This window comes from Rhodococcus sp. ARC_M6, assembly GCF_022810305.1.
Taxonomy (GTDB): Bacteria; Actinomycetota; Actinomycetes; order Mycobacteriales; family Mycobacteriaceae; genus Rhodococcus_F.
In genome coordinates, this window is record NZ_JALGQH010000013.1 from 56,241 (window position 1) to 141,990 (window position 85,750).

The window sequence follows — 85,750 nt, forward strand, 5'->3', positions numbered from 1 at the left end:
CTTGCCCACTCCCCCTTTGAGCGAAAGCAGGGCAATTCGGTAGTCGTTTCGGATCGGCTGCTCGATCCGCGCCACCAGCGCCTGGTCACGGAGATCGGAGCTGGACTCTCCGAGATTGACAAACCCTCCGGTAGCCCGATGAAGGCCCCGTCGCCAACCGCCACGCGGAGTTCGCCTCGCATGCTTCAGTAATGCATCAGCAACCAAGTCCTGATTGGTAACTTGCTGTTGACTCGACTGGCCTGCAGCTTGCGGTGGCGCCGACCACGACTCCTGTGCCCACGCCTGAGATTCCGGCGCAGGAACCGGCACCAGGGCGATGGGAGTCGGTTCTGCAACCCAGGCAGTCTGGCCGGCCTGCGGCAGGTGTTCCACGTTTTGGCGATTCACGATTCCCCCGGAAATTGCATATCATCGAGCGGCACAACATGGTTGTCCAACCTTGCCGATTCTCCACTCTTTCACTTCGCGACGCTACCAAATCACGCAACAGAACTCCCGCCACGAAAATTTTCATGCCCGTGGATGCGCCTGATCGTGGACTGCCCGGAGTCGTTCGACCGATACATGCGTGTACAGCTGAGTAGTCGCCAGGCTCGAATGTCCGAGCAATTCCTGGACTACGCGAAGGTCCGCTCCACCTTCCAGCAAATGCGTCGCTGCCGAATGCCGCAGTCCGTGTGGTGCCAGATTCGGAGCTCCGGGAACCGCCGCCACACTCTCGTGCACTACCGACCGCGCCTGGCGTTGATCGAGTCGTCCGCCGCGCTTGCCCAGCAACAGTGCGCTGCCGGATTTCTCCGACGCCATCATCGGCCTTCCGGACTCGAGCCACTGCTCGATTGCCGATTCGGCCGGCAACCCGTACGGCACCGACCGCTCCTTGTTTCCCTTACCGAGCACACGCAACAACCGACGATCCGCATCCACGGATTCCAGGTCGAGTCCACACAGTTCCCCCACACGAATTCCGGTGGAATACAAAAGTTCCATGATCAATCGATCGCGAAGTGCAACCGGATCACGTTGTTGCGCTCCAATTTTCGACGCTTCCATCGCCTCGATGGCCTGATTCTGACGCAACACGACCGGCAAAGTCCGCTGGGCCGGCGGGGCAGTCAACCGCGAGCCTGGGTCGGCCGAAATGCGAGCAGTCTGTGCAAGCCACGCCGTGAATCCCCGCGCCGACGACACTCGCCGTGCGACCGTCGTTCGGGCCGTTCCCGCCGCATTCTGTGCGGCCAGCCAAGAACGGAGTACCCGCAGATCCAGTTCAGCCAGTTCGACGCCAGCCGACTGCCCGGCAAGATGCTCGAGCAACGACCGGACATCACCGACGTACGCGCGGATGGTGTGCTCCGAACGCCCACGCCCGAGTCGCAGGTGTTCGGCATAGGCATCGAGATGGATCGACAGCGACTGCGGCAATTCGTCATACATCCTCATAAGGTTGCCTGCCTCGTGTAAAACGTCAAACACCCTCGCCGATACGGTTGGTCGGTGAACCGCGCAATTCCCTTGAAGATGCTAGGCATTCTGGCCCTGATTTCAGCAATCGCACCACTCGCCACCGACATGTATCTGCCGGGACTGCCGATCATGGCCGAGTCACTCGACACATCCGCCGCCAGCGTCCAATTGACGCTGACAACATTCATGGCCGGACTGGGAATCGGTCAGCTGATCATCGGGCCGATCTCCGACGGAATCGGGCGTCGACGCCTCCTGCTCGGCGCCGCAGCGATCACCACGCTGGCAAGTGCTGCGTGCGCTCTCGCACCCTCCATTGAATTCCTGATCGGCGCACGCCTGATCCAAGGCCTCAGCGGCGGGGCTGCGATCGTGCTCGCCCGCGCATGCATTGCCGATCGCGCCCGAGGCAACGGAGCGGCGAAGTTGTTCAGCATGATGATGATCATCGGCGGCGTCGCTCCCGTCATCGCCCCACTTCTCGGTGGAGTGCTCCTCGGTCCGGTTGGGTGGAGAGGCATCTTCTGGGTACTGACGGCGGCGGGCGTCGTCATGGTTGCCGGCGTGATCACCCTGGTACCGGAAACATTGCCACCGGAACGGCGGCACGGCGGCGGATTGAAAGCACTAGTCGCGAACCTGGGCTACGTCACCGGAAACCGTCGTTATCTCGGCTACGCGCTCGCCTTCATATTCGGATTCGGCGCCCTGTTCTCATACATCTCCGCGTCACCGTTTGTCGTACAGAACGTCCTGGGATTGACCCCGTCACAATTTTCGATGGTGTTTGCGGTCAACGCGGTGGGCATGGTTGTGTCGGCAACCATCACGGCACGACTACTCAGCCGCGTGAATGCACGTACTCTCTTGATCTTCGGAGTTGGCCTGCTCACACTATCTGGTTTCGCATTATACTGCGCTGCAGCGCTTTTCAACTCAACCAATCCGGCTGCCCTACTCATTCCGCTGTTCGTTTCGGTATCGAGCATCGGATTTATCATGGGTAACGCAACAGCGCTTGCCCAGGGCGAGGTCACCGCGGCAGCCGGTACCGGCTCCGCATTGATGGGCGCGGGCCAGTTCGGATTGGCGGCAGCAGTGTCACCGCTGGTGGGAATTGCCGGACCGGATACCGCCGTTCCGATGGCTGTAGCAATTCCCACCTTCGGCTTGCTCGCCGCATTGGCGTTGACCCTACTCACCCGAAGCTGTGATGCCGAAGAGAAACTGTCGACGAAGCGTTAACGTTCGGACACTGCCAATTCCGACTTCCAGACCCTGAATCCCTCTTCTGTACGTCCCCGACGCCAGTAACCTGAGATCGATGCGGATCCCGCTGGAACACCGCGATCCTTCCGGATGTACGAGCGCAGATTATGCATGACAGCTTGCGCCTCGCCGTGAATGAATACCTGGGGAGAACCCGGGAGCCATTCGAGTGCCCTCACTGCCGCGATTAGCGGTGCATTGTCGCCGGCTGATTCCTCGCCGACTAGGTCCGAGGACGCACCTCGGTACACCCAACTGACGACAACGCCTTTCGGGGTGTCGATGGCAATCTTGTCCTCGACCCCGCCGACCTCGAGGACGACGTAACCGATTGCATCTGGCGAAAGCCGCTCGACGGCGGCTGAAATTGCCGGAATCGCAGATTCATCACCCGCATAGAGATGCCAATCCGCCGATACTGCCGGCGAAAAGGCGCCGCCGGGCCCTCTCATGGTTATCTCAGCACCATCTGACACGGACGCAGCCCACGGGCCCGCTATCCCCACGTCACCGTGAACCACAAAATCAATCGCAATCTCGCGAGCTTTGCTGTCGTAACTTCGGATCGTGTACGTCCGAAGCACCAAGTCGTCAGCAGTTGCGAATTCGATCTTCACATACGAGTCACTGAACGCACTGGGAGTGAAGCTATCGAATCCTGGACCGCCGAGAAACACCCGCACCATGTGTGGGGTCAATTTCTGCGTACGCAGGACGGTCAGTGTTGTCGTCGGCTTGGCCACAGCCACATCCTCCAAAGTTAGTGTTACCTAACGATGGTACATGGATTTCCGATTTACGACGGTCGAGAGAAAAGAAACACGGCCGGTCGATCTCACAGATAACCGGTCGGATCGGCAGACGGTAAATAGCTCAAACCGACCAACCCGAATGAGTGAACGGAAATACCGTAACGATATCTTCGTGGAAAGTCTTCAAATTCCGACCAACAGCAAAGCAAGGGTAAATACAACTCTGGCACCCCACAAATTCTGTGGGGTGCCAGAGAAGTTCAATGCACTCTAGTGTGCTGCATCGAATGCGTCGATGATTTCTGCCTTGATGCGGCCACGCGGTGCAACCTCGTAGCCATTCTTCGCTGCCCAGTCACGGATAGCCTGCAAGGTCTCCTTGGAGCGCCCCGAACCCGATGTGGCCTGCGGAGATGTGAGCTGCGACTTCTTGCCGCGACGAGTGGTCACCTTGGCTGCAGCGTCGACGAACGGCTTGACCGCGGCGTCGAACTTTTCTGCATTGGTAGCGCGAAGATCGATCACATAATCGGTTCCCTGGTAGGAGAACTCGATACGATCACCGAAACCGTCATCGATCGGCTTACCGTCAAGATCGTCAATGAGTTGCCGAATCAGCTTCTCAGCCATTGCACTCCTCTTTCAATGAATGTTTCGCTTTCGGTTCACAATACACAGATTCTCGCCCATGTAACAAAGATGCCCTCAGAATCGATCCGACATCGAACAGACCCCGCGGTACGAATTGGGGATGGGTTAGCGACATTGCATTGCTTCAAACGTGATGCTAGCACCACACCGGGCCGATTCATTTCGATGACCGATAGGCGGCATCACTCACATCTCTATCTCGCCGATACCGACTAATCGGAGTTTAGGCACATCGACCTGAGACTTTCCTGAGACTTGCTCACGACATTGATGCGCACGAAGCCAGTCACACTCCCGCATCCCGCCGACATATCCGCATGCCCACCCTGCGAAAACGCCCTGACATGCCGACAACCCGAATCTCTTGCACTCACACCGATCTGCCCAATGATTTCGACGAACCATCCAGCAAATGGCCGATCACACCATATCCAACCAAATCGGCTGAAACGGCGAGGGCTATTTGGCACGAAACCATCCGCTGCCATCGGAACCGACAAATCCCTCCAACTCGAGCAGCGGAAGCGTCGCGCGTACCTGAGAAATCAGCAACCCTGATCCCTCGGACAACTCATTCGTGCTCCGTGAACCGGCTCCGGGTAATGCTTCGTAGACGAGACGAGAATTACCTTTCAATGAGTCGATGTCACGAACCGCTGCGGCATCGGATTCCGAGTCGACAAGATTGAAGGGTCCGGACACCTCTACTACATCCACGGCATTCGCCACCAAATGGGCTTCTCCTTCGCGGATCATTCGATGGCAACCAGCCGACGAGGCCGATGTCACCGGCCCGGGGACTGCCATTACAGGATGCCCGAGTTTCCGCGCCCAATTCGCAGTGTTCCGCGCACCGCTGCGCCATCCTGCTTCGACAACGACAACACCGTCGGATAATGCCGCGACCAATCGGTTTCGGGCCAAGAATCTGAACTTGGCCGGCGTCGTTCCCGGCGGATACTCACTTACCACCGCGCCCGAGTTCACAATCTGACGCAATAGACGCGCGTGCCCTGACGGATAGGCACGATCTACTCCGCAGGCCAGCACTGCAACAGTGGTCCCACCGACACCCAACGCTGCACGGTGAGCTGCCCCGTCGATCCCGAAGGCCGCACCGGAGGTCACTGTCCAACCGTCCACTGCCAGATCACCCGCGATCTCGGCGGTGACATGTTCCCCGTAGGACGTCGAGGCCCGAGTTCCCACAATCGCCACCGACCGTTCCGTCAATTCCGAAAGGTCGCGAGAACCCAAGACCCACAGAACAAATGGCGGTACCTCACCCGACGCTGCATCAAGCCCGTCGAATGCGAGCAGTCGCCAGGCCGGCCATTCGGGGGAATCCGGCGTGACCAACCTTCCGCCCATCGCGGCCATCAGATCCAGATCACGTTGCGCCGTATCGATATGTGCACGGGCGCGAGTCTTCTCCTCCAATGACGACGGCAGGTCACGGGTCTTCACTGCGTGCGCAGTCTCCTCGACTCCGAGGTGCTCGACCAATGCCGACAGGTGGACGCTCGGTCCTTGAGCAACCGTCGACAGGTATGCCCAAGCGAGTTGTTGCGGATCATGCGCGGTCATTGGAACCCCCTGTCCCTGAAATCGAGTGCTGTCACGACCTGATCTGCCCCGGGCATGGTTTCGCCGGCCAAATCCGACACTGTCCACGCAACTCTGATCGCCCGATCTGCCCCTCGAGCAGTGATCAAGCCCTTCCGGAGTGCACGCTCAACGGGCGCCAAGGCCTCACGGGAAAGTCGGAACTTCTGCCGCAGCGCCGGCCCCGGCACTTCGGCGTTTGTTCGCCATCCGTATTCACTCCAGCGCTCCGATGCCGCGTCCCGCGCCGCCGCCACTCGGATTCGCACACTCTCGGTGCTCTCCCCCACCTCGTCGATCAGCGCGCCGGTTGCTACCGCCTGCATCCGTATTCTGATATCGACGCGATCCAGTAGTGGGCCCGAAAGTTTGCCGAGATAGCGACGCCGCGCTGCGGGCGCGCACACACAATCCGCGTCACGTGGCGGCGCGCACGGGCACGGATTTGCGGCCAGGATCAGTTGGAATCGTGCCGGGTACCTCGCGACGCCGTCCCGGCGGGCAATGCGAACTTCGCCGTCTTCCAAGGGCGTTCGCAAAGCCTCGAGCACTTTGACGCCGATCTCGGCGCATTCGTCGAGGAACAGCACTCCGCGATGCGCCCGACTCACCGCACCCGGACGCGCCATCCCACTACCACCACCCACCAACGCACTCACCGACGAACTGTGATGCGGCGCAATAAACGGCGGCATATCGATCAACGGATGATCCGCAGTCAATACACCCGCCACCGAATGAATAGCCGTCACCTCCAACGCCTCACTCTCCGTCAACGGTGGCAATATCCCCGGAAGACGCTGCGCCAGCATCGTTTTCCCGATCCCCGGCGGACCCGTCAACATGAGATGATGGGCACCCGCCGCCGCCACTTCGATAGCCCACCTCGCATCCGCCTGCCCCACAACCTCACTGAGGTCACTGACCCCAATCTCCTCAGCCCGCTCGAAAGGCTCCGGCACCGGCAGATAAACCTCACCCCGCAACCACGAAATCACCGAAGACAGATCGTCAGCGCCCAGCACCTCGATGCCCTTCACCAACCCTGCCTCCGCCATTGCCGCACGCGGAACAACCACCGTGCCCCACCCCGCCCGCTTCGCGGCCAACACCGCCGGCAGCACACCCCGCACCGTCCGCAACCGGCCATCCAACGCCAACTCCCCCAGAAAGACAGTTGACCGTAACTCCTTGCGCGGCAACTTTTTAGCCGCATCCAACACGGACAAGGCAAGGGCCAAATCGTAAACACTGCCGACTTTCGGCAACGTCGCCGGCGACAACGCCAAAATGACTTTGCTGTCCGGCCACTCCTCGTTGGAATTGGTGACGGCCGCGCGAATCCGATCCCTCGATTCATGCAAAGCCGTGTCCGGCAGACCCACCAAATGCACGGCGGGCAGACCCCGCCCGATATCAGCCTCGATCTCCACGATCTGACCGTCGACGCCACTGACCGCCACCGAATGCGCCCGTCCCAGCGCCATCAGAACGCGTCCACAAAATGCTCGATCACCGGTTCCTGATTACGACAAATCAAGACAGCCACCACATCGAAACGCACTTTCGACCACGATCGGCCCGAATCACCGAGCCACTGCAGCGCCAACACCCGAATCCGACGACGCTTCGCGAACGTCACTGCCTCCGCCGGCGACCCGTATCCCAGCCCGCTGCGCGTCTTCACCTCTATGAATACGATTCGATCGTCTTCGGTGGCAATGACATCCAGCTCGCCGTACCGGCATCGCCAATTCCGTTCGACGATGTCCAGACCAGCATCGATCAGGAATTCGGTAGCCAGATCCTCGCCTCGAGCACCCAACGCAATATTCCCCGCCATCACAGACCCCCGAAGTTAATACTTCCCGCGCGCCCGCAGATACGAAACGCGTCCCACGCGTCACAGTGCCCCACCGAAACCGCGGACCGGAAAATGGAAACTAGCCTGTGGATAACCAGGCACTTGTGGAATTGAGGAGCGGCGCAGAACCCTCCGGCGAGGCAACTTGCCGATAGATAACCAGCGAGATCGAGAATGTCGCCCGGTGACACCTAGTCACCGGGGTCACGCGAGGTAGTAACGGACGTTCCTGCAGGTAGCGGCAACATTGTGGCGGTCATTTGAAGTCGCCCCAAGATTTCGCGCGGCTAATCACTCAGCACGGCGATGGTTACGCAGTCATTCATTCGCAATCTTATTTTGGAAATATTTTTGCCGATTCACCCCAAGATGGACATTCGTCCTGTAGACATAGTGACGTCCGACCTCAGAGGCTCCAAATCGTCGAGGTCGGACCTGCATCCCAGCCTGACGCGGGGGCGTCCAGGAATCAGAATTGCACGTACGCCCGATCGAATGGAGTACTACACAACATGTCTCGCCGCTCACTACGCCACGCTGTGGCAACCGCCGCGTCCCTGGCCATGCTCGCCACCGGCGTCACCGTTGGACTCGGAGCCTCGGTGGCTCAGGCCGCACCTGCTTGCGCGAAAGCCCAGTCAATCACCGACAGCTGGGCCGGCTCCTTCGGGGCGCCTTATACCCTCGCCAAGGAGATTGCCGGCGACGGCACCGTCGCACCGGGACAAACCGTCACCTACATCACCAAGATTTCCGGGTCGGGAGCACTGGCCAACTCAATCTGGGACTACCACCCGGCTGGGTTCCAGTTGACGAAGGCTCGCCTGAACGTCAGTTGGGCTGTGGGAGGTCAGTCGTGGTCGGACGTCACTGACACCGCCATCCAAGACTCGTCAGATAATTCCGTTACCGTCCGAGGCGGTGGGTGGACCACAGTGGGTGGCGCCGTCATCGCCCTGGAAACCACCTACAAGGTCCCCAGTAACGCCCAGGTTGGCTCCAAAATCGACAGTGGCGGCGGCGCCAATCTTGTCCTCGCAGCCGGGTACTGGGACGTCAACCCGATGGGCGTCTGCGTCACCATCCGTCAGCCGAATCCCGTTGAAGCCGGCTCGGGCAGCCTCGACAATGCGGGCCTCGGCTCGGTAAACACCGGATCGGGCCAGGTCTTCGGATCCATCACCGACCCGCAGGGATCGATGACCAACGTCATCAGCGGAATCCTGGGCAATGTCATCGGCGGCATGAGCTAACTCAGCTAAGCGAAGACTAGGGGCGGAGCCACCAGCGCATGCTGGTAGCTCCGCCCCTTTTGCGCCGTACCCCCTACCGGGCTTCCGACGCACCGACCAATCTGACTTCGCGGCCTTGCCAGCGAGACCGAAGCCAGCGGTCGTGACTGGCCACCACGATGGCACCCGGGCCGGTACCCAGAGCATCCTCCAACTCGTCGCACAGACGCGGTGAAAGATGGTTCGTGGGCTCGTCCAGAAGCAGCAACTCCGGTGGACGCGCCACCAACAATGCCAGAGCCAGACGGCGGCGTTGCCCTACGGACAACTCGACAACGACCTTGTTCAGATCCCAAGTCGCCAGCAGCCCAAGCGAATTCAACGGAATCGACTCCGCACTCTCCAGGCCGAGTACCTGATCGTAAATTTCCTGAGCGGTGTGGTCGGTCCGATCGAACGTAGTGTCCTGAGCCAGTAAGCCCGTCGTGAGTCCCGGCCGCCGCACCGTGCCGGCAGAGTCCAGCGTGCCCGCCATTACCGCAAGCAACGTGGACTTGCCGGCACCGTTCAATCCGGTGACCAGCAGCCGATCTGTGGTCGCAATGTCGAGGTGATCAATCGACAATCGACCCGGAACTCTCACTTCCCGCAAAGTCAGCAGGAACTCACCCGGCGACGGTGTGGCGAGCGCGCCGGGCTTGAACCTCAGCGGATGGGGAGGTTCGGCAACCTGATCGCGTTCCAGCTTGTCGAAGCGGCGGGTGGCGTTGCGAACTCGACGCGCAATCTGGTTCTGCACTCGCCCACCGGCGTGGCCGTATCCCATCTTTTCGTTGTCCTGCTTCAAGCGATTCGGTGCAACCTCGTGCGCGCTGACACCGGCCGCATAGCGCAACGCCTCCAATTCCTCCTGCTCGTCACTGAAACGCCGTTGCCAACGTGCCCGTTCGGCGACTTTCTGCGCCAGATAGGCGGTGTAGTTGCCGCCGTACCGGGTGGGACCGTCCACCGCTGGATCAAGATCGATCAGGTCTGTGCAGACGGCGTCTAGAAACGCACGGTCGTGGCTGGCGACCACAACGACACCCGGCAGACTGCGCAACTGTTCGGCCAGAAACTCCGCCGCCTCGTCGTCGAGGTGGTTGGTCGGCTCGTCAAGCAGCAACGCCGACGGCCGCCGAACCATCAGAGCCGCCAACGCCAACCGGCTTCGTTGCCCACCGGACAACGATGCGAGGGTGCGCTCGCGCGGCGCGTTCGCAAGACCGAGCCCGGTCACGACGATCTCTGCGCGCCGGTCCGCATCCCAGACTTCGTACCGCTGGGCGTAGTCGAGGCGTTCCGCGTAGGCGTCAAGCACATCGGAATCTTCGGGCGCCAGCGCGAGTTCCTGTGCAAGCCTGTCGAGTTCGACGATGGTCTCTCGCGCGTCGAGGAGTGCGTCGTCGAGCACGTCCGCGATCGTCGAAACGTCATCGAACGACATTTCCTGCTGCAGGAAACCAAGATCGAGGGGACGCTCGACACTGCCCGCGTCGGGTTCGTCCGTACCGGCGAGCAACCTCAACAGTGTCGACTTCCCGACGCCGTTTTCGCCGATCAGTCCGATCCGGTTGCCCGGAGCTGCTGTGAGCGAAACTCCGTCGAGCACTCGGCGTGTACCGAGCGTGCGGACCAGATCATGGGCGAGTAAAGCTAATTTAGGCACGTAAAACCGCCAAAGTCGAAGGTGAAAAACACGGTATGCACCGCCAGGCAGGTTTACCACCCGAACACCACTGGCCTTGCCTCCGAGCAGCGGGAGTAGCCGAATCGATTCCCCGACAGCAAGAAGTGAATTTGCCTACTAGTAGCTGTTTACCAGCAGAAACCCTGCCTGAATTGCTCGCAACCGCTAGAAGTTCAGGGAGCTCGAGCGTCTACTTTTTGCTGGTATGGATCCTGCGATGACCCTTGACATGGATTCCGTCCAACCAAAAGTGACACAGGTTACACCTGGGCGACATGACCAAATAGTCACTTTTGCGCAACCCTCAGATACGATCGAGGCGTGGATATGGTCACAAATGGACGCTTGTCTCCGACAGCCGCGTTCGGTCTCCACGTTTCTCATCCATCGTGACCCGGCCAGCATTCCCATCCCTGACGCGGGGGCGTCCAGGACTTGCAATTGCACTAACGCCCGACCAAATGGAGACCCACAAATGTCACGCACCTCAGTACGCCGCGCTGTAGCTACCACCGCGTCCCTCACTCTCATCGCTGCCGGCGTCACCGTCGGAATGGGCGCCGGAATTGCCTCCGCCGCACCGACCTGCGAGCAGACCTCGAGCGACACCAAAAACGACATCTCGACAGTGGGCATCACTCACACCTACAGCAAGACAGTCACCGAAAAAGAGGTGGCTGCCGACACTGAGGTGACGTACGAGACGACCGTCGGGACCACCTCAATCGGCAGCCCGTACGTCTACAGCGTCACTGACTTCGCACCTACCGAATTCGGCGCACCGGTCAGCGCCAGCGTTACTGCGTTCCACGTGCTCGGTGGCATGAAGACCGAGCCAGTCTCACCCACCGTTGACGGACCCGGCTACCGGGTCGCCAACACGGGCGGATGGATGGTCAACGCCGGCAACCCGCTGAAGGTCTCCATGACCTACAAGGTTCCGGCCGGCGCTTCCGTAGGCGATCAGATCACCAGCGGTGGCATGGCCACCACCGGCACCGTGGGCGTCTCGAACACCCTGAAGGACCTAACCTCCTGCTTCACCGTTCGCGGCAAGAACGCCGGCGAGTCCGTCTCCGGCAGCCTCGACGGTGCGGGCCTCGGATCCTCCGACGGCAACATGTCCTCGACCGGATCGCTCAGCGACTTCATCGGCGACGTCATTTCGCGGATCTTCTCGAACGGAAGCTAGTCCTAGTCCGTACCACTGACCGTGAACCTGCCCGACGCCACCGCGCTTCGAGCCGGTCCACGGTTTTGGTCTATCCGAGGCCGTTTCGCCCTATTCTCGGTAGATGACAAGTCCTCGCACACGCCACTTCGCGCAGGCCGCAGTAGTCGCAGCATCGGTTGCGGCGGTTGCCCTCGGCAGCACCGGGATTGCGTCGGCGCAAGACGAGTGGCCGCCGATACCCCCGTACCCGAGCCCGTCGGTACCGTTCGACAATTCGAATTTCCTCACCCCTGACAACCCGGTGTACTGGAATCCACTTGTGAACGAGGACCGACTGACGTCGCCGTTCGGCACCAGCACGCGCATTGTGTGCACTTCCTTTCACGGAGTCCTGACCGGTTGCTGGCAGGCCGATCAATACGGAAATCCGCACAGGCTTGTGCGTCTGCATGCCAATTTTCCAAGCGTGTCGGGATCCGGTCTTCCCGGCGGCGGACCCGGCCACTTCGTCTATCCGGGATTCATCCCTGGAAGCTGATCAAGATTCTTCGAATCTTTGTTCGAACAGTGCTAACCTGAAACAGGACGCACCGACGAGCACATCGAGGACCGCCATGAACGAGACAACAGAGGCAACTCACGAGTTGCAGCGATTGGTCGATGAGTTGACGGTGCTCGATCAGCGCCGCGTAGATATCGGCGAAAGTTTGGTTCACCTCGAGTACGTCTATGCGAACGCCGGTGCCCGGCAAGAAGCAGCAGCAGCCCGAAAAGCCTTCCAGGAACAGTACGTCGGCAGAATTTACGAGCTTGCCGACGGCCTGCGCACCTGAAAATAGGTTGCGCCCACCACCTCTCAGCGAGCATTGTCATCCCGGCACACCACAAGAGAACCACCAGGTTCCGATGTGCATAATGTGGGAGAAAATGATGGAGAAGATAACCAAGAGGCTGTGGAACTGGGCATCGATCCTCGACGAGAAAACTCGCGAGCAAGCGTTGCGTACGTCCCAGATGCCTTTTGTCCAGCCGCATCTGGCGTTGATGCCCGATGCGCACCTCGGCGCGGGAGCAACTGTCGGTTCGGTCATCCCAACCGAAGGTGCGATCATGCCCGCTGCTGTCGGCGTGGATATCGGCTGCGGGATGATCGCGGTCAAGACTCAGTTCAATGTGAGTGACATCGAAGGCCGCGACCTGAGCGCACTTCGCCACAGCATCGAACGCTCCGTCCCCCTCTCGGCCGGTGTCTACAACAAGACTCTGACCGACACCACGAAACCGCGTATCGCAGAACTCGAGACCATGGCCGGCGATCGCTTGCCGTTTTACGATCAGTTCAAGAACAACTGGCGGTTTCAACTCGGAACGCTGGGGTCCGGCAATCATTTCATCGAGGTCACAGTCGACGAAAATGACGCGCTCTGGCTATTCCTGCACTCGGGCAGTCGCGGTATCGGCAACAAGATCGCGCAGCATCACATCAAGATCGCCAAGGAGCTGTGCGCCCGCTGGCACATCGACTTACCTGACCCGGACCTGGCTTACCTGATAGAGAAGACACCCGAATTCGATTGTTACATTACCGATCTCAACTGGGCGCAGCATTTTGCCCTGTTGAATCGCGAGGAAATGATGGATCGGGTTGTCAAGGACTTCGCACACTTCATGGGCGACGGCACGCCGGCCGTCATCGAGGAACTCGAGCGGATCAACTGCCACCACAACTTCACCCAGAAAGAGTTCCACATGGGTCGCGGCGTGTGGCTGAGCAGAAAAGGTGCGATCAAAGCCGACGTCGGCACTCCCGGATTGATTCCAGGCTCCATGGGAACTGCCAGCTACGTCGTAGTCGGCAAGGGCAACGTGCCGTCGTTCAAGTCCAGCCCGCACGGCGCCGGACGTGTCTACGCCCGTAACCGCGCCCGGAAAACATTCACGATCGACGATCTCGACAAGGCCATGGTCGGCATCGAATACAAGCGGTCGACGGCGTTCCTGGACGAGATTCCCGGAGCGTACAAGGACATCGACGTGGTGATGGACGACGCGAATGACTTAGTCGAGATCCGTCACACCTTGCGTCAGATAGTCAACGTGAAGGGCGACTGAGCGCACAACTGACAAGGCCCGCAAAAAACACGAATGGCCCCGCCAAGACAATCGGCGGGGCCATTCGTGGAGTAGGTTCAGTCGGGCAAACGCAGGTCCGGCTTGTCCAGCTCTTCGATGTTGACGTCCTTGAACGTCACGACGCGCACGTACTTCACGAATCGCGCCGGACGGTACATGTCCCACACCCACGCGTCGGACATCCGCAGTTCAAAGTAGATTTCGCCATCCGAATTATGCGGTAGCAGCTCGACCGTGTTGGCGAGATAAAAACGTCGTTCCGTCTCCACGACGTAGGAGAACTGTCCGACGATGTCCCGGTATTCGCGATAGAGCGAAAGCTCCATCTCGGTTTCGTATTTCTCGAGATCCTCGGCACTCATCGGTTTAGCCAGTCCTCCCAGTTCGTCTGAACATCTATCATCCCGTATGGCCTGCACGCTGCTGCACCCGGAGTCCCGCAGCAACAACATTGGCGTACGTCATGCGATGCTCGGCGCACGGACCCAACTCCTCGAGCGAGTCCATGTGCAGTGGCGTGCTGTATCCCTTGTGTATCGCAAATCCGTATCCGGGATGGATACCGTCCATCTCTTCCATGACGTGATCACGCGTCACCTTGGCAAGAACACTGGCCGCGGCGATGCACGCAGCAGCGGCGTCGCCGCCGATCACCGGTAGGGACGGCGCGGTGAGGCCGGGCACTCGAAAGCCGTCGGTGAGAACGTATCCCGGCGGCGTCTCGAGGCCGGCGACAGCACGTCGCATTCCCTCGATATTGGCGACGTGAATTCCGATCCGATCAATTTCTTCGGCCGCGACCGAAATGACGCTCCATGCCAAGGCCAGCCGCTTGATCACCGGAAAGAGCTCTTCGCGGGCCCGTTCGGTGAGTTTCTTCGAATCATCCAATCGCGCAAGGGCTACGTGAGGTTTGGGCGCCAATACACAGGCCGCGATCACGAGCGGGCCGGCGCACGCACCACGTCCGGCTTCGTCGACACCCGCAACCGGACCCATCCCGGTTCGATACAGCGCAGACTCCATCGTTCGCAAACCTGTCGATCTGCGAATGACGACGCGAGGCGGCCAACTACTCGAACTACTCACGGTCCTACAAACTCAATTACCTTGGGGGTTAGGCGAACTGATGCTGCCCATGCGGGAGGGCGGGAGAACGATGAAGCGCGCCTGGCCGATGACGTTGTCCAGTGGGATGGTCCCTTGAAGTTCGTCTTGAACGTGAGCACGCGAGTCAGCGGAGTTGCTGCGGTTGTCGCCCATCACCCACACATGCCCCTCAGGAACGGTGACGGGAGCGAAGCAGCGGCCGGATTTCACGGCGGTAGTGCAATCCTGGACACCGGGGGTGAAGGGAAAGTCCATCTTGACGTAGGGCTCGTCGAGTGGCTTGCCGTCGACCATGACCCGGCCTTGTTCGTCACAACACTCGACGGTCTGCCCGCCGGTGGCGATAACGCGCTTGACCAAATCGTTCTCGTCCGGCGGAACCAGGCCCACCCACGAGCCGACCTCTTGAAGGCCACGCTTCACAGTGTTGTCGGACCGATTGGACGTGTATCGCGTGTTCCACGAATCGGGGCCCTTGAAGACGATGACGTCGCCGGGTTCCGGATCGCCGAAGCGGTAACCGATTTTCTCCACGACGATCCGGTCGCCGGTACAGCCGGTACACCCGTGCAACGTCGGTTCCATCGACTCGGACGGAATGAGAAAGACGCGAAAGACAAAGGCTTGGAGCACAATGCTCAAAACAAGCGCTACACCGATCAGTATCGGAAGTTCCCGAAAGAATGATCGCTGTTTCTTGGGCTCTTTATGTGAAGTGTGAGGCTTTGCCGAAGTCGGTTCCTCAGAACTGACGGATCCATCGTGATTCTCGGTACCGGACGACAATGCCTGCTCCTTCGAAGAATCTTCCACAAAAACAGACTAGCCCGACACCGCGCGTACGCGGTGCCGGGCCAGAAAGAAAGATCAGCGCTTTTCCTTGATCTTTGCCTTCTTGCCGCGCAGCTCGCGCAGGTAGTACAGCTTGGCGCGACGGACGTCACCGCGGGTCAGAACCTCGATGGAGGCCAGCGTAGGGCTGTGAACCGGGAACGTACGCTCGACACCGACGCCGAAAGAAACCTTGCGGACGGTGAAGGTTTCGCGAACGCCGCCACCCTGACGACGAATAACGACGCCCTTGAAGACCTGCACGCGCTCCTTCGAGCCTTCGATAACCTTGACGTTCACGTTGAGCGTGTCGCCGGGACGGAAGGCCGGAATGTCGTCGCGAAGCGACTTCTTATCCAGGAAGTCCAATGTGTTCATGTGTAATCCTTGCGTTTGCAGGAGCAGAGGAACCGAGCGGCGCTCGCTTCGGTTGCCCGAATCGACGCTCGTCTGGTTCGTGCCCAGATCAAGTACTGCTGCCTGGTCCAGGCAACCCGTCCATTGTGCCAGACGTCGATGCGATGGGTGAAACCGGAGGCGGCGGAGCTGGGTGAATCGTGTGGTCGAGCACTTCTTCGGCTGCTGTCATCGCATGCTCGACGCTCGGTGAACCGGCAATGACATCTTGGATGTAGATCTTGGCCCGGATGACCGGCCGACGCCATTTCCGCTCCCGCTCGAGCGCACGTCTCATCTTTTTCGGTTTGCGTGTGTACCGCCAGCGCGCCCACGGAGCGCCAGGTCTACTGAGCCGGACCGCGCCGACTATCAGCAACGGCAGAACGAACAGGCCGACAAGACCGGTCCAGATCTTGCCTTTGAGAATCACTATCGCAGCCAATCCGAAATTGATCAGTGCGATGAATACGAAAATCAGCTTGACCCAGGGATTTCGTTCCTCCCGGAACCCGGCCAGATCCAACAATTCGAGCGGCCGGAAACCGAGCAGCACCAGTCCGGTGACTGCGACGGCAACAAATACCGCGTCAACCGACGTTCGGCCCTGTTCTGACCAGTACACGTCCTTGAGATAGAAGATCAGCGCAAATTCGTCCAGCACCAGCGCGGCGCCCATACCGAAGATCGCTGCGAGGACAGCGCCGGTCGTCTGAGAGCCATCCACGTAGACGGCTATCAGAGCGCCACCGGAGATCATCATCGCGACAACCCCGAACACCACATGGTGAACATGCTGGCCACCCGGCGTGATATTTCCCGGCCACCATTTCACCTGGGCGCGAATCATCCGCACGCTCAGCCGAATCAACAGGAACGCGGACAGAAACCCGAGGAGAAAGAACAGCAATGGGAGTCGGCCGTGGCCGATGATCTCGCGTTCGAGCCACTCTCCCATCACTGCCCTCGTTCCTGCCTGTAACCCACCGGGTCCCGATCAGTTGCGGTAAACCGGGGATTTCGCATCATCGAACACGCTATTTTCCGAAACCCGCATTTCGCAAGGCATCAGCCATCGAACCCGCCGCCGGCGCGCGGTTTTCGGGACGCTTGTCACGACCGCCTTGCTGGGGGCCGCCGCGGCGTTGCTGACTGCCCTGCCCCTGACTCTGTCCCTGCCGCGCACTCTGGCCGCCGCGCGAACCCTCCGGCTTACGCGGTGCGCCCACCTCGTCGTCCAGGCGCAGTGTCAGTGCAATTCGCTGACGCGCCTCGTCGACCTCGAGAACCTTCACCTTTACGACGTCACCCGACTTCACAACTTCACGCGGATCCTTGACAAAGCTGTGGGACATCGCCGAAACGTGAACCAATCCGTCCTGGTGCACGCCCACGTCGACAAAGGCTCCGAAGGCCGCGACGTTGGTGACAACACCTTCCAGAACCATGCCCGGCTTGAGGTGTGACACTTTCTCGATACCGGCTGCGAAGGTGGCAGTCTTGAATTCCGGGCGCGGGTCACGGCCTGGCTTTTCCAGTTCGGAGATGATGTCCGTGACGGTCGGGAGACCGAATCGTTCGTCGACGTAATCGGCGGCCCGCACCGATCGCAGAGCCGTGGCGTTCCCGAGGATGGTCCGCACATCTCCACCGGCCCCGGCAACGATCTTGCGGACGACGGGGTACGCCTCCGGATGCACGCTCGACGCGTCGAGCGGATCGTCACCCTCGACGATTCGAAGGAAGCCCGCACACTGCTCAAATGCCTTGGGCCCCAACCGCGAAACATCCTTGAGCGCCTTGCGGGTTCGGAACGGCCCATTCTGATCTCGGTGCGCGACAATGCTTTCCGCCAACGAACCCGCGATGCCGGAGACTCGCGCCAGCAGTGGCACAGACGCGGTATTCACGTCGACGCCGACGGCGTTCACGGCATCTTCGACCACCGCATTGAGCGAGCGGGAGAGAAGTGATTCGGTGATGTCGTGCTGGTACTGGCCGACACCGATGGACTTGGGATCGATCTTGACCAACTCGGCCAACGGGTCTTGGAGGCGACGCGCGATGGACACCGCTCCTCGGATCGACACGTCGAGGTCCGGAAGTTCTTGGGACGCATACGCCGAGGCGGAGTAGACGGAGGCGCCCGCTTCGGACACGACGATCTTCATGAGATTCGGGGCGCCGGTCTTGGCGATCAATTCGGTAGCGAGGGTGTCGGTCTCACGCGAAGCCGTCCCGTTGCCGATGGCGATCAACTCGACGCCGTACTTGGTGACCAGCCCGGCCAGAACCGCGAGCGAGGCATCCCACTTGTTGTGCGGCTGGTGCGGATAGATGGTTTCGTAGGCGAGAACCTTGCCGGTTCCGTCGACGACGGCGACCTTGGTGCCGGTCCGAAGTCCGGGATCGAGGCCCATGGTCGGACGTGCGCCCGCCGGTGCCGCGAGCAGGAGATCCTTGAGGTTGGTCGCGAAAACGTCGACGGCGTCCTTCTCCGCGGACTGACGCAGCCGCATGCGCACATCGACTCCGAGTGTGACCGCAAACTTGGTCTTCCAGGCCCATCGAACGGTGTCGAGGAGCCAGCGATCGGCTGCGCGCCCACGGTCCGCGATGTCGAACCGGGTGGCGATTCGTCCTTCGTAGACGGTCCGCTCCCCCGGCGACGATTCCTCGGTGTCGGCCGCCATGGTCACCGACAGGACTTCTTCCTTCTCGCCGCGAAGAACGGCAAGAATCCGATGCGAGGGCAGTTTCGCGAAGGGTTCCGAGAATTCGAAGTAGTCAGCAAACTTCGAGCCATCGGATTCCTTGCCCTTACGGACTGCGGAAACGACCTGTCCGCGCTTCCACATCAGCTCTCGTAGATCACCGACGAGATCGGCATCCTCGGCAAAACGTTCGACCAGGATCGCGCGAGCGCCGTCGCGTTGCTCGTCCGAGTACTGCGCGGGGTCTGTGGTGGGATCGCCGATCAGTGCGTCGGCAACGGGCTCGTGGCCGGCCTCGCGGGCAATCTGCGCCTTGGTACGACGCTTCGGCTTGAACGGCAGATAGATGTCTTCGAGCCGAGCCTTCGTGTCGGCAATCATGATCTGACCACGCAGTTGATCATCGAGTTTGCCCTGGGACTCGATCTCGGTGAGGACGGCGTCGCGGCGCTCGTCGAGCTCGCGGAGATAGCGCAAACGCTCCTCCAGCAGGCGCAGTTGCGCGTCGTCGAGAGTGCCGGTGACTTCTTTTCGATACCGGGCGATAAAGGGCACAGTGGCACCGCCGTCCAGGAGGTCGACGGCCGCAGCCACCTGCCCTTCACGGACGTCGAGTTCCTCGGCAATACGCTGGTTCACGGTCTTGAGAATCACGAGATCCGACCCTACCGCTATCCTGTGACAAGTAGACCGGCAGACAGCGCCGGCTCCAGAGCGCCAGGGGAAACGATGACTGCGCGGTTCGTCCGGATACTCGCCATGGCGGCTGCAGTTACTTTTGCAGCATCATGCAGCGGTGTGGAGAGTCCCGACGTAAACGCTGCTACCCAAACTCCGGCCTTCCCCGACACCGACGTACCCATGGCGCCGACACTCGAAGCCAGGCTCATTCAAGCCCAGTCCGCCGCGCTCGAGCGCGGCGCAGACGTTTCGATTTCGGTGTTCGACCGAACGTCGAACCGGTATCTCGAAGTCGGTGGCGACCAACAGATCGAAACAGCATCTGTTGCAAAGCTTTTCATCGCCGAAGACCTGTTGCAGCAAGACACACACGGCCAACGAGCACTGAGCGACGACGACTGGGTGCTCATGGAAGCCATGCTCGAGGCCTCCGACGACAATGCGGCCAACACCCTGTGGGAGGCCGCCGGCGGCCCCGATCTCGTAACCCGCGTCGCGGAGCGCTACTCATTGGTTTCCACCACCGCTCCTGTAGACGGCATGTGGTGGAACACCGAGACCACGTCCCACGACCTCATCACCTTCTACGACGGCATTCTGGACGACGTCACGCAGCTCGGCGAGGACCGCTCGAGTCGGCTCGTCAATGACCTGCGCCAATCCACACCCACAGCGGCTGATGGATACGACCAACGTTTCGGCCTCCCGGAAGCCCTGTTCGACGAGCCGGTACTGGGCGTCAAGCAAGGGTGGATGTGCTGCATCAACGATCGATGGCTCCATCTGTCCACGGCCGTCGTCGGCGAAGACAACAGATACATCGTCGCTATTGCGTCCCGCGAGAACATTCAATATCCGGGCGACGACAACGACGACGCGTACCCGGATACTTCGTTCACCGATGTGATCGACGACGACAGCGCGCTTCATGCACGCGACACCGTGACAGGCGTGACACAGATCCTCTTTCCCGACGGAGCAATCGACGATTGGTCGAAACCCCAGACGCCGAATGAGCAACCGGTGCAGGAAGCTTCGGGCCGGTAGTTCTCACCAGCTGTACGACGTCACCGCATCCACAACGCGGTCTTGCTGATCTGCGCTCAACATGGGCCACAAGGGAAGTCGCAGAATTGTCGTTGAAAACAATTCACTGCGAACGCACGGTTGCGGCGTGCTGCCATAGCGTTTGCCGGCGGCACTGGAATCGAGCGGAACATAGTGAAACGGTGCCACGATTCCCTGCTCGGCGACATGGCGAATCATTGCGTCACGAATCTGCTCGTTCGGCATCCTGACGTAGAACAGGTGAGCGGTGTGCTCGCAGTCCGGCGGGACCGTCATGAGATGGACGTCGCGCTCCTGCGCCCAGTCCGCCAAGCCCGTGCGGTAGCCGTCCCACACTCGATGCCGCTGCGCCTGGACTGTTTCGAACTCGGACAGTTGAGCGTCCAGCACCGCCGCATTCAGTTCACTGGGGAGATAGCTCGAACCGATGTCCTGCCACGAGTACTTGTCCACCTGGCCTCGGAGGAACCGAGCCCGGTTGGTGCCCTTCTCCCGGATGATCTCGGCGCGCTCCATGAGCGCGTCGTCGGAGAGCAACAATGCGCCGCCCTCGCCGCAGTGAATGTTCTTCGTATCGTGGAAACTCTGGGTGCCGACGGCGCCGATGGTGCCGAGTTTGCATCCCCGCCAGGAACCGCCCAATCCGTGTGCGTTGTCCTCGATCAAAGCGATTCCATACTGCTGGGCGAGCGCCAACAGTGGTTCCATATCTGCGGCCACGCCGCCGTAGTGCATGACGAGTACAGCTTTGGTGCGCGCTGTGATTGCGTCGGCGACTGCTGCGGGGTCGATGTTTCCGGTTGCCAAGTCGATATCGACAAACACGATGGTCGCGCCTCGGAGCGCCACTGCGGTGGCCGCGGAACTGAATGCGAAGCTCGGCACGATCACCTCGTCGCCCGGTCCGAGTTCCAGCAGGAGCCCGCCCAGTTCGAGCGCATGGGTGCAGGACGTGGTTAGCAGAGCATGCTTCGAGCCGGTGATTTCCTTGATTCTGGCCGTCGACGACGCGGTGAATCGGCCGTCGCCGTGAATATGATCCGACTCCAGAACCGTTGCCAGATTATTCAATTCGTTGACGGCACGGTAGGGCCGACTGAAAATGATGCGGTCAGTGCTCACGAGCTGCGCCGTTCGTTTCGGATCCTGCGCTCGGCCGACCGGAAACCGGATCTGCCCACCGCGGCGAATCCACCTTCAGATACAGCGGTTTGCCCACCAGGATGTGCAGTGCCACGCCGAGATACTCGGCGATGAGGCCAAGTGAGAACAAGATTGCGCCCGAACACACGAGGAGCGCCACGATCATCGACGCCCATCCTTCGGGGTCGTTGTTGTCGCCGGTCACGGCTTGAACGAAGATCACCGCAGCCACGATCACACCGGCGAGCGCAAGCGTCACGCCGAGCAGGCTGACCAAGCGCAGGCCGCGGGTTCCGCTGCACAACACCATCTTCCAGAACAATGAGAACAGGCGGCGATAGTTGTATCCGGATTCCTCGCGCCCTTCGGCGCGCAAAACGACCGGCACCGACGCGGTATTTCCCACCACCCAGGTCAAGGCGACGTCCAGGTAAGCGCCATTGGCGGCGACTTCGGCGAGTTGCCGACCGATATCGCCACGGATGAGCCGAAAACTTTCGAATCGAGCTGATGCCGGGAACGAAAATACCGTCGCCAGAACAGTTTTTGCGCCCCTCGACGTCACGTTTCGCAAGAATCCGTGCGGACGGGTGTTGGTGGGCTGGGAATAGACGAGGTCGGCACGCTCGGCCAACGCCGTGTCCAGAAAGGAACCGATGCAGGCCGGATCATGCTGCCCGTCCTCGTCCATCGTGACTACCCAATCACCGCGAGCGGCAGCCATCCCGGCAATCGTCGCAGCGTCCTGGCCGTAGTTGCGGCTGAGCCAGACAACACGAACCTGCTCGAAACGACGTTCCAACTCGAGGAGAACAACATCGGACCGGTCCGGGCCGTTGTCGTGAACCAGAACGATCTCGTCGACAGTGAACTCTGCACCGGAGGAACTGACGCAGGGACCGGAGAGTCCGTCCAGTTCCTCAACCAACGCCTCAATGGTCTTCTCGCCCTGGTAAACGGGCACTACGACGGAAATCGAGTGCACTCGCTTCTGCTCCCTTCGAGGGTCTCGGCTTGTGCCGAAATAGTGGGCCACCGGCCTCACACCGTCGCGAACTTTAACACGCGCATACGTGACGGACCTGAATGATCCCGGCGGTTCGGACACACGCGTCGCCAGGCATTGGGTCACCGATGTTAAAGTCTGGAACTCGTGGTGGAAACTCGAGGTCACGCCCGGCTCGACGTGTACAAATGGGGCGCTGTTACGGCAGTTGGTGTGATCGCGGGATATGTAGCGGTCATCCTCGCCAATGCGCGCCATTTCTATACCGACGACACCGAGTCCCAGTACGCCCCATTGTGGGTAATGCTCGGACAGCACCTGCGATCGGGCGACCTACCGGTGTTGATCCCCGAGCATTGGATGGCGGGTAACTACGCCATCGAGGAAGCCGGCCTTCTCAACCCACCACAACTCCTGATCAACTTGATCGCGCCATCGTTCGACAACTTGGCGTTGTACGCCACGCTCGTAAAGTTGGTCTTCGCGATCATTCTCGGGCTCGGCGTGTATCGGATCTGCCTCGAATACGGTTCGAAGCCCGCGTGGGCTGCTGTCGCCGGAGCGTCGATTCCGTTCACCGGATTCTTGCTCTTCTTCGACGAGGCCAGCTGGATGACAGCGTTCACCGGCACCGCCTGGATGGTGCAGGCGTGGGCGTCAGCGATCCGGTACTCCCGCGGCAAGAGCGGGCCCATACCGACGTTCGTGTTCCTGTATCTGGCGATATCCGTCCAATATGTCTTTCCGGCCGTCGAATCTGCCCTGATGATCGCTGCAGTGGCCATCGGTGAGGTTGTCTACCAACGACGCTGGGCACCGTCGCTGCGACTGCTTGCGGTGGCTGCAAGCGCCGCGCTGGTCGGTATGGCTACGTATATCCCGAGTGTGCTCACCGCCGATGTCACGTGGCGAGGCGCATCGGAGATCAAGAACGACCAATTCCTTGCTGTTCCGTGGTCGGAATCTCTGAACGCCAGCCTGCCAAGCACCTTGCCGGCCTTCACCTCCTGGTGGGGCTATATCCAGACGATGCCGATGGTCTACATCGCCTGGTTCCTCATCCCCGCGCTGGCATTCATCGACTGGGGCAAGGCCCGCGGCGCGGCGCGCGAACTGACCAGCCTCGGAATCTTCACGGTGGCCGTGTTGATGTGGACTGCCGGACCGAGCAACATCGGCCCCTTGCGATGGCCGGCCCGCGTCCTGCCGATGGTTGCGATCGGACTGCTGGTGCTGGTCTGCACGCTCCTGGGCCGGTACGCCACCACCAACAACTTGCGACGACGCGCCACCGCTGCGGGACTCCTGATCGGCCTGCTGCTGGTGCGTTCCGCGTCAGCCGCTCCGAGTCACCTGAAATGGCACATCATCTCAGCCCTCGCGGTTGCAGCTCTCGGCGCCGCAGTGGTGTGGCTCGGCCGAACCAGGGGTACCGCGTTTGCGTGCGTTCTGGCGATAGCCGCGGTCTCCCCCATCGCCTACTCCCAGGTTCGGGCCGCCCAGCCGACCCCGATGAGCTGGAATCTTCCCGAATCTCGTTCGGACATGACTGCAGCCTTCCCCGATTTCGACGGCACAACACTGCAACTCGCGGATCGTGCTCTGATCGCACCGGGCGACCGCACATTGAGCGGCGCCTACGGATCACTCGCCTTCGGGAACTACCCCAAGGATCTGGGGCTCACCTACACCAGCGGCTACACCCCCAACGGGCACTACTACTTCGGCAATATCCTGTGCATGCGTTGGGATATGAGTGTGTGCCCCGACGCTTTCCGAAACGCTTTCGCCGTCGAACCGGCCACCGGCCGCACTTTCGTCGATCTGATGAACGTAGACCGAGTTGTCCTACAGAACGCCCTGTATCCGAATGCTCGCAGCGGGCCCGCGCCCGACGGCTGGAAATGGGTCGACTACCCCGGCCACGAGAACTACATTTCCGTACTCGAACGGATCGACGGACCGGTCTCGATCCGCAACGGTCGAATCTCCGATACCCAAGGCGTAGAAGCTACTTCGATCGCCGAATCGAACCTGTCGAGCACTCTTCGAGTGAGCTCGGAAAGCGGCGGAAAGGTCGTGTTCGCACGCTTGGGCTGGCCGGGCTACCGAGCGACGCTGAACGGCGAGCCGGTGCCCATCGACGTAGTCGCGAAGTCCTTTGTCACCGTGGATGTTCCGGCCGGCACGAAGGATGCCGAACTGGTTCTCACCTGGCGGCCACCGGGCTGGAAGATCGGCGCCGCTTCAGCGATCGCAGGATTGGCCGGACTGGGTATCCTCGAATGGATGTACCTGCGCGGCCGTCGCCGTGACCGAATCGCCGATGCTCCGAGTGCACTACCGTGAGCACCGAAGAGGCCCACACTGCCGACCCGGGGCCGCTTCTGCGGATCGTGAAACATCAGCCGATCGCGTTTGCCATTGTCGGAGTGGCGAATACCGTGATCGGGTACCTTCTGTTCGTTCTGTGGATGCTGATACTCGACAACGAGAAGCTCTACCAGGTTGCACTGATCGGCGCCTACAGCGTCAGCGTTCTCATAGCGTTTGTGCTGCACCGGACTTTGGTTTTCCGGGTACGCGGCCAAGTGACCCGCGATCTCGCGGCGTTTGTCGTCGTCAACTCAGGCGGACTTGCTCTCAACCTGATCTTGGCGACGATTGCCGTATCGGTTTTCCACGCGCCACCACTGCCGACACAGGCAGTGGTGATGCTGATCGTCGCCGGCGTGAGCTTCTTGGGACACCGCTACTTCTCGTTCCGGCGCAGTCCGGCTGGCAAGCCCTAGTCGCGAGGCAACGCACGGTCGACTGCCATCTCGACCACTACGCGAAGATCTTCATCCCCGAAAAGATCCGGCAATGTGAGACGGTCGACGACCAGCCAATTCAAGGACATATAGAGCAACCGGACGGTGGTCGCGTCACCAGGTACTCCCGACGCCAGGTGATTGGCGACGTTCTGTTCAAAATCCTCGCGGATTCGTTCCGTGAGCACTAACCGCAGGTCTGGTCGACGGGTCGCCTCCAGGCGCAACTCCATGAGCGCAAGGAATCCCGTCCCGAATGAGGTGACTCGTTCGACCACGTCGAGCATGAGCGTCACCAGTCGCTCACGATCGGTGCCGTTGGCTGGATCGATCATCGCATCAATGTTGTCCGGCAGCAGGCGCTCGTAGATCCGGCCACCTACTTGAGTAAACAGGTCATTGCGACTCGAGAAGTAATTCGATGCAGTCCCGTTCGGCACGGCTGCCTGTGCGTCGACGGCTCGAAATGTCAAGCCTCTAGCGCCCTCTCGCGCCAGCACCTCGATTGCCGCATCGATCAGCGCCAGCCGACGTCCCGGGTTCTTTCGCACTTGACATCACTTCTTTCACAACCCTAAGTTAAACCACTACAGATAGAGTACTACGAACGGAGTTCTTCATGCGCAAGCTTGTGTACTACGTCGGAACGACGCTGGACGGCTACATCGCAGGTCCCGGCGGAGAGTTCGATTTCTTTCCACTTTCCGAACGGATGACCGCGTCGCTCAACGAGCGTTACCCCGAGACCGTGCCTACACACATCCGGCCTCACATCGGTATGGACAGCCCACCCAATAGAGTCTTCGACACCGTCATCATGGGCCGCGGTTCCTATGAACCTGCACGAAGTGTCGGAGTGAGCAGTCCCTACGCGCACCTTCGGCAGTATGTCGTCTCGACGACTCTCTCCGACATCGACGATCCTGCGATTAACATGGTGCGCAGCGATCCACTTACGACGATCAAAGACCTCAAAGCCGTAGAAGGACAGAGCATCTGGCTGTGTGGCGGCGGAAAACTTGCCAGCGCGCTACTACCCGAGATCGACGAATTGATCATCAAGAGATATCCGGTCATCGCCGGCGCGGGAATACCGATGATCGTCGGCACATTTGAGCCGACACTCTTCACACCCACAGCCAGTGAGGAATTCGACAACGGTGCGAGCGTCACCTGGCTGAAGCGAAACAGCTAGGGCAGGAGATCCGGCCGACGCTCGGCGGTGCGGGCCAGAGACTGCTCATGACGCCACGCCTTGACCTTGGCGTGATCACCGGACAGCAGAACGGGCGGAACCTCGAGGTCTCGCCACACCGCCGGGCGTGTGTAGCTGGGGCCTTCGAGAAGTCCGTCGGAGAACGAATCCTCTTGATGTGAAAGCTGATTGCCGAGAACGCCGGGCATCAGACGCACAACAGCTTCGACCATCACAAGGACGGCTGCTTCACCGCCGATCAGCACGTAATCACCGATGCTGACTTCCTCGACACGCACGCGCTTGGCCGCGTCGTCGAAGACTCGCTGATCGATACCCTCGTACCGACCGCACGCGAAGACCAGATGCTTTGCCTTCGACCAACGCTCGGCTGTGGCCTGAGTAAACGGAACGCCGGCGGGAGTGGGCACCACCAGAATTGTTTCCGCGTCGTCCGGCCCCTCGGATTCGGAACGTCCGATGACGTCGTCGAGAGCGGGACCCCAGACCGTGGGCTTCATGACCATGCCCGGTCCCCCGCCGTACGGGGAATCGTCGACGGCTTTGTGAACGTCTTGCGTCCAGGATCGAAGATCGTGAACGTCTACCGAGATCAAGCCACGTTCAATTGCCTTGCCCAACAGGGCAGCACGAAGCGGTTCGAGATACTCGGGAAAAATTGTGACTACGTCGAGACGCATGAAGAGATCAGTCGCTATCGGAGTTCGACTTGTCACCGAAATCCGGGTCGAGAAGGCCCTCCGGAGGCGCAATCTCGATGAGACCGTCGGCCGTGGATACCTTTGTCACGATTGCAGCGACAAAAGGAACCAACAACTCGCCGGATGTCTCACCGGTGCGCCTGATGGAAAGCAATTCGCCTGCGGCGGAATGTAATACCTCGATCACGGAACCAACTTCGGTGCCGTCGGCCAGTACGACCTTCAGCCCTTCGAGTTCGTGATCGTAAAACTCGTCCGGATCATCGGACGGTTCGAGATCTGCGGTGTCGATGACAAACATCGTGCCCCGCAAGGCATCTGCTTCGCTCCGATCGGTGATACCGACAAGGCGCAGCAGAAGCCGCCCGGAATGATTCCGGGCAGCTTCTACCGTGTACGACTTCAGTGTCGACTCGCGCGGCTTGTGTCCGTTCAGCACGGTGCCAACGGCAAAGCGTTCTTCGGGTTCGTCAGTACGAACGTCGACGACAAGCTCACCTTTGATGCCGTGTGACTTTGCGACACGGCCGACTACGAGTTCCACTGTTTCTGCCGTCTACTGATCGGTGTCGACGACGTCGACGCGAATGCCACGGCCACCGATACCGGAGACCAGGGTCCGCAGAGCGGTCGCGGTACGTCCGCCCCTGCCGATGACCTTGCCGAGATCGTCAGGGTGCACATGCACCTCGACGGTACGTCCACGGCGTCCGGTCATCAGTTCGACGCGAACGTCGTCAGGATTGGCGACAATGCCGCGAACCAAATGCTCTACCGCATCAGCGACGACGGCACTCACTTGTCAGCAGCCTCGGCGTCTGCAGCGGGAGCCTCGGCAGCAGCCTCGACCTCTTCGACCTTGGCGGCCTTCTTCTTCTTGGGGGTGATTGCTTCTGCAACCGGCTCGCTCTCAGCCTGCGCGAGGGCAGCCTGGAAGAGTTCGAGCTTGGAGGGCTTGGCTTCCTTGACACGCAAGGTGCCTTCGGTGCCCGGGAGGCCCTTGAACTTCTGCCAGTCACCGGTGATCTTGAGGAGGGCTTCGACGGGCTCGGTGGCCTGTGCGCCAACGCCCAACCAGTACTGTGCGCGCTCGGAGTCGATCTCGATGAAGGAAGGCTCTTCCTTCGGGTGGTACTTGCCGATCGTCTCGATCGAACGGCCGTCGCGACGGGTGCGAGCGTCGGCAATGACAACGCGGTACTGAGCGTTGCGGATCTTGCCGAGGCGGGTGAGCTTGATCTTGACAGCCATGGCTGTGGTACTCCTTCAGCGCGCACGAATGCGGCGCGCGTGTCACGTGCAATTCAGCAACTCACACGAATTTGTGAGTCCGGTTTTGCCTCTAACCTGTGACCGTCGCAGCGGTACGTAACCGGTTGCGACGAACAGTCGTCCATTCTGCCAGATCCGGTTCCCCCGGCGAAATCCGGGGAGCCGAATTCAGTCGAAAAGGTTTCCGCGAAGCATCACTCGAGTGGGCTTCGACAGCACAGCGGTGTTTCCGCGCGGATCTTCCTCGAAAACAACGAGGTCAGCGGGCGCCCCTTCGACGATCCCCGGCGCCCCCAACCAGCCGCGTGCGTCCCAGCAAGCCGCCCCGAGAGCGTCGTGCGCCGACAGTCCGGCCAATTGGAGCTCGGCCACCTCGTCCGCGATGCGGCCGTGCAAGATCGATCCCCCGGCATCGGTGCCGGCATAGATCGGAATACCCGCCTCATGGGCGGCGCCGATCGTCTGATGACGCCGCGCATGCAGATCGCGCATATGCGCCGCGTAGATCGGGTACCGCGTTGCCGAGTCTGCAATTCCGGGGAAAGTCGCAATGTTGATGAGCGTCGGAACCAAGGCGGTTCCGCGAGAGACCATCAAATCGATGGTCTCGTCCGTCAACCCCGTGCCGTGTTCGATGCAGTCGATGCCGGCATTGATCAGACCCGGCAAAGCGTCCTCGGCGAATACATGCGCCGTCACCTTGGCACCTTCGGCATGAGCTGCCGCAATCGCTTCGACCAGAATCTCGTCGCTCCACAGCGGCGCGAGGTCACCGACGGAACGATCGATCCAGTCGCCGACGAGTTTGACCCAGCCGTCGCCGGCTCGCGCTTGACGCGCTACCTCGGCAGGAAGCTGCGATTCGTCGTCGAGATCAACGGGCAAGCCCGGGATGTATCGCTTGGGCGCAGCAATATGCTGACCGGCTCGAATGATCCGCGGAAGATCGAGACGCTCATCGATGAAGCGGGTATCGACGGGTGAACCGGCGTCGCGCAACAACAGCACTCCGGCATCACGCTCGGTTTCAGCCTGCGCAATCAAACCGTCGATGCTCTCCCCGCCGCCGCCACCGAAGCGGATTCCGACATGGCAATGCGCGTCGACAAGTCCGGGAGCGATCCAGCCCGATTCCACGACGGTCTCGGCGCCGGCGACCGGTTCGAAGGTGATCCGGCCGTCGACAACCCACAGTTCGATGGGCGCAGCATCGGGCAGACCGATCCCCCGCAGATGCAGAACACTCATTTTTTACTTCTTGGGAAGCTTGAGCTGCGAAAGGTCGATGCCTTCGAGTCCGGGAGGCAACTGGTCGAGTCCCGGAGGCATCCCGGAGAGATCCGGCATTCCCGCGGGCATTCCGCCAGGCATTCCCGGGAATCCGCCCATACCAGGGAATCCTCCGCGCATCTTGGGCTGCGTCGGACCCTTGCCGCCCTTCTTGCCCTTCTTGCCCTTCTTGCTACGCACCTGCTTACGTGCGCCGGGCAGGCCCATACGACCGGCCATGGCGGCCATCATCTTTCGAGCGTCGAAGAACCGGTCCACCAGCTGGTTGACGTCGGAAACCTTGACACCCGAGCCGTTGGCGATACGCAGGCGACGCGACGCGTTGATGATCTTGGGATCTTCACGCTCGGCCGGCGTCATACCGCGAATGATGGCCTGAATGCGGTCGAGCTGCTTCTCGTCTACGTTCGCGAGGGCTTCTTTCATACCGCCGGCGCCCGGGAGCATGCCCAGGAGATTGCCGATCGGGCCCATCTTGCGCACGGCCATCATCTGGTCGAGGAAGTCTTCGAGAGTGAGCTGACCGGAGCCGATCTTGGCTGCAGTCGCCTCAGCCTGATCGGCGTCGAAGACTTGCTCGGCCTGCTCGATGAGGCTGAGCACGTCGCCCATACCGAGGATGCGGCTGGCCATGCGGTCCGGGTGGAAGACGTCGAAATCTTCGAGCTTCTCGCCCGTGGACGCGAACAGAATCGGCTGGCCGGTGACCTCACGGACGCTCAGCGCGGCGCCACCGCGGGCGTCGCCGTCGAGCTTCGTGAGGACGACGCCGGTGATGCCGACTCCCTCACGGAACGCGTCGGCCGTGCTGACCGCGTCCTGACCGATCATCGAGTCGAGAACGAAGAGGGTTTCGTCGGGGTTGACGGCGTCGCGGATGCCGGCGGCCTGAGCCATCAACTCCGTATCGATACCGAGGCGACCGGCTGTATCGACAATGACCACGTCGTAATGCTTGTTACGTGCTTCTTCGACACCCGCGCGAGCTACCTCGACGGGGTCGGCGGCGGAGACACCGAGTGCGTTGTCGCCACCACCGATAGAGGTGCCGGGATGCGGCGCGAAGACTGCCGCTCCGGCGCGCTCACCGACGATCTGCAGCTGGGTGACAGCGCCGGGGCGCTGAAGGTCACAGGCGACCAGAAGGGGTGTGTGGCCCTGGTCCTTGAGCCACTTGGCCAGCTTTCCGGCCAGCGTGGTCTTACCGGAACCCTGCAGACCGGCCAGCATGATGACCGTCGGCGGGTTCTTGGCGAACTGCAGTCGACGCGTTTCGCCGCCGAGAACCTGAACGAGTTCTTCGTTGACGATCTTGACGACCTGCTGGGCCGGGTTGAGTGCGCCGGAAACCTCGGCGCCCTTCGCTCGTTCCTTGACCTTGGCGATGAAGCTGCGCACCACTGGCAGCGCTACGTCGGCCTCGAGAAGTGCGAGGCGGATCTCACGGGCCGTAGCGTCGATATCGGCGCCGGACAGACGACCCTTACCACGCAGATCCTTGAGAGATCCGGTCAATCTGTCGGAAAGGGATTCGAACACCGAGTGCGCTCCTGAATGTCGTGCGAGTTGGCCGTGGATATTCTCGGGCACCAGCCTAGCCGTTACGTCCGCACCGATCCCAGCCGATGCGGACGTAACCGTCCGGGAGTGTCTCTACTCGGGTGTCTTCTCGGGCGGTGGCAGCGGGACAACACCGAGAACTGCGTCCTCCACACGTTCCCGCATCGCCCTCGAATCAGCCTGTCCGAAGTCGAGACAGAACGAGTCGATGACGGACGAGCCCAGGGTCGCGACCTTCGCCCACCGAATGTCGGCGCCGCTGTGCTCGAGCGCCGCTGCCAAGCGGCAGAGCAAACCGACCCGATCCTCGGTACGAAGCTCGAGAATCGCCTGACCTTCACCGGGTGAGTCGAACCAGATCACCCGCGGCGGGGCCTGCGCGTACAGAACCGGCACCGCCGAATTCTTGTTCGCCTGGATCGGATCCTCCCACTGGTCGGCCCGCGCTTCTGCTTCCTTGGCATCGAGTAGTTCGAGCAAATTCAATTCGCCCGCCGACGCGCGGATCAATTCCTGACGTAGCAGCACCGCCTGGGGTGGTGTCCCGAACCGCGGCGTCACCACGAACGTATTGACCGCCGATCCACTGTGGGCACCGAGCGAAGCGGAATGCACCCGCAACGACGCCAACGCGAGCACGCCCGCGGCTCGCGAGAGCAAGCCCGGGGTATCCGGGGCGATGATCGTGACAAGGAAGCTGTGCAGATTCTCCGCCGGAACCAAGGACACATGCACACCGCCGTCCTCGGCGACCGTCAACTGCTGCGGGTCGAGAGGATCGGGTACCGGCAAGCCCTCCCCGGCCATCAGTAGTCGGCAGCGGCGCACCAGTTCACCGATCAACGACGATTTCCAGTCACCCCACACCCCCGGGCCAGTGGCCATCGAATCGGCCTCGGCGAGCGCATGCAGCAGATCCAGGAGAGTTCCGTCACCGCCGAGAGCGTCGACAACCCGTTGGACCGTTGCCGGATCATCCAGATCTCGACGCGTCGCAGTTTCCGGCAACAACAAGTGATGTCGCACGATTGCGGCCAGCGTTGCCACGTCGGAAGGCCAGAGCCCCAACCGATTTCCGATCGCGGTAGCCAACTCTGCGCCCACAACACTGTGATCGCCCCCGCGCCCCTTTCCGATGTCGTGAATCAGAGCGCCGAGCATCAGCAGATCCGGCCGAGCGACCCGCGTCGTGAATCCGCTTGCATACGCGGCAGTTTCGACAAGGTGCCGATCAACAGTCCAGGTATGCACCGCGTCGCGCGGGGGCAGATCACGAATGGTGCCCCATTCGGGCAACAGTCGCCCCCACAATCCCGTGCGATCAAGAGCCTCGATAACCGGCACGGCGCGCGAACCCGACCCCAGCAACACCAGAAGGTCGTTGACAGCATTCTTCGGCCAGGGCTCACGCAATTCCGGAGCGTTGTCCGCCAACCGATTCAGCGTCGACGCCGAGATCGGTAGACCGCCGGACGCCGCAGCCGCCGCCACCCGCATGATGAGTCCCGGATCCTTTCGGGGCCGGGCATCGCGCGCCAGCACCACTTCCCCGGCATGCTCGACAACACCTTCGTCGAGCGGACGGCGAACTGGCGCCCGACGTAACCTCGACAAGCCACGGCGAGGCAAAGAGTTTCCGGCAGTACGGATTCCGACATCCACCGAGTAGCTGATAGTGCGCGCCGATTCACTGAGTAGGCGAGCGAGGTCAAAGCGGTCACCGATCCGCAGTGCTGCACCGATCTCGTCCGCGTCCTGCGCGCGCAGCTGATCTCGGGCACGACCGGCAACCCGATGCAATTCGGTACGCACGTCCAGCAATCGCCGATGCGCCAAAGCCAGACCGCCGCCCGGCGAATGGGGACCGAGACCAGGCATGCCGTCCGTCAACTGTGCGATCGAGAGGGCATTGAGCAATTGCACGTCACGCAATCCCCCGCGGCCGCTCTTGAGATCCGGCTCGGCGCGATGCGCGATCTCACCGCTGCGCTCCCACCGCGTACGGGTCTGAGCGATCAGCTCGTCGAATCGACTTCGAATATCCATCCGCCATTGGCGCCTGACACCGCTGATCAGCAAATTGCTCAGCTCGACGTCGCCGGCGATATGCCGAGCCTCGAGCATGCCCAGCGACGCGGTGATATCGGTCGCCGCGACCTGAAGTGCCTGCGGAATGGTCCGCACACTGTGGTCGAGTTTGATGTGCGCATCCCAGAGCGGATACCAGAGGCTGTCCGCGACCTGCGCCACCACAGCCGGATCCATGTCGTCGTGCAACAAGATCAGATCGAGATCGGAATACGGCAGCAACTCGTGCCGCCCCAGTCCACCGACCGCCACAATCGCAAATCCGCAGTCCGGTTTGATTCCCAGTTCTGTGCCCTTGGTGGTCAGCCAGAACTCGTGCAGGTCCACCAGAGCATGTCGCAGAGCCGGAGCGTCGAGCTTGCGTTTCGCTGCACCGCCGGTCAGCAGGGCCTTGCGTGCGCGGGCCAGGTCCGCGGCTTCGTCGGATCCCCCTGACGAGACCGGCCCTGGCCCCGTCGCTTTGGCGACGGAACCAGGGCCGAAGTTCTCGGACCCTTTCGGGTCAGAGTGCATCGCTACCGCGTTCGCCGGTGCGAACCCGGATAACCGACTCGACCGGTGAAACCCAAACCTTGCCGTCACCGATCTTGCCGGTGCGGGCAGCCTCCACGATCACCTCGACCACCTTGTCCACCGCCGCGTCGTCGACAACGACCTCAACCCGAACCTTGGGCACGAAGTCCACGGAATACTCCGCACCGCGATACACCTCGGTGTGGCCCTTCTGGCGACCGTAACCCTGAACTTCGCTGACTGTCATACCCAGCACCCCGGCCTGCTCGAGCCCAGTTTTGACGTCCTCGAGCGTGAACGGCTTGACGATTGCTGTGATCAGCTTCATGTGCTCATCCCTTTCCAACTCTGAAGTGCTGCGATTTCACTCTAATCACGTGCTGATCACGCGAGGTCGTATGCGGTCTCTGCGTGTTGGGTCTCGTCGATGCCGCGAGCTTCGTCCTCGGCCGAGATTCGCCAGCCGAGAGGCTTGAGAGCAAAGCCGATAATCGCGGTAAGTACGCCGGTGAAGATGAGAGCTGAAAGTGCAATCACGATCTGAACCACCAGTTGCTTGTAGTCGCCGCCGTAGAACAAACCTGTCGACGTAGCGAAGAATCCGATACCGATAGTGCCCCACAGACCCGAAACCAAGTGGACACCCACAACGTCGAGCGAATCGTCGAAACCGAAGCGGAACTTCAGGCCGACTGCCAGAGCGGACAGAATGCCGGCGACCGCGCCGAGGAAGATCGAGCCGACGGGACTCAACGTGCCCGCAGCCGGAGTGATGGCGACCAGACCGGCAACCGCACCGGAAGCAGCACCCAGGCTGGTGGCGTGTCCGTCACGGATACGTTCCGTGAGCAACCAGGCCAGGATTCCCGCACAGGTGGCAGTGGTGGTGTTGATCCAGGCGAGACCGGCGTTACCGTCAGCGGCAAATGCCGAACCTGCGTTGAATCCGAACCAACCGAACCACAGAAGCGCTGCACCGAGCATGACAAACGGCAGGTTGTGCGGACGGAACGCGGTCTTGCCGAATCCGGCGCGCTTGCCGACGATAAGAGCGAGAACCAGAGCGGCAATACCGGCGTTGATGTGAACGACCGTGCCACCGGCAAAGTCGATCGGTGCGACGTTGGCGACGGTGACTCCGTCGTCATTGACCATGGTTCCGAACATCTTCGCGGCAATGCCGTCCTCGGAACCCGAAAGCAATCCGCCGCCCCACACCATGTGAGCGAGCGGGAAGTAAACAATCGTGACCCAGATGCCCGAGAAGAGCATCCACGTACCGAACTTCACGCGCTCAGCCAAAGCACCGCTGATAAGTGCGGTCGTGATAATTGCGAATGTCACCTGAAAAGCGATATCGATGACATTGGGATAACCCCAGGCGCCGGCGATGAAATTACCGTCCGCGTCGGTGATGCTGTCCTTGAGCCCGAAGAACTCGAAGGGATTCGCGAATATGCCACCGATGTTCTCGGTGCCGTAGGACATCGACCATCCCCACAGCACGTAAATGACACCGATAACGGCCATCGAACCGAACGACATCATCATCATGTTGAGCACGGACTTCGACCGTGACATGCCGCCGTAAAAGAATGCGACACCAGGGGTCATCAACAGGACCAGAGACGCGGCCATCAGCATCCATGCGGCGTTACCGGAGTTCGCCAACAATTCGTCGGTACTCACTTACTACCTCCTAGTCGCACGTGCTTGGGTTGCACGTCGTTGAGTAGAAGACTGCTGGGCTGGTGTTTCGTCCGTGGCGCGCTCGCGTTTCGCGCACGTGAACCAATTACCCAATTTTGTTGCAAGTAAGTTTCGTACTGCCAACTACGCCTTTTTCGACCCTCCCGGCGCGCCTTTATCAACCGCCGAGGGCTGACAAAGGCGCACCGCGGAATCAGCCCAGAAGGGCGTCGACAAACGCTCCCGGCTCGAACGGAGCCAAATCGTCGGCGCCTTCTCCGAGGCCGACAAGCTTGACCGGAACGCCGAGTTCATGCTGAACCTGGAAGACGATTCCGCCCTTGGCCGTGCCGTCCAACTTGGTCAACACAACGCCGGTGATATCGACAACCTCAGCGAATACACGAGCCTGAGCGAGCCCGTTCTGGCCGACCGTGGCGTCGAGCACCAGTAGAACGTCGTCGGCCGATGCCTTCTTCTCGATAACGCGCTTGACCTTGCCGAGCTCGTCCATCAAACCGGTCTTGGTGTGCAAACGGCCGGCAGTGTCGATCAGCACGACGTCGACACCCTCGTCGATACCGCGGGCCACCGCGTCGAAGGCAATCGCTGCGGGGTCTCCACCTTCCTTACCCCGAACCACCTCGGCGCCGACGCGCTCGGCCCACGTCTGCAACTGATCGGCCGCAGCGGCACGGAACGTATCTGCAGCACCCAGAATTACCCGTCGTCCGTCCGCGACCAGAACGCGAGCCAACTTGCCCGTCGTGGTGGTCTTGCCGGTTCCGTTGACACCGACGACCAGGAGGACGGCCGGGTGGTTATCGTGCGGAATTGCCCGGATCGAGCGATCCAGCTCGGGACGCAGCTCCGCGATCAGGACCTCACGCAGCAGAGCGCGCGCTGCCGCCTCGGTCCGAACACTGCGAGCCGCCATCTGCGCCCGCAAGGTGGTGACGATCTTCTCCGTGGTCGCCGAGCCGATATCCGCGATCAGCAGGGTGTCCTCGACCTCTTCCCACGAGTCCTCGTCCAGGTCGCCGCCACCGAGAAGGCCGAGCAAGCTCTTACCGACTGCGGACTGCGAACGTGAAAGTCGACCGCGCAGGCGATCAAGCCGGCCCTCAGTCGGGTCGATCTCGTCGAGAACCCGAGGCGCGGGCTCCACGACAACGGGCTCTTCGACAACAGGTGCCTCGATCGGAGCCTCGACGACGGGCTCTTCGACAACCGGCTCTTCGACAACAGGTGCCTCGATCGGAGCCTCGACGACGGGCTCTTCAACAACCGGAGCCTTCTCGACAACCGGCTCTTCAACAACCGGCGGCTCTTCGACAACCGGCGGCTCTTCGACAACCGGCGCCTTCTCGACGACCGGCGGTTCTTCGACAACCGGAGCCTTCTCGACGACCGGCTCTTCAACAACCGGAGCCTTCTCAACAACCGGAGCCTTCTCGACGACCGGTTCCTCGACGACCGGAATCGGTTTCGGCTCGACGGGTTTTTCCGGTTCCACCGTCACCGGTGGTGCCGTCGCGGTGGACCCCTCACTGAAACTGAACCCGCCACCGGCTTTGTAGCCGCCTGACTTGTCCTTCTCGGGGGCACCGAGTTGGGGCTTCGTCTCCGGCGCCTTGAGCGACACCTGACTGCTGCGGTAGCGCAGGAAACCAGCCACGAGGGCAATGAGTATTACGGCCGCTACAGCCGCGATGATGATCCAAGCCTGGGTAGTCACCGAGCTATTCTTTCAGGCTCGGCAAGAGAAAGTGACCAGGCCTTACCGAACGGCGAGGTCTTGGCCGCGTAGTCGTTGTGAAATGACGGCCGTGATTCCGTCGCCGCGCATGCTGACGCCGTACAGAGCATCGGCAATTTCCATGGTCGGTTTCTGGTGCGTGATGACGATCAGCTGCGATTTTTCACGCAACTGTTCGAACAATCCGATGAGCCGACGCAAATTGGTGTCGTCGAGTGCCGCTTCGACTTCGTCCATGACGTAGAACGGTGACGGCCTGGCGCGGAAGATCGCCACGAGCATCGCGATGGCGGTCAGCGACTTCTCGCCGCCGGAAAGCAAGGACAACCGCTTGACCTTCTTTCCCGGCGGGCGAGCTTCGACCTCGATGCCGGTAGTGAGCATGTCCGACGGGTCGGTGAGGACCAGTCGGCCTTCTCCCCCGGGAAATAGTGTCGCGAAGACTCCGACAAACTCGCGCTGGACGTCCGCGAAGGCCTCGGTGAACACCTGGAGGATCCGGGCGTCGACGTCCGCCACTACGGCCAGGAGATCCTTGCGCGCTGTCTTGACGTCCTCGAGTTGTGTGGACAAAAAGGTGTACCGCTCTTCGAGTGCGGCAAATTCTTCCAGTGCCAACGGATTGACCCGGCCTAGGGTCGCGAGGTCTTTCTCGGCTCGTTTGGCTCGACGCTCCTGGGTGGTTCGCTCGTAGGGCGCGGGTGCGGGCGCGGTGACCTGCTCGCCGCGCTCCTTGGCTTGCTCGTACTCTTCCAATTCCAGTGCCGTCGGGGGCAGTTCGACGTCCGGTCCGTACTCGGAAATCAGATCGTCGAGGCCGATCCCGTACTGCTCGAGAATGGAATCTTCGAGTTGCTCGATTCGCATCGCGGCCTGGGCTTTGGCCACCTCGTCGCGGTGAACGGCATCGGTCAACGACGCCAGCTGCCCGGTGAGCGCTTTGGATATCTCTCGAACCTGATCGAGTTTTGCCAGGCATTCGGTTCGCGCCTGTGACAGTTCGTCACGATGCGCCACCGCCGACGCTACGACGCCCTCGAGTTCCGTCGCCACTCGTCGGCCGGATTCTGCAACTGCCGCAGCAACTTCGGCTGCGTGAGCGCGCGCTTTCAGTGCCCGCTCCGCGCGAACTCGTGCCTCCCGTTCAGCGGTGGCGGCGCGGCGCAGCGAATCTGCTTTGCCTCGAACGGATTCGGCTCGCTCCTCGGCAGTTCGCACGGTGAGCCGCGCATCCATTTCGACGATGCGCACTTCGGCGAGTGCCGCTGCTGCCATCTCGCGGTCGGTGGCGGTCGATTCCGGCGCTCCGGCCTCCGCAGTCCCGTCGGTCTCGGCAAGCCGCAGTCGTTCTTCCAATTCTGCTAGCGCAGTGAAAGATTCATCCCGACCGGATTCCACGCGTTCGCGCTGGACGCTCAAGCGTTCCGATTCTGTGTTCGCGATACGGACTGCCTGACCCAAACGCCCCAAATGTTCGTAGATCGACGACATCGCTGCATCCGACTCGTTGAGCGCAGCCAGGGTTTGTTCCGCAGTTTCCTGCCGTGCAGCCTGCTCGGCCAGTCCCCCGGCCAATGCTGCTTCCAATTCCTCGGACCGCGCCTGCGTCTGGTCCAACTCTGCGGCTGAGACGTCGATAGCGGCTTGGACTTCGAGTGTGCTCGGACGTCGATCGGAGCCGCCGATCAGCCAACCCGTTCCGTGGAGGTTTCCGGATTTGTCGACGGCACGAATTGCATTGTGCTCAGCTACTACTCGAACCGCGTCGTCAAGGTTGTCAACCAGAACGATATCGCCCAGTAAGGCATTGATTCCCGCCCGCAGGTCCTCCGGGCACTCGATGACGTCGACGGCGCGTCGAATGGCGGACGGAAGATCGACCGATTCAGAAGGCTCGCCCACACCGCGAACGATCAGCGACGCCTGACCACCATCGCGTTCCACGAGAGCTGTCACCGCCGACTGAGCAACGCTCAGCGATTGCGCGACAACAGCATCCGCTGCCGGACCCAGTGCCGCGGCAATCGCGGTTTCGTATCCCGGTTCCACACGCATCTCGCCAGCCAGTGAGCCGGTGACGCCTTCGAGGTTCTCGAGGAGCCAACCGGCGCCGTCCTTGCGCTGCAACCCCATTGACAGTGCTTCGATGCGTGCGCGGAGCGACGCAATGCTTTGTCCGCTCGACTTCTCTTCGGCGCGCAACTCGTCGACTAGCCGATTGATCAGATCAAGAGCCTCGAGCGCCCGTTCGTGATTTGTGTCGAGTCCGACCTCACCGGCGTCGAGGTCGCCGATGCTCGCCGCCGCCGCCTCGAACTCCTCTTCGGCAGTAGCGGCGCGGCGCGTCGACTCCTCGATGGCTTCGGTGAGCCGAGCCATGTCGGCATCCACCGATTCGACCCGAGTCCTCAGAGTATCCACCTGACCGGACAACCTGGCCAAGCCTTCGCGGCGGTCTGCGACGGCCCGAACTTCCGCCATGTGCGCTCGTTCCGCTTCTGCGGCAGCATCTTCGGTAGCCGAGAGTTGTTCACGGGCCGCTTCGGAAGCTGCGCGCGCAATCTCGACCGCCTCGATCAGCTCCGCTTCCTCCGCCGCCAAACGCTCAGCGCGGGCTTCCATCTCGTCAGGATCCTGGCCGCGGCCACCGACAGGTTCGGTATCAAGATGACGCGCACGTTCCCGGGCAATGCGCACCGTTGCATTGACTCGTTCAGCGAGAGCCGACAGCTGAAACCAACTCTGTGCCGCCGCTTCTGCACCGGGCGTGAGCCGCGCCAATGCCTGCTCTTGCCGACCAAGTTCCAGATTTGCTTCGTCCAGCGCAGCCGCCACCTGATTATGCTGCTCGCGCGCCGTCTTCTCGTCTTGCGCTTGGTCGCTGAGATCGGTGCGCTTGGTCACCAGATCGTCGGCAGCCAACCGCATCTTGGCGTCACGCAGGTCTGCCTGCACCGTCTGGGCGCGGCGAGCAACCTCAGCCTGACGTCCGAGTGGTTTGAGTTGGCGTCGCAGTTCTGCGGTGAGGTCGCTCAGCCGAGCGAGGTTGGCCTGCATCGAATCAAGCTTGCGTACTGCCTTTTCCTTGCGGCGCCTGTGTTTGAGGACGCCGGCGGCTTCTTCGATGAACGCTCGACGATCCTCGGGGCGGGATTCCAAGATCGCAGCGAGCCTGCCTTGGCCGACGATCACATGCATCTCACGACCGATACCCGAGTCGCTGAGCAGTTCCTGAACGTCCATCAACCGGCACGCAGAGCCGTTGATCTCGTACTCGCCGGCGCCATCACGGAACATCCGACGCGTAATCGACACCTCGGAGTAGTCGATCGGGAGCGCGCCGTCGGAGTTGTCGATGGTCAACGTCACTTCGGCGCGGCCCAGCGGTGCCCGGCCGGACGTTCCCGCGAAGATGACGTCTTCCATTTTTCCGCCGCGCAGCGCCTTGGCGCCCTGCTCGCCCATCACCCAGGAGAGCGCGTCGACGACATTGGATTTTCCGGAACCGTTGGGGCCGACGACGCAGGTGATGCCAGGCTCGAACCGAAGAGTCGTTGCCGACGCAAAGGACTTGAAGCCTTTGAGCGTCAGACTCTTGAGGTGCATGGGTGAAACTTTACCGTTCGCGGAGTCAGCGTTCGACGAACCCGGACAGGTCTCCTCGCGGTGTGTCCCAACTCTCCACCACCAGGTCGACGGTTCCCGGAGTGGTACCCGAACGCAACAGCGCTAGCAGCCTTTGCGCTGACTCCCGATCACCTTCGGCAACAACGAGAACGCGACCGCCTCGTTGATTCGACGCGTACCCGACCAAACCCAATTCCAAGGCACGAGCGCGGGTCCACCAGCGAAACCCGACGCCCTGGACAAATCCGTGTACCCACGCGGTCAACCGCACCGGATCAGTCACGACGAACCGCCGCGCACCCGATCAAGACGGTGCACTTCACCCAGAAAACTGGTGGTGTACAGCGCATTCGGATCCCAGCCTGGCCCCGCACCGAACTTCACCGCCGATGTCAACGGCAGACCTGAAGCGATGTCACACGACGTTCCCCACTCCGGATCCACTCGTACAACCTTGCCACCGACATTGAACGCCACGTACAACGCTCCATCCGGACCGACTGTGAGATCGTCGGCCATGTTGGCCGGCCCGAAGCCCGGAAGCGTAATAGTCCTCACCGGCCCAAACAGATCGTCGACATCGAGAATGTGGATCGCCGTTGTGAGGTCGAACGTTGTTGTGACAAAGACATTCCGGCCCGAACGCGCCAAACCGTCGACCGTCCCCAGATCCTTACGCACCACCGTCACCTGACCGTCACGCCCGATCACCGTGAGTCCGGGATCGGTGAGAGTTCGCGTAGTCAGAAAGCGATCACCGCCGAGTGCGACAAGGCCATTGGGCATCACCAGAGAATCGGCGACGGTGGTCACCGAAGCATCCGAGGTATCAACCCGTCCTAGAGTTCCGTCTGCGATCCCGAACAGGCCTGAGACAGTGGAGTTTCCGGTGGTGAAGTACACGGCACCATCTTGTGCAACCAGCCCACCCGGCCCGTTTACGTTGTTCACCAGCGCCTTTCGGCTTCCATCCGGCGACACTGTCAGCAGTGAGCCCTGACCGACGAGCGCCGATTGTGACAGCACCATCGACCCTGTGCCGTCGAACTCCAGGTTTTCGAGCATCCCCGCGCCGGAAGTGACGAGCGTCGACGTCCACGGACCACAACCGTCCCCGGCTGAGGCAGCCGCCGGACCGACAACTGCCACAGCGCAACTCACTGCCAGCGCAGCGACGACACAGCCGGCGCGGAGCATCAAGCCTCCGTGTCGATTGTCAGCGTGACCTTGGTACCGGCCTTGAGTGTGCGACCGACGGTGCAGACCTTCTCGACGGAACGTTCGATCAACATGATCAATCGTTCCTGGGCGTCCGCGTCGAGTTCGCTGAGATCGAGTTCGAGGACCTCGTCCAGTTGCGGGTACACCTCGTTCTCCCGATCAGCTGTTCCCGAGACCCGAATCGTGGCGTCGTAGTTGTCACCGAGACGCCGCGAGATGGGGAAATCAGAACTCATACCCGAGCAGGCAGCCAAAGCAATCTTGAGGAGTTCGCCCGGTGTGAATACTCCCGGTACAGATTCCGAGCCGATCAACACCGCGGCGCCGCGAGAACTCTTGCCGGTATACAGGCGGGTTCCGGTGCGCTCTACCCAGAGTTCGGTGGATGCAGTCTTGTCAGTGCTCAGTTCAGCCATGCCGCAATCTTGCCATCCCGACAGAAAGGAAGTGCGCGGACCTAACGCTTCATACTGCTTAGATCTTGGCGCTTCGCTTCATACTGCTTAGATCTTGGCGCTTCGCTTCATACGAGGCGCCGGCTGACAGCGCGGGCAACTGAACGACGATCGGTTCATGAACTTCTCACGCGTGATCGGGGCGCCGCAACGCGGGCAGGGAAGATTCTCCTGGCCGTAGGCCGACAGTGACCTGTCGAAGTAGCCGGATTCGCCATTGACGTTGACGTACAACGCATCGAAGGACGTACCGCCTTGCTCGAGCGCTTCACTCATGACGCTGTGGGCCGCGGTCAACAATTCACGTAATTTCGGCTTGGTCAGGGTCGCAGCAATTCTGTTGCCGTGAACCTGTGCCCGCCACAAGGATTCGTCGGCATAGATATTGCCGATGCCGGAGACTACAGTCTGGTCGAGTATTGCCCGCTTGATTTCGGTGTGCTTACCGCGCAGGACGGTCACGACGGATTCGAGATCGAACGCCGCGTCCATGGGATCTCGGGCAATGTGTGCCACCGATTCCGGCAGGAGAGTCCCGTCGACCTCCATCAGCGGCGAAATCGACCAACCACCGAAAGTGCGCTGGTCGACAAACCGAAGATCGGCTCCGGAATCCAGAGCCAGACGGATACGGAGGTGCTTTTCCCAGTCCACGCTCGGAGGCTGAACCAGCATTTGGCCGCTCATTCCGAGATGAACCACCACGCCGACACCGGCCGGTTCCAGAACCAGCCACAGGTACTTTCCGCGGCGCTCGGCAGAAGCGATGGTCTGCCCGGTCAACTGACCGATCAGATCCTCGGATCCGAGAACATGCCGACGGATAGCGCGGGGATGGAGAACTTCGACAGTCTCGATCGCCGCACCCACAGCATGAGACTGCAGGCCGCGGCGAACGACTTCGACTTCGGGAAGTTCAGGCAAAGCAGAACTCAGCCGGCAAGATCGGTGACAACAATTGCACCGGAAGCTTCTTCGGATGCTTTCTCCGACATCGCTTTCCACGCAGTGCTGGCGGCCTTCTGCTCGGCTTCCTTCTTGGAACGGCCGACACCTACACCCAAAGGCTTGCCACTGATGAGGACTGTGGCCGTGAACTCTTTGTCGTGATCGGGTCCGGTAGCGGTGATCTCGTAAACGGGAACACCGGCGCCGTGCTCAGCGGTCAGTTCCTGGAGGCTCGTCTTCCAATCCAGACCGGCACCCAGAAGCGGAGCACGAGTCAGAAGATCGTCGAACAGATCGAGAACCACGCGTCGCGCGGTTTCGATTCCGAACTGCAGGTGAATGGCACCCAGAATGGATTCCATGCCGTCGGCGAGGATGGACGGCTTGTCACGGCCACCCGTCATTTCTTCGCCCTTGCCCAGCAGCAGATGCGCTCCGAGCCCACCCTCACCCAGAGTCCGCGCAACCTCGGCGAGTGCGTGCATGTTGACCACGCTCGCACGAATCTTCGCGAGATCGCCCTCGGACTTATCCGGATGGGTCAGGTAGAGATTTTCCGTGACGGTGAGACCCAGAACTGAATCCCCGAGAAACTCGAGACGTTCGTTCGTGGGCAATCCGCCGTTCTCGTACGCGTACGAGCGGTGAGTAAGAGCCAGGGTCAGAAGACCGGGCTCTATTTCGACGCCGATAGCGGCGAGGAGCTTGTCGTGATTGCCCTCGCCGCCAACGGCTGAAACTGTATTGTCGCTTGTCATAGTTATTCTCCGGGGAGAATTACGCAGCAGCGGTTACCTGGCGGCCCTTGTATGTACCGCAGGACGGGCACACGATGTGGGGCATGGTCTTCTCGCCACAGCCACGGTTGGGGCAGGTAACGAGGGTGGGCACAGTGGTCTTCCACTGGCTACGACGCGACCGCGTGTTGGATCGCGACATTTTGCGCTTGGGGACAGCCACTTCTACTTCTCCTCGGCTTCGGTGATCACAAGATTTTCACTGGTGTTTGATTCCACGCCAAATTTGGCCGCGAGACCAGCCCAGCGAGGGTCAAGTATGTCATGCCCATGCCCAGATTCCGCAATCGCCAGGCGAATGCCACATTCTGAGCACAATCCCAGGCAATCGTCACTGCACAAAGGCTGGAGCGGAAGCGCCAGTCCTACTGCATCGACGATGACCGGTTCCAGATCGACTTCTTCGTCTTCGACCCGGTAAACCTCACCCTCCTCCGTTGTCTCCTCGGTGGTGCTGTCCGGGTAAACGAACAACTCCGTGAGGTAGACGTCCACAACACTCGTGAACGGCTCCAGACAACGCGAGCACTCACCCGTAGTGGGTGCGTGCACGGTACCGGTGACGAGAACGCCCTCGGATACCGCTTCCATGCGAAGGTCGAGATCTATGTCCGAACCTACTTCGATCGCGATCAGATCGAGGCCGACGCGGCTCGGGGAAGGAAAAGTTCTCTCGACGGTGCGCATCGACCCTGGACGCCGACCAAGCTTGACCGTGTCCAGCAAAAATCCCACATCAGAAGACTGATGCGATGAATTGCGGCGATACTTCGACAAAGAGAACTCACCTAACTGTTGAAACTGGGATGGGCAACCACTCAACAATACCCGAGAATGCAGGCCAGACCGAATCCGGATAGAAGTAGAGGGGCTCGTCCTTGCGGATGAGCCCCTCTACTTCACAAGATATTCAGCGTCGACGCTCGGGGCGCCGCTCCTCGTCGAGGTAATCCGGCACACCTGAACCCGTCCGCAACTGCTGACGACCCCGGCCTACCGACCTCACCGTCCCGCTCAGGAACTCCTCGAATTCCGCAAGCTTCGTATCGACGTACAGATCGCACTCGGAGCGCATTCGATCGGATTCCGCATGCGCGGTATCGATCACCCGAGCCGATTCGGTATGCGCGTTCTGGACGACCTCGGTCTGCGACACCAGTCGGGCTTGCTCGGCGCTTCCCTCGGCGACAGAACGGTCGTAGGACGCCTTGCCGGCGTCGATCATGCGCTCGGACTCGGCGCGTGCCCGCCCGGTGACGGCGTCGTACTCGCGTCGACCGTCGGTGACGGTACGTTCTGCTTCTTCCTCGGCATCGGCAACCAGCTGATCGGCGTGCGCGCGCGCCTCGGAAACCATCCGATCGGCTTGGGCCTTCGCGTCGGAAAGGATCCGATCAGCGTCATCGCGTGCATTTTCGACCGTCGAGGTTGCTTCGGAGTTAGCGCTACTGACCGTCTTTTCGGCAGTGGAGCGTGCGTCCGAAACCAACTTGTCACGGTGATCGAGGACGTCTTGAGCGTCGTCGAGCTCACTCGGAATAGCGTCACGAACATCGTCGAGCAGCTCGAGCACGTCGCCACGGGGGACCACGCACCCGGCAGTCATGGGGACGCCGCGTGCCTCTTCGACAATCGCGACCAGTTCGTCCAGCGCCTCGAATACCCGGTACACAAGCAACCCCAATCTTTACCGGCCAATGTCGGCCCACATCGTCACCGGTTCACATGAACCTGTGCCCGTTCCTCTTCAAGTTTGCCGGAAGATGGGCTCACCAGGTGTGTGCGGGTGCGGTGTGTCGGGGATCAGCTGTTTTCGGCGGCACGTTCTGCGATACGGGCGAGCAACCGGGTGTGTACGTTCTCGGGCAGCATGTCGGCTACATCGCCGCCGAAAGTCGCGACTTCCTTGACCAGCGAGCTGGAGAGGTAGCTGTAGGTGGGATTGGTCGCAACGAAGAGCGTGTCGACGCCACTGAGCTTCTGGTTCATCTGAGCCATCTGCAGTTCGTAGTCGAAGTCATTGGCACCGCGAAGTCCCTTGACGATCGCGGTGAGACCTTCCTGCTTCGCGTAGTCGACCAAGAGCCCGTGCCACGAACTCACGCGCACGTTGGGCAGATGGCTCGTCGCGTCTTCGAGCATCTCGATGCGCTCGTCGACTGTGAACATCCCACGCTTGCTCTTGTTGATCATCACCGTGACGACGAGCTCGTCGAATTGCGCAGCAACTCTTCCGATTACGTCCAGGTGACCATTGGTCACGGGGTCGAAGGATCCGGGGCAAACGGCGCCAGTCATGAGTCCAGACCGTAGCAGGTTGCAAGTTCGATCCGGGCTTCGCCGTACTTCTTGGCCTTGACCGCTTCGAAGCCTTCCGGCCACGCAGTCTCCGGCGAACGAGACGAGCGTTCGAGCACGACTATCGTCCCCTCCCCCACCCACTTGTTGCTCCGAAGATTCTCGAGCATCGAGATCACGGCCTCGTCGGTAATCGCGTACGGCGGGTCCGCAATGACGATGTCGTATTCCCGCGCACTCGGCCCCGAGACCACCGCCGCGACCGGAGCGGCCCGCAGGACCGCGCCGGTCAATGAAACCGTTGCCATATTGTCCTTGATCACAGCAGCAGCCTTCGCGTCGGACTCGACGAGCATCACATGCTCGGCGCCACGCGAAAGCGCCTCGAGGCCAAGGGCTCCCGAACCGGCGAACAGATCGAGAACGGCGCAACCGTCGAGGTCGATTCGCGCCTCGAGTGCGCTGAACAAAGCCTCGCGGACCCGGTCCGAGGTGGGCCGGGTGCCGACCGGCGGGACTCGCAGACGGCGACCGCCTGCGAGTCCGGCGATAATGCGTGTCACTCTGCTGCGCTCTCCCCTGTCGACACGACGACCAGGAGGTCGCCGCCTTCAACCTGCTGGACAGCACCGATCGCGATACGGGAAACGATGCCGGCGCGAGGCGAGGTGATTGCCGCTTCCATCTTCATGGCCTCGATCGTGGCGACGGTATCGCCGGCTTCGATCTTCTGGCCGACGGCGACGGCGAGTGTGACAACACCCGCGAACGGCGCGGCAACGTGTCCGGGGTTGTTCTTGTCGGCCTTCTCGGCCACCGGAACGTCGCTGGCGATCGAGCGGTCACGAATCGAGACCGGACGCAACTGCCCGTTCAGGATGCACATGACGGTGCGGTAGCCACGCTCGTCAGGCTCGGAGATGGCCTCGAGTCCGATGATCAACTGAACACCCGGCGCTAGTTCCACGCGGTGTTCTTCGCTGCGTCGCAGTCCGTAGAAGAACTGGTTAGCCGAAAGTCGCGAGGTATCACCGTACTTGTCGCGATGTTCCAGGAATTCCTTGGTGGGACCGGGGAACAGGAGACGATTCAACGTTGCCTGACGATCCTTCGACGAACCTTCGAGCAGAGCCTCGTCCTCCGGTGAGAGCGCCGCTTCGGTCTTGGCCGGTCCACGGCCTTCGAGCGCCTTACTGCGGAACGGTTCCGGCCATCCGCCGGGAGGCGTGCCCAGTTCTCCGCGCAGGAAGCCCACCACCGAATCGGGGATGTCGAACTTGGCCGGATCAGCAGCGAACTCCTCGGACGGAACACCGGCACCGACCAGGTGCAGCGCAAGGTCACCGACAACCTTCGACGACGGCGTGACCTTCACCAGATGGCCGAGCATGCGGTCTGCGTCGGCGTACTTGGCTTCGACTTCCTCGAAGCGGTCACCCAGTCCGAGAGCAACGGCCTGGGTGCGAAGGTTGGACAGCTGACCGCCGGGGATCTCGTGCGTGTAGACGCGTCCGGTCGGGGCCGGGAGCCCGGACTCGAACGGCGCGTACACCTTTCGTAGCGCCTCCCAGTACGGCTCGAGGTCGCAGACGTTCTTGAGGTTCAGGCCGGTATCGAACTCCGAATGCGCCGCAGCGGCCACGATCGCAGAGAGCGCCGGCTGGCTGGTTGTACCGGCCATTGCGGCCGAAGCACCGTCGACGGCATCGGCACCCGCTTGCCAGGCCGCGAAGTACGTCGCCAACTGTCCGCCGGGGGTGTCGTGGGTATGGACATGCACCGGCAGATCGAAGTTACTACGCAAGGCAGTCACGAGCTTGGTGGCCGCCGGAGCGCGCAAAAGCCCTGCCATGTCCTTGATTGCCAGAACATGAGCACCGGAGTTGACGATTTCCTCGGCGAGACGGAGGTAGTAGTCGAGCGTGTACAGCGTCTCGTTCGGATCCGACAGGTCACCGGTGTAGCTCAGCGCCACCTCGGCGACCGCAGTTCCGGTCTCGCGGACCGCGTCGATGGCCGGTCGCATCTGGTCGACGTTGTTGAGTGCGTCGAAGATTCGGAAGATATCGATTCCGGTATCGGTAGCCTCCTGCACGAATGCACGAGTGACCTTCTCGGGGTACGGCGTGTAGCCCACCGTATTTCGGCCGCGCAGGAGCATCTGGAGGCAGATGTTCGGCACAGCTTCACGCAGTGCGGCGAGGCGATACCACGGATCCTCGTGCAGGAAGCGAAGTCCCACATCGTAAGTCGCGCCGCCCCACGCTTCGATGGACAACAGTTCCGGTGTCAACCGCGCAACGTGGCCGGCGACTCCGAGAAGCCCACTGGTGCGGACACGCGTGGCCAGCAACGACTGGTGCGCATCACGGAAAGTTGTGTCCGTGACAGCGACAGCCTTCTGCGCGCGCAGGGCCTTCGCAAATCCCTCGGGGCCGAGTTCGAGCAAACGCTGACGGCTACCGGCCGGCGGCGGTGTCGAGAGATCGATGACCGGCAGTTTGTCCTGCGGGTACACCGACGACGGGCGCTCACCGTGAGGCTTGTTCACCGTGACGTCAGCCAGGTACGTGAGAATCTTGGTGCCGCGGTCCGCCGAGCTACGCAGCGTCAGCAACTGGGGGCGTTCCTCGATGAACGAGGTGGTGACGCGGCCGGCACGGAAGTCCTCGTCGTCCAGAACTGCCTGCAGGAACGGGATGTTGGTGGAGACGCCGCGGATACGGAACTCGGTAACCGCGCGCCGCGCACGCGCGATGGCAGCCTCGAGGTCGCGTCCACGGCAGGTGAGCTTGACCAGCATCGAATCGAAGTAGGCGCCGACCTCGGCACCCAAGGTTGCGCCGCCGTCCAGGCGGATGCCCGCGCCGCCCGGGGTGCGGTACGCGGTGATACGTCCGGTGTCCGGGCGGAAACCGTTGGCCGGATCCTCGGTGGTGATGCGGCACTGAAGCGCTGCGCCCCGAAGCTTGATCTTGTCCTGCGTCAGGCCCAACTCTTCGAGAGTGGAACCAGATGCGATCTTGAGCTGCGACTGGACGAGATCAACATCGGTGACCTCTTCGGTGACCGTGTGCTCTACCTGAATTCGCGGATTCATCTCGATGAAGACGTGATTGCCACGCTTGTCGAGCAGGAACTCCACGGTGCCCGCGCACGTGTAACCGATCTGCTTCGCGAACGCCACGGCGTCGGCGCAGATCCTGGCGCGCAGTTCCTCGGAAAGATTGGGGGCCGGCGCGATTTCGATCACCTTCTGGTGGCGACGCTGCAAGGAGCAGTCACGTTCGAAGAGGTGAATGACGTTGCCGTGCTCGTCCGCGAGGATCTGAACTTCGATGTGCCGCGGATCGATGACCGCCTGCTCGAGGAACATCGTCGAATCACCGAACGCCGACTCTGCTTCGCGCGCAGCGGCTTCGATGGACTCCTTGAGCTGGGAACGTTCCGCGACGCGGCGCATACCGCGGCCACCACCGCCGGCAACAGCCTTCACGAAGATCGGGAACGTCATGTTCTCGGCAGCAGCCAGCAGTTCGTCCACGTCGGAGGAAGGCTCGGACGATGCGAGCACCGGCAGGCCGGCCGCCTTGGCCGCAGCGATGGCGCGGGCCTTGTTTCCGGTCAGTTCCAGAATCTCCGAGGAGGGGCCGACGAACTTGATGCCCGCCTCCGCACAGGCTGCCGACAGGTCGGGGTTCTCGGACAGAAATCCGTAGCCGGGGTAGATGGCGTCGGCACCGGCATTTTGTGCTGCGGCCACGATTTCCTCGACCGACAGGTACGCCCGAACCGGGTGCCCCTTCTCCCCGATCTGATAGCTCTCATCTGCCTTGAGACGGTGGATCGAGTTCCGATCCTCGTACGGGAACACCGCGACGGTTCCGGCGCCTAGTTCGTAGGCGGCGCGGAAGGCACGGATCGCAATTTCGCCACGGTTCGCGACGAGCACTTTGGAGAACATTGGAGAAAACTACCCTGATATCACTTGGCACCTGCGGGCGGCATCTCACATTTCGGACTGAATCGAGAAACAAAACTCCGTGGTCCTGCTGCTATTCGTATTCAGCTTGTCGCCATACCTGTCACGATTTTTCCAGGTACTCGATCCGATCGGAGTCCAGAGCCGCCGTCACCATCGACGCGAGTGCGGGATGCGCGTCGAGTGTGGGATCACGCTCGATGATCCCGGAAGCGAACTCCCGGGCCGATTCCAGAATGTCTCCGTGCGCAATCAGCGACAGCAATCGCAGGTTCGACGTTGTACCCGACTGCGCCGCACCGAGGATGTCTCCTTCTCGTCGCGTCGCGAGGTCGAGTTGCGCCAACTCGAAGCCGTCGTTTGTGGCGGCAACGGCCGAAAGCCGTGCGTATGCCGGCCCGCCGGGACTGCTTCCCGTCACCAGAATGCACAAACCCTGATGCTTTCCGCGCCCGACTCGACCACGCAACTGATGCAACTGACTGACACCGAAGCGCTCCGCGTCGACGATCACCATGACCGTCGCATTGGGGACGTCCACACCGACCTCGACGACGGTAGTGCAGACCAGCACGTCGATGTCGCCGACGTTGAACGCGCTCATCACGACGTCCTTCTCGTCCGACGGTAAGCGTCCGTGGAGGAGTCCGACCCGCAGGTCGGCCATCGGTCCACTCGACAACTCTTCGAAGACGTCCACAGCAGACTTGGTTTCGGGTTGTTTCTCCTCGGTGAACTGGTCTTCGCCCACCGCTTGTTCTCCGTCACCGATTCGCGAGCACACCACGTAGGCCTGACGCCCGTCCGCGACGTCCTCACGAATCCGCTCCCACGCACGATCCACCCACTGCGGTTTCTGTTTTGCCGGCACCACACTGCTCTTGATCGGTGTCCGTCCCCGAGGCAGTTCGCGCAACGTCGACACCTCGAGGTCGCCGAGCACCGTCATCGCGATCGTTCGTGGAATCGGCGTGGCCGTCATGACAAGAAGGTGAGGACTCAGACCCTCACGGGCCCGGGAGCGCAGTTGATCGCGCTGCTCGACACCAAATCTGTGCTGCTCGTCGACGACAACCATGCCGAGGTTGAAGAACTCGACGCTGTCCTGAATGAGCGCGTGCGTCCCGATCACGATTCCCGCGTCACCCGTCACGGCGTCGAGTAGCGCGGCGCGTTTGGCTGCGACCGGAAGTGAGCCGGTGAGCAGGGCGATGCGGGTGGAGTGCTCGGCACTGCCCAGTTCGCCGCCGGTAGCGAGAGGCCCCATCATTGCGCGCAGTGACCTCGCGTGCTGATTGGCCAGTACCTCCGTCGGCGCGAGCAGCGCACATTGATACCCCGCGTCGACGGCCTGGAGCATTGCGCGCAACGCGACGATTGTCTTTCCGGAGCCCACTTCACCTTGCAGGAGTCTGCTCATCGGTTGCGTTCGGGCAAGGTCTGCCGAAATTTCCGCCGCGACGGCTTGCTGTCCCTCTGTCAGAGTGAAGGGAAGCATCGCCTCGAATTGCTCGGCGATACCGCCCGCGACGGGTGTGCACGCCGGTGCCACTCGCTCGGAGTTATCGTGTCGGCGCATCGCGAGAACCAACTGCAAGGACAGTGCTTCGTCGAATCGCAGACGCTCACGTGCACGTTCGATGTCTTCCTTGGTGTCCGGCAGGTGCACCGTGCGCAGCGCTTCGTCCAATCCGACGAACTTGTGTTCGGCAAGAGTGTCGGAGGGCAGGGGTTCCGGAACCGGATCGAGTTGATCGAGGATCTGACGGACGCACCGCATGATCGTCCAACTTTCGACCTCGCGAGTGGCCGGATACAGCGGGATGAAATCACGTTCGAAGATTGAATAGTCGAGTTCGGCACCGAGACCCGAGCTTGCCCGAGCCAGGCCCGCAAGGTCACCGGCACCCTTGACCGACTTCAGTGGTACCACCGAATCTTCTTCCCCCGCACGAGGTTCCGGAAGGATCAGATAGCTGGGGTGCGTCAAGCTCCAACTGTTCCGGAAGTACTTGACCGTGCCCGAGAACATCGCTCGCACGCCCGGCTTGATGGCATGCTTCACCTTGTACGGGTTGAAGAAAGTGACGTCCACCGTCTGCGTATCCGTCGTGAGCGACACCTTGAGCATCTGCCCGGTCCGGTTCTTCATGTTCACCACCGTCGCGGACGCAACCCTCGCGATGATCGTGAGGTGCTCACCTTCCGGCGGCTCCTTGTCGGCCAGGCCCTTGCCCGCCGACGCGTAGCGGTGCGGATAGTGGCGCAGCAGGTCCTCGACCGTGCGGATCTCGAAGGCCTCGACCAGTGCGTCCGCAGTCTTCTTTCCCAACAACTGATCGAGCCCGTCGGCAAGCGTCGCCATCAATTCCTCCGCAGGTTGTCGATAAACACAGGTCTTCATCTACCAGTTGCCACCGACAGAGAAAATCACTCGACGCCGAGTTGGAACAGGTCTCCGGGCTGATCACCCTGATAAACAAGCACGTCAACGCCGGGATACGTGGCTTCGACGTGCTCCTGCAACCGCACCGCCAATCCGGCCGTCGCGTCGGCGCCCATGAGAAGCGTCACTAATTCTCCGCCGGATCCCAAGGCCAAATCGATCAATCGCGACGCCGACGCCACCACATCGGGTCCGATGACTACCACCTCATGACCCATCAAACCGATGGCATCTCCCGGGTCGCACGTACCGACGTAGGTCAATGACCGCTCCACTGCGATCCGCAGCGAGCCCCAGCGTGTGGCCGCGGCCGATTCCGACATGGTGAATCCGTCGTCGGCGACATTACGACTGCCGTCGTGGACTGCGAGTGCAGCCAACCCCTGGACCATCGACGACGTCGACAGCAGGAGCACCTGGTGAAGGGGGTCACGAGCGGCAGCACTCACCGCGACCAACTCCTGCGCACTCAACGCACCGTTCGGCAGTACGAGCACTTCACTGCGGTCCATCGTCCGGATGCGGCCCAGCAACTGAGCGCGGGTCACCGGGGCGTCGTCACACCGCAGCACCGAGGCACCTTCGCTCTCGAATAGCGCTGCCGCGCCGTCGCCCGCCACCACCGCCAGCACTCCACGCGCGTCGTAGCCGCTGAACTTCGTCTCACGACGCGCCACCAACTGATCACGTTCGTCGACGAGGAAACTGCTGATTCGAATCCCGTGAACTCGCCCGGCTTCGAGACCTGCCTCGACCGCAGCACCCGCATCACAGCAGTGCACGTGAACCGACCAACCTCCGAAACCGTCACTCACGATCACGATGGAATCGCCCATCACTGCCAGACGAGTGCGGAGAGCTGCCATCCGATCGTCGTCCGAATCGTCGACGAGATACATCACTTCAAAGTCTTGAGCCGAATCGTCACCACACTCGACCGGCCCTGATTTCCTGGCCCAATCGTGATCCAGCCTGCTGATATCGGCGATGAGGCCGGGGCTGCGCCCGAGGTCGCCGAGGTCCGTCCGATCGAGAGCGCGTCCCGTCACGGATTCGACCAGAGCGTCCAGAATCACCACCAGCCCGAGCCCGCCGGCATCGACGACACCCGCCGACGCAAGTACCTCCAGCTGCTCAGGTGTTTTGATCAACGCTTGCGCCGCCGCATCCGCCGCTACGAGCGCCACCGAACCAAGGTCGGCACCGACGCACGCCGCGGCTGCTTCACCCGAAGCCCGGAGAACCGTCACAATGGTGCCTTCGACCAGGTCCGTAACCGCCCGAGTTGCCAGTGTGGTTGCAGTCTGAAGCGACACTGCGAGGTCGTGGCCGTCGATGCGGTCGCCCCGCACCGTCTCCGCGATCCCACGCATCACCTGCGACAAGATGACGCCGGAGTTGCCGCGCGCCCCCGACACCGCTCCCCGGGCAAGCGCGTTGGCTATGCGACCGGCGCTGGTGACGTCGCCGTCCAAAGCTTCGGCCGAGTCGAGCGCAGCGCGCATGGTGAACAGAAGGTTCGTACCGGTATCGGAATCCGGGATGGGAAAGACGTTCAGTCTGTTGATCTCTCCGCGCCGTGTCTCCAGACAATCGACCGAGCGTCGCGCCCATCGGCGCAACAAGAGGCCGTCCGCACTCTCACCCGCAATCCCACCGGTGCTCAGCCGCTGCACTTCCCCCACTGAACAGCTCCCCTCGGTCCGGACCAGACGAATGCCGTCGAGGGTAGTCCGGCGGGCACCGCAGACGGCGTCACGGCAGCCGGTTTGGTCAATCCACCGGTCAACAGTTACTGTTACACGGTTGCCTCGAACGGGCTACACCAAACACTGCTGCATACCGTGCGCTTTTGGCACATTGTCTACAACAGTGTTCACTGTTGCAACGTTCGACTACACAATGAGCTACACAATGAGCGACGTAAGACCGATTCGGTATCGCAGTCATCGACAGCGTATATTCGAATTGTTATTCCGGCCGCCCTGCAATGTAGGGTAACCACTTCAATATTCATTTCTAACAAGGAGTTCGCGACTATGGCTGCCGTCTGCGACGTATGCGCCAAGGGGCCCGGCTTCGGTAAGTCGGTCTCGCACTCGCACCGGCGAACCAATCGTCGCTGGAACCCGAACATTCAGTCTGTTCGTACCGAGGTTGCCCCGGGTAACACCCGTAAGGTCAACGTGTGCACCTCCTGCCTGAAGGCAGGCAAGGTCGCTCGGGGCTGATTGCCCGAGCACAATAATTGCAGGCTCTGCCCCCGACACTTCCGGTGTCGGGGGCAGAGCTGTTTTTGCAGGTTGCTTCACCCGGCGATGCCCCTGCGAGTAGGCGCGCACAGCACCCGTAATGTGCTTGAGGTGACTTCCATCGATGACCTCAGCAAAGTGACGCTCGACGAGGGCGTTCTCCGCATCACCATTTCCACCGCCGCCAACGGCACCTCACTCGACGGCGAGGGCATGGAACAGGGCGCCCGAGCTCTGGAAACCCTCGGCAACGACGTCGGCAGCATTCTCCTGGTCGGCGAAGGCGCCAACTTCTGCGCCGGCGGCAACGTTCGAGCCTTCGCGTCGGCGCCGGATCGCGGCGAATACGTCGGCCAGGTTGCCCGGACATTCCACACCTTCGTACGTGCACTGGACGCCGCACCGGCTCCGGTCGTTGCCGGAGTTCACGGCTGGGCAGCCGGCGCCGGCATGAGTCTGGTCTGCCTCGCAGATGTCGCCATCGGTGGCACCAGCACCAAACTTCGCCCCGCATACCCGTCGATCGGGTTCACTCCGGACGGCGGGATGTCCTGGACGCTCCCCCGCATCGTCGGCGCAGCACGCGCCCGCGAGATCCTGCTCAACGATTCCGTCCTCGGCGGCGACGAAGCCGTACGCCTGGGCATCCTGACGCGCCTTGTCGGCGACGACGAAGTTCAGGAAGAAGCCCTACGCCTCGCCCGTGCCCTCGCGCACGGACCGAGTTCGTCGTACGCCGGCATCAAGGAACTGTTGCGCTCGTCACGCACCAACACGCTCGCCGAGCAACTCGATGCCGAAGCCGCATCCATCGCGCTTGCCGCCAACGGTCCTATCGGTCGCGAAGGCGTCGACGCGTTTGTCGAGAAGCGTCGACCCGATTTTGTGGCCGCAAAGCAGGCCTGATCCGATCTGCGTGACCGAACCCTCTCACCACAGCGGTTCGGTCACGCCTGCGGTCGATCCCAGATTCCAGTCGACCGGCTGGGCACCCCGTTCGGTCAGCAGTTGATTCGCCCGACTGAACGGACGCGATCCGAAAAATCCTCGCGACGCCGAAAGTGGTGACGGGTGCGCAGATTCGATGATGGGCGTATCGCCCAGTAGCGGTGCCAGAGTTGCTGCGTCGCGGCCCCACAGAATTGCCACCATCGGTGTGGTCCGGGCCACAAGTGCACGAATTGCCTGCTCCGTCACCGGTTCCCACCCCTTCTTCCGATGTGATGCTGCCAACCCCGGAGCTACTGTGAGCACTCGATTAAGAAGCAACACACCCTGATTCGACCACGGCGTCAAGTCTCCGTTGTCAGGAATCGGCAGTGAAAGATCCTGGTGATATTCCTTGTAGATGTTGGTCAGGCTCCGCGGGATGGGTTGCACGTCCGGGGCTACCGAGAAGCTCAGGCCCACAGCATGACCAGGGGTCGGATACGGATCTTGGCCGACAATCAGCACTTTGACATCGTCGAACGGGTTTGTGAACGCGCGCAGGACGTTCTCACGCCGCGGCAGATAGTCTCGCCCGGCGGCGATCTCGCTATCCAAGAAATCGGCCATCGCCGAGATCTGCTCCGAAACGGGTTCGAGCGCAGTGATCCAGCCCGGGTCCATGAGGTCCGTGAGCGGCACCATCAGTCGATCCTGCGCAATGCGTCTCGATAGTGCGCAGCGTTGGCGGAGTACATCGCCACGTTGGATTCGAGATGTCCCAAGGGAACCTCGTAGCCTTCCCGAATCTTGGCCGGTACGCCCAAAGCCATACTGCGCGGCGGAACCTCGAAGCCGCGCGCGATCACGGCGCCCGCGCCGACTATCGAGCCCGCTCCGATCACCGATCGGTTGAGGACGATCGATCCCGATGCGATCAGACATCCATCACCGATGGTGGAGCCTTCGATGTGCGCACTATGGCCCACAACACATCCCACCCCGATGATCGTAGGGTCGGTGGCAGTGCAGTGAATCACAGTGCCGTCCTGGATGTTCGATCCAGCGCCGACGGAAATGGTTCCGTAGTCGCCGCGCAAAACGGCCTGCGGCCAGATCGACGTACCCGCCGCAAGTTTCACGTCCCCGATGACCACCGCATCGGGGTGCACGTATGCCTCCGGGTGAATTTCCGGAACTTTGTCTCCTAGTGCATAAACAGCCATGAAGAGAACCTATACCGCGGGGGTGCCGGTAGCAGAAAAGCTGTTCCATCCACCGCCGGAGGGCCTGAGGTCGCCGTCCACTACAACACCGGAACCGGCCACCACGTCCCCGATCACAGTCCAACCAGTCGGCAGTTCGTTGTCGAGAGCAAATGTGGCTGCAAATCCGTGATCTTCACCACCGGACAGAATCCATTCCAGCGGATCGACATTCAATGAAGCTGCCGCGTCGGCCACTGCCGGAGACGTTGGGACGGAACTCGAATCGATTCGGACCTGTACGCCGGACGCAGTCGCCAGGTGACGAAGATCAGCGATCAGTCCGTCCGAGATGTCCGTCATGGCATGGGCCCTGCCGGCTGCAGCCCAAGCAGATTGGTAGGGCGGTTGCGGAACCCGGTGCCTCGCCAACAGATCCGGAAAGGTTCGACGCTCGGCCAGGAGAAGTGCCAATCCCGCTGCCGAACAACCGAACAGACCGGAAACGGCGACACGATCACCTACCTGAGCGCCCGAGCGAGTTACGGCCTGCCCTCCCCCGAGGTCACCGAGAACTGTCACCGACACCACAATTTCCTGTGACTGGACCAGATCACCACCGACAACCCCGGCGCCCAGATCTGTTGCAGCGTCCCAGATTCCGGCCGAGATCCCGTCCACGATGTCGATCGGAGTCGATGGTGGACACCCGATGGACACCGTGAATGCCGTTGCCCGAGCCCCCATCGAGACAACGTCGGCAGCATTCTGCGCCACCGCTTTACGCCCGACGTCACGTGGCGAGGACCAATCGAGCCGAAAATGCCTACCCTCGACCAGCATGTCCGAAGAGATGACGACGCGGCCGTCGGCAGCAGTGACGATTGCAGCATCGTCACCCGGACCCAACTCCGTCGTGAGCGGCTGAATTCGGCCCTCGAGTGAGCGTGCGATGACACCGAACTCCCCCACGTCTGCCACTGACCGTGCGTCTTCGCTCGGGGTCGATCCTGATGACGAGATGGGCTCTCCCAAGTGCCGGCGCAGTTCCGGGGAAATCGGCCTGCGGTACCTTCAAAGCTGTGGCTTAAACCTATCCGAACGTGGAACCGAGCGAAGAACTGAGCATGTCTGAAAACACGTCCCCCGAAGAGAACGACGAAGCAGCCGAGCGTCGTAGCCCGGCGTTGATCGCCACCGCCACCGCGCTTCCTGTCGCATTGATCATCGGTCTGGTGATCGCTGCCGTTGTTGCCGGTAAGAATCCCGAACTCGAACCGGTGGCCCTGGGCCCGGTTCCGGCCCCCACTGCGGATTCGGCTGCCTGTGTATCGCTTCTCGGCGCACTTCCCGAGACCATCGGCGACTTCGAACGCGCCGAACTCGTAGAACCAGCCCCTGCCGGTGCCGCAGCCTGGCAGCGCAGTGAGAGCGAACCGATCGTCCTGCGCTGCGGACTCGACCGGCCGGCCGAGTTCGATCAGGCCGCAGCACTTCAGGTTGTAAACGGCGTCCAGTGGTTCCAGGTCTCGGGAACCGACATCGGTTTGGCGGCCAGCACCTGGTTTGCGGTGGACCGCGGTGAGTACATCGGAATCACCGTTCCCGACGGAAACGGCCCGACACCGATCCAGGAGTTCTCGGACACCATCTCCGCGACGCTTCCGCAACAACCTCTGGACCCAGCGCCGATCGCGGTGCCTTAAGAGCGCTTAGCGCAGGCCGGTCAGGCCCATTCAGCGCAGGCCGGTACCGCGCGCAATCGCGGTATCGACCAGTGCGGAAAGCAAAGTGCCGTAATCGATTCCGGTCGCCTTCCACATCTTCGGGTACATCGAGATGGACGTGAATCCGGGCATGGTGTTGATCTCGTTGATCACCGGGCCGTTTTCGGTGACAAAGAAATCCACTCGCGAGAGTCCCTGGCAGTCGAGTGCGGCGAATGCCCGGACGGCCATCTCTCGAATCTGATCGCTGACAGCCTGGTCGAGGACAGCGGGAACGTCGAATTCACAGACGTCGTCGAGGTATTTGGTATCGAAGTCGTAGAACGCGTCGGAGTCTGCGTCGTCGGCCGGCATTCGGATCTCGGCAACTACGCTCGCTTTGACGTCGCCATTCGGAAATTCGAGTACACCGCACTCGACTTCTCGTCCTATGATCGCGCCCTCGATGATCACCTTGGGATCGTGAAGGCGTGCGTGAGTGATCGCGTTGTCGAGTCCATCCCACCCGGTCACTCGGGTAATGCCGATGGAAGATCCGCCACGTGCCGGCTTGACGAAGACCGGTAGGCCCAATTGCTCTTGCTGCTCTGCGGTCAGCGTTGCTGTTCCCGGGCGCAGAACAACCTGCACTCCGACGGGAAGGCCTTCGGCTGCGAGGAGCTTCTTCGTGAATTCCTTGTCCATTCCGGCCGCGCTCGCCAGGACGCCGGGTCCGACGTAGGGAATGCCGGCCATTTCCAGCAGTCCCTGAATGGTTCCGTCTTCGCCGTAGGCGCCGTGCAGTACCGGGAAGATGACGTCGACGGTTGCCAGTACGGCACCGGCATCGGCTCCGTCGAGTGCCACCACAGCACCGGCCCGGGTGGGATCAGCGGTCAATGTGACGCCGGTTCCGTTTTTATCGACGGTCGGCAACTCACGTCCATTGATGGCCAGCGACTCGGGGTCCGTCCAGCCCAGGACCCAGGCACCGTCGGTGGTGATTCCGATGGGCACGACCTCGTACCGCTCCGGATCGAGATGGCGCAGGACGCTTCCTGCCGAGACGCAGGACACAGAATGTTCATTGCTCCGGCCACCGAAGATCACGGCTACGCGGGTACGGCTGTTATTCACGCGTCAAACCGTACCGTCGAATAGCGTTCGGCATGCGCGCGGGAGGCTCTGAATCTATGGACCGAACGGACGCCCGGTAAGCGCGCGCTCGACATCGGCGAGTAAATCGGCGGTGTCCTCGATGCCGCACGAGATCCGGACAAACCCCTCACTGACACGATCACCCCACCTCGCCCGCCGATCAGCCGTCGTATGAATGCCACCGAAACTGGTGGCCGAGGACACAAGTTTGCTGGCCTCGACAAACGCATGGAACGCCGACGCAGATTCCAATTCGATACTGACGAGGCCACCGAACCGACGCATCTGGGTCGACGCGATGTCGAAGGAAGGGTCGTTCGCCAACCCGGGAAAGCGCACCGACCGCACAACCGGATGCTGCGCCAGCATCTCGGCAAGTGCTTGCGCGTTCTCACATTGTCGGCCGAACCGAAGACCGGCCGTCCCGAGGCTGCGATGAGCGAGCCACGTCTCGAACGGACCGAGCACGGTTCCGGACAGCGTTCGCTCGCGTTCGATCTTCGCAGCTATATCGGCATCGGACGTTGCGACATATCCCATCAACAGGTCACTGTGCCCGCTCAGTGTCTTCGTGCCGCTGGCCACCACAACATCCGCGCCCAACTCCAATGGACGCTGACCAAGCGGTGTGGCAGTGGTGTTGTCCACCACCAGAACTGCACCCACTGCATGACACACCTGCCCCAGCGCGCGCAGATCCACGACATCGAGCACGGGGTTGGACGGCGTCTCCGCGACGACCACCACTCGCCCCCTCAGCGACGCCAGAAGATTCACGAAACCCGGATCACCCATTGCGGGCGTCGACACCTCGCGGACAGCGATTCCCAGGGGAGCCAACGCCTCTTCGGCGTACAGACGCACCTGGTAGTAGCCGTCCGAAGGCACGACCACGGTATCCCCGGACGTCAGCAGGCTTCGCAACGTGATCGTGACGGCGGACATCCCCGACCCCGTCACGACTGCGCGATCGGCACCTTCGAGGTTGGCGAGCACAGCTTCGAGTGCCCGCCACCCCGGATGGGAGGCCCGCGCATACGTATCTTCTTCGGAGCCCTCGTCGGCCGAAAGCTGATACGGCGCAGCAAATATCGGACCGACCTGCATCGGCTGACCGGGCGTGTGTGGGCCGGCGACCCCGCTCACGCACCGGGTGGAATCACCGTAGCTGTCGGCTGCTGTCATTCAGGTTTGGTCCGACGCCCGAGTAACTGACCGATGGCATCACTGACGGCCATACCTTCGTGGCAGACCCGGTGGACTGCGTCGGTCAGCGGCATCTCGACGTCGTAACCCGCAGCCAGAGCGCGCACGGACGTACAAGATTTCACGCCTTCGGCGACCTGTCCGTTGGTTGCTTTCTGCGCCGATTCCATCGAGCCGCCGCGCCCCAGCCGTTCACCGAAAGTGCGGTTTCGTGAGAGGTTCGATGTACAGGTTGCAACCAGATCGCCGATTCCCGCGAGACCGGCGAGGGTCGAAGCCTGCGCCCCGAGTGCAACTCCCAATCGGATCGTCTCGGCCAGACCACGGGTGATGATGCTGGCAATCGTATTGTCGCCGTATCCACTACCGGCAGCCATGCCGCAGGCCAATGCGATCACGTTCTTGCAGGCCCCGCCGATCTCGCAGCCGATCACGTCGGAATTTGTGTATGGCCTGAAATATCCTGTGGCGCAGGCATTTTGAAGAGCCAATGCCCGCGAGGAATCCGAGCAAGCGATGACCGTTGCAGCGGGCTGCCGACTGGCGATCTCAAACGCCAGGTTCGGTCCCGACAGCACAGCGACACGACCGGGTTCGACGCCGGTGACCGACACGATCACCTGACTCATCCGCATCAGGGTGCCGGTTTCGATTCCCTTTGCGAGACTGAGCAGAGTGGCGTCCGGCCCGATCGAACCCTTCCACCCCTCCAAATTTCCCCGGAGAGACTGCGACGGAACGGCCAGAACTATGAAGTCGGCTCCTTCCATCGCGTCCTCGTGCCGGTCCGTCGCACGGATGGACTCGGGTAGGGCGATGCCGGGAAGATAGTCACTGTTCTCGTGCGCGTCGTTGATCCGCGCGGCGACCTCCGCCCGCCGCGCCCACATCGTCACGTCGGTACCTGCCTCGGCCATGACCTTGGCCAGGGCCGTTCCCCAGGAACCTGCGCCCAATACTGCTGCTTTACTCACACAGTCACCTCGTCTACCCCTCGTGACGTTCGCCAAGACGCCGGTTATGTTGCGACCAGCAAAGAAATCGTGTGCACAACAGTATCGCCAGTCCCCCCGATCAGGGCGGTCGACGCCCCGGCTCGGCAGGTAGCGACAGACATACCCGGAGGCGACTGGCAAGATCGCAGTATGAGCACAGTAGAGCCGAGCACGCCGAGATCGGAGAGTCGGCCTCTACCCGTCCCGTCAGGGCGGCGCCCCATGCATGCCATCGTTGCCGTCAAGGACCTCCGATCTGCGAAGTCCCGGCTGGCCACCGAACTAGATGCCGACGCACGTGCCGATCTGGTGCTGGCGATGCTCCACGACACTCTCGCCGCGGTCTCCGACGTCGCCGCCATCGACGGAGTAACTGTTGTAACACCGGATCCGACGGTTGCCGCACTTGCCTACGCAGCGGGCGTTCACGTGTACGCCGACCCGATGTCGTCCGACCGCAGTGAGGTGTCCGGAACGAGTCAGCCGTCGGGCAAGGAAAGCTCACTCAATTCCGCACTCAGCGCGGCGGCATCCCACATCCGCGCCGAGTCCGGCCGGGTGGATCTCGTTGTATTGCAAGCTGATCTCCCGTCGTTGCAGCCCGGCGAACTTTTCGAAGCCCTCACCGACGCCCGAACCGGTGGGCGGTCGATAGTCGTCGATCATCACGGGACCGGTACCGCAGCATTGTTCTCGTGCGATCCCGATCTGCCTCTCGATCCGCGATTCGGTCCCGAATCCGCTCGTGGGCATACAGATTCCGGGGCACGCCGGCTCATCGGAGATTGGCCGGGGCTTCGCACAGATGTCGATACGGGAACCGACTTGGAAACGGTGCGCGCATTGGGCGTCGGGCCGGCCACACGAGCTTCCTTGAAACGGCTCAACCGAACTGCGTCGAACACGCGGTAAATTTCTTTGTCGACAATTGTCGAAGCGCGCGCTTGTAGGGGATGATCGACGTGTGAGCAACGGCGAAGCACTCGAGCACCGCAAGTCCGCAAAAAACACAGGCACCAGCAGCCCGGACGGAACTGTGACCGGCGCATCGGAAACCGGAGACGGGCATCAACCTTCGGCTGCGTCCGTGCATGTGCGACCCCCGATTCCGGGTTCGGTCACCCACATTCCGAGCGCGCCGCCGGCCGCCACCAAGGCAGTTCCGGCCGAACTCCTCGGCGGGTTGCCCGAAGATCGTTATCTCAACCGTGAACTGAGTTGGCTCGACTTCAACGCCCGCGTTCTGGCTTTGGCTGCCGACGAGTCGCTCCCCCTCCTGGAACGTGCAAAATTCCTGGCGATCTTCGCGTCGAATCTCGACGAGTTCTTCATGGTTCGAGTCGCCGGCCTCAAGCGCCGCGACGAGACCGGACTGTCCGTCCGTTCCGCTGATGGACTTTCACCGCGTGAACAACTGGCATTGATCGCGCGTCGGACGCAGGAACTCGCCGACAAGCACGCTCACGTTTTTCTCGAATCCGTCCGCCCGGCTCTAGCGGCCGAGGGAATCTCGATCGTCCGGTGGTCCGATCTCAGCGAGGACGATCACGAGCGACTGTCGGTTCATTTCACCGAACAGGTGTTCCCCGTTCTCACGCCGTTGGCCGTTGACCACGCGCACCCGTTCCCCTACATCAGTGGCCTAAGTCTCAACCTCGCAGTGACGGTGAAGGATTCCGTCACGGGCGGTGAGCACTTCGCCCGTGTGAAGGTACCGGACAACGTCGGCCGCTTCGTTCGGGTGAAGAGCACGACGTCGTCATCGACGATCGACTCGTTCATCCCGATGGAAGAACTGATCTCGGCGCACCTCGAGGTCTTGTTCCCCGGCATGGAAATCGTGGAACACCACGCCTTCCGGATCACGCGCAACGCCGACTTCGAGGTCGAGGAGGACCGCGACGAGGACCTCCTGCAGGCATTGGAGCGTGAACTCGCGCGCCGACGTTTCGGATCTCCCGTCCGGCTCGAAGTGGCTGACGACATGACCGAGCACATGCTCGAATTGTTGCTTCGTGAACTCGATGTCGACCCGGCCGACGTCATCGAAGTTTCGGGTCTGCTCGACTTGTCTTGCCTCTGGCAGGTTTACGCCGTCGACCGACCAGCGCTCAAAGACGCACCGTTCGTTCCGGCGACGCACCCCGCGTTCGGTGAACGCGAAACACCGAAGAGCGTATTCTCCACGCTGCGTGACGGCGACGTTCTCGTCCATCATCCTTACGATTCATTTTCCACCAGCGTTCAGCGATTCATCGAGCAGGCGGCCGCTGACCCGCAGGTTCTCGCGATCAAACAAACCCTCTACCGGACATCTGGTGATTCACCGATCGTCAACGCACTCATCGATGCCGCAGAAGCCGGCAAGCAAGTTGTCGCTCTCGTCGAGATCAAGGCTCGCTTCGACGAGCAGGCCAACATCAAATGGGCTCGCAAACTCGAACAAGCCGGAGTGCATGTCGTCTACGGACTTGTCGGGCTCAAGACGCATTGCAAGACTTGCCTGGTGGTTCGGCGTGAAGGCTCCACCATCCGTCGTTACTGCCACATCGGTACCGGAAACTACAATCCGAAGACCGCGCGGTTGTACGAGGACGTCGGATTGTTCACAGCCGCACCGGAGGTCGGTGCCGACCTCACCGACCTCTTCAACTCCCTGACCGGCTACTCACGCAAGACCGACTACCGGAACCTTCTGGTTGCTCCCTACGGAGTGCGACGCGGAATCATCGAGCGCATCGAAGCGGAAATCGCGCACAAACTCGCCGGGCGTGACGCAGCCATTCGAATGAAGGCGAATGCGCTTGTCGACGAACAGGTTATCGACGCGCTGTACCGGGCCTCGAAAGCCGGCGTGCCGGTTCAGATCGTGGTCCGCGGTATCTGCGCTCTCAAACCGGGTGTGCCGGGGCTCAGCGACAACATCGAAGTCCGTTCCATCCTCGGACGATTCCTCGAGCATTCACGGATGTTCCATTTCCGCGCCGCCGACGAGTTCTGGATCGGCAGCGCAGACATGATGCACCGCAACCTCGATCGGCGCGTCGAGGTCATGGTTCAGGTCAAGGATCCCAAGTTGGCCCGGCAGTTGAGCGAAGTCTTCGATTCCTCGCTCGACTCCCGCACCCGCTGCTGGGTACTGCATCCCGACGGAAGTTGGGTGGCATCTCCCGAACACGGCGAGGATGTACGCGAGCATCAACATTCGTTGATGCGAAGTCGTACCTCCAGCGGATCTTGAAAGTCGCGATCACCATGACTGACAAACCTGTGAAAGCGAATATCTTTGCCGCCGGCGCAGTGTTATGGCGAAAGGCACTCGATAATCCGCAGTCGATCGAGATCGCAGTCATTCATCGTCCCAAATACGATGATTGGTCTTTCCCCAAGGGGAAACTGGATCCGGGTGAGACTTTCCTGACGGCTGCTGTTCGCGAAGTTCAGGAAGAAACGTCGATGAGTGTTCGGCTCGGTCGCCATCTCGGTGGTGTCACTTATCCGATTCCGGGGCACCGCAAACTGAAACGCGTCGAATACTGGGCGGCTGAAGCAGTCGGCGGAGAGTTCGGCGCGAACAGCGAGGTCGATGTACTCCATTGGCTTCCGATCGACGAAGTACCGGACCATCTCTCATATCCGATGGATCGGATGATCCTGCGCCGCTTCGTCGCGGTACCGACCGATACCCGAACAGTCCTGCTGGTACGTCACGCGAAGGCTGGAAGTCGCAAGCGGTACAACGGCGATGACACTCTTCGGCCTCTCGATGCCACCGGCAAGGAGCAGGCCGCGGCATTGGTAGGTCAGTTACGGCTCTTCGGCGCCGACTCCGTCTATTCCGCCGACCGAACTCGATGCATCGATACCGTGTTGCCACTCGCCGAAGCGCTGGGAGTCGAAGTTGTGACGGAACCCCTTCTGAGCGAAGAGGGTTACGACGCGGACCCAGCGGCCGCCCGGGCGCGAATCCTCGAGATTGCGTCTTCAGGCGGCACACCGGTGATCTGCAGCCAAGGAGGCGTCATCCCGGATCTGATGGCCTGGTGGAGCAAATCAGCCGGTGTAACACTGCCGTCCGCACGCAACCGCAAAGCGAGCACCTGGGTGCTGTCCTTCGTCGACGACCAATTGGTTGCTGCCGATCATCTGGACAGTCCCCTCCCCAAGGTCGCCAACGCGTAAAGGTAGTTACGCAAAGTATTGACCGGCAGACGAATTCATAAACGCCGAACACAAAAGAAGAGGCGCAGTCGCGATTTCGATCGCGACTGCGCCTCTTCTTTTACTGCATCGGGTATTTCACCCGAAAGCGACTACTTGGAAGCGCGCTTGGCCGGAGCCTTCTTGGCCGGAGCCTTCTTGGCTGCAACCTTGGCCGGAGCCTTCTTGGCTGCAACCTTGGCCGGAGCCTTCTTGGCGGGAGCCTTAGCGGCAACCGTCTTCTTGGCTGCAACCTTGGCCGGAGCCTTCTTGGCGGGAGCCTTAGCGGCAACCGTCTTCTTGGCGGGAGCCTTAGCGGCGACCGTCTTCTTGGCTGCAACCTTGGCCGGAGCCTTCTTGGCGGGAGCCTTGGCGGCAACCGTCTTCTTGGCTGCAACCTTGGCCGGAGCCTTCTTGGCTACCGTCTTCTTGGCTGCTGCCTTCTTGGCTGCTGCCTTCTTGGCTGCTGCCTTGGTAGCCGGTGCGGCTACGCCACGCTTGACTGCCGGGCCACTGGCCGGAAGCTTCTGGCCGCCAGCGATAACGGCCTTGAACTGCGCACCCGGACGGAAAGCCGGAACCGACGTCGGCTTGACCTTGACGGTCTCGCCGGTACGCGGGTTGCGTGCGACACGTGCCGCACGACGACGCTGTTCGAAGACGCCGAAACCGGTGATCGTCACGCTCTCGCCACGGTGGACGGCGCGGACGATGGTGTCCACGACGTGCTCCACTGCATCGGTTGCTGTGCGCCTGTCCGAACCCAGCTTCTCAGTCAGAACATCGATGAGCTCTGCCTTGTTCATTGAAATTCCTCCGCAAATAATGGTCCACCGTAGGACCGACTGAGAACTACGGTAAACCTGATAACGGCAAGAGTCTATGTGCCACGCCAATTCTCAATCAACGTAACCCCGAAATGGTGACCTATTTCTCTCTCTCGCCGCTATCGGCGATTTCCGTTCAGCCCTGCGAAATTTGGGCCGGGAGGGTAGTCGGTTTCCATGAAGGCCTTGACTTTTCGAACTCGGAAATCGCTTCTACCTGCCGCAATGTCAGTCCAATGTCGTCGAGTCCTTCAAGCAGACGCCACCGCGTGTAGTCGTCAATCGTAAAGGGCACCACCGTCGTTCCGGCTGTCACTGTCCGATTTTCGAGATCGACAGCCAATTCGAGTCCCGGCTGCTCGTCGAGCAATTTCCACAGCAATTCGACGTCGCCCTGCTCGACCTGTGCTGCCAGCAGACCCGCTTTTCCGGCGTTGCCGCGGAAAATATCTGCGAAGCGCGAAGCGATCACGACCCGAAAACCGAAGTCCGATAGCGCCCAAACGGCATGCTCCCGCGAGGATCCCGTTCCGAAATCAGGTCCGGCAACGAGGACACTGCCCTTGTCGTAAGGCGCGACGTTCAGGACGAAGTTCGGATCGCTACGCCATCCGGCGAACAGTCCGTCCTCGAATCCCGTGCGCGTCACCCGTTTCAGGTAAACGGCGGGGATGATCTGGTCGGTATCGACATTCGAGCGTCGCATCGGTACGCCGATACCTTTGTGCGTGGTAAAGGATTCCATCGAAAATTCTCCTCGAGTGTGTAGGTACGTCAGACCAGATCGGACGGTGCCGACAAAGTTCCGCGGACTGCTGTAGCGGCCGCGACGAGCGGCGAAACCAGATGGGTCCGGCCACCTTTGCCTTGTCGGCCTTCGAAATTCCGGTTCGAGGTCGATGCCGAACGCTCTCCCGGCGCCAATTGATCAGGGTTCATGCCCAAGCACATCGAGCAACCTGCCTGACGCCATTCCGCGCCCGCCGCTACGAAGATGTCTCCGAGGCCTTCACTTTCGGCCTGCGCCCGGACCCGCATGGAGCCGGGAACGATCAGCATCCGAACACCTTCTGCCACACGGCGACCCTCGAGAACACCCGCAACCTCACGCAGGTCTTCGATTCGTCCGTTAGTGCACGAGCCGACAAAAACGGTGTCGACGGAAATATCGCGCAACGACATTCCGGCGTCGAGACCCATGTAGGTGAGCGCCTTCTCGGCTGCCTGACGTTCGTTCTCGTCGACGATCTCTTCCGGATTCGGCACACGGTCACCCAGCGGTGCACCCTGTCCCGGGTTGGTTCCCCACGTGACGAACGGTGTCAGCGAACTCGCGTCGATGCGAACCTCGTTGTCGAATACCGCTCCGTCGTCGGTCTTCAACTGCTCCCAAGCCGCCACCGCGGCATCCCAGTCCGCGCCGGTCGGCGCGTGCGGGCGACCCTTGATGAACTCGTAGGTGATCGCGTCCGGTGCGATCATGCCGGCGCGGGCACCGGCCTCGATCGACATGTTGCAGATGGTCATACGCGCTTCCATCGACAACGTGCGGATGGCTTCGCCGCGGTATTCCAGAACATATCCCTGCCCGCCGCCGGTGCCGATCTTGGCGATGACGGCGAGGATCAGGTCCTTGCTCGTGACACCGGGCTGCAGTTCACCGTCAACGGTGATCGCCATTGTCTTGAAGGGGCGCAACGACAGTGTCTGTGTCGCCATCACATGCTCGACCTCGCTGGTGCCGATTCCCATTGCAAGAGCACCGAAAGCGCCATGGGTCGAGGTATGCGAGTCACCGCAGACAACGGTCGTTCCCGGCTGAGTCAGACCGAGCTGCGGTCCGACGACATGCACGATCCCCTGATCCAGATCGCCCATGCGGTGCAAGCGAACTCCGAATTCCTCACAATTTCGGCGCAGCGTGTCGACCTGAGTCTTGGAGACGGGATCGGCAATCGGCTTGTCGATGTCGATGGTCGGGACGTTGTGATCCTCGGTGGCGATCGTCAGATCGGGGCGACGCAACTTCCGTCCCGCCAACCTCAGTCCGTCGAATGCCTGCGGGCTCGTCACTTCATGGACGAGGTGAAGGTCGATGTAGATCAGGTCGGGAGCCTGACCTTCGCCCTTCACGACAACGTGGTCGTCCCACACCTTCTCGGCGAGAGTGCGTGCTTTCTGTGCCATGTCTTCCACCTCTGTACGTAGCCTCGCGTCGACGAACTACGGGCTGGCCCGCCGCGCGTGAAGATAAGTCCGACAGCCCAACACTTTTCATGCTGCGCATTAATCCCCGGAAGTGGAAGCTGGTGACCTGTAGGAGATCATGCGCTACTATCCCACTATGCGAGAAACTGGTATCGACCTATGAGACAGCATAGCGGCATCGGCGTGCTGGACAAAGCAATGGGCGTGCTTCATGCAGTAGCCGAAGAACCGTGCAGCCTCACCGAACTCTGCGCGCGCACAGGGCTACCCAGGGCAACGGCTCACCGCCTCGCCGTCGGCCTCGAAGTCCATCGACTTCTCGCCCGCGATTCCGACGGCCTGTGGTGCCCCGGTCCCGGACTCGCCGAATTGGCTGCCACTGCCAATGATCCTCTGATTGCCGCCGCGGGTCTCATCCTCCCCCGGTTACGCGAAATCACCGGCGAGAGTGTCCAACTGTATCGACGCGAAGGTACGCAGCGCGTCTGCGTCGCGTCGATGGAACCACCGACCGGTCTGCGTGACACCGTCCTGGTCGGCGCACGACTCCCGATGAATGCCGGCTCGGGCGCCAAGGTCCTTCTCGCGTGGGCAGATCCGCAGACACAGCGCACTGTTCTCGCCGACGCAACCTTCGGCGAGCGAGTTCTTCTCGAAGTCCGCCGGCGCGGTTGGGCGCAGAGCGCAGCCGAACGAGAACCCGGAGTCGCCAGCGTGGCAGCGCCCGTACGGGACTCGGCCGGCACAGTGGTGGCGGCAATTTCGGTTTCCGGACCGATCGACCGGATGGGTCGACGCCCCGGCGCCCGATGGGCAGCCGATCTTCTCGCGGCGGCAGAAGCGCTTCACAAGCGCCTGTAATCGGACACGTAATCATGTAATCCGTGCCACAGTAGGGACTTCAGGAACTACACCTCCCCACCACGATCGAGGAGAGCTACGCCGTCATGACAGGGAAACAGCGCAGTCAGATCACGATGACCGACTCCGAAATTTCGGAGTTCGTCGAAAAGAACCGCACCGCAACGATGGCCACGCTGAGCGCAGACGGCATGCCTCACCTCATCGCTATGTGGTTCGCAATCGTGGACGGCGAAATCTGGTTCGAGACAAAAGCGAAGTCCCAGAAAGCTGTAAACCTTCGACGCGACTCCCGGATGTCGATCTTGATCGAGGACGGCCTCACCTACGACACCCTCCGCGGAGTCTCGATGGAAGGCATCGGAGAAATCGTCGACGCCCCCGAGGCACTTTTTGCCGTGGGTGTCAGTGTCTGGGAGCGATACACCGGACCCTATTCCGAGGATCTCCGCCCCGCTGTCGACGCCATGCTCCACAAGCGTGTGGCAGTGCGATTCGTACCTGATCGCACTCGGTCGTGGGATCACCGCAAGCTCGGCATGCCGGCCATGCCGCTGTCCGGGTCTACAGCTCCCGCCCCGGAGGGCGTAGCTTGACCATCAGGCCCCCAGCTTCACCAACAGGCCGCAACGAAGGAGTACACAGATGAGCGAGCAGGACAGCAGCACCCCGTCGGAGTCCGAAACACCAGCGGAGGCGAACAAGCGCAAGTTCCGCGAAGCACTCGATCGCAAGAACCACGGCAATGCGACGTCGGCCGATCATCGTGACGGTCAGTCCAAAGTCCACAACACTCACGGCTCCGCCGACCATAAGCGCGAATTTCGCCGCAAGAGCGGATAAGCCGCACACCCCATACGTATGAGATGACAATCACCCCAGTCGAATTCGGCTGGGGTGATTGTTTTACTCGATTTCAGTATCAATAAGAAAGACCCTCCAATCAATGATTGGAGGGTCTTTCTTTTGTAGCCCCGACGGGATTCGAACCCGCGCTACCGCCTTGAGAGGGCGGCGTCCTAGGCCGCTAGACGACGGGGCCAGGACACGCTTTACGCATGTTCTATTCTTTGCACTTCAAGAGCAACCTTGCGGGCTGTTCTGTGGAAGCTCAGCAAGCCTAGCTTGCTTGAGTCCGGCTGCAAAATCGACCGGATTTTCGCTGGGGTACCAGGACTCGAACCTAGAATGGCGGTACCAGAAACCGCTGTGTTGCCAATTACACCATACCCCAATGAATTTCTTCACTGTCTTGCTTGGCCTTGCTCGCTCCGCTTCGCTGTTGTGCTCGGCGGCTCGTCTCCGGCCGAAAAGAAGATTACCAGTACCCCTGCCCCAAACACCAAATCGTATGGTCAGAGCTACTTTTTCACCATTTTTCGGCCGGAGACCACCCAAACTAAGCGGTTACCGCTGCCCTACCGGCACGCAAACGGGCGATAGACACGTCACGACCGAGCAGTTCCATCGACTCGTAGAGCGGAGGGCTGATGTGAGAGCCGGTGATCGCCACCCGCACCGGCGCAAACGCCTTACGCGGTTTGAGCTCTAGATCCTCGATGAGCGCCTTCTTGAGGGCTTCCTCGACAGCAGCCGTCGTCCACGACTCGATCGCCTCGAGCGCGGCAATAGATGCGTCCAGAACCGGACCCGCATCTTCCTTCAGGTTCTTGGCCGCCGCGGCCGGATCGAGCTCGAACGATGCTTCGTCGACGAACAGGAACTTGAGCAGATCCCAGGCGTCGGAAAGAACCACGATGCGGGTCTGGACGAGGTCTGCGGCAACCGTGAATGTTGCTTCGTCCACGTCGTCACCGATGTGACCCTGGTCGACCAGGAACGACTTCAGGCGCGCCGCGAAGTCAGCCGGCTCGAGCAACCGAATGTGCTCAGCGTTGATCGCGTCGGCCTTCTTCTGGTCGAACCGTGCCGGATTGGAGTTGACCTTGGAGATATCGAACGCCGCCACCATCTCGTCGATCGAGAAAACGTCGTGGTCGTCGGCAATGCTCCAGCCCAGCAGGGCCAGGTAATTGAGCAGGCCCTCGGGAATGAACCCGCGGTCACGATGAATGAACAGGTTGGACTCAGGGTCACGCTTGGACAGCTTCTTGTTGCCCTGGCCCATCACGAACGGAAGGTGACCGAAAGACGGGGTGAAGTCCGCGACACCGATCCGGATCATCGCCTCGTACAGAGCCAACTGACGCGGCGTCGAAGAGAGGAGGTCTTCGCCGCGCAGAACGTGCGTGATCTTCATCAATGCGTCGTCGACAGGATTGACCAGTGTGTAGAGAGGAATGCCGTTGCCGCGAGTCAACGCGAAGTCCGGCACGGTTCCGGCCTTGAACGTGGTCTCCCCGCGAACCAGGTCGTTCCACGTCAGGTCATGGTCAGGCATCCGCAAACGGACTACCGGCTTGCGCCCCTCGGCAATGTAGGCCGTGCGCTGCTCGTCAGTGAGATCCCGATCGAAATTGTCGTAACCGAGTTTGGGGTCGCGTCCGGCTGCCTTGTGCCGCGCTTCCACCTCTTCGTTGGTCGAGAACGACTCGTAAGCCTCACCGGCTGCTCGCAGCTTTGCGACGACGTCGAGATGCAGATCACGACGCTCCGACTGACGGTACGGCGCGTGCGGCCCACCGACCTCCGGACCCTCGTCCCAGGTCAGCCCCAGCCAACGCAAGGCATCGAGGATTGCCTGATAGGACTCTTCGCTGTCCCGCTGCGCATCGGTGTCTTCGATGCGGAACACGAAGGCTCCACCGTGGTGTCGTGCGAACGCCCAGTTAAACAGGGCGGTGCGCACCAGACCCACGTGCGGGGTTCCGGTAGGTGACGGACAGAAACGGACGCGTACTTCGCTGTTGGTCATGGCTCACTTGGCTCGGCGATGATGGATGGTCGTAATACAGATTAGTCCCGTCGCGCCGTTGCCTACCTGCAATGCGCGTCAGCGCCCCGGAAGTACATTCATACGGCTCGTGTCGCCGTCGTAGTACGCAAGGAGTCGTTTGTCCATAATCCGGCGCCACAGCGGCGGTACCCACGCACAGACGATCATGACGGCGTAGCCGGCGGGCAACTGCGGCGCATCCGGGGCGCTGCGCAGGCTCTGATAGCGCAGACGCGGATTTGCGTGGTGATCACTGTGCCGCTGCAACTGATAGAGGAACAGGTTGCTCACCACGTGATCGCTGTTCCAACTGTCTTCCGGCGAGCATCGAACATAGGAACCGTCGTCGCGCTTGCCGCGCAGCAGACCGTAGTGCTCGAGATAATTTGCGGTTTCGAGGAACGTGAACCCGGCGATGGCCTGCACGGCAAGCCACGGTGCGATCTCCCAGCCGAAGACTGCGATGAGACTGCCGAACAGCACCACGCTCATCGCCCAGGCATTGAGGATGTTGTTCCGATACGTCCAGGTCCGCAGACCCTGCCGTTCGAGGCGGGCACGTTCGATCCGCCAACCCGAGCGCAGACCGCCGAAAACACTCCGCGGCAGAAAGAACCAGAAATTCTCGCGGTATCGCGAACTCGCGGGATCTTCGGGGGTTGCCACCCGGACGTGATGCCCGTGATTGTGCTCGACGTAGAAGTGCCCGTAAAAGGACTGGGCCAGCGCGATTTTCGCGAGCCACTTCTCGAGCTTCTGACTCTTGTGACCCATCTCGTGGGCCGCGTTGATGCCGACGCCGGCAACAACTCCGACGGTCATGGCGAGGGCGAACTTCTCCCCCGCTGCCATCGGCGAGTTCACCCAGCACCAGCATGCGAACACGAGTCCGATGAACTGCAGCGGAAGGAACAGGTACGTGCACCAGCGATAGAAGCGATCCTCTTGCAACTCGGGAATCTTGTCGTCCGGCGGGCTGTTTCCGTCCTCGCCGGCCAGCAAGTCGATGAGCGGAATGACGATGACGATCAACCATGCCCCAACGGCCCAGAACACACCCAGGCTCAACTTCTCCACTAGGAACCAGGCCGCGAACGGACTCAACGGCACCAGTAGACCTAGTGGCCACAAATAGCGCTTTTTGTCCCGCCACACGAGCGCGTCAGCCTTGGCTGGGCGCGGCGACCGAGTTCGATGATCAGATGCAAAGGCACCCATTGGCCACCGCCTCCATTTCCGAAACTTCACGAATACCCCACCGGTATCAATCCAGCTATCGGTCAGACTACGGGCAGACGTTACAGAATTGGAAGTCATGTTACCGAACAGTTAAATTGCCCGACTCGTCACCAATATGAAGATCACTAAACCTAAAGATGCAGGTAAAGTGACTATCTCACCTTGTCGGTATCTAAAATTTCAATAACGTCCACCAAAGATGTGATGCGTGCTACACCAAGAAAGAGTAGCCAATTCGGACTCGAGCGACTTTTCAGCTATCGAAACAAGCAGACACAAACCACCCTGATACGACAAACGCTCGACCGGGAATCCCCGGTCGAGCGTTATGAACGTGTGCCGTCAGCGCTTGGCAATCACCGGGTTGGTCAACGTGCCGATACCGGAGACGGTCACCGATACGGAGTCACCGTCGACGATCGGACCGACGCCTGCCGGGGTACCGGTGAGAATGACATCACCCGGCAGCAGTGTCATCACTGCAGACACCCATTCGATGATCTTGGGAATGTCGTGCAGCAAAAATGCAGTGCTGCTGTCCTGCTTCACCTGACCGTTCACCTCGGTCTTGATGTCGAGGTCCGACGGATCGAGCGCCGTCTCGATCCACGGACCGAGCGGGCAGAACGTGTCATGCCCCTTCGCGCGGGTCCACTGACCGTCATGACGCTGGTGATCGCGCGCCGACACGTCATTGGCAACGGTGTAACCGAGGACGACGCTCAATGCCTTGGCAGCCGGAACATCCTTGCACGGCTGACCGATGACGATCGCGAGTTCGCCCTCGTAGTGAACTTCGGTTGAGCTGGGCGGCAAGACAATTGGCGCACCCGGGCCCACGATGGAGGTATTCGGCTTGAGGAAGATCACCGGATCGGCCGGTGCCTCGCCGCCCATCTCGGCAACATGATCCGCATAATTCTTGCCAATGCAGATCACCTTGCTGGCAAGGATCGGCGCGAGGAGCCGCACATCGGCTAGTGGCCAACTACGGCCTGTAAAGGTGGGATTCCCGAAGGGGTGCTCGGCAATTTCCTTGGCGACGAGGGCATCCTCGTCACCTTCGATACTGACAAACGCAACACCATCGGGACTGGCAATTCGACCAAGACGCATGGGTGCAAGTCTATCGGGGCCGCGCAAACGACTGACGCGCGCAAGCCCTAAGGCCTGCGCGCGTCAGCGGAGAGCATTCACACCATGAGACTGGTCACTACAGTGCTGCGGTGACTACAGTGCTGCGGTGATCCGGTCGCCGATATCCGTCGTGGAGATGGGACCGTCGCCACGCGAAGCCAGGTCAGCGGCAACAACAGCCTCGATCCGAGCAGCATCGGCCTCGCGGCCAAGATGACGAAGAAGGAGTGCAGCCGACAGGATCGCTGCCGTTGGATCCGCAATTCCCTTGCCGGCGATGTCCGGAGCACTGCCGTGCACAGGCTCGAACATGGACGGGTTGGTGCCCGACGCGTCGATGTTTCCACTTGCAGCCAAACCGATGCCACCGGTCACCGCGCCGGCGAGATCGGTGATGATGTCACCGAACAGGTTGTCCGTGACGATGACGTCGAAGCGCGACGGGTCGGTGACCATGTAGATGGTGGCGGCGTCGATGTGGCAGTACGCGGTCTCGACGTCCGGGTACTCCGCGCCGACTGTCTCCATTGCACGGGTCCAGATAGCGCCGGCATTGGAGAGCACGTTGGTCTTGTGGATCAGCGTGAGGTGCTTGGACCGAGTCTGCGCCAACGCGAACGCGTAACGCACGACGCGCTCGGCGCCGAACCACGTGTTGATCGAGACCTCGGTGGCAATTTCGTGATCGGTGCCGACGCGGATCGCTCCACCGTTGCCGGTGTACGGGCCTTCGGTGCCTTCACGAACCACGACAAAGTCGATCTCGGGCTTCGCTGCGAGCGGCGACGTGGATCCCGGGTATTGCTGCGCCGGACGGAGATTCACGTGGTGATCGAGCTGGAAACGCATATTGAGCAGCAGTCCACGCTCAAGGATGCCCGGTGCAACGATTCGCGGATCGCCGATGGCGCCCAACAGGATTGCGTCGTGCTGACGAATCTGGTCGAGCTCGTCTGCGGGCAGCAGTTCACCGGTGGCGTTGTAGCGCTGGGCACCGAGGTCGTATTCGGTGGTCTCGAGGTCCGGAACCAACTTGCCGAGGACCTTGAGTGCCTCAGCTGTGACCTCGACACCGATTCCGTCACCGGGAATGACCGCAAGCTTCATTGAATCCTCATATCTGTAGAACTGTGCGCCTTTATTAACCGCCGGCGGTTAATAAAGGCGCACAGTGAGAAACAACAATCAGGAAAGGTCTACCTGGGCCACGCGCGCATCAAGCTGCGAAACGATTGCCTCGACCTCGGCATCGGCAACTACCTTGTCGACGCGGAGGATGACCGTTGCGCCTTCGCCTTCGGCGTCCTGGCTCAGTGCTGCAGCCAGGATGTCGATGCCGGCGTTACCGAGAACGGTGCCGAGGATACCGAGGACACCCGGACGATCGCTGTAGTGCGCGATGATGTTGTGGCCTTCGGCGCGCAGGTCGAAGCTGCGGCCGTTGATGTTGACGATCTTCTCGACCTGGTGCAGGCCGGTGAGTGCACCCGTGACGGAGGTGACGGTGCCGTCAGCGGCAACCGCGCGAACCTCGACCGCGCTGCGGTGAGCGAGTGCCTCGGAGTGCTTTTCGACCGACACGGTCACGCCGCGCTGCTCGGCCAGAGCCGGTGCGTTGACGAACGTGACTGCTTCGTCGCTGCTCGCGGAGAAGACACCGCGGAGAGCTGCGAGACCGAGAATGTCGACGGTTTCTGCGGACAGCTCGCCGGTGGCGACAACCTGAACCGTCTGGACTGCCTCGGGCGAAAGCGTTGCCGCGAGCAGACCGAGCTTGCGGACAAGTTCGAGCCACGGAGCTACTTCGTCGCCAACCGGACCACCGGAGACGTTGACGGCCTCGGGAACGAACTCGCCGGCGAGTGCCAGGAGAACACTCTTGGCGACGTCGATGCCCGCGCGGTCCTGAGCTTCGGACGTCGAAGCGCCGAGGTGCGGGGTGACAACAACGTTGTCGAGCTCGAAGAGCTTGGAATCGGTGCACGGCTCGGTGTTGAACACGTCGAGGCCGGCGCCGCCGACCTTGCCGGAGACCAGAGCGTCGTACAGTGCGTCTTCGTCGATCAAGCCACCACGAGCGGCGTTGACGATGATGACGCCGTCCTTGGCGCGGGAAAGACGCTCGGCATTGATCAGGCCGGCCGTTTCCTTGGTCTTGGGGAGGTGCACGGAGATGAAGTCCGCGCGCTCGACCAGCTCGTCGATGGTGACCAGTTCGATACCGAGCTGCGCTGCGCGCGCTGCGGGCAAGTAGGGGTCGTACGCGATGATCGTGGTCTCGAAAGCGGCGAGACGCTGAGCGAACAGCTGACCGATGCGGCCGAGGCCGACGACGCCGACAACCTTGTCGCGGATCTCGACGCCGTTGAACTTGCTTCGCTTCCAGGTGTTCTCGCGCAGGGTCTTGTCTGCGGCGGGGATCTGGCGAGCCGTCGCCATGAGCAGTGCAACTGCATGCTCGGCAGCGGAGTGAATGTTGGACGTCGGTGCGTTGACAACCATCACGCCGCGCGCGGTGGCAGCGGGGATCTCGACGTTGTCCAGGCCGACACCGGCGCGGCCGATGATCTTCAGCTTGGTGCCGGCGGCCAGAACCTCGGCGTCGACGGTGGTGGCGGAACGTACGAGAATCGCGTCGGCCTCGGGCACAGCTGCGAGCAGAGCAGCGCGGTCGGGTCCGTCGACCCAACGCACCTCCACACCGTCGCCCAGTGCCTCAACTGTGGACGGCGCGAGTTTGTCGGCGATCAGAACAACGGGGCGGCCAGGCTGGCTCACGTGCAAACTCCCTGATTAGGTGGGTGTGGGGGTGGTTTAACCCCCCGTAGTTTAGTGCGCGCCGACTCGGTATCCACAACTCGGTAGGCAATACCACATAGTGGACACTTTCGCGGGCGAATTCGTAGGCGAGAATTGTTCGGGTTCCGGAGGACCCGAAAAACAACTCCGGCCCAATGCCGCGCCGGTCCAAGACAATTGGACCGGCGCACCATCGGGCCGGAGTCAATGACAAGCTGAAACAGCGTTATTACGCGGTTTCGGTGATCGGACGATCGACCCAGCTCATCAGGTCGCGCAGCTTCTTGCCGGTGACCTCGATGGGGTGCTCGGCGTTAGCCTTGCGCAGGCCTTCGAGCTCGGTGTTGCCGTTCTCGACGTTGGCAACCAGACGACGGGTGAACTCGCCGGACTGGATGTCGGCCAGGATCGCCTTCATGCGCTCCTTGGTGCCGGCGTCGATGACGCGCGGTCCGGAGAGGTATCCGCCGAACTCAGCGGTGTCGGACACCGAGTAGTTCATGCGGGCGATGCCGCCTTCGTACATGAGGTCGACGATGAGCTTGAGCTCGTGCAGAACCTCGAAGTACGCCATCTCGGGCGCATAGCCGGCCTCGACCATGACCTCGAAACCGATCTTGACCAGTTCTTCGGTGCCGCCGCAGAGAACAGCCTGCTCGCCGAAGAGATCCGTCTCGGTCTCTTCCTTGAACGTGGTCTTGATGACGCCGGCGCGCGTTCCGCCGATGCCCTTCGCGTAGGACAGTGCGAGGGCCTGGCCCTCACCCTTCGGGTCCTGATCGATGGCGATGAGCGCGGGAACGCCCTTGCCGTCGACGAACTGGCGACGCACCAGGTGGCCGGGGCCCTTGGGGGCAACCATGCCGACGGTGACAAACTCCGGAGCCTTGATCAGGTCGAAGTGAATGTTCAGGCCGTGGCCGAAGAACAGCGCGTCGCCGTCCTTCAGGTTGGGCTCGATGTCATTGGTGAAAATGCTCGCCTGAGCGGTGTCCGGTGCGAGCACCATGATGACGTCTGCCCATGCGGAAACCTCGGCCGGCGTGCCGACCGTGAGGCCAGCTTCTTCTGCCTTGGCGCGGGACTTGGAGCCGTCCTTGAGGCCGATGCGAACATCGACACCCGAGTCACGCAGGCTCAGCGAATGCGCATGGCCCTGGCTTCCGTAGCCGATCACAGCAACCTTGCGGCCCTGAATGATCGACAGATCGGCATCGTCGTCGTAGAACATCTCGACTGCCACAGTTCTCAACCTCTCCTTGGATTATTACGTGTCTAAAAGTACTTAGCGGGTGGCCGTGATCGACTTCGGCCCTCGACCGACTGCCACGACCCCGGACTGAACGATCTCCCGGATACCGTACGGATCAAGCATCCGCAGCAGTGCATCCAGCTTGGACCGAGTACCGGTCGCCTCGATGGTGACGGACTCCGGAGAGACGTCGATCACCTTGGCGCGGAACAGGTTCACCGTTTCGATGACCTGGGTGCGCACGCTTGCATCTGCGCGCACCTTGATGAGCACGAGCTCGCGAGCGACGGAGGCTTCGCCATCCTGCTCGACGATCTTGATGACGTTGATCAGCTTGTTGAGCTGCTTCGTCACCTGCTCGAGGGGGAACTCGTCGACGGTGACGACGATAGTCATACGTGAGATCTCGGGGATCTCGGTGCCGCCCACCGCGAGGGACTCGATGTTGAATCCGCGACGGGAGAACAGTGCGGAGACGCGAGCCAGCACGCCTGGCTTGTCCTCGACGAGAACACTGAGGGTGTGACTGGTGCTCACTTCTGATCCTCCCCTGCGCCCGCGGCGGGTCCGGCTTGCTCGCGCGTCATGGCTTCATGGATGACGGCGGGTTCGGCTACTGCCTCGTCGTCGTCGAACAGCGGCCGGATGCCCCGGGCCGCCATGATTTCGTCGTTGCTCGTTCCGGCGGCAACCATCGGCCACACCTGGGCGTCGGCGGTGACGATGAAGTCGATCACGACAGGCTTGTCGTTGATCGACTGCGCCTCACGGATTGCAGCCTCGACGTCTTCTTCACGCTCGACGCGAATTCCGTGGCAGCCCAATGCTTCTGCGAGCTTCACGAAGTCCGGAATGCGGATCGCGCCGTGCGTTCCGAGGTTGGTGTTGGAGTAACGCTCATCGTAGAAGAGCGTCTGCCACTGCCGCACCATGCCGAGGTTGCCGTTGTTGATGAGGGCAACCTTGATCGGGATACCTTCGAGCGCGCAGGTAGCCAGTTCCTGATTGGTCATCTGGAAGCAACCGTCGCCGTCGATGGCCCACACCTCGGTGTCGGGCATACCCATCTTGGCGCCCATGGCCGCGGGAACCGCGTAACCCATGGTGCCGAGTCCGCCCGAGTTGAGCCACGTGCGGGGCTTCTCGTAGCTGACGAACTGCGCCGCCCACATCTGATGCTGGCCGACGCCGGCGCAGTAGATGGCATCCGGTCCGGCGAGCTTGCCGACGGACTGAATGACGAACTCGGGGCTCAGCTTGCCGTCGGTAGGGCGGTCGTAGCTCAGCGGGTAGGTACGACGGATGTCGTTCAGGTACGCCCACCATTCGGCGAGATCCAATGAAGTGCCCGTCGCCATGTCGGCACGGATCGCCTCGATCAGCTCGGTGATGACCTCTTTGCAGTCGCCCACGATCGGGACGTCTGCGTAGCGGTTCTTACCGATCTCGGCCGGGTCGATATCGGCGTGGATGACCTTGGCGCCGGTGGCAAAGGAACTCAGCTGTCCGGTGACGCGGTCGTCGAAACGCGCACCAAGGGTGATCAGCAGGTCACTGCGCTGCAGTGCTGCGACAGCGGCAACCGTGCCATGCATACCTGGCATGCCGCAGTTGAGGTCGTGGCTGTCCGGGAATGCGCCGCGGGCCATCAGCGTGGTGACGACGGGGATTCCGGTCAGCTCGGCCAGTTCGAGCAGTTCGGGTGAGGAGTCGGACTTGATGACACCGCCACCGACGTAGAGGACCGGAGCCTTGGCGTCGGCGATCAGACGTGCGGCTTCGCGAACCTGCTTGCCGTGCGGCTTCGTGACCGGACGGTACCCGGGCAGACGCATCTCCGGCGGCCACGAGAACGTGGTCTGCGCCTGCAGGATGTCCTTGGGGATATCGACCAGCACGGCGCCGGGGCGACCGCTGGACGCGAGGTAGAACGCTTCCGCGATGATCCGCGGGATGTCGATAGCGTCGGTGATCAGGAAGTTGTGCTTGGTGATCGGCATCGTGATGCCGGAGATATCGGCTTCCTGGAAACCATCGGTACCGATGAGACTGCGGGCGACCTGTCCGGTGATCGCAACGACGGGCACCGAATCCATCTGTGCGTCGGCGAGGGGGGTCACCAGGTTGGTGGCACCAGGACCTGAGGTAGCGATGCAGACGCCAACCTTGCCAGTGGCCTGGGCGTAGCCCGTGGCAGCGTGACCTGCACCTTGCTCGTGGCGAACGAGAACGTGACGCACCTTGACCGAATCGAAGAGCGGATCATAGAGCGGCAAGACGGCTCCACCGGGAATACCGAATACCGTTTCCACCTCGAGCTCTTCGAGGGCTCGAACGACAGACTGCGCGCCCGTTACCCGCTCAGGCGGGAGCTGGCGACGGTTGACCGTCGACGTTGCGGCAGCCGCGGTTGTCGGGCTCGGTGTCCCTGACTTTCGCGGCGAGGGTTGAGGCCGTGCTGTTGGTGCGCTCACTTGGAAATCCTCTGATTCTGGATCCGGGCAACAAAAAACCCCCGTCAGCGTCTGCTGAGCGAGGGTGGCGCGTCGTTATCTGGTGAGTTGAAAATTATCGACTCAAGCGACGACGCGCCGGCCGATTACGAGCAACTCATTCTGTTTCACGCACTCGACAGTAGAGGCGCTAGTCGCGAACGGCAAACTTGGTGAGTCAACCGTCCCAGAATCTGAGATACATCAGCTGCAATGCGAAGATGTAGAGGTGTCAACTTCGCAGCAGCCCGTGCCACCGGTTCAATCATCCCACACGCCGAAACCACTTCGGCACGTCATCCGTATTTCGCAGCTCGCCTACATGGCGTGCGCGTTTCTCCTCTTCGCTGTCAGCTTCCCCATCTTCGGGTGGCCGGTCGCCTTCGGGTGGTTGGTAATCCTCCCGATCTTCGCCGTCTATGTGGTTGCCCGCCTACGTACCACCGTCAGCAACGACGGCCTCGAGGTCCGTTCGTTGTTCTCGCAGCGCACCCTCTCGTGGGACGAAGTCAAGGGCTTCCGCTTCCCGAAGCGCAACTGGGCCCGCGCCGAACTCACCGACGGAACCGAGGTGACACTGCCAGCGGTCAGCTTCCACCGTCTACCCGAAATCGCCATTGCCAGCGGTGGCCGCATCACCGACCCCTTCGCATCTGCAGCAGCAGCCTTCGACGCTGAACAAGCCGAGCAGGCCGAGCAGGCCGAACAAGCAGCCCAGACCGATCAGCCCGCAACCGACTCGGATAACCAGCCCGAAGAAGAACAAAAGTAACGCCCGAGTAGCGTTGAATCGCCCTCGCTTCAATTCTTTTCGCCGCGCGGTGCACTGCACCTGACTTTCGCGCGGCAAAGAAGTAGATCAGCAACGATCACATAAGGAATACGCCCATGCCCCCGTTGAGGTCACGCACCACCACCGTCGGACGTAATGCTGCCGGAGCCCGATCCCTGTGGCGCGCCACAGGAATGACGGATTCCGACTTCGGTAAGCCGATTGTCGCCGTCGCGAACTCGTACACCCAGTTCGTACCCGGCCACGTGCATCTCAAGAACGTGGGCGAAATTGTTGCCGAAGCAATCGCGGCAGCCGGCGGCGTCGCGCGCGAGTTCCACACCATCGCTGTCGACGACGGCATTGCCATGGGTCACGGCGGAATGCTCTACTCGCTGCCCAGCCGCGAGATCATCGCCGACTCCGTCGAATACATGGCCAACGCGCACACCGCTGACGCCTTGGTGTGTATCTCCAACTGCGACAAGATCACGCCCGGCATGCTCAATGCTGCGATGCGCCTGAACATCCCGACCGTCTTCGTCTCCGGTGGACCGATGGAGGCCGGTAAGGCTGTGGTCGTCGGCGGCGTGGCACAGGCCCCCACCGACCTCATCACCGCCATCTCGGCGTCCGCCAACGACGCCGTCTCCGACGAGGGCCTCGACGAGGTCGAGCGCAGCGCCTGCCCGACGTGCGGTTCTTGCTCAGGCATGTTCACGGCCAACTCCATGAACTGCCTCACCGAAGCTCTGGGCCTCGCGTTGCCTGGCAACGGTTCAACCTTGGCGACTCACAAGGCTCGCCACGCGCTCTTCTCTCGCGCCGGCACCACCGTCGTCGAGGCTGCTCTCAAGTACTACCGCGACGGCGACGAGTCGGTGCTGCCGCGCAATATCGCAACCCCGGCTGCGTTCCGTAACGCCATGGCTCTGGACGTCACCATGGGCGGCTCGACAAACACCGTTCTGCATATTCTGGCCGCCGCGCAGGAGGGTGAGGTCGACTTCGACCTCGAAACCATCGACGCCATCAGTCGCAAGGTGCCGTGCCTGTCCAAGGTCTCCCCCAACTCCGACTACCACATGGAAGACGTCCACCGCGCCGGCGGAATCCCCGCACTGCTCGGTGAACTGCGCCGCGGCGGACTCCTTGAGACCGACGTGTCGACCGTGCACACCAAGAGCTTCGACCAGTGGCTCGACGACTGGGATATCCGCTCCGGCAAGGCGACCGACGAAGCGATCGAACTGTTCCACGCCGCTCCCGGCGGAGTTCGCACGATCGAGCCCTTCTCCACCGAAAACCGTTGGAGCTCACTCGACACCGACGCGGCCGGCGGATGCATCCGCGACGTCGAACACGCTTACACAGTCGAGGGTGGCCTTGTTGTCCTGCGCGGCAACGTCGCCGTCGACGGCGCGATCCTCAAGACCGCCGGCATCGACGAAGACCTCTTTTCTTTCCAAGGCCCCGCGCTGGTTGTCGAATCTCAGGAAGAAGCCGTCTCGGCGATCTTGCAGAAGAAGATCAAGCCGGGCGACGTCCTCGTCGTTCGCTACGAGGGACCCAAGGGCGGCCCGGGCATGCAGGAAATGCTGCACCCCACCGCTTTCCTCAAGGGCGCAGGCCTGGGTAAGCAGTGCGCGTTGATCACCGACGGCCGCTTCTCCGGCGGAACGTCCGGACTGTCCATCGGTCACATCTCCCCCGAGGCTGCAGCCGGCGGAGTCATCGGTCTGGTGCAAAACGGCGATCAGGTTCGTATCGACGTTGCCACCCGCACCCTCGAGATCCTCGTCGACGACGACGTCCTCGCTGATCGTCGCGCCAAGATGGAAGCCTCCGAACGCCCGTGGCATCCGGTTGATCGTCAGCGCACCGTCACCACGGCTCTGCGTGCGTACGCAGCGTTGGCGACGTCAGCAGACAAGGGCGCAGTTCGTTACGTCCCGTAACTAGCAGCACCCGAGAAGGTCCCCAGCCGCCTGAACTGCTCCCCGGAAGTTGGACTGAGAAATTCAGTTCCAACGTCCGGGGAGCAGTTCTATGCATGCACGAAGTTCACTGTCCGAGAAGCAGCGGGTCACAGCGGTAGCGTTGTTCGAGGAAGGT

79 protein-coding genes and 2 tRNA genes (1 of these 81 running past the window's edge) are annotated in these 85,750 nt (G+C 61.5%); 21 read left to right on the top strand and 60 right to left on the bottom strand.

Annotation, left to right across the window (positions count from 1 at the left end; all coding sequences use genetic code 11):
* A protein-coding gene (locus tag MTX36_RS15485; protein WP_243620636.1) for a MinD/ParA family protein crosses the window boundary here: on the bottom strand, window positions 1–390 show its start. The gene continues 729 nt to the left of window position 1, outside the view; the window shows 390 of its 1,119 coding nt (coding positions 1–390); the start codon lies at window positions 388–390; its stop codon lies off the left edge, out of view.
* 123 nt (window positions 391–513) lie between these two features.
* Window positions 514–1,446 (bottom strand): tyrosine recombinase XerC, encoded by a 933-nt coding sequence (locus MTX36_RS15490; RefSeq protein ID WP_243620637.1) that lies wholly within the window; start codon window positions 1,444–1,446, stop codon window positions 514–516.
* A gap of 78 nt (window positions 1,447–1,524) precedes the next feature.
* Here MTX36_RS15490 and MTX36_RS15495 point away from each other — a divergent pair, with 78 nt between their 5' ends.
* Window positions 1,525–2,715, top strand: a complete 1,191-nt coding sequence (locus MTX36_RS15495) for a multidrug effflux MFS transporter (protein ID WP_243620698.1) — start codon at window positions 1,525–1,527, stop codon at window positions 2,713–2,715.
* Here the strand turns inward: MTX36_RS15495 and MTX36_RS15500 are convergent.
* From MTX36_RS15500 to MTX36_RS15520, 5 genes are all read right to left on the bottom strand, one after another.
* Entirely contained in the window at window positions 2,712–3,482 is a 771-nt protein-coding gene (locus tag MTX36_RS15500; protein WP_243620638.1) for a siderophore-interacting protein, read from the bottom strand. The two genes, MTX36_RS15495 and MTX36_RS15500, sit on opposite strands and share 4 nt — an antisense overlap.
* A 279-nt stretch (window positions 3,483–3,761) precedes the next feature.
* Entirely contained in the window at window positions 3,762–4,121 is a 360-nt protein-coding gene (locus MTX36_RS15505; RefSeq protein WP_094272299.1) for an Lsr2 family protein, read from the bottom strand.
* Between the two features lie 480 nt (window positions 4,122–4,601).
* Window positions 4,602–5,729 carry a DNA-processing protein DprA gene (gene dprA, locus MTX36_RS15510; RefSeq protein WP_243620639.1) on the bottom strand — a complete coding sequence of 376 codons (1,128 nt, stop codon included), beginning with the start codon at window positions 5,727–5,729 and terminating at the stop codon, window positions 4,602–4,604.
* A complete protein-coding gene (locus tag MTX36_RS15515) occupies window positions 5,726–7,234 on the bottom strand; it encodes a YifB family Mg chelatase-like AAA ATPase (RefSeq protein ID WP_243620640.1) in 1,509 nt (502 codons plus the stop codon). The genes dprA and MTX36_RS15515 overlap by 4 nt, the downstream gene beginning before the upstream one ends.
* Window positions 7,234–7,590 carry a YraN family protein gene (locus MTX36_RS15520; RefSeq protein WP_243620641.1) on the bottom strand — a complete coding sequence of 119 codons (357 nt, stop codon included), beginning with the start codon at window positions 7,588–7,590 and terminating at the stop codon, window positions 7,234–7,236. Before MTX36_RS15520 ends, MTX36_RS15515 begins: the two co-directional genes overlap by 1 nt.
* A gap of 533 nt (window positions 7,591–8,123) precedes the next feature.
* Between MTX36_RS15520 and MTX36_RS15525 the strand changes: the two genes are divergently transcribed.
* Window positions 8,124–8,864, top strand: coding sequence for a hypothetical protein (locus tag MTX36_RS15525; protein ID WP_243620642.1), 741 nt, complete (start codon window positions 8,124–8,126; stop codon window positions 8,862–8,864).
* 73 nt (window positions 8,865–8,937) lie between these two features.
* Here the strand turns inward: MTX36_RS15525 and MTX36_RS15530 are convergent, their stop codons facing one another.
* Entirely contained in the window at window positions 8,938–10,551 is a 1,614-nt protein-coding gene (locus MTX36_RS15530) for an ABC-F family ATP-binding cassette domain-containing protein (RefSeq protein ID WP_243620643.1), read from the bottom strand.
* A 496-nt stretch (window positions 10,552–11,047) separates the two neighbouring features.
* Here MTX36_RS15530 and MTX36_RS15535 point away from each other — a divergent pair, with 496 nt between their 5' ends.
* The 4 genes from MTX36_RS15535 (at window position 11,048) to MTX36_RS15550 (ending at window position 13,858) form a co-directional block, all read left to right on the top strand.
* Entirely contained in the window at window positions 11,048–11,764 is a 717-nt protein-coding gene (locus MTX36_RS15535) for a hypothetical protein (RefSeq protein WP_243620644.1), read from the top strand.
* A 103-nt stretch (window positions 11,765–11,867) separates the two neighbouring features.
* Window positions 11,868–12,284, top strand: coding sequence for a hypothetical protein (locus MTX36_RS15540; protein ID WP_243620645.1), 417 nt, complete (start codon window positions 11,868–11,870; stop codon window positions 12,282–12,284).
* 76 nt (window positions 12,285–12,360) lie between these two features.
* The gene (locus tag MTX36_RS15545; protein ID WP_243620646.1) at window positions 12,361–12,579 is read left to right on the top strand and encodes a hypothetical protein; all 219 of its coding nucleotides are present in this window, start codon (window positions 12,361–12,363) and stop codon (window positions 12,577–12,579) included.
* A 97-nt stretch (window positions 12,580–12,676) separates the two neighbouring features.
* The gene (locus MTX36_RS15550; RefSeq protein ID WP_243620699.1) at window positions 12,677–13,858 is read left to right on the top strand and encodes an RtcB family protein; all 1,182 of its coding nucleotides are present in this window, start codon (window positions 12,677–12,679) and stop codon (window positions 13,856–13,858) included.
* A 77-nt stretch (window positions 13,859–13,935) separates the two neighbouring features.
* Here MTX36_RS15550 and MTX36_RS15555 read toward each other — a convergent pair whose 3' ends face one another.
* The 6 genes from MTX36_RS15555 to MTX36_RS15580 form a co-directional block, all read right to left on the bottom strand.
* A complete protein-coding gene (locus MTX36_RS15555) occupies window positions 13,936–14,241 on the bottom strand; it encodes a DUF2469 domain-containing protein (protein ID WP_003942715.1) in 306 nt (101 codons plus the stop codon).
* A 37-nt stretch (window positions 14,242–14,278) separates the two neighbouring features.
* The gene (locus MTX36_RS15560) at window positions 14,279–14,968 is read right to left on the bottom strand and encodes a ribonuclease HII (RefSeq protein ID WP_308198229.1); all 690 of its coding nucleotides are present in this window, start codon (window positions 14,966–14,968) and stop codon (window positions 14,279–14,281) included.
* Between the two features lie 12 nt (window positions 14,969–14,980).
* On the bottom strand, window positions 14,981–15,802 hold the full coding sequence (lepB, locus tag MTX36_RS15565) for a signal peptidase I (protein ID WP_243620647.1): 822 nt from the start codon (window positions 15,800–15,802) through the stop codon (window positions 14,981–14,983).
* A gap of 54 nt (window positions 15,803–15,856) precedes the next feature.
* Window positions 15,857–16,198, bottom strand: a complete 342-nt coding sequence (gene rplS / locus MTX36_RS15570) for a 50S ribosomal protein L19 (protein WP_094272288.1) — start codon at window positions 16,196–16,198, stop codon at window positions 15,857–15,859.
* Window positions 16,199–16,286: 88 nt separating this feature from the next.
* A complete protein-coding gene (locus MTX36_RS15575) occupies window positions 16,287–17,174 on the bottom strand; it encodes a hypothetical protein (protein WP_243620648.1) in 888 nt (295 codons plus the stop codon).
* 79 nt (window positions 17,175–17,253) lie between these two features.
* Window positions 17,254–19,584: a Tex family protein gene (locus MTX36_RS15580; protein ID WP_243620649.1), complete on the bottom strand. Its 2,331-nt coding sequence runs from the start codon at window positions 19,582–19,584 to the stop codon at window positions 17,254–17,256.
* Between the two features lie 75 nt (window positions 19,585–19,659).
* On the opposite strand from MTX36_RS15580, the gene MTX36_RS15585 reads away from it, so the two are divergent.
* Window positions 19,660–20,658 carry a class A beta-lactamase-related serine hydrolase gene (locus MTX36_RS15585; RefSeq protein WP_243620650.1) on the top strand — a complete coding sequence of 333 codons (999 nt, stop codon included), beginning with the start codon at window positions 19,660–19,662 and terminating at the stop codon, window positions 20,656–20,658.
* Window positions 20,659–20,661: 3 nt separating this feature from the next.
* Here MTX36_RS15585 and rffA read toward each other — a convergent pair whose 3' ends face one another.
* Window positions 20,662–21,801, bottom strand: coding sequence for a dTDP-4-amino-4,6-dideoxygalactose transaminase (gene rffA, locus MTX36_RS15590; protein ID WP_243620651.1), 1,140 nt, complete (start codon window positions 21,799–21,801; stop codon window positions 20,662–20,664).
* The gene (locus MTX36_RS15595; protein ID WP_243620652.1) at window positions 21,791–22,807 is read right to left on the bottom strand and encodes a glycosyltransferase; all 1,017 of its coding nucleotides are present in this window, start codon (window positions 22,805–22,807) and stop codon (window positions 21,791–21,793) included. Before MTX36_RS15595 ends, rffA begins: the two co-directional genes overlap by 11 nt.
* Before the next feature lie 171 nt (window positions 22,808–22,978).
* Between MTX36_RS15595 and MTX36_RS15600 the strand changes: the two genes are divergently transcribed.
* Window positions 22,979–25,177: a hypothetical protein gene (locus tag MTX36_RS15600; protein WP_243620701.1), complete on the top strand. Its 2,199-nt coding sequence runs from the start codon at window positions 22,979–22,981 to the stop codon at window positions 25,175–25,177.
* Window positions 25,174–25,620, top strand: coding sequence for a GtrA family protein (locus MTX36_RS15605; protein WP_243620653.1), 447 nt, complete (start codon window positions 25,174–25,176; stop codon window positions 25,618–25,620). Before MTX36_RS15600 ends, MTX36_RS15605 begins: the two co-directional genes overlap by 4 nt.
* Here MTX36_RS15605 and MTX36_RS15610 read toward each other — a convergent pair.
* Window positions 25,617–26,192, bottom strand: coding sequence for a TetR/AcrR family transcriptional regulator (locus MTX36_RS15610; protein ID WP_243620654.1), 576 nt, complete (start codon window positions 26,190–26,192; stop codon window positions 25,617–25,619). The genes MTX36_RS15605 and MTX36_RS15610 overlap by 4 nt on opposite strands.
* 68 nt (window positions 26,193–26,260) lie before the next feature.
* Between MTX36_RS15610 and MTX36_RS15615 the strand changes: the two genes are divergently transcribed.
* Window positions 26,261–26,836: a dihydrofolate reductase family protein gene (locus tag MTX36_RS15615; RefSeq protein WP_243620655.1), complete on the top strand. Its 576-nt coding sequence runs from the start codon at window positions 26,261–26,263 to the stop codon at window positions 26,834–26,836.
* On the opposite strand, the gene trmD is transcribed toward MTX36_RS15615, so the two are convergent.
* From trmD to MTX36_RS15735, 24 genes are all read right to left on the bottom strand, one after another.
* Entirely contained in the window at window positions 26,833–27,537 is a 705-nt protein-coding gene (gene trmD, locus MTX36_RS15620; RefSeq protein ID WP_169633321.1) for a tRNA (guanosine(37)-N1)-methyltransferase TrmD, read from the bottom strand. The genes MTX36_RS15615 and trmD overlap by 4 nt on opposite strands.
* A 7-nt stretch (window positions 27,538–27,544) precedes the next feature.
* Window positions 27,545–28,102 carry a ribosome maturation factor RimM gene (rimM, locus tag MTX36_RS15625; RefSeq protein WP_243620656.1) on the bottom strand — a complete coding sequence of 186 codons (558 nt, stop codon included), beginning with the start codon at window positions 28,100–28,102 and terminating at the stop codon, window positions 27,545–27,547.
* 12 nt (window positions 28,103–28,114) lie between these two features.
* On the bottom strand, window positions 28,115–28,357 hold the full coding sequence (locus MTX36_RS15630; protein WP_033236551.1) for an RNA-binding protein: 243 nt from the start codon (window positions 28,355–28,357) through the stop codon (window positions 28,115–28,117).
* The gene (gene rpsP / locus MTX36_RS15635; protein WP_243620657.1) at window positions 28,354–28,809 is read right to left on the bottom strand and encodes a 30S ribosomal protein S16; all 456 of its coding nucleotides are present in this window, start codon (window positions 28,807–28,809) and stop codon (window positions 28,354–28,356) included. The genes MTX36_RS15630 and rpsP overlap by 4 nt, the downstream gene beginning before the upstream one ends.
* 189 nt (window positions 28,810–28,998) lie before the next feature.
* Entirely contained in the window at window positions 28,999–30,078 is a 1,080-nt protein-coding gene (locus MTX36_RS15640; protein ID WP_243620658.1) for an amidohydrolase family protein, read from the bottom strand.
* A 3-nt stretch (window positions 30,079–30,081) separates the two neighbouring features.
* Window positions 30,082–31,659, bottom strand: coding sequence for a signal recognition particle protein (ffh, locus tag MTX36_RS15645; RefSeq protein ID WP_243620659.1), 1,578 nt, complete (start codon window positions 31,657–31,659; stop codon window positions 30,082–30,084).
* A 114-nt stretch (window positions 31,660–31,773) separates the two neighbouring features.
* Window positions 31,774–34,281 (bottom strand): [protein-PII] uridylyltransferase, encoded by a 2,508-nt coding sequence (locus MTX36_RS15650; protein ID WP_243620660.1) that lies wholly within the window; start codon window positions 34,279–34,281, stop codon window positions 31,774–31,776.
* A complete protein-coding gene (locus MTX36_RS15655; RefSeq protein WP_094272275.1) occupies window positions 34,271–34,609 on the bottom strand; it encodes a P-II family nitrogen regulator in 339 nt (112 codons plus the stop codon). The genes MTX36_RS15650 and MTX36_RS15655 overlap by 11 nt, the downstream gene beginning before the upstream one ends.
* 56 nt (window positions 34,610–34,665) lie before the next feature.
* On the bottom strand, window positions 34,666–35,970 hold the full coding sequence (locus MTX36_RS15660) for an ammonium transporter (RefSeq protein WP_243620661.1): 1,305 nt from the start codon (window positions 35,968–35,970) through the stop codon (window positions 34,666–34,668).
* A 214-nt stretch (window positions 35,971–36,184) separates the two neighbouring features.
* Window positions 36,185–37,708 carry a signal recognition particle-docking protein FtsY gene (gene ftsY / locus MTX36_RS15665; protein ID WP_243620662.1) on the bottom strand — a complete coding sequence of 508 codons (1,524 nt, stop codon included), beginning with the start codon at window positions 37,706–37,708 and terminating at the stop codon, window positions 36,185–36,187.
* Between the two features lie 42 nt (window positions 37,709–37,750).
* Window positions 37,751–41,335: a chromosome segregation protein SMC gene (smc, locus tag MTX36_RS15670; protein ID WP_243620663.1), complete on the bottom strand. Its 3,585-nt coding sequence runs from the start codon at window positions 41,333–41,335 to the stop codon at window positions 37,751–37,753.
* A 25-nt stretch (window positions 41,336–41,360) separates the two neighbouring features.
* The gene (locus MTX36_RS15675; protein ID WP_243620664.1) at window positions 41,361–41,639 is read right to left on the bottom strand and encodes an acylphosphatase; all 279 of its coding nucleotides are present in this window, start codon (window positions 41,637–41,639) and stop codon (window positions 41,361–41,363) included.
* Window positions 41,636–42,553, bottom strand: a complete 918-nt coding sequence (locus MTX36_RS15680) for an SMP-30/gluconolactonase/LRE family protein (RefSeq protein WP_243620665.1) — start codon at window positions 42,551–42,553, stop codon at window positions 41,636–41,638. The genes MTX36_RS15675 and MTX36_RS15680 overlap by 4 nt, the downstream gene beginning before the upstream one ends.
* Window positions 42,553–42,993: an OsmC family protein gene (locus MTX36_RS15685; protein ID WP_243620666.1), complete on the bottom strand. Its 441-nt coding sequence runs from the start codon at window positions 42,991–42,993 to the stop codon at window positions 42,553–42,555. Before MTX36_RS15685 ends, MTX36_RS15680 begins: the two co-directional genes overlap by 1 nt.
* Before the next feature lie 87 nt (window positions 42,994–43,080).
* Entirely contained in the window at window positions 43,081–43,956 is an 876-nt protein-coding gene (gene mutM, locus MTX36_RS15690; protein ID WP_243620667.1) for a bifunctional DNA-formamidopyrimidine glycosylase/DNA-(apurinic or apyrimidinic site) lyase, read from the bottom strand.
* A gap of 8 nt (window positions 43,957–43,964) precedes the next feature.
* A complete protein-coding gene (gene rnc / locus MTX36_RS15695; RefSeq protein ID WP_243620668.1) occupies window positions 43,965–44,738 on the bottom strand; it encodes a ribonuclease III in 774 nt (257 codons plus the stop codon).
* Between the two features lie 19 nt (window positions 44,739–44,757).
* Complete coding sequence (gene rpmF / locus MTX36_RS15700) at window positions 44,758–44,940, bottom strand: 50S ribosomal protein L32 (protein ID WP_243620669.1); 183 nt, start codon at window positions 44,938–44,940, stop codon at window positions 44,758–44,760.
* 2 nt (window positions 44,941–44,942) lie between these two features.
* Window positions 44,943–45,503, bottom strand: coding sequence for a DUF177 domain-containing protein (locus MTX36_RS15705; protein ID WP_243620702.1), 561 nt, complete (start codon window positions 45,501–45,503; stop codon window positions 44,943–44,945).
* Window positions 45,504–45,687: 184 nt separating this feature from the next.
* A complete protein-coding gene (locus tag MTX36_RS15710; protein WP_243620703.1) occupies window positions 45,688–46,449 on the bottom strand; it encodes a DivIVA domain-containing protein in 762 nt (253 codons plus the stop codon).
* Window positions 46,450–46,580: 131 nt separating this feature from the next.
* A complete protein-coding gene (gene coaD, locus MTX36_RS15715) occupies window positions 46,581–47,075 on the bottom strand; it encodes a pantetheine-phosphate adenylyltransferase (protein WP_243620670.1) in 495 nt (164 codons plus the stop codon).
* Window positions 47,072–47,638 (bottom strand): 16S rRNA (guanine(966)-N(2))-methyltransferase RsmD, encoded by a 567-nt coding sequence (gene rsmD, locus MTX36_RS15720; protein WP_094272264.1) that lies wholly within the window; start codon window positions 47,636–47,638, stop codon window positions 47,072–47,074. Before rsmD ends, coaD begins: the two co-directional genes overlap by 4 nt.
* Window positions 47,635–51,039, bottom strand: coding sequence for a pyruvate carboxylase (locus MTX36_RS15725; protein ID WP_243620671.1), 3,405 nt, complete (start codon window positions 51,037–51,039; stop codon window positions 47,635–47,637). Before MTX36_RS15725 ends, rsmD begins: the two co-directional genes overlap by 4 nt.
* A 121-nt stretch (window positions 51,040–51,160) precedes the next feature.
* Window positions 51,161–53,422 (bottom strand): ATP-dependent DNA helicase RecG, encoded by a 2,262-nt coding sequence (gene recG / locus MTX36_RS15730; RefSeq protein WP_243620672.1) that lies wholly within the window; start codon window positions 53,420–53,422, stop codon window positions 51,161–51,163.
* A gap of 65 nt (window positions 53,423–53,487) precedes the next feature.
* Complete coding sequence (locus MTX36_RS15735; protein ID WP_243620673.1) at window positions 53,488–55,188, bottom strand: DAK2 domain-containing protein; 1,701 nt, start codon at window positions 55,186–55,188, stop codon at window positions 53,488–53,490.
* A gap of 354 nt (window positions 55,189–55,542) precedes the next feature.
* On the opposite strand from MTX36_RS15735, the gene rpmB reads away from it, so the two are divergent.
* Window positions 55,543–55,734, top strand: coding sequence for a 50S ribosomal protein L28 (rpmB, locus tag MTX36_RS15740; RefSeq protein WP_003942669.1), 192 nt, complete (start codon window positions 55,543–55,545; stop codon window positions 55,732–55,734).
* A 132-nt stretch (window positions 55,735–55,866) separates the two neighbouring features.
* Window positions 55,867–56,661, top strand: a complete 795-nt coding sequence (locus tag MTX36_RS15745) for an enoyl-CoA hydratase-related protein (RefSeq protein ID WP_243620674.1) — start codon at window positions 55,867–55,869, stop codon at window positions 56,659–56,661.
* A gap of 24 nt (window positions 56,662–56,685) precedes the next feature.
* Here MTX36_RS15745 and MTX36_RS15750 read toward each other — a convergent pair whose 3' ends face one another.
* Genes MTX36_RS15750 through MTX36_RS15760 form a run of 3 tightly spaced genes read right to left on the bottom strand, consistent with a single transcriptional unit; the run spans window position 56,686 to window position 58,868 of the window.
* Window positions 56,686–57,387 (bottom strand): uracil-DNA glycosylase, encoded by a 702-nt coding sequence (locus MTX36_RS15750; protein ID WP_243620675.1) that lies wholly within the window; start codon window positions 57,385–57,387, stop codon window positions 56,686–56,688.
* Complete coding sequence (locus tag MTX36_RS15755; protein WP_243620676.1) at window positions 57,387–57,908, bottom strand: gamma carbonic anhydrase family protein; 522 nt, start codon at window positions 57,906–57,908, stop codon at window positions 57,387–57,389. The genes MTX36_RS15750 and MTX36_RS15755 overlap by 1 nt, the downstream gene beginning before the upstream one ends.
* Before the next feature lie 9 nt (window positions 57,909–57,917).
* Window positions 57,918–58,868 carry a thiamine-phosphate kinase gene (locus MTX36_RS15760; protein ID WP_243620677.1) on the bottom strand — a complete coding sequence of 317 codons (951 nt, stop codon included), beginning with the start codon at window positions 58,866–58,868 and terminating at the stop codon, window positions 57,918–57,920.
* A 146-nt stretch (window positions 58,869–59,014) separates the two neighbouring features.
* On the opposite strand from MTX36_RS15760, the gene MTX36_RS15765 reads away from it, so the two are divergent.
* On the top strand, window positions 59,015–59,593 hold the full coding sequence (locus MTX36_RS15765) for a DUF3515 domain-containing protein (RefSeq protein ID WP_243620678.1): 579 nt from the start codon (window positions 59,015–59,017) through the stop codon (window positions 59,591–59,593).
* A gap of 30 nt (window positions 59,594–59,623) precedes the next feature.
* Here MTX36_RS15765 and MTX36_RS15770 read toward each other — a convergent pair whose 3' ends face one another.
* Genes MTX36_RS15770 through MTX36_RS15780 form a run of 3 tightly spaced genes read right to left on the bottom strand, consistent with a single transcriptional unit; the run spans window position 59,624 to window position 62,931 of the window.
* Window positions 59,624–60,730: a D-alanine--D-alanine ligase family protein gene (locus MTX36_RS15770; RefSeq protein ID WP_243620679.1), complete on the bottom strand. Its 1,107-nt coding sequence runs from the start codon at window positions 60,728–60,730 to the stop codon at window positions 59,624–59,626.
* Window positions 60,731–60,784: 54 nt separating this feature from the next.
* On the bottom strand, window positions 60,785–61,936 hold the full coding sequence (locus MTX36_RS15775; protein WP_243620680.1) for a cystathionine gamma-lyase: 1,152 nt from the start codon (window positions 61,934–61,936) through the stop codon (window positions 60,785–60,787).
* Window positions 61,933–62,931 carry an NAD(P)H-dependent glycerol-3-phosphate dehydrogenase gene (locus tag MTX36_RS15780; protein ID WP_243620681.1) on the bottom strand — a complete coding sequence of 333 codons (999 nt, stop codon included), beginning with the start codon at window positions 62,929–62,931 and terminating at the stop codon, window positions 61,933–61,935. The genes MTX36_RS15775 and MTX36_RS15780 overlap by 4 nt, the downstream gene beginning before the upstream one ends.
* A gap of 243 nt (window positions 62,932–63,174) precedes the next feature.
* Here MTX36_RS15780 and cofC point away from each other — a divergent pair, with 243 nt between their 5' ends.
* From cofC to MTX36_RS15795, 3 genes are all read left to right on the top strand, one after another.
* Window positions 63,175–63,864: a 2-phospho-L-lactate guanylyltransferase gene (gene cofC, locus MTX36_RS15785; RefSeq protein WP_243620682.1), complete on the top strand. Its 690-nt coding sequence runs from the start codon at window positions 63,175–63,177 to the stop codon at window positions 63,862–63,864.
* Between the two features lie 175 nt (window positions 63,865–64,039).
* Window positions 64,040–66,193: an RNA degradosome polyphosphate kinase gene (locus MTX36_RS15790; protein WP_374230494.1), complete on the top strand. Its 2,154-nt coding sequence runs from the start codon at window positions 64,040–64,042 to the stop codon at window positions 66,191–66,193.
* 14 nt (window positions 66,194–66,207) lie between these two features.
* Window positions 66,208–67,134 (top strand): bifunctional NUDIX hydrolase/histidine phosphatase family protein, encoded by a 927-nt coding sequence (locus MTX36_RS15795; protein ID WP_243620683.1) that lies wholly within the window; start codon window positions 66,208–66,210, stop codon window positions 67,132–67,134.
* A gap of 131 nt (window positions 67,135–67,265) precedes the next feature.
* On the opposite strand, the gene MTX36_RS15800 is transcribed toward MTX36_RS15795, so the two are convergent.
* From MTX36_RS15800 to leuC, 3 genes are all read right to left on the bottom strand, one after another.
* Window positions 67,266–67,958, bottom strand: coding sequence for an HU family DNA-binding protein (locus MTX36_RS15800; protein WP_094272252.1), 693 nt, complete (start codon window positions 67,956–67,958; stop codon window positions 67,266–67,268).
* 157 nt (window positions 67,959–68,115) lie between these two features.
* The gene (gene leuD, locus MTX36_RS15805; RefSeq protein WP_243620684.1) at window positions 68,116–68,724 is read right to left on the bottom strand and encodes a 3-isopropylmalate dehydratase small subunit; all 609 of its coding nucleotides are present in this window, start codon (window positions 68,722–68,724) and stop codon (window positions 68,116–68,118) included.
* Window positions 68,725–68,753: 29 nt separating this feature from the next.
* Window positions 68,754–70,166 carry a 3-isopropylmalate dehydratase large subunit gene (leuC, locus tag MTX36_RS15810; RefSeq protein ID WP_243620685.1) on the bottom strand — a complete coding sequence of 471 codons (1,413 nt, stop codon included), beginning with the start codon at window positions 70,164–70,166 and terminating at the stop codon, window positions 68,754–68,756.
* Window positions 70,167–70,346: 180 nt separating this feature from the next.
* On the opposite strand from leuC, the gene MTX36_RS15815 reads away from it, so the two are divergent.
* The 3 genes from MTX36_RS15815 to MTX36_RS15825 all read left to right on the top strand — a co-directional run bounded on the left by MTX36_RS15815 (window position 70,347) and on the right by MTX36_RS15825 (window position 71,891).
* Window positions 70,347–71,048: an IclR family transcriptional regulator gene (locus tag MTX36_RS15815; RefSeq protein ID WP_094272249.1), complete on the top strand. Its 702-nt coding sequence runs from the start codon at window positions 70,347–70,349 to the stop codon at window positions 71,046–71,048.
* An 86-nt stretch (window positions 71,049–71,134) separates the two neighbouring features.
* Window positions 71,135–71,644 (top strand): pyridoxamine 5'-phosphate oxidase family protein, encoded by a 510-nt coding sequence (locus MTX36_RS15820; RefSeq protein ID WP_243620686.1) that lies wholly within the window; start codon window positions 71,135–71,137, stop codon window positions 71,642–71,644.
* 49 nt (window positions 71,645–71,693) lie between these two features.
* Window positions 71,694–71,891 (top strand): DUF5302 domain-containing protein, encoded by a 198-nt coding sequence (locus tag MTX36_RS15825; RefSeq protein WP_243620687.1) that lies wholly within the window; start codon window positions 71,694–71,696, stop codon window positions 71,889–71,891.
* A 126-nt stretch (window positions 71,892–72,017) separates the two neighbouring features.
* Here MTX36_RS15825 and MTX36_RS15830 read toward each other — a convergent pair.
* The 10 genes from MTX36_RS15830 to MTX36_RS15875 all read right to left on the bottom strand — a co-directional run bounded on the left by MTX36_RS15830 (window position 72,018) and on the right by MTX36_RS15875 (window position 82,845).
* Window positions 72,018–72,090: transfer RNA gene (locus MTX36_RS15830), tRNA-Glu, on the bottom strand.
* A gap of 120 nt (window positions 72,091–72,210) precedes the next feature.
* Window positions 72,211–72,282, bottom strand: a tRNA-Gln gene (locus tag MTX36_RS15835).
* Window positions 72,283–72,447: 165 nt separating this feature from the next.
* Entirely contained in the window at window positions 72,448–73,923 is a 1,476-nt protein-coding gene (gltX, locus tag MTX36_RS15840) for a glutamate--tRNA ligase (RefSeq protein WP_243620688.1), read from the bottom strand.
* A gap of 78 nt (window positions 73,924–74,001) precedes the next feature.
* Window positions 74,002–75,162, bottom strand: coding sequence for an alkane 1-monooxygenase (locus MTX36_RS15845; RefSeq protein ID WP_243620689.1), 1,161 nt, complete (start codon window positions 75,160–75,162; stop codon window positions 74,002–74,004).
* A 363-nt stretch (window positions 75,163–75,525) separates the two neighbouring features.
* Window positions 75,526–76,299 carry a fumarylacetoacetate hydrolase family protein gene (locus tag MTX36_RS15850; protein ID WP_094272243.1) on the bottom strand — a complete coding sequence of 258 codons (774 nt, stop codon included), beginning with the start codon at window positions 76,297–76,299 and terminating at the stop codon, window positions 75,526–75,528.
* Between the two features lie 114 nt (window positions 76,300–76,413).
* On the bottom strand, window positions 76,414–77,427 hold the full coding sequence (locus MTX36_RS15855) for a 3-isopropylmalate dehydrogenase (protein ID WP_243620690.1): 1,014 nt from the start codon (window positions 77,425–77,427) through the stop codon (window positions 76,414–76,416).
* 78 nt (window positions 77,428–77,505) lie between these two features.
* Complete coding sequence (gene serA / locus MTX36_RS15860) at window positions 77,506–79,098, bottom strand: phosphoglycerate dehydrogenase (protein ID WP_243620691.1); 1,593 nt, start codon at window positions 79,096–79,098, stop codon at window positions 77,506–77,508.
* A gap of 250 nt (window positions 79,099–79,348) precedes the next feature.
* On the bottom strand, window positions 79,349–80,350 hold the full coding sequence (gene ilvC / locus MTX36_RS15865) for a ketol-acid reductoisomerase (protein ID WP_176459722.1): 1,002 nt from the start codon (window positions 80,348–80,350) through the stop codon (window positions 79,349–79,351).
* A 54-nt stretch (window positions 80,351–80,404) separates the two neighbouring features.
* Window positions 80,405–80,908: an acetolactate synthase small subunit gene (gene ilvN / locus MTX36_RS15870; protein ID WP_003944718.1), complete on the bottom strand. Its 504-nt coding sequence runs from the start codon at window positions 80,906–80,908 to the stop codon at window positions 80,405–80,407.
* Complete coding sequence (locus tag MTX36_RS15875) at window positions 80,905–82,845, bottom strand: acetolactate synthase large subunit (RefSeq protein WP_243620692.1); 1,941 nt, start codon at window positions 82,843–82,845, stop codon at window positions 80,905–80,907. Before MTX36_RS15875 ends, ilvN begins: the two co-directional genes overlap by 4 nt.
* Before the next feature lie 268 nt (window positions 82,846–83,113).
* On the opposite strand from MTX36_RS15875, the gene MTX36_RS15880 reads away from it, so the two are divergent.
* Window positions 83,114–83,635, top strand: a complete 522-nt coding sequence (locus MTX36_RS15880) for a PH domain-containing protein (RefSeq protein ID WP_243620705.1) — start codon at window positions 83,114–83,116, stop codon at window positions 83,633–83,635.
* 116 nt (window positions 83,636–83,751) lie between these two features.
* Window positions 83,752–85,593: a dihydroxy-acid dehydratase gene (gene ilvD / locus MTX36_RS15885; RefSeq protein ID WP_169635103.1), complete on the top strand. Its 1,842-nt coding sequence runs from the start codon at window positions 83,752–83,754 to the stop codon at window positions 85,591–85,593.
* Window positions 85,594–85,750 lie beyond the last annotated feature (157 nt).

What these genes read in the sequence shown, in the direction of transcription:
- MTX36_RS15550 (WP_243620699.1), top strand. Translation starts at nt 12,677, where the DNA reads ATGGAGAAGATAACCAAGAGGCTGTGGAACTGGGCATCGATCCTCGAC.
- rplS (WP_094272288.1), bottom strand. Translation starts at nt 16,198, where the DNA reads ATGAACACATTGGACTTCCTGGATAAGAAGTCGCTTCGCGACGACATT.
- MTX36_RS15545 (WP_243620646.1), top strand. Translation starts at nt 12,361, where the DNA reads ATGAACGAGACAACAGAGGCAACTCACGAGTTGCAGCGATTGGTCGAT.
- MTX36_RS15685 (WP_243620666.1), bottom strand. Translation starts at nt 42,993, where the DNA reads ATGGCTGAACTGAGCACTGACAAGACTGCATCCACCGAACTCTGGGTA.
- rnc (WP_243620668.1), bottom strand. Translation starts at nt 44,738, where the DNA reads ATGACAAGCGACAATACAGTTTCAGCCGTTGGCGGCGAGGGCAATCAC.
- coaD (WP_243620670.1), bottom strand. Translation starts at nt 47,075, where the DNA reads ATGACTGGCGCCGTTTGCCCCGGATCCTTCGACCCCGTGACCAATGGT.
- MTX36_RS15680 (WP_243620665.1), bottom strand. Translation starts at nt 42,553, where the DNA reads ATGCTCCGCGCCGGCTGTGTCGTCGCTGCGCTGGCAGTGAGTTGCGCT.
- MTX36_RS15825 (WP_243620687.1), top strand. Translation starts at nt 71,694, where the DNA reads ATGAGCGAGCAGGACAGCAGCACCCCGTCGGAGTCCGAAACACCAGCG.
- MTX36_RS15540 (WP_243620645.1), top strand. Translation starts at nt 11,868, where the DNA reads ATGACAAGTCCTCGCACACGCCACTTCGCGCAGGCCGCAGTAGTCGCA.
- cofC (WP_243620682.1), top strand. Translation starts at nt 63,175, where the DNA reads ATGCATGCCATCGTTGCCGTCAAGGACCTCCGATCTGCGAAGTCCCGG.
- rpmB (WP_003942669.1), top strand. Translation starts at nt 55,543, where the DNA reads ATGGCTGCCGTCTGCGACGTATGCGCCAAGGGGCCCGGCTTCGGTAAG.
- MTX36_RS15765 (WP_243620678.1), top strand. Translation starts at nt 59,015, where the DNA reads ATGTCTGAAAACACGTCCCCCGAAGAGAACGACGAAGCAGCCGAGCGT.
- MTX36_RS15795 (WP_243620683.1), top strand. Translation starts at nt 66,208, where the DNA reads ATGACTGACAAACCTGTGAAAGCGAATATCTTTGCCGCCGGCGCAGTG.
- MTX36_RS15655 (WP_094272275.1), bottom strand. Translation starts at nt 34,609, where the DNA reads ATGAAGCTGATCACAGCAATCGTCAAGCCGTTCACGCTCGAGGACGTC.
- MTX36_RS15650 (WP_243620660.1), bottom strand. Translation starts at nt 34,281, where the DNA reads ATGCACTCTGACCCGAAAGGGTCCGAGAACTTCGGCCCTGGTTCCGTC.
- MTX36_RS15490 (WP_243620637.1), bottom strand. Translation starts at nt 1,446, where the DNA reads ATGAGGATGTATGACGAATTGCCGCAGTCGCTGTCGATCCATCTCGAT.
- MTX36_RS15495 (WP_243620698.1), top strand. Translation starts at nt 1,525, where the DNA reads ATGCTAGGCATTCTGGCCCTGATTTCAGCAATCGCACCACTCGCCACC.
- MTX36_RS15640 (WP_243620658.1), bottom strand. Translation starts at nt 30,078, where the DNA reads ATGAGTGTTCTGCATCTGCGGGGGATCGGTCTGCCCGATGCTGCGCCC.
- MTX36_RS15515 (WP_243620640.1), bottom strand. Translation starts at nt 7,234, where the DNA reads ATGGCGCTGGGACGGGCGCATTCGGTGGCGGTCAGTGGCGTCGACGGT.
- smc (WP_243620663.1), bottom strand. Translation starts at nt 41,335, where the DNA reads ATGCACCTCAAGAGTCTGACGCTCAAAGGCTTCAAGTCCTTTGCGTCG.
- MTX36_RS15800 (WP_094272252.1), bottom strand. Translation starts at nt 67,958, where the DNA reads ATGAACAAGGCAGAGCTCATCGATGTTCTGACTGAGAAGCTGGGTTCG.
- leuC (WP_243620685.1), bottom strand. Translation starts at nt 70,166, where the DNA reads ATGGCACAGAAAGCACGCACTCTCGCCGAGAAGGTGTGGGACGACCAC.
- gltX (WP_243620688.1), bottom strand. Translation starts at nt 73,923, where the DNA reads ATGACCAACAGCGAAGTACGCGTCCGTTTCTGTCCGTCACCTACCGGA.
- MTX36_RS15505 (WP_094272299.1), bottom strand. Translation starts at nt 4,121, where the DNA reads ATGGCTGAGAAGCTGATTCGGCAACTCATTGACGATCTTGACGGTAAG.
- MTX36_RS15815 (WP_094272249.1), top strand. Translation starts at nt 70,347, where the DNA reads ATGAGACAGCATAGCGGCATCGGCGTGCTGGACAAAGCAATGGGCGTG.
- MTX36_RS15555 (WP_003942715.1), bottom strand. Translation starts at nt 14,241, where the DNA reads ATGAGTGCCGAGGATCTCGAGAAATACGAAACCGAGATGGAGCTTTCG.
- MTX36_RS15850 (WP_094272243.1), bottom strand. Translation starts at nt 76,299, where the DNA reads ATGCGTCTTGGTCGAATTGCCAGTCCCGATGGTGTTGCGTTTGTCAGT.
- trmD (WP_169633321.1), bottom strand. Translation starts at nt 27,537, where the DNA reads ATGCGTCTCGACGTAGTCACAATTTTTCCCGAGTATCTCGAACCGCTT.
- MTX36_RS15855 (WP_243620690.1), bottom strand. Translation starts at nt 77,427, where the DNA reads ATGAAGCTTGCGGTCATTCCCGGTGACGGAATCGGTGTCGAGGTCACA.
- MTX36_RS15775 (WP_243620680.1), bottom strand. Translation starts at nt 61,936, where the DNA reads ATGACAGCAGCCGACAGCTACGGTGATTCCACCCGGTGCGTGAGCGGG.
- MTX36_RS15585 (WP_243620650.1), top strand. Translation starts at nt 19,660, where the DNA reads ATGACTGCGCGGTTCGTCCGGATACTCGCCATGGCGGCTGCAGTTACT.
- MTX36_RS15820 (WP_243620686.1), top strand. Translation starts at nt 71,135, where the DNA reads ATGACAGGGAAACAGCGCAGTCAGATCACGATGACCGACTCCGAAATT.
- MTX36_RS15755 (WP_243620676.1), bottom strand. Translation starts at nt 57,908, where the DNA reads ATGGCTGTTTATGCACTAGGAGACAAAGTTCCGGAAATTCACCCGGAG.
- MTX36_RS15535 (WP_243620644.1), top strand. Translation starts at nt 11,048, where the DNA reads ATGTCACGCACCTCAGTACGCCGCGCTGTAGCTACCACCGCGTCCCTC.
- ilvD (WP_169635103.1), top strand. Translation starts at nt 83,752, where the DNA reads ATGCCCCCGTTGAGGTCACGCACCACCACCGTCGGACGTAATGCTGCC.
- MTX36_RS15725 (WP_243620671.1), bottom strand. Translation starts at nt 51,039, where the DNA reads ATGTTCTCCAAAGTGCTCGTCGCGAACCGTGGCGAAATTGCGATCCGT.
- MTX36_RS15615 (WP_243620655.1), top strand. Translation starts at nt 26,261, where the DNA reads ATGCGCAAGCTTGTGTACTACGTCGGAACGACGCTGGACGGCTACATC.
- MTX36_RS15520 (WP_243620641.1), bottom strand. Translation starts at nt 7,590, where the DNA reads ATGGCGGGGAATATTGCGTTGGGTGCTCGAGGCGAGGATCTGGCTACC.
- ilvC (WP_176459722.1), bottom strand. Translation starts at nt 80,350, where the DNA reads ATGTTCTACGACGACGATGCCGATCTGTCGATCATTCAGGGCCGCAAG.
- MTX36_RS15575 (WP_243620648.1), bottom strand. Translation starts at nt 17,174, where the DNA reads ATGGGAGAGTGGCTCGAACGCGAGATCATCGGCCACGGCCGACTCCCA.
- MTX36_RS15750 (WP_243620675.1), bottom strand. Translation starts at nt 57,387, where the DNA reads ATGGTGCCGCTCACGGACCTCATGGACCCGGGCTGGATCACTGCGCTC.
- dprA (WP_243620639.1), bottom strand. Translation starts at nt 5,729, where the DNA reads ATGACCGCGCATGATCCGCAACAACTCGCTTGGGCATACCTGTCGACG.
- recG (WP_243620672.1), bottom strand. Translation starts at nt 53,422, where the DNA reads ATGGCGACGCTTGCCGACGGGCTCGATCAGTTGTTGGGAAAGAAGACT.
- rpsP (WP_243620657.1), bottom strand. Translation starts at nt 28,809, where the DNA reads ATGGCTGTCAAGATCAAGCTCACCCGCCTCGGCAAGATCCGCAACGCT.
- MTX36_RS15845 (WP_243620689.1), bottom strand. Translation starts at nt 75,162, where the DNA reads ATGGGTGCCTTTGCATCTGATCATCGAACTCGGTCGCCGCGCCCAGCC.
- MTX36_RS15525 (WP_243620642.1), top strand. Translation starts at nt 8,124, where the DNA reads ATGTCTCGCCGCTCACTACGCCACGCTGTGGCAACCGCCGCGTCCCTG.
- leuD (WP_243620684.1), bottom strand. Translation starts at nt 68,724, where the DNA reads ATGGAATCCTTTACCACGCACAAAGGTATCGGCGTACCGATGCGACGC.